The following is a 115,343-nucleotide window of genomic DNA, read 5'->3' as shown; positions in this document are numbered from 1 at the left end:
ACGACACAATGCCCTGGATAAAATTTACGGTCATTGCTTGCAGAATTCAATTTCTCTTTCAAACAAAATTATTGTTTTTAGTGGTCGTATTTCTTCGGAAGTTTTACTAAAAGTAGCCAAAATAGGATGCGGTATTGTTCTATCAAAATCAGCACCAACCGAATTGGCTCTCAGACTGGCGGAAGAGCTTCAGATTACGACCGTTGGTTTTCTTCGCAATCATTCTTTAAATATTTATACAAGACCGGATCGGATTGAGCTTCAGGGGACTCAATCGCTTACGTAATGGAGTGCCGTTTCAGCTTTGAAGCGGCACTTTTTTATATCATAATAATTATTGGAACAGATCTATAAATGGAAAATCAACGAAAAATTTCCTCTTTGGGGTCTATCGTTTTCACTATGAAAATGGTAGAATACGGTAGGTTCATTCGGCTTTTTAGGGTTAATAAATCTAGATAAGGAGGGAACCTACTATTGTCCAAATTCTTCTTTCATTTTTTTAGAAAAGAAACGAGTCACCCGATCACGCTGGATCATTTAAGGCCGTTTTTAGCCAAACATCGCCTTAGCGTCCTCGTTTTTTATTTTTTCTTATTTAATCTATTTCTAAGTTTAATGTTTGCAATTCTCTTTAAAAACTTCGAACCTCCACAACACAGCTTAAAGTTCTGGTGGTATTATACCTTTATGTACTTTCTAGGTGGAAGTGTCCCCGGTAAAGAAGTCATACTTACTTCAAATTATAGTTATATTCTCTATGGGATTGGGAAGATTCTCTCCATGCTGCTTCCATCTTTATTTTTCGGATTAATTGTATTTAAAGTGTTCATTCCACCGAAAATCATTACGTTTAAAAAGAAATGTAATATTTTTTACAATGATTCTAATCAGCCCGTTCTAGCGATTCGTTTTTACAGCTCAACAAAATTGCGTTTAATTAATATTGATTTAAAAGTTACCGCCCGATTTACGAAATTACGGGAAGACCAAAAAACTCATTTTATAAAAAATGTGGATTTAAACCTAAAAAATAATAGCTGGAAATTAGCTGTGACTCACGTTCCTTTTACCATCTATATACCTTTAGAAGAATCCGATTTTAATTACGGAACGAAAGAAATTACGCATATTCAAGGAAAAGATTTTACTGACTGTACGCTTTTAGTTTCACTTAATGGGAAATGTCCAGATTTGAACAGTGAATTTCAACAATTCCATAATTATAAGATTCCAAACGATTTAGATTGGAGCCGGTTTAACGATATTGACTCAAAGGATTACAATATTAATTCTGTCAGCTGGGATGGTTGGTCAGATTTTGATATGTAGGAGGTTTTAAAATGACCGACCATTATATTTTTGGTTACGGCTCTTTAGTGGACGAACAGCAACTTGAAGTGTATTTAGATCAGAACGAAATCAAAGAAGAGGTTATTCAGTTTTGCCGATTACGAAAATACAAACGCACATGGAATGTCGCAATGGCCAATTCTGAAAATCTGCCGGGCTACAAGTATTATATAGATAAAGAAACAGGAGAACGCCCGGATGTATTCGTAACCTATCTAAATATTAAAAAAGACGATACCTGTTCAATTTTTGGAGTTTTATTTAAAGTGAATGTGAACGTTCTTGAACAACTTGACCTACGAGAGCGTAATTATGAACGGGTGGATGTAACTGATTGTGTAGAGGTCCCAATTAACGGGAAAGCATGGGCTTACATTGGATTAAAAGAAGCGAAGCAAAGGTTTGAATATGGACTCAAACACGACAAAGCAGTGATCGCATTGGATTATTTAAATCTGGTAGAAAAAGCCTTTTTAACACATGGGAATGATTGTTTGGAAGATTATCGAATGACAACAGACACTCCAAATATTCCCAAAAGAGATCTGAAAAGGATAAAAATTAAGGATGGACATTCATGAAGTATGGGTGGATTATCAACAAGAGGAAAGTAGCCGAACGACCTACTTTTCCTCACTATCAGAAATGGATTGCTGAGGAAGCCGAAAAACACCATTTTAAAATAGACATTTTATTTATTGAGGAAATCTCCATCCAGTTCAGTAACGGGAAGGGCGATGTATTTGTTAATGGTGAAGGGGTCACTCTTCCAGACTTTGTTTTATTTCGTGCCTATGATTTTCATTTCGTTCGATTTTTGGAATCTGAGAACATCCCAACGTTTAATACGGCAGAATCACAAGAGTTGTCTCTTAATAAATGGCGAACACATCAAACTTTATCTCAAAATCAGATTCCTCAACCGCTGTGCATGTATTATTGCTCCGTTGACCATTCTAATTTTGAACAGTTGAAACAGTCATTCGGCTTACCTTTTATTGCTAAGGAATCAAGTGGCGCACAAGGAAAAGAAGTAAACCTCATAGAGAATGAGACAGATTTTCTTTCGATAAGGGAATTGGCGAAAATAAATGGAAGAGAATTGCTTTTCCAAGAATTTATCAATTCGAGCTATGGTAGAGATGTTAGGGTATATGTAGTAGGAGATAAAATACTAGGCTCGTTTCTCCGGACTTCTGAGATAGATTTTCGATCGAATATTTCACTGGGAGCAACGGCAACTCCGATCGATCTGGATGATCAGACAAAAGATATGGTCCTCAGGGTGACTCGAACAATAGGCGTTAGTATTGCAGGTGTAGACCTTTTATTTGGAGAAAAGGGGTTTATTTTCAACGAGATCAATGCAAACCCAGCGATCTCTTCGTTATTAAAATCAGACGTTAATTTTTATGGCGAAATTTTTCAATTCATTACAAGTAAGCTGCGTTTGGAACAACCGCTGTAGACCTGTAAAAAAAGATATATTAATTCGTGTGATTGAATTTAAGTTTTGAGTGGAGAATAAATGGATATTGAACAGATTAATAAACAAAGTGAACAATACATAACGAAACAGTTTGAACCTGGTGATCCCCATGTTTTTTTGCAGGGGTCTCTCCCCATCATGATATCAGCACCACATACGGTCAGTCAGATGAGAAACGGGAAGGCCAAGAAATCGGAATCATATACAGGAGTGATGGCATCGTTACTTCATAAAAATGAAAATTTTCATGCCATCATTAAAACGAGAAATGTAATGGATGATGCTAATTTTGATCGGCACAGTTTATACAGAAATGAGTTGATTTCCTATATCAATCGTCATTCGATTAAACTCCTAATTGATTTACATGTCATGCATGCATCAAAATCAAATATACTTGAGATTGCTACTGGAAATGGGAAAAATATACACGGTCAATGGGAACTGATCAACGAGATGACAACCATAGCCATGAATCATGGCATTACGAATATTGGGATTGACCATAAGTTCCGTGCCTTAAACCCAAACTGTGTTTCCGCCCATATCGCAAATCAATGCCAGATTCCAACCCTTCAAGTGGAAATGAATTGGGGGTATATTAAAACTAGTAAAGAGAATCATCAAGGTTTTATGACCGTTTATGAGTTTTTAAAAAATATGAGTGACCTTGTCACGAAAGAAATCGCTTATGAAAAAATATATGAACCGTCTATAATAAGTAGATAATTATGACACCATTGAATGTACTAGAATGTGGAGGAAAAACAAATGAAATTCCCAAATGATGCAGATGGACAGGCATTGCAAAGTCTATTTAAAGATGGAGTAAATTTTAAGAAACCACAACCTGTCGAATTTTTTGTAGCCGTGCCGGATCAAGCCACCGGTGAAAAATTATCGCAAGTACTTAAAGGAGAAGGCTACAATTGTTTCTTAGAACAAGATGACGAAACAGATGAGTGGGCATGTAGTTGCTCTAAAAGAATGGTATTAAATTATAATCAAATAGTTAAAATCCAAAAAGAATTAGATAATGTTAGTAAACCATATGGTGGTTATTCTGATGGTTGGGGCGTTTTTGTAGATTAAAAAGCAGGCGAATAGATGTATGTTAAAAAGGCGAACAGTGACTGAAACTGTTCGCCTTTTTAATGTCTAAAAAACCACCAGAACCGTCCCTATGGTCTTTTTAATATAAAACTAGAATATTATTTTGGAAGGATTAAAACGGAACATAAAGCTATTTAAACCGAAAGAGGGTGTAAATCATGGGATCCATTGGTAATTACTATCGTATTTTAGATGTACCCTTTGATGCAACATTTTTTGAGATTAAAGAAGCTTATCGAAAAAAGGTAAAGGAAGTACATCCAGATAAAGTAAAAGGGAATGCTGAACAGTTTAAAAGAGTGAGAGAAGCATATGAAGTTCTTAAAAATGTTGAAAAAAGAAAGTGGTATGACAACTTACTTTTTAATGAAGCACATTTCAAAACACTTAATCAAAAACAGGAATCCGCAGCTAAAACTAATCCTAGTATAAAAATCGTAAAGATAAAGAGTAAAACTCGAAAACAGTTTAGTTTATCATCTGTAACCTTAGATGCGTCTCTTATTTTAATTAGAGTTTTGAGAAATACTTATCTAAAAAAGAGAAAGTAAAAAGTTCTTGCGGTTTTTAACGAAAGAAATATCAGTGAAAATATTTAATTAATTACTGGAAATATTAATGGTTTTTGTTCAAACTAAAAGAGACCCAAGAATACATAACATCTAAAGTCAATCCAATTGAAAATTAACGAGAAAAGGTGAGAACATGAATCAATTATCAGAATTAGTATCCAAGGAACATACTCAAAATGTCGAGGAATTAAAAGATCTACTAAGAATTCCAAGCATTAGCTCTTTATCCGAGCATAAAGAGGATATTCAAAAAGCAGCGTCTTGGATTGCCAAAAAGCTAGAATCGATTGGAATGGAACACGTTGAAATCATCCAGACAAAAGGTCATCCAATTGTGTATGCTGACTGGCTTCATCAAGAAAATGCACCAACCGTCTTAGTATACGGGCATTATGACGTACAGCCCGTTGATCCTGTTCATCTATGGGAAACGCCTCCATTTGAACCGACGATTCGTGATCAAAAGATTTATGCAAGAGGGGCAACTGACGACAAGGGGCAAACATTCTTACATATAAAAGCAGTGGAGACACTATTAAAATCAGAAGGTAAATTACCAGTAAACGTGAAATTTTGTATAGAAGGGGAAGAAGAAATCGGAAGTCCTCATCTTCCGCCATTTTTAGCCGAAAACAAAGAGAAATTAGCCTGTGATGTAGTTGTCATTTCTGATTCAGATATGTGGGACAGGGGAGTACCTGCAATTACCTATTCTTTAAGAGGTCTTTGTGCATTAGAATTATCACTAAAAACCGCTAACTCTGATTTGCATTCCGGCATGTATGGCGGTGGAGTTCAAAATGCCAACCATCTATTGGTAAAGCTTCTTTCCACACTTCATGACGAAAACGGAAAAGTAAAGGTTGAACATTTCTATGATGATGTAGTGGAACTCACCGAATTTGAAAAGGAACAAATTAAAGCTTTAGATTTCAATGAAGAGAAGCTAAAACAAACATTAGGGTTATCGGAATTAACGGGAGGTGAAAATAACGATTTTCCTTATTCTGAAAGAATCAATTCACGTCCAACATTAGAAATAAATGGGTTATGGGGAGGATTTCAGGGAGAAGGGACAAAAACAGTAATCCCGAACGAGGCTCATGCGAAAATTACTTGCCGTCTCGTCCATAATCAAAACCCGGTAAAAATTCAAGGATTAATTAAAAAGCACTTGGAAGAACATGCTCCAAAAGGATGCACGGTGAATGTGACTTTGCAAGATACGGGTAATCCATTTTTAACACCGATCGATAGTCCGATGATTCAAAAAGCGGCAGAAGCATATGAAACCGTATATGGGAAAGCGCCTGTTTACAAAAGAGAAGGTGGTTCAATTCCAATTGTATCGGATTTCAGCCATTCACTACATGCGCCTGTTGTCTTAATGGGATTCGGTTTACCAGACGAAAATCTTCATGCTCCAAACGAACACTTTAACCTAGAAAACTTTGATAAAGGAATCTTAACTATTTGTTCCTTTTTAGGTCTTCTTAATAAGTAGGCTCTGTTATAACTGAATGTTGATTTCAAAGCGTTCGAAAAATAAGCGGAAGAATTCCGCTTAAATTGGGAAATACCCTTATTTCCTTAAAAATAAGGGGAGTTTTTCCGCTTATATGATCCAAATCGATGGATTTTGTTTTATTTTAGAGCAGTTAACGGGAATTTCTCCCCTTATTTCTGCTACTTTAGCGTCCTCTATATAAAATAGCCGGAAATTCTCCGCGTATGTATTCTATCTAAACGAAATTCAACAATGAATGCTAACAGAGCCATTAAATTTAAGGTAAGTAAAAAAGTATTAAGTGAATTATAATTACACCATTGTATGTACTAGAATATGGTGGGAAAACAAATGAATTTCCCAAATGATGCTGATGGAGAAGCATTGCAAAGTCTATTTAAAGTTGGAGTAAATTTTAAGTAACCACAATCTGTCGAATTTTTTGTAGCGGTGCCGGATCAAGCCACCGAACGGATGAGTGGGCATGTAGTTGTTCTAAAAGAATGGTATTAAATTATAATCAAATAGTTAAGATTCAAAAGGAATTGGATAATTTATGTAAACCATATGGTGGTTATTCTGATGGTTGGGGCGTTTTTGTAGATTAGAGAGCAAGGGAATGGCGAACAGTGACTGTCACTGTTCGCTATTTTAATGGCTAAAAATCCACCAGAACCGTCCATTTGGTCCAAAGTATGACCTTTTTTAGAATGTAATTTAGTATTGAAATAGAAATCACAAGGGTAGGCCAAATTTCCACTATTGTCGAAAAATTAGCTTGATGGCTATGTGCACCTCTTCCAATGAATCAGAAAAAACTTTATATTTTTTAAAAAATTTAGAAAATGAACGGAATATTTGTTGAGTCATAAAAGTTTGAGTGAAAATCTGGTAGAAAACATGGAATAGTTATAATAGAATAGAAACTATAAAAATTGCTTAGAAGGGTAGGAAAATATGTGAGTGAATTAAACATTAATACGAATCCAGGATTCTTCACAAGAAGTAATGCAGCTATGTCCAAGCTTCGGGATTCAGAGAAAAAGATTGTCGAGTTCATTGAAAAGAACCAGGCGGAAATTATCCATCTCTCTATTACAGAGGTTGCCGAGAGAAGTGAAACGAGTGAATCCTCGGTCGTCCGTTTGTGTAAGCGACTTGGCTATAAAGGCTTTCAAGACTTAAAGATTCATTTAGCGAGGGAAGTCATCGCACCTGAAAAGCAAATCCATGAAGTGATTGAAAAAGGCGACGATGTGGTGATGATCAAAAAGAAGGTATTTCAGTCCAATATTCAAGCTTTATATGACTCTATCGAAGTTTGTAGCGATGATGAAATTCAGAAGGCAGTGGATGCGATTACCAATGCCCGACTAATTGAGTTCTATGGAACAGGTGGGTCTGGAACGGTTGCCCTAGATGCACACCATAAGCTTTTAAAATTAGGGATTAAATCATTTGCCTATAATGATAGCGTTCTACAGGCGATGTCAGCTTGTGTCCTTACCGATCAAGATGTAGTGATTGGAATTTCCCATACAGGCTCCAATACCGATGTTTTAGATGCGATGAGACTGGCAAAAGAAGCGGGTGCCACCATTATTTGTATTACCAATTCATCGAAATCACCGATTACGAAAATATCGGACATTGTCTTACAAACGGCATCAAAGGAAACCCTATTCCGTACCGATGCCATTTCTTCAAGAATCGCTCAATTAACGATTATTGATATTTTAGTCGCCGCAGTGGCCAATCAAGCGTATGAATTGTACTTTGCCAACCTGCAGAAAACACGTAAGTCTACCATTGATAAAAAGATGTAAACTTGACTTTTTGATCCCCTGTGAAAAAATAATTCATTTTTTTTAAAATAATCTTGAAGGAAATTACCACCATATGCTATGATGGGGGTACAAACAAAGTTTTCAGAAAATTAAGTTTGTAATGAATATTCTTTTTTTATAACCAAAAAAGAAAACGTTAACAAACGAACAAGGGGGAGAAAGAGTAAATGAAGAAGCTTTTATCTGTAGTATTGATGGTTGTTCTAATGTTATCTGTAGCAGCATGTAGCAGTTCAACAAGTGGGGATGGGAAATCTGAAGCGGGAAAATCAGGTGAATCAGGAAAAACAGGTAAGACGGTAACGTTTAATCTTTCAACTCCTGATCCCGACACAGCATCTGTATCAGTTGCTGCAAAAGAGTTTGCTAAGGTAGTAGAGGAAAAAAGTAATGGATCCATTAAGATTGAGGTTCATCCAAACGGAACGCTGTATGGCGGAGACCCAGCGGCAGCCGTCAAACAACTTGGAGCGGGAAGCCTTGATATGCTGGTTCTTTCCACATCACTTTACGCCAACTTTGAACCAAAATTTAGTGCGATTAGTATCCCATATCTATTCGATGATAAAAGTCAATTTGTCTCCTTTTTAAATAGTGACCTAGGGGCAGACCTATTAAGTTCCGTTTCGAAATTAGATATTCATGGATTAGGATATTGGACGCGTGATTTTAGACAAATTACGAACTCAAAGAATCCTATTACCAAACCTGAAGATTTAAAGGGAATTAAATTACGCGTTCCAAACAACCCATTATGGGTAGAATTCTTCAAGGGTACTGGTGCTGTTACCACTCCAATGGACTTCGGTGAAGTTTATAACGCATTGCAGTTAAAAACAATTGATGGTCAAGAAAATCCTATCGGTGTAGTAACGGCGGCAAAATTATATGAGGTTCAAAAATACGTAACCATTTCAAACCATATGGCAGATGGTTGGGTTGTAGGAATTAATCAGAAGAAATTCGATGCCTTAACTGACGAGCAACAACAAATCTTAACAGATGCTTCAAAGGAAATTCAAAAGTGGGCATTGGATTACGATACAAAAGAAGCCGATTCGGCGATTAAACTTCTTAAGGACAAAGGAGTGAAAGTCAACGAGTTAAAGAAGGATCAGCAGCAGCTCTTTGTGGAAGTTTCAAAGAAAGCGTATCCAACCTTCAAGGGCTTAGTGAAAGATGATGAGTTCTTCGGGAAAATACTAGAATTTGTTGGTAAGAGTGAGTAAGTAAGTGATTAGGGCGGTCCAATGTGTCAAGCGGACCGCCTCCCATATTGAACTAAAGGAGAAACTACATGGTTAAGGATGAAAAAGGTAAACTTAAACGTTTCTTTCAAGTCATTAACAATATTACGGATACAGTGGCGTCCTTGACTGCCATGACCATTTTTGTGGTGGTTATCTGGCAAATCTTTGGGAGATTAATAGGGAAGCCTGCGCCATGGACGGAGGAGGTAACTCGTTTTGCCTTTATCTGGCTAATATATCTGGGGATTGGGATTGGCTATCGTAAAGCAGAATCCGCCAGAGTCACCCTATTATTGAAACTGCTACCCAAATTTATTCAAAAAGGGTCGGTATGGATTTATTCACTCGCTTCGATTGGATTCTTTGTTTTTATGTTGATTTATGGTATAGAGTTTTTGTCACAGCAAATCAATACAAGTGAAAAAAGCTCGGTGTTACTATTACCGATGTGGATTATTGGGTTGTGTATGCCTGCTTCCGCCATCATTGGAATTCTTAATATCATTCAGTCATTACTTTATGACCGTGCACTTATCCAAGAGGAGGTGAAGTAATAGAATGTCGATTTTTCTATTAATCTTATTCTTTATCTTAATGTTCATTGGTATTCCTATTGCTGCCTCTCTTGGTATTTCAGTAGTCGCCACCATTCTTCTTTATACAGATGTACCGATCAGTATTGTCACCCAATCGATGTACAGCTCCATGAATAGCTTTATTATGGTAGCTGTTCCATTATTTATCTTAGCCGGAATCATTATGGACGAAGGGGGAGTAGCGGAGAAGATCTTTGATTTTGCAAAAAGTGCAGTGGGTTGGATGACCGGTGGTTTAGGCCACGTCAATATTCTAGCAGGTCTTATCTTTGCTGGTATGGCAGGCTCTTCCGTTGCAGATATCGCCAGCATTGGCCGTATTACCATATCTGCTATGACAAAAAACAAATATCCATTGGAATATGCTTCGGCACTAACCCTTATCACCTCTATGCTAGCGACCATTATTCCACCTAGTATTTTGATGGTAGTTGCTGCTTCAACAGCTGGTGTTTCGATTGGTTCTGCCTTAGTCGGCGGTCTTGTTCCAGGAGTACTCATTGCGATTATCTTTATGTGCTACAACTACTATTACAGTAAGAAGCATGGCTATGGAGTCCGGCAAAAGTTTGAATGGAGTGTGTTTAGGAAAGAATTTGTTCACGCCATCCCAGCCTTGCTTGCACCCGTTATTTTACTGGCAGGTATTTTGAGTGGGGTATTTACACCAACAGAGGCAGCCGCTATCGCTGTGCTATATACCTTAGTTGTGGCGCTGTTTGTTTACAAGGGTTTAACTTTCAGGAAACTACCGAATATCTTTTTTAGAACAGCTAACCTAACAGGAACGATTCTTTTTATCGCCGTCACTGCCAAGGCAGCTAGCTGGGTGTTCGAGTATGATGGTCTCCCGTCAAAGATTGCTACATTTATCGGAGGAATAAGTGATAGTCCATTGATCATCATGTTGTTGTTGTTTGTTTTCTTTATCATTGTGGGGATGTTTATGGATGCGACAGCCGCCATTTTTATCCTAGTACCAATTTTAATGCCGACGGTGTTAGCGGTTGGAATTGACCCTGTGTTCTTTGTTGTATTCTTAGTAGTCCTTCTTTCAGTAGGATTGGTGACACCACCAGTTGGTGTCTGTTTATACGCGACTTGTAATATAACGGGATTAAAAATTGAGAAGTTAAGTAAAGCATCATTACCATGGATACTCGGGACCTTTGCGGTCTTACTTGTCTTTATTTTCGTTCCACAGATTATTACGGCTCCAATCAGTTGGTTTAATTTGTAAAAATAGAAGAAAACACGAAGGGAAGTTTTCTTCTTATTTTTTTTAAAATTTATGAAGGAAATTACCACCATATGTTGAATAGTACATTTTAGGTATGAAAGGAGATAGGGCAATATGAAGGCAGCGGTATTTCATGGACCTAATCAATTAAAACTTGAAGAAGTGGAAAAACCAGAAATAAATGATTTTGAGGTACTTGTAAAGGTGAATGCAAGTGCAGTATGCGGTACCGATGTACGGATTTTTGAAGGAAAAAAGACAAAAGGTGTCAGAACCCCTTCTATTATTGGTCATGAGCTAGTCGGAACGATTGAAGAAGTGGGCGCTCAGGTGAAAGACTTCTTTGTCGGAGATCGAGTGGGCGTGATGCCGGTTATTCCATGTCGGAAATGCTATTACTGCTTAAACGGGCGAGAAAATGTTTGCGCCAACCGAACAGCTATTGGCTATGAGTTCGATGGTGGATTTGCGGAGTATGTAAAGATCCCAAGCACGGCATTAGAAGCTGGAAATCTAGTGAGCATTCCTGATCATATTTCCTTTGAAGAGGCAGTTGTAGCAGAGCCGCTTGCTTGCTGTATCAACGGTCAGAGAAAAGCGAATGTCAAAATGGGTGATGTCGTTGTCGTGGTTGGGGGAGGGCCAATTGGACTCATGCATGTCCAATTAGCTAAAATTGCCGGAGCGAAGTCGGTCATCTTGAGCGAGCCGATCGCCCATCGTCGTGAAAAAGCGTTACTGGCAGGTGCCAACCTTGCTGTGGACCCTCAGAACGAATCCTTACAGGATCTTGTCCTAAGTGAAACAGATGGGCTTGGAGCAGATGTTGTAATCATGGCCATTGGCGTTCCGTTCATCGTCAATTCGAGTGCGAATCTATTGAAAAAGGGAGGCACCTTAAACTTATTTGCTGGGTTCACTAAAGGTGTCATGTCTGAAATTGATCCAAACGTCATTCATTACAATGAAATTAATGTGAATGGTACATCTGCTTTAACGCGAGCGGATTATTATAAATCGTTGTCACTTATAGCTGCTGGTCAAATTAATACAGAAGTATTAACGACAAAAGGATACACCTTAGATGATATTGAGCAAGCGATCGTAGATGTACGAAACGGTAATGGAATGAAATCAGTTATTACTCAATAAAACTATTAAAATATGAGAATGGGAGTGTTTTATTATGGCATTTTTAGGAAAAGAAATTCGGATGAATCGTTTATTGAACCAAGAGTCTGGAAAGCTTTTAGCGGTAGCTGTTGATCAGGCAATGGCACGCGGAATCTTCGATGAGCTTATGCCCATTCAACGGAAAATGGATGAAATTGTAGCCGGAGGTCCTGATGCCATCACGATGCACAAAGGAATTGCCGACCTATGTTATCGCCCGCATGCAGGTAAAACCGGATTTATTCTCAAATGCTCTACGTTTTCGCCTTGGCAACCAAACTATGATGCATGGGTGACAGAAGTAGATGAAGCGGTGCGTTTAGGAGCAGATGCTGTTTCCATGGGTTGTATTGTGGGAGGAGATGACCAACCAGAACAGCTCCGAAATTTAGGAATAATCGCGGGTCAAGCAGCGGCCCATGGATTACCAATGATTGCTCATATTTATCCACGAGGAAACCAAATTCCGGAGGATGAAAAGAATAGCTGGAACCATGTTGCATACGCAGTTCGTGCTGGTGCTGAGCTAGGAGTAGACATTGTTAAAACAAAGTACACAGGAAATCCAGAAACATTCCATAAGGTGGTTGAATCTACGCCAGGGAAGGTAGTTGTGGCTGGTGGAGATAATGGGAATAACATAGAAGACTATTTCCAAATGGTTTATGATGTAATCGATGCTGGTGGAACAGGAATAACTTTTGGTAGAATAGTATGGAATAATCCTAATCCAACTGCAGTGGTAAAAGCGTTTAAAAATATTATCCATCATAAAGGAACGGTTCATGAAACACTCGAACTTTATAACGAGTTAATGAACACACCTGCAAGTGTAAACTAAAAATTAGGTGATAAATGATGTCTCACATTATTGGAATTGACATTGGCACGAGTGGAATCAAAGTCGGATCAATGAATAAAGAAGGTGTAATGGCTTACCTAGAGTACCAGCCATACTCCCTTCTTTATCCCCAAAAGGGCTGGGTAGAAATTGACTTAGAGGATATTTGGTGTAAGACGAAATCGTTGCTTTTGAAAGTGTGGCATCAAGTAGAAATGGAGGGTACGATTGATGCCGTTTCCCTTTCTACTTTTTGCAATTCCTCTGTCTTTTTAAATGAAAAGGGAGAGCCTTTATCTCACGGAATTATGTATTTAGATCAACGAAGTAAAGCCGAAGCAGACTGGATCAAGGATGTAGTGGGTGAAGACTTGCTATACGAGGTAACGAGGAACCGGTTAGAGCCAGGAATGTATACGGTTACAACCCATTTGTGGTTCAAAAAACATCATCCAGACCTATATGAACAGACGCATAAATGGGGAAATATTTCTACGTTTATTCTACACAAGCTCACTGGTTGTTTTGTCATGGACTGGACTCAGAGCTCTTTCACAGGAATGTATGATGTTGAAAATTATCAATGGTCGTCAAAAATTTATGAAAAGGTCGGGATTGATGGAGAGAAGCTGCCAAAGGTCGTCGACCCTCATTCGATTATAGGAGATTTGATCCTCCCGGAAGTTTCCTCCAAGGGCACCGTTCCGGTTGTTGCGGGGGCTGCGGACACCTCATGCTCTGCCGTGGCATTAGGGGTTGGAATCAATGAAATGTTTGAGTCTGTTGGGACATCCAATGTGTTAACGGTTTGTACAGATCAGCCCGATTGTTTAGATAGTCGCTTTTTGAATAGATGTCACGTGATCAAAGATCGTTGGCTATCACATGGAGCGATGTCGTTTCCAGGTGTATCAATCCAATGGTTTTATGAGCAATGGTTAAAACCAGAGGGACACACGAAAGCTATTTTTGAAGATTTATGTAAACAATCTCCTATAGGAGCGAATGGTGTTTTTTTCCTTCCTTATATGCAAGGGGAACGGTCCCCAATTTGGGACGCCAATGCAAGAGGGGTTTTTGCTGGGATTCATTTGAACACATCGAAGGCGGACATGTTTCGCGCCATTTTAGAAGGGTGTTCCTTTGGACTGAGACAAATCTATGAAATTATTGAAACCAACTACAAGATTCAGGTAGATCACTTTTCTTCCATTGGCGGTGGTGCAAAGAATAAGGACTGGGCTCAAATCAAAGCCAATGTTTTAAACAAGTGTATTCATATTAAGAGCATTTCTGAAACAGGCGTATTAGGTGCCTGTTTAATAGGTGGAACAGCAATTGGCTACTTTTCTTCATTAGAAGAAGCGGTGGGAAAAATTAATAATCCAACGGTTTGTCAAATAGAACCGAAGCAAGACCAGTTACAACCCTATGATCGTTTGTATCATGTCTTTTTGGAATTATATCCGTCATTAAAGACATTTTTTGCGATAAGTGCTGCCCAAAGCTTGAAAGGGGGGGAATGAGTTGAAATGTAAGGTTTATGTAACCAGAAGGCTACCCGAAGAAATGATTGATAAACTTTCAAGCCATTTTGAAGTCACAATGTGGGAGGAGGAAGAAATCCCTGTTCCTAGAGAAGTGCTACTGAAGGAAGTAGAAGAAGTGGACGGCCTTATTTGTCTTTTAACTGATTCCATAGATGAAGAGGTGCTAACGAAAGCCCAGCATTTAAAGGTGATTAGTTCGTGCTCAGTTGGCTACAACCATATCGATGTTCAAGCGGCTGCTAAAAGAGGGATTGTGGTGACCAATACACCGGGAGTATTAACAGAAACGACAGCAGATTTAACGTTTACGCTGTTAATGACTACAGCCAGAAGAGTGGTCGAGGCCTCCGATTTCTTACGTAGTGGGGAATGGGGAGCATGGTCCTTGATGCAGCTAACAGGGCAGGATGTATATGGGGCCACATTAGGTATTATTGGGTTTGGAAGAATTGGGGAAGCATTGGTTAAGCGTGCAAAGGGCTTTGACATGAATGTTCTTTACCATAGTCGGACGCGAAAACGGGAAAAAGAAGAAGAACTAGGTATTCACTATGCGGAGTTGGGGGATTTGTTACAGCAATCCGATTTTGTTTGCCTACTCTTGCCTTACAGCCCAGAGGTTCATCACTTAATTGGGAAAGAAGAATTGTTGCTGATGAAACGTACAGCCATCCTCATTAATACGGCACGAGGTGGAATTGTTGATGAAGATGCATTATTTCAAGCGTTGAAGGCTGGGGATATCTGGGCTGCCGGTCTCGATGTTTTTGAACAAGAACCCGTTCCGGTAGATCATCCATTGCTTTCCTTGCCGAATGTGATCATGCTACCCCACATAGGAAGTGCTTCAATTCAAACTAGAATGAAGATGGCGAGGTTAGCAGTTGATAATCTAACGAATGTTTTAACTGGTGAGGAACCGATTAACCCAATTTTTATATAGTAAAACGCATGTGTATAAAGGTTTGATTCATAATGACTTCATGGAGGACTTTAAGTGACTTATCGATTAAATGAACGTTTTAAGATGTTTACCTTAAATTCCAATCCAAAGCTGGCTACAGAGATGGCTCAGCTATTGGGTTGTGAGCTGGGGAGATGCTCTGTATCACGCTTTAGTGATGGTGAAATTCAAATTAATATCGAAGAAAGTGTCCGCGGCAGTGAGGTGTATTTAGTTCAATCCACTTCCCAGCCGGGGAATGAATATATTATGGAACTTCTAATCATGGTTGATGCATTGAAAAGGGCTTCAGCTAAAAACATTAACGTAGTTATTCCTTATTATGGATATGCTCGCCAAGACCGAAAGGCTCGTTCACGCGAACCAATTACAGCGAAACTTATTGCGAACCTATTGGAGACTGCTGGGGTGACAAGGGTGATTACAATGGACCTTCATGCTCCGCAAATTCAAGGTTTTTTTGACATCCCTGTTGATCAGCTAATAGGTGTTCCGATTCTTTCACAGTATTTTGAGAATAAGGGATTGGAGGATATGGTCATTGTGGCACCCGATAATGGCGGGGTTGTAAGGGCGAGAAAAATGGCGAGCCGATTACATGCACCTATTGCCTTTATTGATAAAAGACGTCCAGAACCGAATGTAGCCGAAATCATGAATATCGTTGGGAATATCGAAGGCAAAAATGCCATTATTATTGATGATTTAATAGATACAGCGGGCACCATTACGTTAGCGTCTAGCGCCCTCATGGAAAAAGGAGCAAAAGCGGTGTATGCTTGTTGCACTCATCCTGTTCTCTCCGGGCCAGCAATCAGTAGAATAGAGGCATCGCCCATTACAGAGCTAGTGGTCACCAATACCATCGAACTTCCTGAAGAAAAAATGATTAACAAAATCACCTCCCTATCCGTAGGACCACTCCTAGTAGAGGCAATCGCCAGGATTCATAACGAAAAAGCAGTTAGCCCATTATTTGAATAAATGGGGGTCGTTGGATTAACGTTTTTCATTTGGAGTTGAAGGTAAAAAAAACTATAAACTTAAACAAAGAAACTGTCTCTTTAAAAGGGGCAGTTTCTTTAGCCTTATTATAACAGGAGTAAATTTCCAATAATAAATTATTCGAATACAGGGAAAGCAACTATTTTGAGATGAAGATCAACTTAGTGATTTATATTGACACCATTGAATTTAAAAGAATATGGAGGAAAAACAAATGAAATTCCCAAATGATGCGGATGGAGAGGCATTGCAAAGTTTATTTAAAGATGGAGTGAATTTTAAGTTAGACAATGTAAGTAAAACCATATGGTGGTTATTTTGATGGTTGGGGCGTTTTTGAGAGCAGGGATGCATTCTAGTGACACTATCTTATGTAAAAACGGAAGGCTAAACAATAAATGGATGTTTGAAAAGGAAGCCGAACAGTGACTGTCACTGTTCGCCTAAACTTCTCAATGAAATTTTAGTGGCACTTATCATTATAGAATGAAATGTAAAAACCCCCTTATGTTTCAAATTTATGAGGGGGTTATAAGTAATTTGAAAAAATTGTTTTTATTAAAAATTATGAAAGCACTTCTGCTGCAATTAGTCTATAAGATTCCATGCGGTCCTTCGGAGAGTGAGTAATCGTCACCAACATGATTTCATCCGCCTTAAATTCAGCTTGTAACTGATAAAGTTTCTTACCGACCTCTTGCGGATCGCCCACAATCATATTTTGTTTCATTTGCACTAATTTTTCTCTTTCTTTTTCATTAAGTTCATAATTCTTAGCTTCTTCGATAGAAGGAACATATTTGCCTTCACCTTTATCTTTTTGAATGGCCCAAATAAGTGAACTCAACGCAATTTCTTCTGCTTTTTCCGTAGTTTCTGCACATATCACGGAAACTGTTAACAATACTTGAGGAAATGGACCGTGTTTCTTTGGTTCAAAGGCATCTATATATTGTTCAATGATAGCGGCTCCGTTATTTTCGCTCATAAACTGACCAAATGCATAAGCCAAACCATTTTTAGCTGCAAGTAAAGCACTTTTTTTACTTGTGCCAAGGATCCACGGCATTGGTGGCACTTGTGGCATTGGCGAGGCCGTGATTTTTGAAAACTCATGATCTTCAGGAAAATCATCATGGAGAAAATGAAGCAGTTCTTCCACTAAATTTGGCATTTTCCATACCTGTTGTAAAAAGTTATCTGATAAAGCATTAGTGGCTTCAGCAGAACCGCCGGGTGCACGGCCAATGCCGATATCGATGCGATTCGGAAACAATGTAGCCAGCATATTGTAAACCTCTGCCACTTTATAGGGTTTATAATGAGGCAATAGGACAGCCCCGGAGCCGATCCGGATCTGTTTTGTATGGACTCCAATATAACTAAGCATCACTTCAGGGGAAGAGCAGGCAAGTCCAGGAAGATCATGATGTTCGGCAATCCAATACCGCGAATACCCTAGCGCTTCACCAGCTTGCGCTAGCTTCACAGATTCATTCAACGCATCACTAGCAGTTTGATCAGAAGAGATGGGTGACTGATCTAATATACTTAATTTCACTAATCCATGCCTTCTTTCTTAATTTTTCACTTCGTGCAATGATAATGTAAAATCTCCAACCTGTTCTTTTTCATATAAGTTTGTAATTGAAGTGGAATATTGCTGAATTTTTCCTCTAAACGCTAAACCTCTTTCAGGAACTTTTACATCAAAGACGCCTTCGTATAACAGTGTCGTAATGTCATGATATTTCTCACTCGTCACTTTGAAAATAATAATAATATTATGTAAACCATCGTCAGCCTCTTCTTTATAATGGTCTACATGAATCGATGTATCATTTAAGATTATTTCTTTTACCATAAAAATCATCCCCTTATGAAGTTTGTATGAAAAATAATAGCATTGTTCCAATAGTGGAGCAAATCAAACGGACTATAATAATCAGTTCCAAGTATTTAGTTAATGTATGTTAAAAAAGATGAATTTAAAAAACTAAATAAAAATAGTATAAATTTTACTGTTGACATTTTTAACTGTAACGATTAAATTTACAGTATAGAAACTGTATTTATTTTTATTACATTTAATAAAGAAGCGATAACTCAGCAGTTTAATAATAACTGTGAGGTTTTATCGCCTAATTTCGGGGTAAATACCAAATAACCAAGTAGGTATTGTACCGTATATTTTCCAACAAATATTTAGGAGAGTGAGTAAGGATGGTAACTCTTTATACAACCCCTAGCTGTACATCTTGTCGAAAAGCGAAAGCTTGGCTTGAGGAACATTCCATTGACTATATCGAAAGAAATATTTTAGCCAATCCGCTAACAGTCGAAGAGATTAAATCGATTTTTCGCTTAACAGAAGAGGGGACTAGCGAAATTATTTCAACTAATTCAAAAACTTTTCAGGAATTATATATAGATATTGAATCTCTTTCACTTAATGAACTCTATACCTTAATAATGGAGAATCCTAAAATGGTACGCCGGCCAATTATCCAGGATGAAAAAAGATTACAGGTGGGCTATAACGAGGACGAAATTCGTAGTTTTCTGCCTCGAAAGGTTCGCACATACTTGTACAACGAATTGCAAAAAGCGGCAAATTAATGGTTTTTTAAAGGAGGAAAAAGGAATGATCGAAGTATTCGTAACTGTTAATTATAAAGAAAAAAATTACAACACCAATGTTATTGTGAAAAAAGATACAGCATGGGAAAACATTCAACGGTTAGCCGAGGAACAAGTCAAAAAACAATGGGATATTTAAACTAATCACTAACCTTGAAAACCCTAATGATTGACAAGATAATCTGTAATGTATACTATTACAGTACGTCATTAATATTGAAAAGATGCACACAATAGTATTAAGGTATGTGTCGTTTCATTTCTTAGGAGGCAAGAACATGAATAGTAATTTTACCCTTGCCATTCATAGTTTGACTTATCTTGCGCTACAGCCGGACCGGATGTCAACAAGTGAGGCTATTTCAGAAAGTGCCGGCGTCCATCCAGTACGGATTCGAAAAGTGCTGAGTTTGTTAAAAAAACATGAATTTATTAAATCCAAAGAGGGAACTGGCGGAGGATTTATTTTTGCGCTTGATCTAAATAAAGTTAACCTTTGGGATATATATAAGATTACTTCAGAAGGTGCTCTCCAGCCTAAGTGTCCTGAATCGAATCATGAGTGTATTGTCGGTGCCAATATGCAAAGTGTTTTATGCAGCATTTTCTTAGGTGCGGAAGAACATCTGGGTGAATATTTAAAGGATTATACCATGAAAGAGGTTGTCAATCTCGTTAGTAAGCGGCTTTGACCGCAGATCTCTTTAATTGAAATGTAATAAAAAAAATTACAGATTTACCTAGTGAGTATATCTGATTGGATGAAACTAAGAATAAATAAAGAAGGTGAGACGTATGTTGTCCAATAATACCATCTTACAACCAGGCGACTGGATCAAGGGAGAATCATGGGACGGGGAATTAATCATTGGTTATATTGAATCACTGTCACCTAATATTCCTGAAGGATTAGTAAAAGTAACGGTTGTAAATAGCGACAATAATGACAAGATTGGAAAAACAATCCCAGTTTTAAGCAAACGGGTTAAACGACTTCCGGTTACGAATGTGACAAACAAGGTACAAATAGAATTTCTCATAGACTTGGCCTTATCAACAGGGGATAAGGAATGGTTTAAGGAACTTTCTTCCGAGTTAAACGCAATGAAACAGCTTGTTAATGAAATGGAATAACACTTCTTTATATAAAATGGGCAGACAATGGCAGACAATAAAATCATTAAAATACAAAAACTGTGCTTTCAATGGGAACGGAAGATCCGTTCCAATACCCACTTTTCAGTTCACGATACCCTGAAAAGTGGGTGAAGTACATTGAACTTATGGTAGAAGGTTATACACTACCTAAAATCGCTAAACGCCTCAAAATCCACATTTCCACTGCCTTTTATTGGAGGCATAAAATCTTGAACGCATTAGGAAGTCTTGGTTTTAATCAATTACAAGGTATCATTGAAAGTGACGAAACCTTTTTTCGTGAGTCTATGAAAGGTCGAGTAATCACCCATAGAAAAGCCAAGAAACGTGGAGAAAAAGACAAGAAAAGAGGTATCTCAAAACTTAAAATTGCTGTTGTGGTGGCACAAGACTGTAATGGCAATATGATTGCTCGTAAAGCAGGAACAGGGCGTGTTAAAGCCGAAGAAATCGACAATGTGTTAGGTGAGTATATTCACTCGTCTGCCTTGTTATGCACAGATACAGCCATCAACTACAAGAAATTTGCCAAAATCAAAGGCTTATAACACGAAACGGTCAATGAACGTCAAAAACAACGTGTGAAAAAAGGCAAATACCACATTCAACAAGTTAATAATTCTCATAATCGTTTGAAAGGATGGATGGAGCGTTTTAAAGGGGTTGCTACGCCATATTTGGATAACTACCTCTACTGGTTTCAATGGCTTGAATTGGGTAAAAACCTATCTTTTGGAAATCGAGTCGAACAAATGCTTATTTCGGCTTGCCAAAAATCAAATAGCATAACTGTCAATATATTGAGGGGCAAAACTGCTTAAAAAATCCATAGAATGCTTTTTCGATTTGCAATATTAATTTATTCTTATAGAAGCCAAAAAAAGACATATAGAATTTCTCCTATACGCCCTTATTCTTTGTAGGGATTCACTCCAAAGTTCAGAAAAGATTCTCCTCTAAGGTCATTGGATTGACCTAAATACCATTGAAACATTACTTCATATTGATATTGTTTTACTTGTTCAGGTACATCTATTTCAATGTCACTCTCTGCCAAATGGTAAGCAATATTTTCGCCTGTTGTGATATTGTGTAGGATAACCCGATTGGGTTTATTTTTAAAATTTTTCCAAGAAATTTCAATTATATCCCCTTTATTGACATTGGTTATAGGAATAGAAGATGGATTGTGTTTTGTTTGGCTACAATCTTCATTCCAACAAAAACTATCATATGTATGTTCCATATTATTACCATTTAAAGTGATGGTAGGAACTGGTGCTGACTTACCTTCTAAATATGGTGCATTATTTAGACTTTTTAAAGTAAAGAAAGTAAATATAACAATTAATACCACTATGACAAGTATCCCCGCAAATATAAATGATTTTTTCACGTTTATCACTCCCTCCTCATTTCGAATTATACATTAACCAAATATCTTTTATTATGAAATTTTTAACAAAACATTAAATAATCCTTTTATTTTAACAAGAGTGTTTTATTCACAAAAACAACAAAGTTTACGAAAACAGCCCAATGAATTAAATAATTTAAGTAAAACCACATGGTGGCTATTCCGACGGTTGGGGTGTTTTTGTAGATTAGAGAGAAGAGGGATGGCTGTTGTGACATAACCAATAAATGGATGTATGTAAAAATGGCGAACAGTGCCTGTCACTGTTCGCATTGTTGTCACGCTTGTGGAAAATGGCTGCGGCATTGTTCTATCTAAATCAGCTCTGACCGGATTGGCTCTAATGCTAGCGGAAGAGCTACATTTTATAACTGTTGGTTTTCCCCGCAATCATTCATTAAATACTTTATACACGACCGGATCGTATTGAGGTTCAGGGTGTTCATCTCTACTTAATGAAGTGCCGTTTCATCAATTGAAGCAGTGCTTTTTTTCGTCCTATGGAATTACTGTCTTATCAGAAACTTCATATTTGTATGAAATGGGACAAAATATGTATGAATATATTTATGACATGCTACTTAGAATTGGAGGAGTTAGTATGTCTAAAGTTATAAGTATTATTAACCTCAAAGGAGGTGTAGGCAAGACTACACTTACCGTAGGATTGGCTGAGTTCTTAGTTGTTGAAAAGCAGTATAAAGTCTTAGTCATTGATTTGGACCCACAAACAAACTCGACGGTCTCCTTGATAGGAGAAGATGAATGGGCATTGAGGAACAATTCTAATAGAACATTGTTCCATTTATTTAAAGACAAGATAGATGATACCAGCGATTTTTACTTAGATAGCTCCGTTGTACAAGGATGTTCTAACCTTTATGGAGGATTGTCAAATTTGCATTTATTGCCATCAAGTTTGGACTTCGTTCAAATTCAGGATCGTTTAATTAATATTGGTCAAACTGCTTTAATTCGTCCGATCGATGTACTAAAACGGTCTGTAAATGACTACATAAAAAATTATGATTACGTCTTGATTGATTGTCCTCCGAATTTAGGACTTGTCACACAAAATGGATTAAATATAAGTGATTATTACCTAATACCCACTATTCCTGATCATTTATCGACTTACGGAATCCCACAAATAATATCCAGTGTTAATAGTTTTAATAGAAGAACAGAATCAAACGTTCAAGCTCTTGGCATTATTGTTTCCATGTATCGTTCCAATGTTACTAGGCACCAAACTACCTTAATGAAAATGCAAACAAAAGCAGCTGCTGGAGAGCTACCAAGGCTGTTTGAAACCAGAATTCCTCTTGCATCCAAAGCGGCTGATGCGACTCATTTTGAGGCAGAAGGGGTAAATACAATAAAACAAAAATATGGTTCATCTGGGTCCCCTTTATTTGAAGCATTTTCACAAATAACAGAGGAGTTTTGTCAATATGTTTGATTATTATAATCCAAATATTAGGAAGCAAATCGCAACTATATTTATAGCAATTGCCAAAAAGATCGAAGAAGATGACGAATTCGCAAAAAGTATACTCGGCTGTTTAGACGAAAGATCAAATGACATAAAAAATGCTCAGAAAAAGAAAAAGTCTTCACAGACCATCTCAAAAACCTACGGTATGAATATTTTTGAAATGTATCAAAAGGATGGCCCTCATGGCCTATTAGAATTTCTCGAACCCTTAGATTTGAAAGATTTGAAAAGTATAGTTGTGGAAAATGGTCTAGACCCAGCGCAGAAGGTAAGAAGATGGAGATTAAAAGAAAAGATAATCAAACATATAGTGGAAACAATAGGTAAACAGATGTCAAAAGGAGAAGTATTTTTCAAGCAATAGGCAGTTCCGTAAAACTTTCTATTGAGGATTTTGGTGGAAGGATGAAGGTTTAAATACTTAAATTGAAAGGATAATAATATTATGTAAACAATCGTATGAACACTTTCATAAAGATGAGGTGGTAAATTGATAAAGATTTTAATAGGAATAACGTCTTTAATATTTATAATTATTGGTATGTTACACGTTTTTTGGGCATTTGGTGGAAGTTGGAGAGTAAATACGGCTCTTCCAACTAAAGATGACAGTGAATTACCAGTTTTACGACCAAGAATGTTAGGCCCACTTTTTATCGGATTACTTTGCTTTTTTGCATCTGTACTTCTAATAGTTCAATTAGATTTGTTAGCAGCCATCAAATCCTCCCCTCTTTCAAAATGGCTTTGTATAGCTGGAGGAATTGTTTTCTTGTTACGTGCTATTGGTGAAGGGATATATGTAGGTTTTTTCAAGAAAATCAAACATACTAGATTTGCAAAACAAGATACCGCCTTCTATTCACCTCTTTGTGTGTGGATTAGTCTCATTTTTTTTTCTAGCATCATTTATATGAGGTTTCGACAATCTACATATGGATGAGCGAACTTTCAAGTGGTAAAATACATTTTCAACGTATAACGAACAAATGGCGAAATTCAACAATAAAAGCAATGGAAAATCAATTCCATTGTTTTTTCTATTGCTATTTTTATGTTAAAAACTATAATTATATTTTGGAAATATTTACTAATAATAATAGGGAATGGCGGAAAGTGACTGTCACTTTTCGCCATTTTCATGGCTAAAAACAATCAGATCGGTCCCTATGGTCCAATGGAAAAATATAGTTGACAAAACTTGCGGCTAAGGAATATATTGTAATTAACAATTAACAAAATGTTAATTAAAGAGGTGATTAATTAATGAAAGCAACCAATAAATTTACAACACCAGATGGCTATACCAGTGACATTGCTGTCTTTACTATCACATCAGAGATGATTGGTGAGTATAAGCCGCCGCTTAAAACATTGAAAATCATGCTGATTAAACGTAGTGAACACGATCATGAAGGCAATCCAAGCGTCGAAGCAGGTAAGTGGGCATTGCCAGGTGGATTTGTCCGCACAGGTGAAACTGCTTTTCAAGCAGCGGAACGCCGGCTTTTAGAGGAAACAGGTGTCGGTGGATTACGGATTAAACATTTTGGTATCTATGATGAGCCCAATCGTGATAGTAGGGGGTGGATCATCTCCAATGCACATTATGTGATTGCAAAGGAATCTGCCTTAAACATTCGTAAAACAACCTATGATTCTACGGAAATTAGGCTATTTTCAATGGAAGAAGCACTAGAACTCGAACTTGGGTTTGACCATCGTAAAATAATTGATGATGCCATTTGGTTTATTCGCAAGGATATGGCGCTAACCACATTGGCGAAGCATTTTCTACCGGAAGAGTTTGTCCTTTCTGAATTACAAGGGGTGTTATTAACCGTTTTAGATGACCCATCGATCTCGACAGATGCCGCTTTTTTCAGGAAAGCCCCAACACTACCATTTATTGAAGCGGTATCGGAAAACGGCAAGCCGAAAAAATCCAATCGTTATTCGAAAACACCTGCTCAGCTTTACCGTTTTAATGAGAAACAACCGATTGTTTCAGTGTATCGAAATAAACTACAAGGCTAAGGGAGAGAGGGAAATGGGGATATTTAAAAATTGGTCACGATTTGAAATCATTTGGCTGCTTACCTTCACTTTGGTTAACATTTATTTATTCTTTGCATGGGAAGACTCACTCATCGGCCTAATTTCATCAATAACTGGCATGCTGTGCGTGGTGTTAGTAGCAAAGGGGAAAATATCTAACTATTACTTTGGGATCATTCAAACAGGAACCTATGCTTATATTGCCTACGGTTATGGTTTGTACGGAGAGGTGATGCTCAATGCGCTGTTTTACTTCCCAGTGCAATTTATCGGGATATATCTGTGGAAAAAGAACAAAACCGATTATGGAGTGAAAGGCGAAGATGTAATAGTTAAGAGCCTTACGAAAAAGGGATGGCTATATACCATATTATTGATGCTAATTCTTATCGTGGGATATGGATTCTTCTTAAAATTCCTCGGCGGTAAAATTGTTTGGACGGATTCAGCCACAAATGTATTATCGATTGCAGCACAAATATTGATGTTAAAACGCTATACAGAACAATGGCTATTATGGATCTCTGTAAACATCCTATCCATTTTCCTATGGGTAACTGCTCTCATTACGCAAGGTGGTAATGACTTTTCCATGTTAGTCATGTGGTCCGCATTCCTAGTAAATAGCGTGTACGGGTATATCAATTGGAGAAAGTTATCGATCAAACAAGTGCAGGAGGCGGCGTAAATGACAGTTGGTTTTATCGGAGGAAAGTTCCTTCCACTACATCTTGGCCATGTGTATGCCATAACCTATGCCTCATCTATGGTGGATGAACTGTACGTTATTTTATCACATAGCGAATTACGAGACAGTGAGCTCTGCCTGGATACAAAAATGGATTATATTCCAGCTAACATTCGATTGCGCTGGCTTTCCCAATTATCAAAAGATATGCCGAATGTAAAAGTAATAGCCATTGAAGATGATCAAGGTAATGACAACTACAACTGGGCAGAAGGTGCTCACCTCATAAAAGAGAAAATTGGAAAGCCGATTGATTACGTTTTTAGTTCAGAAAGGGAATATAATGATATTTTTAAAGTGTTATATCCAACTTCCAAACACAGACTGATTGACCCGATGCGTACGCATGTGAACATTTCGGCTACTGCCATTCGAAATGAGGGCGTCTATAATCATTGGGAGTTTATCCCTACTTTTGTTAGACCTTATTTTGTAAAAAAAATCGTAGTGGTTGGTACAGAAAGCTGCGGGAAATCAACCCTAACGAGAAACCTCGCGAAAATTTACAATACAACTTACGTTTCAGAATATGGCCGAACCTTATGTGAAGAATTAGGTGGCTGCGAAGGTATTTTGGTTGAGGAAGATTATCAAAAGATTGCCTATGGTCATAAGATGGAAGAATTTAAGGCCATTGAACAGGCATATAAGCTGGTTTTTATTGATACAGAAGCCATCGTTACCCAATTTTATTCAAACCTTTACAATTTTAATCATCAACCGGTGCTTGATGAAATTGCCAAATTACAAGATTACGATCTTTGGTTATTCCTTGAACCAGATGTGAAATGGGTGGATGATGGGTTAAGAGTACATGGAGAGGAAACGACCAGGGACAATAACAATCTTCACTTAAAGGTATTATTAAAGAAGCATAACATTGATTACTATGTATTAAGTGGAAGCTATGAAAATAGATTAGAAGGTGCAATGGAGTTGATTGAAAAGTTACTATTGGTTGCTCCGTGATCAATCTCTTTAACTTTAGCAGGGATACTCTCGAAATTACAAAAAGAAAGGCTCTGTATCATTCATTGTTGATTTTGGTGTAGGTATGAGAATTCATAAGCGGAGGAATTCCGTCTATTGTATATAGTGGAGGCTAAATAAGCAGTAATAAGCGGAGAAATTCCGCTTAACTGCTCTAAATAAGGACGAAATCCAACGATTTGGATTATATTAACGGAAAAAATACCCTTATTTTTAAGGAAATAAGGGTATTTCCCGAAATAAGCGGAATTCTTCCGTTTATTTTTCAAACACTTTGAAATTCACATTCAGTTATACAGAGCCAAAAGAAAAAAGGCGAACAATAGCTGTCAATGTTCGCCTTTCTTTTATAATCCTAATATCTCGGCCAACCTCGATTGATCAAATCCTAAAACAACTTCCTCACTGTCTCCGTCTTTGATTATAGTTGCTGGAGTAGCCGCTGCACCCAGTGCAATAATTTCTTGGAGATATTCATCGTTTTTGCGAATGTCTCTTTCTTCAAATTCAATTCCATTTTCTTTGAACCATAATTTTTCCGCATGGCAAGGCGGGCATGTTTCTTGCGTATAAATTATCACTTTTTTCATTTTGTTATTACCTCCATTTCATTATGGTTATTGTATCATGGGAAAGGAAATTTGGTGTTCAAGTAGAACTCTACTCGATTACTATTTATTAAATTCCCATTTATTTGTTTCCCTAAAGGAAAATAATGTTAAAATATAATTACCACTTTTTGAGGGGAATGGTTTTTAGTGTTGAGATTTATTGATGACATAGTAGGAGCTTTATCTGATTTTGTTAAATTTATAATAAGGTCGATTAGCTATTTACTTACAGGAATGATAATTGTGTCAATTCCAATGTATCTAGTAGTTTGGGTATTCGGTTTATTTCATTAACATATCCAATTAATAGGTCTAATAACTAAAAATCAGCCAATTGTTCTTCTTCAGAAATATTGTTGGGAGAAGGGCTTTAGGGACTAATAATAGAAGGTGAATACTATGCTTCTAGTTCAAATTGGGGCAATTATAGTAGCAATATTTATAGGATATACTCTAGCTAGAAGAGAATACATAAAATTTACTGTGGCAGAAAAAGAACAGTTTCGAAAAGAACTTGAGAACCCTATCCAGGTCCTATTTCACGTGCTACATCAAATCGGATATTTTATATTTTTCATAGGTATTGTTTTTAATAATGACCTTTTAAGGTATATTGCATTTTTCTTAATAGGGACCGGTTGGATAATAGATGGAGCAAAGTTATGTAACGTCAATAGAAAACGAGGGATGATTTTGATATTCATTGGGTCTATGGCGTTTCTAACCACTTCATTTTTTGCAATAAGATCCTTTTGGTTTTGATCTTATAAAAAAGTGGTTGTACTTTATAGTTAATTCTCGACCCCAAACACCAATATATACGAAACACTCACAATTGTTGTTTTCTCAATATTTGTGGGTGTTTTTTGTTTTGGGAAAAGGATAGTTTGAATCATGAATCAGAATCTTGGGGAAGGAACTTTGGTGTTTAAATGAAAATCTACTAGATTAACTTTTATATAAATCCCAATTTATAACAGATTTTCTGTATAATAGAATTGTCGAAATATAGTTCCAAACATATGTATAGTGGAGCAATTAAGTCATAGGCGACAAATAACTATCAGTAGGAGTTTTTGAAGATGTTATCAGAACAATCGCAGTCTAGCAAACATCAAAATTCATGGATATTCCAAGGAAATCCTGATGATTTTAAAATAGATCAATATATTAGTGAAAACATTGAAATTTGGTGGTCACTAAATCAACAGCATTTTCTTGACCAAATTTCAGAAGGGGATCTTGTTTATATTTGGCGCTCAGATGGCAAGAAAAAAGGTACAGGTGGAATTATTGCGAGAGGGACCATAAGTGGAGAACCAAGTTTAAGTATTTCTCCAAGTAAATATTGGATAAAACAGCATGAAGATAATGAAAAATTTTTAATTCCAATTACACTAGAACATCATCTGGTTAATGGACATTTTATACGTAGAATGGAACTAAAGGAACATCCTCAACTTAATGAGTTATTAATACTCCGGATGGCTAACAATACAAATTATTTAGTAAAAGAGGAACATGCAAAATTACTTCATAAGCTTTGGGAGAAATATACGAAACTACATACAAAGCAAATGAGAAGAAACGATTTAAAAGATACCGTACGAAATGACTTGGAAGCAGATAAAGCTCAATTTGACTCCTATTATAAAGATGGTGAAATGAAAAGCTACTATGGGAACCGTTATGAAAGGAAAGTAAAGAACCGCTTAAGAGCAATAGAGATACACGGAACTACATGTGCAGTATGTGGGTTTAATTTTGAAGAGGTGTATGGTGAACATGGCAAAGACTTCATTGAAATCCACCATAAAAACCCACTGAGCACATTAGAAGCAGCAACTGAAATTGATCCAAGAACGGACTTAGTACCGGTTTGCTCTAATTGTCACAGGATGTTGCATCGAGACAGGGAACATGTGATAAGTGTGGAGGAACTTAAGAATATCATAAAAAATAGGAGAGACAATAATGAAAGAAATCCAACAAAAAATCTTAGCGTTTCGTGATGAACGAGATTGGAAAAAGTATCATAATGAAAAGGATTTGGCCATTTCAATTTCACTTGAGGCAAATGAGTTGCTTGAAAATTTTCAATGGCGAACAAGTGAAGAAGCAATCTCGGAATCCAGACAAAATATTAAAGAAGAAATGGCTGATATCTTAATATATCTAGTCCAACTAGCTGATAAGTTGGAGATTGATCTTGAAGAGGAAGTTTCAAACAAACTGGTTAAAAACGCGATTAAATATCCAGTCAAAAAAAGTGAGGAAAGAGTTAAATGATTATTTATAATGAGACTTCTTCGAACTTTTTAAACCATATTTATGAAAAAAAAATTGGGTACGTTCTCAAGAAAAACGTTCTGGCCAAAATGAATAAAGTAGTTTCTTTGAGTGAATTAAGGTCTTGGGAAAACTCCCTTCCTCAAATGGCAAAGGTTCTAAGGGATGCAGATTTAAATGATGATACTCATGTACTATTAGAATATAAGCTACCTTCATCTGAAAAAAGAATAGACTTTCTCGTCGCAGGACAAGACGAACAGGGCACGAAAAATGCAGTAATTATTGAGTTAAAACAATGGCAGAAAGCAAAAGTGGCTGAAGGAGATGGTATTGTTCGGACTCACCTTGGCGGAAGGGAACGAGAAACAGTTCATCCAGCATATCAAGCATCTTCATATAAGAGATATCTACAGAATTTTAACGAGTCCCTATACAGTGACTCATCAGCTATTCAACTACACTCATGTGCTTATTTACATAATTATATTATGGCAAGTATCGGGGAGCCGCTTCTGGATAAGCGTTACAGTAGATATTTACAGGAATCTCCAGTTTATTTTCAATTCGGTGACCGCGACTTGGCAAAGAAAATCCGAAAGTTGGTTTCAAAAGGGAATGGAAGGGAAATTGCAGAAAGCATTGAAAATGGAAAAATTAGACCATCAAAAAAGTTGGTTGAAACAGTTGGATCATTAATTAAAGGTAATGAAGAGTTTGTTTTACTTGATGAACAGAAGGTTGCATTTGAAAAAGTAGTCAGTAAATATAACCATTTCAAAGCTCAGACTGACCAAAAACATGTCATTATTATTAAAGGCGGCCCTGGGACAGGGAAATCTGTCATTGGATTAAATTTAATGAGTTATATGTTAAAATCGAAAGCTTATGTGGAGTATATAACACCGAATCAGGCTTTTAGGGAAGTACTTCGTAAAAAGTTAATCGGGTCTTCAGGTCATGTGGAAGTAAGGGATCTTTTTAAAGGTTCTGCTTCTTACGTACACTCACCTGAAAATTATTTTGATGTCCTCATATGTGACGAAGCCCATCGATTAAAAGAGCAAGGACATATGAAAAAGAAGATTGAAGGAGAAAATCAAGTAACACAAATCATTCGATCTTCACGAATAAGTGTATTCTTTATAGACGATCTTCAAAAAATCTCGAAAAAAGATATCGGAAGCGTAAAAGAGGTAGAAAAAGAAGCCGCTAGGTTTGGAGCAGCTATACATACAGTTGAACTTGAATCACAATACCGTTGCTCAGGATCAGGAAATTATATATCCTGGCTGGACAGCCTTCTTAAAAATGACCAAGAACCATTTAAGCTAGAAGGAGATTTTGATTTTAAACTAGTTTCCAGTCCTCAAGAATTAAAGGAGGAAATAGTTGAAAAGCGTGGTGGCAGATTGTTGGCCGGTTACGCATGGGATTGGACAAAAAATCTTGTGGATGGAAAGCTTGTAGATGATGTTGTCATTGAGGAGCATAACTTTGCATTGCCATGGAATGATCCCAATAGAATTGACTGGGCGATTCATACAGAATGTGCAAACCAAATCGGATGTATTCACACCGTTCAAGGTTTAGAAATGGATTATGTTGGTGTGATCATCGGTAAAGACCTGGGATATGACGAAGAAGCTAAAAAACTAATCATAAGAAGAGACGAGTTTAAGGACAAGGGAGCAAAACCAGCAAAGCCGAAAAAAGGGCAGGTTGACCCACTTGTTGAACTTGTTCGGAATACCTATAAAACGTTGATGACTAGAGGAATGAAGGGGTGTTATGTTTATTGTTGTGATAAGGGATTGGTAGGGTATATTCGATTGCATATGTAGTTTATAAATATGAATTGATGAACAATCACGTGCATTAGTAGTAGTAATTGTGCAGGATATAGTAGAAGAAATGAACAATTTATAAGGGAATTGCAAATTCTTGACCGGACATGCGGCTGCATGTTCGGTCTTTTAATCTAATCAAAACTATTTTTACTATAACCACTGAAAAAAATACACTCGGGAGGGAATAGGCTTTTTTGAAAATAGGAGTGATTAAGAGTGTATTATTGCAAATAATGATTTAATTAATAGTTACTAATTAGGAACACTTTGTCAAAAAATCTTATATTTGGAGTAATTTACATTTATCTTCCTGTATTTTTGACTATATTAGACAAATTACTAACTTTTTGTATTACAATAGAAAATATAGATTAATAATAAATTATGATTTTGTTACATTCATTTCTTTTCTGATCAGAGGCGATTTAGTTTGAATGATTATTTAAATATTCCTTTCTACTATTTGAATATACAAAAAGATATATATAGCGCAACTCTTCAAGAGGCGTTCCAAAAAGCAGATTTATTACAATATCTTCGAGAAGTGTATCAGTCAGATATTACTCTCTTTTATAACATCCGTGACGAATTAATTCTTCGAGGAATCGAATTTAAAGATCAACATCAAAATAACGTATTTCCCGCATTACAGTATGAAATTAAACATATCATTAGTACAGATCAACCGGGAGACAACTATTTGGATATTGATAATTCGGTTACCGGTATTCAGACTCTTGTTAATCGGTACAAACCTGAGTCCGATTATTTTTTTCTGAATATCCCACTAGAAGGCTTAGCCTACTTCTTAAACAAGGATGCTTCTTTCCTAGCCAAACAATTAGAAAGGGCGGGGTTTATTATTACTCCAGTTGCGGACTTTACTTTGAAGGATTTCAGTCTAGACAAAGAAGATTCACTAGAAAAAGAGGAAGAAGATCTAGAAGTTTCACCGGTTCAAGATGATATATTAATAAAAGAATGCTTTGCAGGTCGGGAATACTGGGCATTCAACGATTATTGTCATAAGCATAAAAAGAAGTATTTTTCACAGCTTACTATTGACTTTATCGAAAACTTTCAACATGTAAGAGGTGTAGGAAGAACAAAATACAATAGATTATTAGAATACCTCGAGGAACTAAAGGAAGAAAGGAACATTACACTTGGACAAATTACAAAACCGAAAAAAATAGTTTCTATGACCCCGATGGAGTATTTCACTAACAATCGTCTGAAACGAGTGTTAGAAAGAAAACAAGTAGATTACTTACGGTTCCTGGATGAGATTTATGTCACTGAAGAGAAGAACATATATTCAACAGTTGAAACAGAAGTAATAAAGGAAAAATGTGATTACGTAAAAAAATTAATCGATGAAATCAATCAGGAAGAAGAGGAAAGACAGTTTTTAGAGCTTCAGGTATCAATAAAAAATCACCCGAACTATCCATATTTAATGGAATTGACAAAAGGAAATGTTAAGCGACTATTACATTTATCCTTTGATGAATCTGAAGACAATATTCACATTTTTGAAATGGTAGAAAATATCAAGTATGCCGATGAATTGTCGTTAATTTACAGCGGTTTAAATAAATTTAAGCGTGTAAATGAGAGAATCGCTGCTATGAAGAACTTGTTGGATGAACGTACCTGGGAAATCGTTATCAGTCGTTTAGTTAAATCCCTTCAAGAAATTGGGGAGCAGGTAGGACTGACTAGGGAGAGAGTAAGGCAAATCGAACTAAAAGCTTTAGGGAAGCTACAGCAGCAAGGAAAACTACTTTACTTAGAGATTTACTTTAATCACTTTTTGCAAAATGATATGAGCATGAAGATTGAAGCATTTATGGAAAAGCTTGAAATTGATCCAAGCTTTAAAGAAATATTCACAATTTGTGTTTCTCAAAATGAACACTTAGAGTTAAAGGATGGAGTTCTTATTAATAAGAGTTTACATGATTATGTTTTAACCCAGCAAGGTGAGATTCGTGGATGGGACAAAACCCTGCTGGATGCTGCCGAAGTGTTAGAACAATTTAATAGTGAGGGAGAATATGAATTTACCATTCAATCTATTGATAAGCTGTTGGACGAAATTGGTTATGTTCGTAAAAACTCCTTGTATTTTAAACATACAATAAAATTACCAGATCAAATTACGTATCTGTTTAAGCATAAACTTACCGGACCCCTAGAAATGACGGATGAGGGGTTCGAATATCTGCAAGAGCTGATGAGTGAGGTATTTAATGATCAATTTGAAAGTGGGAAACGGGCTGCTGTTGCTCGAATTAGAGATACAAAGAATGTGATTTTAGTCGATGGTAATACGTTCATGTATTATGATTTAAATTCTGTTCCTCAGGAGCTTATTGATCAAATCGAAAGCGCTATCGAAAGCGCGTTAGAGATCGAGAAGATGGTTACAGCTAATACCCTTTATCAACGCAATCTCGAAACTTGGAAACGTTACAATATAAATTCGCATTTCCAACTTTATAGTATTTTGCAATATCATTTTGCTGATGTGTATGTCATTGGGAAAGGAAATACATTAGGAATTTTCCGTTCAAATCAGGCAAAGGTCGATATTGAAAATGTTCTCATTTCCCAGCTGGAAAGGGACGGTGGCGTTCTTTCTAAAAAGGAAATATTAGATCATTTTAAATGGCCAGCATATAAATTAGAGCAGCTTTTAGCTCGTTCCAGAGAATTAATTGTAGTAGAAGAAGATAGATTGGATGGCTATGGGGTGAGAATATTTTCTTCCTTTAGTTTTACTGAGGACGAATTAGAAAAGCTACGAAACTTTACCTTGGATTTTATAGAAGAGGACTACTTGTTCCCAAACGATTTATTTATTGAAATGGAATTCGACGATGAGCTAAGTGATATCTTAGCAAAACGGAATATTACCAATCTATATACCTTTGTATCTATCATAAAATGGTTATTCCCGGATCTACGTGGATTCCCGCAGCTTTTATATCTAAAGGAAAGTGAAGTCAATTCGATTGAACAAGCCATTAGTCAAAGGTTTGATACCATTTTAAGACGTGATGAATTAGAAGATTTCTTAGAGGAAAAGGGTTATGCGAAAAGCAGTATATCCAGCGTAACTGCTTCCCTTTTAGAAGAAAAGCTTTTCTATAATTATACTGCGTATCAATATATTAATAGCAAACAAGTTGACTTTAATGACCAAGTGATGCAAAGCTTAAAGGTCTATTTACAAAAGTCATTTAAGGATAAGTCTTATTTGCCAGCACTTGATTTAAAAGGCTATACGACGGATGTGCTGCCGGTTTCAAGTTTTGTTTGGCAGCCACAGCTCATTACAGCCTTTGCTCAGGAGGTAGGTTATCGCTATATTCGTACCATTTCTGATTATCGTTATAATAAGTGGATCTTAGTACGTGACGACTTGAATGTAACGAACTACGAGGAGCTTGTGCACTTTGTCATTACAAATGAATATGAAGGTAATTTCCATGAAAGAGAGGTTGCGAAATTTTTGGCTGAGCGTAAGCTAGCACATAACCCATACCAGTTGCCGATTGAAATTAAAACGAGCAAATATTTTGTGATGAAGGACTTAGGATTTATTGAAGTGAAGGAGCGAAATGATGGAGTTAACCGATCTACAACTACAGTATAAATATCGTTCTGACTTTCATACTATTCACCGTGATTTTTATGAAAAATGTTTGTATACAAGTGTTCGCTATGATAGGGCAGCCGGTTATTTTTCGAGTGAGAGCCTGAAAATGATTGCCAAGGGATTAGAGGTTTTCCTGTACAATGGCGGGCATATTCGAATCGTTGCCAATCCGCAGCTTACCTCTGAGGATATTAATGCCATTGAAAAAGGATACAAAGCAAAGGGGGATGTCATTGAGGGTTCGTTGCTCCGTGCAATAGAGTCTTCCGCTCAATCTATCGAAGAAAATACATTAAATGTCTTAGCATGGCTCATTTACAACAATCAACTCGAAATTAAAATTGCTTTTACCAATAATCATGCGCTCTACCATGAAAAGTTTGGATTATTTGAAGATTTAGCTGGTAATACTGTTGCATTTTCGGGTTCTGCAAATGAAACAGTCGGTGGAGTTAAAAACAACTTTGAGAAAATTGACGTCTATTTACCTAATGAAGACCAACATCGAATTGAAGATATGAAAGAAGATTTTAAGAGGCTTTGGTATAACGAGACAAACGGTTTAACTATCATTGATGTACCAAATATCGTACGTGAAAAGTTAATGGAGTATAAAGGGGAAAAGCCGAAACAGCCAAAGTTGAAGCAGGAAATCGTTCCGCATAGTTATCAAATAGAAGCTATCAATGCTTTAAAATCAAATGGCTGGAAAGGCATCTTAGAAATGGCCACAGGTACCGGAAAAACGATTACCAGCTTACTTGCAATGTCCCAATACAAGAAGGACAATCAACGGGCTTTCGTGATTATTTTTGCACCTTTTAAGCATTTAGTGGATCAGTGGAAAAAGGAATGTGAACGTTTCGAAGTGAAGTTCCCAACGCTCTGTTATGAATCGAAGACGAAGTGGTTGCCCGAACTAGAAGCGGAAGTGCGTAATTTTAACTTGGGGATTACCGATTTGCATGTTGTGATTACCACCTATGATGCGGCAGCTAATACCGAATTCGTTGCGCAAGTTTCGAAGTTGCAGGAGCATGTGTTTTTAATTGCGGATGAATGTCATTATTTAGGGTCGCAGCAGTTTAGAAAATTATCCTTTGCCAATATAAAGGCACGTTTAGGATTATCAGCTACACCTGATCGATGGTGGGATGAGACTGGTACCATGTTTTTAAAAGATTTCTTTAAAGATGTAGTCTATACATATTCTCTAGATGAAGCCATTGCGGCTAATAAGCTAACACCTTACACCTATGAGCCACACATTGTTAGTTTAACAGACAGCGAGCTTGACACTTATAACAAATTAACTCGACGGATAATTAACCAATACAATCAAAAGGATCCTAATGAGGACCAGCTAAGTACATTGAATCGGAAGCGTGCGCTTATTTTGGCAAAGGCCTGGGGGAAAATACCGAGTCTACTTTCTATGCTGGAAGAAAAAGGTGTAGGGAATATTTACCATACAATTGTTTACTGTGCTGAAAATCAAGTTAATGAGTTAACGGTTACACTGAGTCAATTAGGATTAAAGGTGCATAAATTTGATTCAACTGTTCCAACTAAGGAACGCCAACGTATTTTAGTTGCTTTTGCAAATGAAGAGATTCAAGTCCTTGTTGCAATTAAATGTTTAGACGAGGGTGTGGATGTGCCAAGTACAAGGGTTGCTTACTTTTTAGCGAGTACTTCAAATCCTAGAGAGTTTATTCAACGCCGGGGTCGCATTTTAAGGAAGTCACTTGGGAAGCATCTCGCTGAAATTCATGATTTCATCGTATTCCCTCAAGATGTGGATGAAAAGACGTTTACCATGATCGCCAAAAAGGAATTGCCGCGATTTGCTGAGTTTTGTGGAAGTGCGATAAATCGCTCTTCCGCCAAAAATAAAGTTTTACCCTATATTTCACCTTATAATTTAAATCATTTGATGGATATGAAGCCATGGGATGTATATAAAGAAATGAAGGAGGCATTTGACCGTGACTACTATTTTGAATAAAGAACTTCAAGCACGATTAGATCAGCTGGAAGAACCAAATAAAAGTTTACTAGAAAAGCTCCTGATTGATATTGATCAAATCAATCAGAAGGATGAAGTAAGGGCTACTTTACGTAATCGTATTCGAGAAAGTGTAACGATGGAGATGAGAAAATGAAACTATTAGAACTAGAAATGGAAAACTTCCGTCAATATATGGGAAAGCAAAAGGTTGAGTTTGCGTCTAATGATAAAAATATTACGATCATTTTTGGAGAAAATGGTAAAGGGAAAACGGGTATCTTCCGTGCCCTTATGTTTTGTTTATATGGGAGTACTCATATTCAACAGGACAACCCATCAGAGCCTATTCACCTTGTAAGCATGAAGCTCCTTGACAGTTCAACACGTCCTGTGAAAGCGTCGGTTCGTATTCTTTTTGAACATCGCGGCCAGCAGTATGAAATGACTCGTTCGGTACGAGGAGTAAAGCGAGGCTATCGAATTGAAGAACGCTTCGATAGTGTGAAACTAGCATCATTTGATGAAATGGGGAACTATAATCCTAACTTACTGGATAATGAACTTCGAGTACGTGAAAAAATGAATGAGATCTTGGATGAAGAAATCAAGGACTTCTTTCTGTTTGATGCGGAGAAAATTGACACGCTAGCTAAAACGGACGCACAGGTCAAAAAAGAAGTGAAAACTGCCATTTTTAAGCTGCTTCAGATTAATAACGTGGAAGAAGCAAAAGCCCTTTTAGATACTCTATTTAACTCAGAAAAGGCTGCGGCAATTCGCAGTGCTGGAAACATAAACATTGAAGCCAAGCAAAGGGAAATCGAAGCAGAAAAAGAAAATATTGCTGGCATTACCGAATTAATAAACCAGCTGGAAATTGACCAGAAAGAAAATAATAAACTCATTGATAAATATAATTTACAACTTTCTCAAAATGAAGGAATTAGGATTATCCAAGAGCGGATTAAAATGTATCAAGACCAACTGACAATGAAAACGAATCACTTAAATGATTTAAAAGCACAAGCGGTTGAGGTATTAAAAAAGGATGCAGCTTTCCTATTATTTAACAGCTCTTTCCAAAATGTAAAAAATTATTTAAGTCAGCTCGTTTCTCAACAAGGCAGTATTGTGCCGGCAGATGTATTAGAGCAATCATTAGTTAATCATGTATGTGCTTGCTGTAACAATGATCTGAGTCTTCACTCGGAAAATTTAGAGTATGTGAAGGCATTGAAAGAAAACTATACTCGCTCAGAATTAACAGCTATGTCAAGCTCTATAAAAAATATGATTGTTGATAAGGAAAATCATTACAACGAAACTGAACAAACCATTATGAGTTTGCTGCGAAAAATGAACGAAATCGAGCGTGAGCGCAAAGAAATTATTCGGGATATTGACGTCCAGAAAAAGGAAATTGGCTCCCGTGCAGAAACGGAACTTAATTTAGATAAGATTAAGCAAGCGTTAGAAAATGAAACAGCTAACCTAACGAGAACCAGAGCGAATATCATTGCTAAAAAAGAGGCGCTCGCTACTGCGGAAACTAAACTAGTAAACTTAGAAAAAGAATTAAAAGAAATGATGCGTAACAACGAAAGCTTATTATTTGATTCAAAAGTAATCGAGCGCATCGACAGTTTACGCCAAGACATCAAAGATATTTCAAATGAATTTAGTACGACGATGCGTCATAAGCTGCGTGATTTAACAACTGATATCTTTAAAAAATTAATCGACCGAAAAGACGTTAACTTAATTAGTAGCATCAACATTAACGATAAATTTGAGCTTGAAATTATTGGGGGAGAGGGAATCGAAATTACCCAAGATATTTCACAGGGACAGCGGCAAATCGTTGCATTATCGTTTATTACTGCACTTGCACAAGTAGCAACAGGAGATAATATGACGATTACGTTTCCATTGTTCATGGATTCCCCATTTAACCGTATTAGTGGTGTAAACCGTGATCAGTTAATCATGAATATCCCGAACTTAACATCGCAGTGGGTTTTATTATTAACTGACACAGAGCTTACAACTAGCGAGGAACGCGTGTTCAAAGAGGAAGGCCGTCTCGGCAAATTCTATCGGATCAATCAAATTGAGCCGATGAACGCGAAGTTGGAAGAAGTAAGCCTACATGAAGCATTAACAACTAGGGGGATGTAGCCATGGATTTTTTACAAAATCAAATGTTAATGTACACAAGCAAAAAATATGAAAACATTTATATGTTATTAAATCAAGAATACGATTTTGCGTATCACCGTTTATTTTTAATGTGTGCAGCATTAGGAGCTCGTAGAAGCTACAGCATAGGTGTAGAAGAAAAGGGGCGTGAGTTCCGTTCCAATTATTTTAATAGTGATGAGCGAAACTTGGCATATTCGATCATTCTAAATAACGAGTCACAAGGGAAAGACTTGGATCGTTTTAATGATAAAGCTTTTTATGCGGAAGCGCGTAAACTATTAGAAAACTATTCGGAAGGTGGCATGGAGATTCTAGTAAATGAAGTGTTAAAAGAAAAGTGGAACGGAATTAAGCTTGATGAAACTTATAAAAACTATCCGATAGATATTTTAAATTACCTAATTGCAACATTAAAAGCCGTACCTTTCTAGATCTAAATAAGCTCTGCTTTAAGCAGGGCTTATTTTTTTAGCCATTTTTTTTTTATTATTGTTTTAAAGGGAAAAAACAACAACTATAAATATTTTGATACAATACATTTTTATAGTTAATCTTATGGAGAATGAAAACTTGCCTTTTTATAATCTATAAGTTGGACTGATTAGAATATATTGTTTCAAAAGAGTCTATTTTTTTACAATAAGATTATTTAATTTTCAGCATAATTTTTCTATGAAAGAAAAGAACTATTGATTTTGGAGGAAGGCAATGATCCATAACCTCAACTGTTCCTTCTACATATGGTTTATCTTTGGGATGCCGAATACAAGCAGGCAAGAAAAATCGATTGGTATTGTTCGGCCATTTCATGATAGGAACGATTAATATTGGGATCTGTTCAAAAGGCCTTTGGTTAGACCTTTTTTAAAATTATCAAGTTCAACCATTCTAGGGACGTATCCGAAATATTCAAATGCTTGAATGTGAGCTGTAATTCAACTATTTATATCCGTCGATATAAGGCTTCTACATATGTGTATTGACCAAATGGAAGTACAGGCTTCAAAGACATAAGCAGAAAAACTTTGTCCTGGGATATTGTCTTTACTGGTAGCTGTTTCACTGACCAATTTGATAAGGTGTTCACTAACTTCCTATGGATTAAATGTTGGTAGTACTCTTTACGGTGCTAAGCTAATGAATTTGTATTAGAAAAAGATTAAAAACGATGTCGAATTATGGTAAAATGAATATGAAATATTTTACAAATTTTAGAAGAAATCTGAGGAGAAATAATGATAAAAATAAAAAGTGTTTTTATTAAAAGATACAGATCAATAATGGAATTAGCATTAAATGTCGATGATGACAACAATTATATAACAATATGTGGAGAAAATAATGCAGGAAAGACAAATACTCTTCGCGCAATTGATTTATTTTTTAATCCTGAAAAGTACCATGCGGAAATAGACTCTCCCTATCATAAGTATTATGGTTCAAGAGGAGGTGCAGTCTATCCTGAAATTACAATTGAATTTCTTGTAGATGGTATAGATAGAATAAAAGTAAAAAGAGAATTTGATAATGACACACTGAGTAAAACAACAGGAGAAAGACTTAAAGTTGCTGGTGTTAGGGATAAGAAGCAAAAAATGACTGATAAAGATGTAACCGCATTCTTAAAGAAAATAAATTTCTTTTTTGTCGAATCTGTTAATATTTCTTTACCTAAACTAATTAATGGTGTTATTGATGAAATTTATGATTTAGAGTATGAAAAAAGCCAATTTAGAGGGTTAAAAAAAGAATTAAAAGATTCATTTGATAATTATATAAAGGGTTTATTGGAGATATTAAATAAACTAGCAGATGAAATAAATCCTGTATTTAAACAGTATAAAGAAGACTGGGGAGTTGGATTCGATCTTACATCAGATATAAAAAAGTTTAGAGATCTTATTACAGATGATGTTCAATTTTATATTAATGATCAATCAAATAAAAGAATAGATGCTAAAGGAGCCGGCTTGCAAAGACTAGCATACATTCTTTTGCACTTTAGAATTATAGAAAAAATGAATAATAAATCAGTAATTTTATTAATAGATGAACCGGATGTATATCTGCATCAAGGACTTCAAAAGATGCTATTCAATGATCTTCAGCTACTGACAAAGACAGCACAAACTTTTGTAACATCCCATTCACAAGTATTTATAGATACTTATACTATGAAAAATGTATTCTTATTAGATTTAGATATCACTTCCAGATATTTTGATAGAAAAAAACAAAATTTTAGTGTATTAGAAACAAAGGTTGTGAATTTAGATAATGAAGATGGTGCAAAGAAAATAAAAGAGTATTTAGGAATTACAGAAGAGGATTATCAGTTGTTAGATAAGTATAATTTAATTGTAGAAGGAGAGACAGATAAAAAATACATTGAAGAATTATCCTCTTTCTTTAAGTTAAGTACTCCAAAAATTATTTCTGCTAATGGCGCTGATAATATTGAAAAGTATTTAGAGTTTTATAATTCTTTTTATCAAAATTCTGATCCAAAAATTCAAACTCCTTCAGTATTAATATTAATGGATAATGATAACAAAGGAAGAGAAGTGTATAAAAAACTAATAAGCTTAAAAAAGAAAGCGAAGTACAAATACATCAATATTGAGATTCAACTTATTCCAAATTTTTTAGGTGAACGTCCAAATGGTGAAAATATAGAAAAAATTAATTCAGATCTCCAAATCGAAGATTTTATATACCCTAGGGTATTTTGTTTTCTGGTAAATGAGTTATTAAGAAAGAAAAATCTCAAACTAATTAATGGTGAAGAGGTTGCTAAGAAAATAGAAAGACCTGCACATAAAGATAGGGGAATTTTGCATATGGTTGAAAATGAAAAGAATGATAAAAATCCAGAGTTTGGACAAGTACTTAACTTTGTTAGTTCGAGTTATGCGTCAGAACAAGTAAAAAGCGGTTTGTCAGGGTTTTTTAATATTAAAGGAAACAGAGCGATTTCACAATTGCTGATTGCGGAAGACGAAAAATATCCCGAGGTAAGAAAATTTCTTGAGGACATTTCTGATTGGAAGAATTACGTCAAATAATAATCAGGCAATCCAAACTTGTATTACTGAATTTAATGGAATTCTCATATACAAATACTGTATAAAAGAATATTCAGTGAATTTACGGGTTTAAGGTAGGGGTTGAACACCTCACAGGTTATAATTAAATGAGGCTCAGATTCTTAATAAATAGGGTTTGAGCTTTTTACTATTCATCCGCATTTCATTAGAGTATTTATTTTACCGTATACACTACGATTGGCAAACTAAGATAATTTTTAAAAATTTCAATTCACTTTTCCCATTTTAATACTTCCTTCGATATAATATAAATAATATTTATTTATCATCGGAGGTAAAGTAGAATGCCAATATACAACAAACTAGTCAGGGACCGCATTCCAAAAGTCATTGAAAGCACTGGAAAACAGTTTACCACAAGAATATTAGATAACGAAGAATACATAAAAGAATTAAAAAACAAAAGCTTTGAAGAACTTGAAGAGTATGTAAATGCTGAAAATGATCAGGATGCTATTGAAGAATTAGCTGATCTATTGGAAATTATCCATGCACTGGCTGAATGCCATGGTGCATCTATAGAAAAGGTAGAAAAAGTACGACAAAAGAAGGCCGAAAAGCGGGGTGGCTTTAAGGAGAAAATCTTTTTAATTGAGGTTGAAGATGAGTAAGGTCCAGCTCATAACACATGATCTAGGCAGCGAACTAATTGAGAAGATTGAATGTGCTGATACTGTTTGTATTTTATCTTCCTTTGTGATGAAGTCAGGGGTGCATTATTTAAAGGAAGCTATAAAAAGGGCAGCGCAAAATGGTGCTGATATTAAGATTTGCACTGGTGATTATCTCTATATTACACAACCAGAAGCTTTGGAAGAGTTACTGTCAATTGATGAGCGGATAAGCATACGTATTTGGAAAAGTAACGGTGTCTCTTTTCATCCAAAGGCCTACCTTTTTCAATCAACCGAACATGATACTCTGTTTATTGGGTCATCTAATCTTTCACGCTCCGCATTGAATCATGGTGTGGAGTGGAACCTTTCAGTCCGTGATGAGAAAGAAGTCTTTGATGAAGCACTAACAGAGTTTTTAAATGTTTTTTATTCTGATCGTACAGGCTCATTAAATAAGGAAACTCTAGCTGAATATAAAACTGCTTATAATGAATACCATCGTAAATATCCCAATCTATCCCGTAAATGGACAGAGCTAGAGGAATTAGATTTAATGCTTCCTTCTAAAGAGGAAAATCAGCCCCAGGTTGTCTTAGAAGATCCAGTCGTATATGAAAGTGCGATTCAGCCTAGATTTGCACAGATTGAAGCACTAGAGGAATTAAACAAAACACTCGAAGAAGAGTACAATAAAGCACTGGTGGTAATGGCAACTGGACTGGGAAAAACATATTTAGCAGGATTTTTTGCGCAAAACTATAAGAAAATTCTTTTTGTGGCCCATCGTGAAGAGATCCTTTATCAAGCTAGAGATTCCTTTAAAAGGATTATGCCAGAAAAACAATATGGCATTTACAATGGGAAAATCAAAGAGAGTCAAGCTGATGCAGTATTTGCATCCATCTATACCTTAAGTATAAAAAAACATCTTGAGCAATTTCAACCGGATGAATTTGATCTGATCATCGTTGATGAATTCCATCATGCAGCTGCAGATTCCTATAAGAGTGCCCTTGAATATTTCCAACCGAGATTTCTGTTAGGAATTACTGCTACACCTGATAGAAATGACAATAGAGATGTTTACGCCATTTGCGATGGAAACGTGGCCTTTCGATTAGATTTTTTAGAAGCAATTAACCGGAGATGGTTAGCACCTTTTAAGTATTTGGGAGTGTATGATGATACAGATTATAGTCAGATTACCTGGCTGGGAAATCGATATGATGAAGAAGAATTACTTCTAGCACAATTAAAAGAGGAATTGGCTCTTAAGGTACTCCGTGCCTGGGAAGAGAATAAGCAGGCGAAAACCTTAAGCTTTTGTTCTTCCATTAGACAAGCAGACTTCCTTTCAAATTTTTTCAATAAGCATGGGCATAAAACCGTTAGCCTTCATTCACAACAAACGGGGACAAGTAGGAAAAATGCAATTTCTCAACTTTCAAAAGGAGAAATTGATATTATCTTTACAGTCGATCTCTTTAATGAGGGTGTAGATATTCCATCTGTAGATACGCTCTTATTCGTTAGACCTACTGAATCATTGACCGTTTTTACACAACAAATTGGTCGTGGCCTTCGGTTACATCCTGGCAAGGAAGCATGTGTAATCATAGATTTAATCGGAAACTATCGAAATGCCGATATTAAACTAAGTTTATTCGACACCGAACCAGGTGAAGGGAAAACTAGGAACATCCAACCTACTTTACCGGAATTTTGTACGATCAATTTAGATGTAAATGTTATTGATCTCCTCCAAGAAATGTCCAGAAAGAGGCAGCCAAGAAGAGAAAAGCTGCTGAATGACTACTTAGAATTAAAAAAGGAGTTAGGAAGAAGGCCAACTTATTTGGAATTGCATTTAAAAGGTCGATCTGATTCTCCTCAATATAAGCAAGAGTTTCAATCCTATTTTGGATTTTTAAGATGGGCAGAAGAGCTAACCGATCGTGAAGTCGAAGTATTTGACCGTTACGAAGATTGGTTTAATGAAGTCGAAAGAACAGGTATGGCAAAAAGCTATAAAATGGTGGTCTTACTAGCAATGCTAGAACGTGGTCAATTATACTGGTTTGATGACATCACATCGAATCAAACAGCACCTTTTTTCCATCATTACCTTATGGAAAAAGAGTACCGTAAAAGAATTGACTTTTCGGATAAAGTTGCTCAAAAATTATGGAACTATGATGAAAAAGGTGTCAGCAAATTGATTTCAACAATGCCAATGACAAAATGGAGCGGCAGTTCAAAGGGCTTAATCTCATTTGATAATGATACCTTTAGTTTAAACTTTGATGTTGCTAAGGCAGATGAAGAAATACTTTTCAATTGGACCAAAGAAATATGTGAATACCGGTTGCATTATCATTTTGAGAGGAAAGCGAAGAACTTCCAGACTCATTAAGATTATAGACTAGACATTTAAAGTCCTCAAGTTAAATATGACTTGAGGACTTTTTATATATTAAAATAACGATATTTTGCAATGTATTAAAATCTTTTCATCTATTATTATATAACACCAATAAACGTAAATGGTATAATTTAACTAAACTGTAATTTAGAATAGTTATCACATGTCAATCAGTGTATTTAAGATCTTTTCATTGGTCAAAATTTATGTGGTAAATTATTTACCAAGATATTATTCATTCCATTTTAATGTAATAACATGCTAGATAAATTGATTTTAATAAATGGAAAGGTTAGGAGAGTAGATGATCATGTCATATAAAGATAGAATTAAACCAAATAATAGAGAAATGGTTATAAATAGAATTGTGCATTTAGTCGATATCCTTGGAATAAAGAAACTTTCTAGTTGGCCAGAGGTTAATTTTTTGAAAATTTCAAGCATACGAAATCAAAATAATTTAACCAATAGTATACTTTTAAGTTTGTTAGAAGAATTGGAAAGTACATTAGTAAAAAGAAGGATTGATGAGAACGTACTAAATGCAAATCCAAGTCTTTACAGTAATAATTCAATAAATAAAAGCGAAAAGGTATCTTATGTTAATGAAGAAACCACAATAATAGCAAAACAAGATTTTTCTATTGTTCAAGAACAAACACTACCATTAAATAAAGGTAAAGAAACTAAAATGATTTCATCGACATCTTGCAAGGGAAGCAATGAAAATAATAATTCCTTTATATCTGAGAATATTCATGGTAATTGGAAGGAATCAATTCCTAGAGGGATAAAGAATTCAACAGATTGGGAATTATATACAATTAACATGGCATCTTTATTCTGCAAAGAAATTTTAATATATACTATGGGAAGAACAAAGAATGAAATTGAAACTTTTTTAAAGGGTTTAGAAGGGTTTCAAGATTTAGAAGCAAAACAGGTAATAAGTAATTTCCGGAAACCAGAACAAGAATGGAGAAATAGCATTCCTGAGCTAATAAAGTACCTTGTGAAGGATTGGGATAGTATTTCTTCAGATCAACTTAAAAGTGAAGTTTTAGAAATAATTGATCAATCAAAAGGGATTGCTGTTTATTTATTTGAGGATTATTTAGGCATAATTGAAGATTTAGAAATGGGTTCTGAAACCTATGAAGATTATTTTGATAATTTAATGTACAATTCTTTAGAAATAGTCGAGAAATATAAAGGTGGAGCAGTTAGAATACCTGAAGAGGATAGGACTGAATCAACCGATGAATCTTGGAGAAAGATGGTTCCTTTTGTTTTAAAGAAACAGGTAAAAGACTGGAAAACAGATTCTATACTAGATGTTTATAATCAGGCGAAGGAAATTATGAGAAGGAGTAAGGGGGAAGAGTGGGAAGAAATTGTTGAATTCGTAACAGAAATGTCTCAAATTATTTTTGTTAAAGAAACAGAAGAAGATTCTATAGAAGATGATTATCAGTCAACAGATGAAATAGCAGAATCAATTATGAGCCTCGTTGAAATGATAATTCTACCCCGCCTAGAAGTATTAGATATATTAAAAGAAAAAGGCGGCAATGTTATTTTTGGTAATTTATGGAATGTTCCTTTTCCAGAATCTCTTACAACAGAAGTAAAGGATCGGGATAATTGGAAATGTGTAATTTGTGAGAATGAGACCGATCTCCATGTACATCATAAAATCCCAAGAAACTTAGGAGGGATTCATCATATAGATAACTTAGTGACTTTATGTGCTTCTTGCCATGGTGCAATAGAAACAGCAGACATAAATCATGCTTTTACAAAATGCTTGGCTAATTATAAAAAGCAAAAATTTAGTAAGGGAAGAAAATTTGACGAAATAACAAAGGATAAAAAACTATTAAAGGCGGAAATTGAAAATAGTTTAGATAAACTATTAATTGATTTAAATAAAAGAGATGAATTAAAATTAATGGAAGATGTAATTGGCATTATGAAACGGATAGAAATAGTTTTTTATGGATAATTAGAATTAAAGATGCTTTTAAAACTGGACAGAGTGGACAATGTGTCGTTTCTTCTTTATCCAATTTTAAAGTATAATTGATTAAACCTTAGTGAAATTTTGGATCTTCAAATGGCAAAGTTCTACAAATAAATAAAATAATCCGATTATTTCGGAGAACGCTTGCACGAAATATGGTTCAAATAAAATAGACTATCATTGCAATAGAATAAGATTTATCAAGGGTAGTTAGCACACTGCCAACAGTAGTTTTGCTAATTGGAAATATTTAACACATGAATGATTGCGATTTCTTTTGCAAGTTTAACAGTAGCAATACTTTCATTTATACAAGGATAATCCACCCTTGAGTTATTTAGTTAGGGTGGATTACACACCGATAGCTAATCACCTTTTGAGGTAACATCTATTTCTTGATTTAACATGCACTGCTATTTCCAAATATTATAATAGATGTTAAATTTTGAATTACTCCAAAATTAATTTTTCTTTAGAATTCCTTTTTTGACTAAATTAACTAATATCCCTTTATTTTTAAACCTATTGAAAGCAATTAACTTATTTAAATCCTTCACCGTTAATATTGCAGGATCCACATCAAGTTGGAATTCCTTAGTTTTCTCAATTAAAGCAATCGCAAAATCAATTTGCTTTTGAGATAGTGAATAGTCTTCCTTGTCCTTGGATTGGACTGCTGAGTTTACCTTATCTTCTAAGGTTTGTTCAATGGTTGCAGCATGCTCGCGTAATCTTGCTTCTACTAATGCTTCGACTTCCTCTTGACTAATAGATTTGACTTCAGACTCCGAAAGTTTTTGGTTTTGATTAGTATTGAATATTTTATCAAGGATTCCCTTTAACAATTTTGACACTTCACTTTCATCACATTTTCAATCTTTACCTTTGTATGAAAAGATTTCCTTCTATTCTATTATTCAAACAAATACATAAAAAGACAATACTTTTGGTAGAATTTGTTGAATAATTGCCTAATTATTGTAATTTTTTAGGTTCATGTTCCTATTTGTAGTATAATGGAGAAAAATGCAAATTTTGGAGCGGTTGTTATGGCAGTTACGATTCCAGAGACGATTCGTTCATCGGCTACAGCTGGAGAACGGTTATTTTTTCGGACGTTGAAAAACTTTTTACCCGATGATTATATCGTCTACTACGAACCTGAGATTCAAGGGAGGCGACCTGATTTTGTCATTCTTGGTCCAGACCTTGGTATGGTCGTTTTAGAGGTTAAGGATTATACGAAAAATACACTTTTTCAAGTAAACCATGATGAGTGGCATATTGTGAATGCCGCGGGTGAACAAACGGTGGTAAAGAGCCCGATGAAACAAGCGAGAGACTACATGTTTCATGTGGTAGATGTGTTGAAAAAGGATAAAAGTCTTGTTCAATTAGAGGGGAAATACAAGTTTCAATTAAAGTTCCCATTTGGACACGGTGTGGTGTTTACGAGGATGACTTCGCAGGACTTTGTTAAAAATGATCTTTACACCGTAATCGAACCTCATCTTTGTTTAACCAGGGATGAAATGGATCCAGAAAAGGATGGCTTTTCCGAAGAAGTATTAATGGAAAAGATTTTAAATATGTTCGTGGTTCCCTTTCGTTTAAGAGAGCCGCTTACCATGGATGATATAAACGCCATTCGGTATCATTTATTCCCTGAGGTACGGATCAGTGCTGAGTACAAAGCACCAGTCCCATACCAGGACCAGCTGTTGTTATCACTCCATGATATTAAAACGATGGATCTTCATCAGGAGAACCTGGCCAAACAGATAGGAGATAAAAACCGGTTGATTCGAGGAGTGGCTGGAAGCGGAAAGACGATTATTTTAGCAAGCAGAGCAAAAATGCTGTTAAAACAAAATCCAAATTGGAAGATCCTGATCCTTTGTTACAACATTTCCCTTGCCAATGCGATCCAGCAAATGATCTTTCATATGTTAAATGAACCTGAGGATTTATTTGATTATGACCCAGAGACCAAAGTGGTACAGAATCAAAATATAATTGTACGGAATTTTCATTCTTGGTTGAAGAATGATTTAAAAATAAAAGAGCAGCAGCTTCCAGAAATAATGGAGAAAATTGAAAAGGGTGAAACGATTCTTCCAACTTATGATGCAGTAATGATCGACGAGGGGCAGGATTTCGAAGGGGATTGGCTGAAGCTGGTTAGTTTGCTGATTAATGTGGATACCCAATCGCTTTTACTTGTGGAGGACCGGGCTCAGACGATTTATAAGCGGAAGAGATCTTATCTACAAGACACAGGTTTGAGCTTTCAAGGTAGGTCCAAGGTGTTATCGATTAACTACCGGAACACGCAACAAATCGTAAAGTTTGCTTGGGATTTTTACCGAAAACACTCGGTGTTTAAGAATAAGGTTGCAAGCAGGGAGCTAGACGGGGAAATTATTGCCCCCCAAAGCACGAAAAGAAAAGGACCTGAACCAGGTATTATTAAAGCGGCGAGTTTATTTGATGAAATAAGATTAGTGGCCAGACAAATGAAGATGCTGCACGAAGAGAGAAAAGTGCCTTTTGATGAAATGTTAATTCTTTATCGTGTGAAGCGAACTCACAAATACCCAGTTGTCGATTTAATTAAACGTTCGTTAAATGACTCAGGAATTCCGTTTTACTGGATCACAGAAAATGATGTTTCGAAGCGTTCTTTCAAGAAAGAAGACGGGAAGGTCAAAATCAGTACGATTGATAGCAGCAAAGGTCTGGATTTCCAAGCAGTGTTTATCGTCAATGTGGATTCCATGCCGTTTCCATTAGAGGAGGATAAAGAGAGGGAAGTATCCTTGCTTTACATAGGTATGACGAGGGCAAAACAGTATCTTTGTTTGTCTTATTCAGGGGAATCAGAGTTTACCAACTATTTGGATTCGAAATTACTGGAGCGGAAACAGATTAAAAATGATATAGAAAGAGTCAATTAAGAAAAAAGAGGCGGGAGGGCGTCTCTTTTTTTGAATATGAGGAGAGAAAGACAAGTGGATTTACTTAGTACCATCTGTGCCTTCAATTGCTAAGAAAATTATCAAAGGATCAACGTTTGGGTTTTCTTCTACTTTTGTTTATGTTGAAAAAATGCCGGTGATTTTGTTATGCAGTAAGTTGTGTCAGGCCCTTTATGAAGGTGCCTGGCATTTTTTATTCCACTCTATCTTGTTAACTACACTATTATCCGCGGTTAATTAAACTCATATTTAATTAATAGCTAACATTTAGAAATTTTAGAAAATTTTGATTTTGTAAACTGTTTTACATTCAATTGGACGGATAAACCTTATAATGAGTTAAAAGTTGGATAGTAAAAAGGTGATAAATATGAATTCGATTAAGAACTGGTTGGATGTGAAACGTGAAGCGGCTGAGTATCTTCGTCAAATCATTCGAATCAATACTAGTAATCCTCTTAAAAATGAAATGGACGCAATTCAGTATCTTGTTGAAGTGGCTGAACAGAATGGATTGTATACATACGTCCATAAAACAGATGAAAATCGGGGAAATATAGTAATTTCATTAAACCAAGATTATAGTAATCCGATTGTATTATTGTCCCATTTAGATGTTGTACCAGCAAATGAGGAAGATTGGGAGGTGCCTCCATTTAGTGGGGAAATTATCAATGACATTTTATGGGGAAGGGGAACCATTGATACAAAACAATTGACCATCACTCATCTAATGGTATTGATATTATTGAAACGTAACAACGTCCCACTTAACAGGGATATTATTATGATTGCGACCTCAGATGAGGAAAACGGGAGTCAGTTTGGGTTGCTTCCATTTTTAGAAAAACACCCTACTTTGTTTAACAATAGCATCGTATTTAACGAAGGCGGAGGGTTCCCGCTATTGATTGAGAATCAAGTTTATTATTTATGTGAACTTGGGCAAAAGGGATTGGCTAAAGTCAGAATAACAGCAAAGAACGATTTCTCATCAAATCCATATCTTCCTAACAACAATGGAATGCAGGTAATCCTTGACGCGATCAATGCTTTCCAAGAACCAAATATCTGCGAAAAGATTCCTCCAGCTACCTTAGCCTTATTTACTACAATTGCTTCATCTCAGGATTGGCATTTTTCTGAACATGAATTGGAGCTGTTTTTAAATAAAATACCACCTAACCACCTTTCTTTATTTAAAGCCATGTCAAAAACCACTTTTTCCATTACAAAATGGAATGGCGGAAAGAAGCATCCAGAATTAGTGAACCAATATGAAATTTTCTTGGATAGCAGACCGGTTCCGTCTATCAATAAAGAAGCATATGAGAAACTGCTTGAGGCCATTCTCGGTGATTTACCCGTACAATATGAGATTTTATCCTTTTCGCAAGGCTATGAGTCAGAGATTAATCATGACCATTTGGCTCTCTTTGAGCAGGAGCTTCAAACGGAGGTTCCTAATGCCAAGGTGGTTCCATTTTTATCGATTGGCGGGAGTGATTCAAGGCACTTAACGGGATATAATTCCCAAATTTATGGTTATTGTCCAATGCTGCCCGATATGAGCTTTGATAGAGTCATTAAAATGGTGCATGGGGTAAACGAAAGAATACCGTTGGAGTCACTGAGATTCGGCATTCAAAATATGTATAACATCCTTATACAAATGGAAGGAGTGTATGAAGAATGATATCTGCTGCAAATTCAATTACTTCTGAAAAATTGGAACAAGCCACACGGCTGCTAAAGGAAAATTATTTGGATACATGGCTAATCTTAACGAGGGAAGGCACGGATCCCGCCCTTCCATTATTAGTAGGAATCCGGTCAGTCCATAAAGCAGCCATTTTCATTCGAAGCAATGGGGAGCATATTGCCCTTACCTCTGTTAGTGATAAAGGAAGTTATGAATCCACAAACCTATTTACAAAAGTGCTTGTCTATGAAGCTGGTATGGAGGAGGCATTCCTTAAACTCTTTGAGGAAGTCCAGCCTCAAAAGCTTGCCTTAAATATTTCACAGAGTGACCATCTTTGCGATGGGTTAACACAAGGATTATATGTGTGGCTAGAAAATGTCATTGGAAAAGAGCGCCTAGAAGGTATGGAAGTTTCAAGTGAGTCGGTTTTGAAGAAGCTACGCAGTGTGAAAACAGCAGGAGAGCTTCAAAATATTAAGAAGGCCATTGCGTACACAACAGATATTTTTGATGAAGTATTTAAGAATATTACATGCGGAATGACAGAATTGGAAATCGGTCAATTATTTGTTGATGAGATGGGGAAAAGAGGAGTGACAAACGGTTTAGGTCATCCTAACGATCCCCCTCTTGTATGCATTGTTAGAAAAGGGCTGGCACATCGGAAACCTGCGGACCATCAGACTGAGCCTGGCGATATTGTCATAATCGACTTCAGCCTAAAGTATAGCCACTATGTATCAGACATTGCCCGAACCTGCTATTTTTTAAAACCGGGTGAAATGCAAGCGCCTGTTGAAATCCAGCATGCTTTCGATACCGCAATTGATGCCATTACAGCTTCCATAGAGACTTTAGTTTCTGGAAAGGCTGGATATGAGGTGGATGCCGTTGGAAGAAAAGTAATTGAAGATGGCGGTTATCCAACCATTCGCCATTCAGTGGGCCACCAGATTGGCCGTGCCACTCATGACGGCGGAACCATATTAGGACCCAAACGTGTACCGCCAAGACCCGAAGTTGAAGGGATTATTGAAGTTGGGGAAATCTATGCTATTGAACCAACTGTCATCCAAGATAACGGTCTTCCATGTATCTTAGTGGAAGAAAATGTTCTTGTCACTGAAAATGGACCAGCTGTTTTGAGCAAAAGACAAACTGAACTTGTACTGATTTCTGCGGAAGGTAAATAAAGATGAGTTTTAAAAATGAGGCACTGTATTATTTTAGGAACATGCTCAAAATCAATACAACAAATGAGCTTGCTACCGAATATTTACTAGCCAATCATCTAAAAGAAATCCTAGACAACAATAATATCGATTCCCAAATAGTTTACAGTAACAAAGGAAGGACATCCATTATTTCTAAATTAGCCGGAGAGAATAAACAGCTACAGCCTGTTATTCTTCTTTCGCACTTAGATGTTGTGGCGGCGCGGGAAGAAGAGTGGACGTTTCCCCCATTTTCAGGAGACATCTATGAAAATAAAATTTGGGGTCGGGGAACCCTTGATACAAAGCAACTTACTGCCATGCATCTAATGGCTTTCCTGCATCTAAAAAGAGTGAATCTACCATTGAACCGAGATGTCTATTTTATAGCTACTGCGGATGAGGAAAATGGAAGCAAGGAAGGAATGGAGTTCATTTCTAGACAGTTTCCAGACATTTTTAGAAACAGTATTGTTTTAAGTGAAGGCGGTGGCTTTACAGTCAAAAGTGAAAATGGAGAAACCCTTATGTTATTTGCCTCCGGTGAAAAGGGAACAGCAAGGGTATCCCTCACAGCAGCAGGGGACGGGGGGCATGCTGGCTGTCCTCCAGAAAACCAAGCGATAGGTAAGCTTGCCCAGGTAGTTGACTACCTAATGAAAATTAGTTTCCCTGCAGGTAATTACCCGGTTCTTCAACGGTTTCGTGATGAAATGGAAGAGATGATGAATCAAGAAAATGAACAGGGGAAATTGGTGAAAAGACTCTATGAATATATGAAGGAAACAACCGTAACGCCTGAACTCATACGTATAGGGGATCAGTTAAATGTGATTCCTTATAAGGCTGAAGTCCTTCTAGAATTCAGAACACTGCCTAATCAAACAAGAGAACAGTTTGAATTATTTATGAAAGAATGGACTACGCCACCTAATGTACAGTACCAATTATTGTCTTTTCAGCAAGGATATGAAAGCGACCCTAAGGGTGAAATTATTTCTTTGTTTAAGACTCAATCGGAACGATTGGGTTTAAACATGAGATGGGTACCTTTTACTGCCTTAGGTAAAACAGATGGAAGATTTATAGGAGAAATGGCAAGCCAAATATACGGGCTTTCACCTACCCTGACTTTATTTACAGAGGTGCTCAAAAGGGTGCATAACAAGGATGAACATATCGAACTAGAGTCCTTTGAATATGGTGTACAACTGATGAAGGATGTTTTAGAGGAATTTTGCATAAGCAAGGGAGGCGGAGAGAATGTATCAGATACAAAAGGAAAAGTTGAATCAGACTATTGGTAGCTTAAGAGAATTAGAGATTGATATGTGGCTCATTCTTACATCAGAGGGCAGTGATCCTTGTATTCCCCTTATTACAGGGGTAGGAACAGTTGGGCCAGGTGTTTTCATATTTACAAAAGAAGGAAGAAAACTGGCATTATGCAGCAGTATCGATGCTCAAGATTTAGAGGAGTCGGAGCTTTTTGATGAAGTATGTAAGCATACTGGAAGTTTTGAGACTTTATTAGTTGAAACGGTAAGAAAGTTAAACCCAAGGACTATTGCTCTAAATATTTCGGTTGAGGAGCATTTGGCTGATGGGTTAACCGCAGGCCGTTACCGTTGGTTAAAAAATACTCTTAAAGGGGTATTTCATGGGGAATTTGTTTCTTCAGAACCATTTCTAACCCTAATTAGAAGTATTAAATCTAAAACTGAGATTGAAAGAATTGAAAAAGCAGTGAAGGTAACTGAAAGAATCTATGAGAGAGTATTTACAAAAATGAAGGCAGGAATGACAGAACGCGAATTGGGAACTTTATTCATTGCAGAAATGGAAAGGGAAAATGTTGTGAATGGGGTGGATCGTTCTCTTTCCTTGCCTATCGTTTTAAAGGAAAATATCGCCCATAGAGGGCCTGGCGAGGCTGTCATTCATGAAGGCGATCTTGTTATCTTCGACTTTAGTGTTGAGGTGGATGGATATGTTTCGGATATTGCCAGAACTGTTTATTTTCTAAAAGAAGGTGAAACCGAAGCCCCTGAACCTATCAAGGCTGCCTTTTCAGCTGTTCATGAAGCCATAACAAGGGCCGCTCTTATGATGAAACCTGGTGTAAAGGGGTACGAAGTGGACGGGGCAGCTCGAAATTACTATGTGTCTCTTGGCTACCCTGAAATTACTCATGCAACAGGCCACCAAATTGGGAGAGATGTACATGATGGAGGCATTCTTTTAGGCCCTAGATGGAAACGATATGGAAACGCGCCGTATGGGGAATTAAAAGAAGGTATGGTTTTCACCATTGAACCTACACTTTTTTTGGAGGATGGTATTCATTTTATTGTAGAGGAAAATGTGGTTGTCACTTCGAATGGAATCAGGTATTTAACCGAGCGCCAAGATGAATTGATTCTTATTTCCAATAACAGGAAAGTGGGGGAGGAGATTCTTGAAAAAATACCTGATTAAAAGATTACTTCAATCGATTCCCATTCTAATTGGAATTTCTATTATGACTTTTGCCATTATGCAGCTAGCACCGGGAAATCCAATGCAAACCATGATTGATCCGAAAATATCAGCAGAGGAAATAGAAAGAGCTCAGGAAAACCTTGGGTTAAATGATTCGCTTCCAGTTCAGTATTTCAACTGGATTACGCAAATTTTACAAGGAAATCTTGGATATACGATTAAGACTGGTCAGCCAGTTGGCCAGTTAATACTAGAACGCCTCCCGGCTACATTGTTGTTGACAGGAACTGCATTTATTATTGCGTTTGTTTTTGGGGTTCCTTTAGGGGTATACTCCGCAACTAAGCGAAATAAATTGCCTGATTATGTACTGACTGTTATGTCCTTCATAGGTATTTCTATTCCATCATTCTTTTTTGGTTTAGGTATGATTTTTATCTTTGCTTTAAAGCTAGGATGGTTGCCAACTTCTGGGATGGTTACGATAGGGGCAGATTATACTGGGTTTGCCCTCTTTATGGATTATTTTAAGCACGTGATTATGCCAGCTCTTGTTTTGGCATTACCGACAGTGGCAGTTGTTATGCGTTTTACACGTTCCAGTATGCTGGAAGTCCTGAATCAGGAATTTATCCGAACAGCAGACTCCAAAGGGTTAAGCAAAGCAAAAGTATATCTCAAGCATGCATTAAGGAACGCTTTAATTCCAGTAATCACCATATTCGGACTATCCATTCCCTTTTTGTTTGGAGGGGCATATATCACAGAACACATTTTTAACTGGCCAGGAATGGGTAGCTTAGGAATTCAATCTATTGTTGCAAGGGAATACCCCGTTATTATGGCCCTAAATCTGTTTACATCCATTTTAGTGATGACCGGTAACTTACTGGCAGATGTCATGTATGCATGGGCAGATCCACGGATTAGATATTAAAAAAGTGGGGAAAGGGGGAATTGTCCTTGAATAGCAGTATTGAGGTACAGCAAACTAACAAAGAGCTCGTCCAGCAATATAAAAAGAAAAGATGGCGGGACCATGCTGCTTGGAAACGATTTAAAAAGAATAAGCTTGCGGTCTTTGGTGCCATTATCCTTCTGATATTTCTCATTCTAGCAGTTTTGGCACCACTTATATCTCCTTACAGTCCCTATGAATCAACGAAAGGAGAACTTGGGGACATTAATGTCCTAGCACCGCCAGGCGATGGTCATCTACTAGGCACAGATAGTCTGGGAAGAGATATGCTATCGAGGATCATTTATGGAGGGAGGGTTTCCCTAAGTGTAGCATTTGTTGCGGTTATGATTGCGACAATAACAGGGGTATTTCTTGGACTTGTAGCTGGTTTTTATGGGAAATGGGTTGATACTGTTATTATGCGTATAACTGATGTCGTCATTTGTTTCCCCGTATTATTCTTAGCCATTACCGTAGCCACCATTTTAAAGCCCAGCCTTTTTAATGTAATGATTATCATTGGATTGGTTAGTTGGACAACGATGACAAGGCTTGTAAGGGGAGAGGTATTGCGTCTTCGGGAAATGGAATACATCGAAGCCACAAGGGCAATGGGCCAGAACAATGCGATGATCATTTTAAGGCATATATTGCCCAATATTATGGCACCAATTGTAGTCCAGGGAACGTTACAAACTGCCGAGGCGATTTTAACCGAATCAGCATTAAGCTTTTTGGGAGTTGGCGTACAGCAGCCTGTTCCTAGTTGGGGCAATATGTTAAATGAAGCTACATCGATTATGGTTTTACAATTTAAACCTTGGGTTTGGATGCCTGCTGGATTTGCTATTTTACTCACCATTCTTTGTATTAACTTTGTAGGGGATGGCTTACGAGATGCATTAGACCCAAAAGTAAAAAATTAAATAAAGGGGGAAATTGTAATGAAGAAAAAGAGAAGTCTGGTCGGTTTAATTCTCCTAATTTTCACGCTATTATTATCAGCTTGTTCATCTGAGAGTGCTTCCACCACAAAGAACCAAGAGAAAAGCAACGAGCCAGCAAAAGAAGGAAAGGAAAAAGTAGGGGGAACTGTTACCGTTGCCTTTAATAGTGAACCAGGTAATCTTAACCCTGTTATTTGGGCTACTACTTCAGATACGAATGTCACCCATATGATATTTGATTCGCTTGTTATACCCGATAAAGAATTAAAAATGGTTGGTAGTTTAGCTGAAAATTGGGATGTGTCAGAGGATGGAAAGTCTTATACCTTCCATCTTAAAAAGGGTGTGAAATGGCATGATGGGGAGCCATTCACGGCTAAGGATGTTGAATTTACTTTTACATCGTTGGCAGATGGTAAATATGACGCAGGGGCCTATTGGAGAGTTGATCCCATTGTAGGAGCTGCAGAATACAAAGCAGGTAAGGCCGATAAGATAACAGGCATTGAGGTCATTGATGACAATACCATTAAATTTACAACGAAAGAGCCATTTGCACCGTTTATTTCTGGATTATTTATAGGGATTGTTCCGGAACATATTCTAAAAGATGTATCACCTGGTGAATGGGAAAAACATCAGTCAAATCGTGCTCCAATTGGAACGGGTCCTTTTAAGTTTGTTAAATGGGAAACTGGACAGTATATAGAATTAGAGGCAAACAAAGATTATTTTGGCGGAGCACCTAAGTTAGATAAGATCATTGTTCGTTTTGGGGATGCAAATACAATGTTAGCATCTGTATTGAGTAAGGATATTGATATTACCCCAGTACCTGTTGCCGAAACCCCTTCTGTAAGTAGTCTCGACTATGCGGGATTAGTTACTCAAACATCTTTAAGTGTGTACTATGTAGGGTTCAATTCAAAAAATGCTCAGTTTAAGGATGTTAGAGTCCGTCAAGCATTAGCACATGCCATTGATAAGAAAGCAATCGTTTCTACTATTCTTGGTAAATATGGTCAAGTTGCGGATGATATTTTCCCATCTAAGCATTGGTCACATAATCCTGATCTACCAATCTATCAATATGATACAGCTAAGGCCGCGGCATTGCTGGAAGAAGCCGGTTATAAGAAAAATAGCAAGGGAATTTATGCAAAGGATGGAAAAGAACTTAGCTTTACGATGGAAGTTCCTACAGGTACAAAAGAAAGAGAAAAATCAGCCGTTCTCTTAAAAGAAATGTGGGAGAAAGTTGGCGTGAAAATGGAAATTAGATCGCTTGATTTTCCAACGCTTGTCACAAAACTTTTACCGAAAACAAAGGATGGAAAACAAAGAGCAGTAACAAAGGATGATTATGATGCCTATATCCTTGGTTTTGGTGTTGAAGCGGATCCGGATGAATACAGAAGTTATTTCGGAACTGCATATATGCCGCCTAACGGATATAATTTCGTAAGCTATTCGGATCCAAAAGTAGACCAATTGTTAGAGCAGCAGACCAAGGAAATTGATTTAGAAAAACGCCAACAATTAATTTGGGAAGTGGGTAAGAAACTCGCTGAAGACGAAATATGGATTCCATTATATGAGCAGGTATCACCTTTCGTCGTAAATAATAGAGTGTCCGGTTTCGACCCAGATTTTAGAGGTGCTACATTCAATGCTGAAGATTGGGCGATAAAAGAATAAAAAAGGGTAGTGGAAAGGGTGATATCGCTCGGGCACAAGAGGGAGATATCACCCTGACTATATGAGGTACCTGTATGGAGGTGTAAGGATGAACAGTAGGATAAACAAGCTGCGTAATTTGATGCAGGAACAGGGGCTGGATGCCTTGTTTATCCAATCCTATGAAAATAGAAGGTATTTTTCCGGTTTTTCAGGAAGCAACGGCTATTTGCTTGTTACTGCAGGGTATTGCGGCTTGATTACTGATCAAAGGTATACACAACAGGCAAAGGAGCAGGCACCTGATTTTGAAATCATCACACATGGAATTGACCCATTTGTAACGATTCAATCTGTTTTTCAGGACAAAGAGATTTCGACCATTGGTTTTGAATCAGAATCACTTTCATTTCACCTATTTAATAAAATTAAGTCCTTAATCCAGAAATGTGAATGGGTTCCTCTTACAACTGAACTCCTCAAAATTAGAAGGATTAAGGATGATGAGGAAATTAAAGTAATCCGCGAGTCTATTGCTATTTCAGATCAAGCATTTAAAGATTTAATACCGTTAATAAAACCTGGAATGTCTGAAAGGGAAGTCGCTGTAGAATTAGAATATTTGATGGGAAAACACGGACATGATGGTCCTGCCTTTGGAACAATCGTTGCTGCCGACGTACGTGCCGCACTTCCACATGCGGTTCCTTCAAATAATCAAGTGAAGGAGAATCATTTTCTATTAATCGATTATGGAGTTAAATACCAAGGATATATGTCAGATATGACACGTACTCTCTGGATTGGTATGCCTAACGAGGAATTAAAAGGATATTATCACCTTGTTCATGAAGCTTTAGAACGGGCCGTTGAAGAAGTAAAGCCCGGAATGACCGGTCATGATTTAGATGCTGTTGCAAGGGAAGTGTTTTTTAGAGAGGGACTGGAGGGTTACAGTTTAAGAGGTCTTGGACATGGTGTAGGACTACAAATTCATGAAAATCCAAGGATTGTCTTGCAATCTGAAGAGGTATTAGAACCGGGAATGGTGTTCACCATTGAACCAGGATTATATATACCTGGAAAAGCGGGTGTTCGGGTGGAGGATGTGGTCCTAGTTACGAACAACGGTTGTGAAGTTCTGACTAATACACCGAGACATATCCATATCTAAGTCAAAGGAGAATGGCTATGGAAAACTTATTGGAGGTCAGGAATTTAAAAACTTATTTTTATCATGATGGCAAGGAAACTGCTGCAGTTGATGGGGTCACTTTTGAATTAAAAAAAGGGGAAACTTTAGGAATAGTGGGGGAGTCGGGAAGTGGTAAGAGTGTTACCTCACTGTCCATTTTGCAGCTCATATCTAAGCCGCATGGAAAAATTATTGAGGGTGAAGTAGTTTTTAAAGGAAAAGATCTCGTAAAAATGGGAGAAAAAGAGATTAGAAAAATAAGAGGAAATGAAATCTCTATGATTTTTCAGGAACCCATGACATCGTTAAATCCTGTTTTTACGGTTGGTAACCAAATATCGGAGGTTCTTACACAACACCAAGGGCTTTCGTCTAAAGAAGCAAGAGCTATGGCAATAGATATGCTTCAATTAGTGGGAATCCCCTCGGCAGAAAAAAGGGTGCAGCAGTATCCTCATCAGTTATCCGGTGGAATGAGACAAAGGGTAATGATTGCAATGGCTTTAGCATGTAACCCGGATTTGCTTATTGCGGATGAACCAACAACGGCACTTGATGTGACAACACAGGCGCAAATATTAGAACTTATGAATGATCTGAAGGATAGGTTGAATACAGCCATCCTTTTGATTACTCATGATCTTGGCGTAGTTGCGGAAACAGCGGATAAAGTTGCTGTAATGTACCTTGGCAGGATTGTGGAATATGCCGATGTCGAATCATTCTTCGAATCTCCCAAGCATCCATATTCTATTGGATTACTCAAGTCAATTCCTAATATAGATGGCAGGGTGGAACGGCTGAATCCAATTACTGGGCAAGTTCCGCATCCTTCTGAAGTAACACAAGGCTGTCGTTTTGCAAACAGGTGTGAATATGCACAATCCATTTGCCAGCAGGAGGAGCCACCGCTAATTGAATGTAAAGATCGTAAAATTAGGTGTTGGATCTATTCAAACCAATGGCCAGGTGGAAAGGGGGATTTAAATGGCAGAGAAATTGCTACAGGTGGAAAATCTTAAAAAGTGGTTTCCTGTCGAGGGAGATAAGTTATTTACAAAGACCACGAGCGTTGTTAAGGCAGTTGATGATATAAGCTTTTATATAGAAAAAGGTGAAACTCTGGGACTTGTTGGTGAGTCTGGGTGTGGAAAGTCAACTGCAGGTAGAGTTATTCTTCGATTAATCGAGGCAACCGAAGGTCGAATTCTCATCGAAAATGAGGACATTCGAGCACTCACATCCAAAAATTTAAAACAAAAAAGAAAGGATATGCAAATTGTATTTCAGGACCCTTATGCCTCACTAAATCCACGCTTAAAGGTAGAGCAAATTTTGGAAGAACCAATGTCTATCCATTTAGACATATCTAAAAAGGAACGAAAAGAAAGAGTTAAGCAAATTATGCATGATGTTGGATTAAACCATGCCTTTATCGACCGGTATCCGCATGAATTTTCTGGCGGCCAGAGGCAAAGAATCGGTATTGCCAGGGCATTGGCTGTGAATCCAAAACTAATTATCATGGATGAACCAGTGTCGGCACTCGATGTATCTGTACAAGCACAGGTATTAAATCTAATTCAGGACCTTCAAAAGAAATATGGTTTAACATACTTGTTCATCACACATAATCTAGGTGTCGTTAAGCATATTTCAAACCGGATTGCTGTCATGTACCTAGGGAAAATAGTAGAGATCGCGGATCGTGATGAATTTTTCGACAATGCTAAACACCCGTATTCTCAAGCGTTATTGTCTGCCATCCCAAGACCAGATCCCAAATTAAAAAGGAAACGGATTATCTTAAATGGGGATATCCCGAGTCCGGTGAATCCACCTGAAGGTTGCCGGTTCCATACTCGTTGTCCATACGTGATGGAGGAATGCAAGTCGATATCTCCAGAATTAAAGGATACAGGAAATGGCCACTGGGTTGCTTGTCACCTTCGTTAAAGCCTAGAAAGGGAGAGTAATATGAAAAATTACGATGTCATTATTGTTGGAGCTGGAATAATTGGCTGTTCCATTGCTTATTTTCTCACCGAAAAAGGTTATTCAAATGTATTAGTTATTGATAAAGGTGGAATCGCATCGGATATTACCGGGATTTGCCCAGGTGGTGTCAGGCAACAGTGGGGTACAGAAATTAACTGTATCATGTCTAAAGCATCAACAGAGTTTTTTAAAAATATTAATGCATATCTTGAGCCTGAACATGAAATAAAATTTAGAGAAGTTGGATACCTTTATACCTTCCATTCCGAAGAAGCAAAAAGAAAATATGCTCAGAGTGTGACATTACAAAACTCACTTGGAATTCCTACTAAGTTTTTATCCCCTTTAGAGGCAAAAGAAATTGTACCAGGTATTAACGAATCAAGTTTCATTGCAGCTTCCTTTTGTGAAACCGATGGGTTCGCAGATGATGCTTATCATGTTACGCATAGCTTTGCGACAGCTGCCAAGCGGAAAGGTGTTCAATTCATAAATGATGATGTGGAGCGAATCATTGTAGAGAATGGCGTGGTTAAGGGAGTTTATTGTAAAAATCGTGGGAGCATTACTTGTGATAAAGTCGTGAATGCGGCTGGATTGGGTTCTAAAGGATTAGCAAAAACTGCTGACGTTGATTTGCCTATTAATTTTGAAGTAAGACGAATTTTATATACCAATCGGGTTACAGAACGAATTCTTGAGCCCCTGCTTATTTCATTTGAAATGGGGTTTGCTGCCAAACAATTAACCGATGGGACTATATATTTAAGTTATCTTGGAAAAGACTTGCAGCCACCGTTTAATATGTTTGATTTTCAGTTAAGGGCTGCAGAAGTCGGAACAGAAATTTTTCCGCCTCTTACGGATCTTGTCATCCATTCACATGTTGATGGTACATACGACAGTACTCCGGACCATCAGGCTATTTTAGGTTGTGTAGATGGTTTACCAGGTTATTATCAGGCGGTGGGGATGAGCGGTCATGGGTTTATGATGTCACCTGCGGTTGGGGAGGCTGTAGCCACAATCGTAGCTGAACAAACACCAAAGATTGATGTTTCAAGTTTAAATTATCGACGATTTAAAAATAACCAGCTGATTTTTGAACCAAGTGTGGTATAGGAGGGAAAGATAATCTTGAATACATTTACGATTACCTTTTTAGATTCAGATGTTTCACTCAAGGCAAGATTATTAAATGAGAAGGCCCCTTCGACAAGTGCCGCTTTCATGAGATTGCTTGGGAACCCTATTTATACTACCGGAAGGCATGCAATGTATACAGGGAAGGAAATTTCTATCCAATTGCCAGTAGATGTTTGTAAAGACACATCTCTTCATGATCCAGCAAAAGAGAATCTAACGTGTTTCCCTCAGCCAGGAGATATTCTTTTTACCTTTATGCCTGAGTACGCATGGGGGGGAATTCCAACTCCAATCTATGATTTTGGGCTTTTTTATGGAAAAGATGCACGCACCTTTTTTCCAGCTGGTTGGATTCCGGGTAATCTTTTTGCAAGAGTGGTAGAAGAAGATTTGGTGGAACTTGAGGAAATTGGCAAAGTCATTCATATGAAGGGACAGCAAAAAATAATGATAAGCCAGAACATTAAATAATCCAAAATTATTAAATCGAGCGCACCTGTTTTGAAAGGTGCGTTTTTAATTTCAAAAAAATTGCTAGCCTAATATTAGGCTAGACTCAATAAGTATAATAGGGGGAATCACAAAGTTAAACGGCTTAACTGAGCTAAACTTTCATAAATGTCTTCTTTGGTATTATAAATATGTGGTGCGATACGAATGACATCTTTTCGAGCCGATACAATAATGCCTTGCTCTTTCAATAAATTTTCAATCCTATTAGCATCCTTAACATAAATTGCTGTGCTGGCACCTTTCGTTTGTAAATCTAATGGACTAGCAATCTGAAATCCCATTTGAGTAGCAGTTTCTAAAGTATAAGATGATAAATTGTACAAATGGTTCTCTATTGCCTTTATCCCAATCCCATTTATGAGAGATAGAGCTGCATCAGCGATATATGCATTAACTACTGGAGGGGTCCCAGTATTAAATCGCTGCGTAGACTCAGCTAATTCCAATGATTTTAAATTAAAGTCAAATGGGTTTTTCTGCCCAAACCATCCAATGGTCGACGGTGATAATTGTTCTGAAATCTCTTTTTTTATATAAAGGAACGAGATGCCAGGTACACCTAGAAGATACTTCTGCATTCCCGTTACCAATATATCAATATCCATATCCTTAACGTCTATTTCTAAACTGCCTGCAGACTGATAGGCATCTACTAAAAGAAGCGATCCCTTTTTATGGGCAATTTTTGCGATTTCTTTAATATCTTGTTTGAATCCATTGTAATAGGAAACATGTGGAATACATGTAAGTCCTGTTTTCTCAGATATATATGCTTCATAGTATTCTAGTGGTATAACATTATTATCCGATGGTATAAATGTAACCTTAAAATTTTGAATTCTTTTTTGTGCCAAGACTGCGTGGCCAATACAAGGAAAATCCATTTCTGTTACACAAACCTCTTGCATATTTAAATCTAATGAGTGTAATATAGATGAAATAGAATCAGAAACTGAAGATAAGATGGCTACTTCATCAGGTCTACAGTTAATAAGTTTAGAGAATTTCACCTTCGCGCTATTCACCTTTTCCATCCAAACATCCCAAGACATACCTTCTTCTATTAAGCTATTCTTATATGCATCCATGGCTTCAATTACCTTACGTGATATTGCACTTTGTGAACAACTTGAAAGTATGATTTTCTTTTCTAAGATGGGAAATTCCGATCTAATTCCTACTAAATTTTCCATAAACAAAGTCCTTTCATATCAAAATGAGGTGAAGAAAATGAATGATATAGTTAATGAGTTCAATTTGCTAAATCCTTGGCTGGACTATCTTCCTTTTACGTGGCAGGAATTAAAGCCAAAATCCGAACAAATTAGATTTGAAAAGCACGAAACTATTTTCCATCAAAACGAAGTTGGCCATTATATATATTTAATTGAATCTGGGCGCGTTCGGTTGTTCTTGATTTCACCAAACGGAGAAGAAAAGGCGCTCGCAATTATCGGGAAAAATGGGCTACTAGGTGAGTGTTCTTTGAATGGTGACTCCCGTTATGCTACTAATGCAATAACCGCATCTGACGTAATACTACATAGAATTTCAATCCCAACCTTTTTTGATTTTCTTTCGAATAACCCACAATACATTCAACAAACTCTTGACCTTATTACAAAAAAATATCGGCTTTTGTGTTCGCAATCTTTACAATTAAGCTATATGAAAGCCCTGCCGAGGGTTTGTGCTGCTTTCATTCAGCTATCTTTACAATATGGCGTAAGGATAGGTGAGAACCAGGTTCAAGTAACCATTAGTTTTACTCATCAGGAAATGGCAAACTTACTAGGTACTACAAGGGTAACCATTGCAAAGAATATTAAATGGCTTGAAGATCATTCATATATTGTAAAAAAAGGAAAGTTATATATGATTAACAATATTGAGGAACTTGCTGAATTGGCAAATGAAAAAATGCTATTTCCTTAGGTTTATTATATTTTGAAAGTTCAAAAAAAAATGTAAAATAGTTAACAATGTCATTATTTTTTTGCTTTTGATTTTTTATGGTGTCAGGCACCAATAAAACAAATCTATCTAATTAGAAACGTCTTCTTTTTTATTGTTTACTTGAAAGGTTTACGTGCAAGAGGCTGAAGTGGCGCCTCTTTTTTTTCTGAAAATTAAAAGTTTATGTCATTTGATGTCTGAGTTATAATGTGTAGTATGTTGCCATAATCTTTTGTACGGTTGCAGAATTTTTCTAATCAGCAGATCTTGGCTTATTCATAAATAAAATTACTAGAGGGGTCGAAAACATTGTCAATAGAACTATTATCAAACAACACAGCAGAAGTTTTTCATGCTTTTAGTAGTCAGCCTCATTGGGATAAAGTGGAGCGGGAAGAAGGAATTAAAAACATTTTAACAAAAATAAGAGAGGATGTAGGTTCACATGAAGAGTATTTAGAAGCACTTTTAAGAAATGTAACCTTTCAATACGCAAATACAAATACGGCCATCTCATTTTTAGCACAGTGTATTGAAGAAGAACAGTTTTTCCCACTAGAAATTTTCCATTCTCTCATGGCGGATATTCCTAAACAAGTACAAGAAACTAATTTCCTTGCAGAAAATATGCCTCGGTTTCAACAGTTAGTTTACCAAGGATCGGGTGTTGAAGAGCAAATAGCCCATTCGGAAAGTGTTTTTTTTCATACCAAGCTAGTAAACGATTTGTTGGTTGAATTTATAGGTACATTCCTGCAACCGGATAATAGGGACTTCATGGTGAACTTCATGGAATATTCAACAAAAGTAGTCATAGATACGGTTATGAATTTATGCCAAACGTATGCTAATCATATTATAGAAGAGCTGAACGCAATTCATTCAGCTAGATAGGATAGCTCTTTTTGTGAGTAAAGCTGTCGTTTTAAAAAAATAATCCCCCTTGATTTTTTTGAGGTTCGGGTGGATTATCACACCACAATAGCTGCCCTTGTGAGGGGGTATTGATTGACAAGACATGTTACAGAATGTCTGGTCTTTTTTCTTATGGTAGTTTTTTCTGCTATATCATCTGCCAATGTTGAGGTTGTGAAGTTGATCGAGAAGCAAAATATGATTCGGAAAAAGTACTTCTTGAGTTCACCAATGAATCATATTCTGTGTAAAAAATCATGGTTTCCCTTATACTATACAAGAAAAACAAACAGGAGGGACAAACATGCATATTGAAATGTGGACTGATTTTGCTTGACCATTTTGCTATATTGGCAAAAGGCATCTGGAGGATGCCATTAAACAGATTGACCATCCGATTGAAGTAACGTATCGTTGCTACGAATTGGATCCGACAGCGGGTCGGGATATTAAAGAAAACATTTATGAAGCGTTAGCTAAAAAATATGGGATGAGTATCGAGCAAGCGAAAGCCAATACTGAACGAATGGTTCAAATGGCGAAGGCAGCTGGGTTGGATTATCATATGGATACGCTCATTTTAACGAATACTTTCGATGCACACCGTGTGACGATGTTCGCTAAGCAGCATGGTTTAATGAAAGAGATGACTGAGCGCATTTTACACGCGTATTTTACGGAATCCAAGCATATTGGTGATCATAAAACGTTAACAGATTTAGCGGTAGAGGTAGGGTTAGACCGGGAAGCTGTTGAACACATGCTTGCAAGTGATGAAATGGCAATTGAAGTACGTGCGGATGAACAAACCGCACAGCAGTACCGGATTACAGGTGTTCCATTCTTCCTTATTAATAAAAAGTATGCCCTATCCGGTGCACAACCAACGGAGGCATTTGTTCAAGCATTGAGAAAAGTCATTCAAGAGGATGAAATCGTTGTGTTAAACAACGATGATGGAATCGTCTGCGATGAAAATGGTTGCGAAATACCTAAAAAGTAGGATGCTGCCATACAAAAAACAACCTGATTCATTTCAGGTTGTTTTTTACTAATCAGTAAATAATAATAACAAAATGATGAGGAGGTATATCTGGTAGCATGTTTGCGACAATGCTCCAGGTAAATAGTTTTGAATTATCAAACGTATGATCAATGGAATGACGAGATTTGGGCCGATGCAGGCTTCATCTATAAACAGGCTTTTAAAGAGAAGGGAGCAAAACCAGAGGACATCATTCGAAACATGTTTCAAAAAGGGATTTGCTATTTACATGTTGGTTATATGGGAGACCAAATCGTTGCGATGACCCTTACTGGTAAATTAACTGAAATGGATGCCTTATTAATTGATTATTTGTCTGTTCACCCAGATTTTCAAAACCAAGGGTTAGGTAAAAAATTGGTGAACTATATTCATAAATGGTCTCAAGGTAAGGACCACTTTGATGCAATAATCATTGAGGTTGAAGCAGAAAAAACACCGGAAAATATTAAAAGAATCCATTTTTGGCAGAAGTGCGGTTTTACTTTGACTGATTATATTCATCATTATATTTGGGTGCCAGAACCATATCAGGCGATGTATATTCAAACCAATTCTAAACATGCGGAATTCTCCGGTGAGGAATTGTTTAAGCATATTAGTAAGTTCCATAAAGCATCGTTTCAGAAAAAGAGAGAGAAACCTTAGGACTTTTGTCTACCAAAATTTACAGGTGGCTTCCAATTGCTATGGATGTTATAGTTGGTTTGTAAGTTCTTAACGGAACTTTTTGAAGTAGTTCTTCATACAGAGAAGTACTCAAGAGGCTGAAGAGGCGCCCCTGCTAAGGGTGTAGGTCGGGTAACCGGCGCGAGGGTTCAAATCCCTTCTTCTCTGCCATAATATTATTTTGCGGGTGTGGCGGAATTGGCAGACGCACCAGACTTAGGATCTGGCGCCTTCGGGCGTGGGGGTTCGACTCCCTTCACCCGCATCATAGTCCAACAACGACACTAGGAAACTGGTCAGGGCAGGAATGCAGCAGCCATAACTTGTGAAATTGTGTGGGCTATTACATAGTGCGAAAACGAAAACGCTAATCTCTTTTTGAGGTTAGCGTTTTTTCTTTACGGTTTTGGACCCGAAAAGTTGTGGTATACATGGAAAAAGGATAGGAGATGATCTTATGGATGAAAAACACAGCTATTATATAAACATACAATCTCACGAGATTTTTACTGAACCTAATGGAGCGGAATGGGATTTTAAGATTAACGCAACGGAAAGCCAAATTGCTGTCCTGGAACGGCTATTTGATAAAACTGATGAAACCGATTGGGAAAGTTATATTCGGGCACATATTCCATTTCTTGAATATCATCATCAACCTGAAAATAAAGAATATGACATACGAATGATGGTGATTTATTCTTTACTCTATTATTTGGGAGATGAAAAAACTCGTGCACATATTCAAGACATGGGAATTTTAAATAGTGAATTAGAAAACGAACAGGCAATACTGGGGTACCGGGAGTTTTGATGAAATGAAGCGCACATTTTTTTATGGGTTTCGTTTCCTGTCGCAAAACGTCAATTTGCACAGGAAAATGCAAACCAAAATGTAATCCTTTTGCACTATAAAAATGTAGGTCAATTTGTAAGCTAGAAAGTTTAAAAAACATTAGAAGTAGCAAGGGTTTATACCCTTGCTGCTTCGCTTTTAATGGCTAAAGCTGTGGATTGCGAATGACAAATGTTGCTCATTAAGAGTTTACAGGCCATTGCCGAACTCAGCGTAACGATTTTTGGGTACGTATGAGAATTCATAGGCGGAGAATTTCCTGTTAATGTTGAAAGAGGAAGCTTAATAAGCCAAAATAAGCGGAGATATTCCGGTTAACTGCTCTAAAGTAGGACAAAATCCATACATTTTAATAATATAAACGGAAAAACTCCTCTTATTTTTAAGGAAATATAGGTATTTCCCAATTTAGGGGGAATTTTTCCGTTTATTTTTCACACAGTGAAATCAGCATTCTGGTATAACACAGCCTACCCTTAAATATGTAATGAGCAAAAATGAGCCAATCACCATTATTTACGATTGAGTAAGAATGGGTTATAATGAAAATTATTTTTATTTAGCAGCTCGAAATAAAATGAAATAAATGGTTATACAAATACTTTTTTTAGAAAGGCGATGGAATTTGAATAAACCGAGTGGAAAGAAACGAATACAGCTGGCATTACTTCTAGGATCACTTGGACTATTAGGACCTTTTACAATTGATACGTATTTGCCGTCCTTTCCAACGATTGTAAAAGATTATCACACCACTGCCTCATTGGTGCAAATTAGTTTAACTTCATGCTTATTAGGTCTTGGTTTGGGGCAATTGATCATTGGTCCCATGAGTGATGTGAAAGGCCGTCGAAAACCTTTGATCTTCTTTATCATCTTGTATCTACTTGCATCGCTGACATGTGCGATTGCACCAAATATCTATTTCCTTATTATATCCCGTCTAGTCCAGGGCTTTGCTGCAGCAGGTGGACTTGTGATTTCAAGAGCGATTGTCAGAGATCTTTTTAGTGGAAGGGAACTGACCAAGTTTTTTACGATGATGGTGTTAGTGGGGAACCTCGGACCAATCGTTGCACCCATTGCTGGTGGGGGAATTCTTGCTTTTACCAATTGGCATGGGGTTTTTGTTGCTTTGGCTTGTTTAGGTGCGGTGTTGCTTTTCACTGTTTCATTAAAATTAGAAGAAACTCTGCCAGTAGAAAATCGTGTTCCTAGCAATTTACCACAAATTCTGAAGAACTTTGGTTCATTATTCAGAGATCGAACATTCTTAGGATACGCACTAACTCAAGGTTTTACTACTGCTGGAATCTTTGCCTATGTATCTGGGATTCCGTTTGTCTATCAAAATATTTATGGAGTCACACCCCAACAATTTAGTTTTTTATTTGGAGTAAATGGATTAGCTCTAATTATTGGAAGTCAGTTGGTTGGCCGTTTGGCAGACATCATTCCGGAGCGGACTTTCTTAAAGATAGGGTTAGCGATTTCTAACTTAGCGGGTGCTTCATTATTAATCGCTCTGTATTTAAAAGCACCGCTTCTCGCTGTCGCCATTCCGATTTTCTTTTTTGTAGGATCTATCAGTATTATTGGAACTACGTGTTTTGCTTTAGCGATTGAAACGCAAGGCCATATTGCGGGTAGTGCCTCTGCCTTATTAGGAGTTTTACCTTTTGTCCTTGGTTCCATATCAGCTCCTCTTGTGGGAATAGCAGGGCCGAATACAGGCATTCCAATGGGTGTCATCATCTTCTGCGCTAGTTTTCTGGCATTCCTATCCTATTTTGGGTTAGTACGAAAAGGTGGGATACAGGCGGTAAAAACTACTAAAACATCTATTAAGTTATCTAAACAAAAATAATAATAAATCAAAAAACGCTAAACTCATTTTTATTTGAGTTTAGCGTTTTTTTGTATCAAGTTACTTATTGTTGTTTACCTAAAGCCAATTTTAATCCAAATCCAATTAAGATAAGTCCTGTTGTTTTATCCATAATCCTTTGCACTTTCGGAGACATAAGCCATTCGCGCAAATAGTTAATGAAAAAGACATATACAAAGAACCAAGTGATGGATAGGAATGTGTATATAACACCCATAATAATCAGTTGTTTTGTAACTGCAGCTCCCGGTTGAACAAATTGGGGTAAAAAGGTTAAGAAGAACATGGCACCTTGGGATTGAGTACATTTGAAAAGAGTCCTTGTTTAAAAGCAGATTTTTTCAAGTCAGAAGGGGGAAGGGTTGCATCACCAACAGCTTTCTTCTTTTTCCTAGAGATGAAAGAAGATAATCCGAGGTAGATCAAGTAAATGGCACCCGCATATTTCACAATTTCAAACGCAACGGCAGACTGCATTAATATAGCAGAAAGGCCAAAGGCAGCAGCAAAGGTATGTACCAAAGAGCCAGCTGTAATACCTAAAGCCATTTTATAACCATCTGTTCTTCCATCTGAAATTGTCCTCTTTGTTATAAGTGCTGTATCGATTCCTGGACTCATGATAACAAATAATGAAAGGATTAAAAACGTAAAGAAGTCATTCATTTTCTCCACTCCTTCCTGACTTGTAAAATACAAATTGGTAAAATATAATTTTATTAAGTTAAATATAATTTAACATATTTACGAATGGTTGTTAATTTTTATTTAATAAAATTTAATGATATTTAACAAGAGGAGCACAATGGAAAATATAGATATTGGTAAAAAAGTGGAGAAATACAGAAAAGCCAAAGGTTTGAGCAATAGAGAACTAGCCACGATAGCTGAAATAACACCATCCATGTTAAGTCAAATTGAAAGAGGGTTAGCCAATCCTTCCATTCAAACTCTAAAGGTTTTAGCTAAGGCGCTTGATGTTCCTACTTTTAGTTTTTTATTAGAAGAGGCAAATACAGCTGATTTAGTTGTAAGGTCAAATGAGCGAAAAAAAATGATTGTAGATGGACTTTCATATGAATTATTGTCACCTGATTTTTCAGGATCGCTGGCAACCGCAATTATGAATCTTCCTCCGAATTCAGTTTCATCTGAGAAACTTCTGGCACACAAGGGAGAAGAGGTTGCTTTTGTACTGGAAGGAAAACTAAAGGTGTATTTAGAGGATGAACAATACATATTAGAGCCTGGGGATAGTGTAAAGATACCCGCACATATGAAACATAAATGGGAAAATCATTTTAATGAAAAAGCATCAATCCTTTTTTCGGCCACTCCACCGGCTTTTTAAAATCCTTGTTGAACGTACAACAGGGGAAATTCACTAAAAAAACAGCTTTAAATCAAATAAAAATGACCAGCTAATTTGTTGGTCATTTTTTATTTTACTGTTTATTATGTTTTCGAAAGGTAACGGACCCGTTAAATCAATCCGCTTCTCTTATCAAAATTACAAACCTTTTACTGAATCACGAACTGGTGCTTGCAAGGGAACAGCAGGTGCTGTGGGTGCTGTAACTTGCACTAGGCTCTCTCCAATGGTAGTATAACCGGCTGAAGGACCTCGTTTTTTTTTACCAGCCCCCACACCAATTTGTAAAGCTCCAGTATTGGTCATTGTGCCGATTTTCAAAAAATTGATTTTAAATGCTTGTTCTACTTTATTCTCCATATCAATCACCCACCCATCATGATTATATGCTAAGAATGAAACTTACGTTACCTTTCTTAGATACGAATTAAATTCGTGCCATTTTTTTCTATTGGTGAATACACTTAAAATAACAGCATTTCACTGAACAGCGAGAGGTGGTGACAACATCATGTTTTCTGTGACAGGAATGCAGGGATTTGAGTTATTTTCTTCTGTTCATATCTGGACATTAGTGGCATTCTTTGTAGCCTGTGGTGTTTTAGTGTATTTCAGAAACAAACGTAAGATGTATCAGCAGATTATTAAATGGACACTGTTTCTTCTTTTACCAGCCTGTGAGATTTCCTCGCATCTATGGCTAATTTTAACCGATCAATGGGATGTGAGTGATCTTCCCTTACAGCTGTGTTCACTTAGTACCTTTTTAGCAATGTATTTATTTTTGAAAAAGAATCATAAAATGTTTTATTTGTTATATTTTTTCGGTACACTTCCTCCATTTTTAGCAATGGTTACACCAGAAATGGTCTACACATTCCCACATTTTCGCTATATCGAGTATTTCCTTCACCATTCCATTCTTCCGTTAGCCGCATTGTATTTTATCCTATATGAAGGTTACAGGGTTCCAAGGAAAGCTATCTTGTTTAGTTATGTAACCGCTAATATTATTGCCGTTCCCATATTTATCTTGAATAAGCTGATTGACACGAACTTTTTCTACCTGGCTGCTCCAACAGAATCAGAAACCATTCTCACATTATTTGGAACTGGGATTATGTATTATATAAATCTAGAGATTGCTGCACTGATTGTATTTGGGATTACCTATATACCAATGGAAATTTTAATAAGGGTAGAAAAGAAAAACAAAAAGGTGAAGGAAGCGGGTTAAGCTGACACATTCAATAAAAGGATGGAGACTATAAAACCCGAAATGAAAAGGCTCAGTTCACTATACTGAGCCTTTTCTTATATTTAGTTTTCACTTTCCTTTTTACAATATTTCGATAAACCCTTCTGTTCCATGCACTCGAATTCGTTGCCCGTCTTTTATCAGTTTAGTCGCATTTTCCACTCCAACAACCGCAGGTAGGCCATATTCACGTGCGATAACTGCTCCATGGGTCATCAGTCCGCCAACTTCGGTGACTAAGCCTTTAATGGATACAAACAATGGTGTCCAGCTAGGGTCAGTGAAGGGGGTGACTAATATATCTCCATCTTCTAGATCAGCATCTTCCATGTTTAAGATGACACGCGCGCGACCCTCTATCACTCCGGAAGAAACAGGAAGACCTATAATTGCTTCGGCTGGGAGATTTTCTCGTTTGTATTCACCTGCAATGATTTCACCATCGGACGTAATCACACGAGGGGGAGTTAGTTTTTCATATAATTTGTACTCGTCTTTTCGTTTGCTGATGATCTGATAATCTAGTTTATTTGTGCGTACGACTTCGCCAAGTTCTTCAAAAGTGAGATAATATATATCTTCTTTTTCATGAATAACGCACTCTTGTACGAGTTTTTCGGCTTCTTTCAGTAATGCCTGCTTATAAACAAAGTAGCGATTGATCATGCCGTATTTTGGATATTCCCTAAACCCGCTGAAATTCCGAATGATGCTAATCATTCGTTGTGTCTCTTTGGCTTTTTGTTTCCCATCCGGCAATTGCTTCAAGCGATTTAATAACTCTTGTTCTCTTTTCAAGGCTTCCTGCAGGCCTTCTTCAAATTTCCGGCGGCTGGCATTCGGCTCAAAGTTTTTGATATTAACAAGAATCACGGGGATTAGTGTAATTGGTTTCTCGCACCAACGGGTTCTCGTAATATCAATTTCTCCGGCACATCTCATTCCATATTTATCGAGAAAAGTGATTAGTGCATCTCGCACTTTTTCTCCACCTTCAAACTTCACGATTTTCTCCAAAAAGTTTTCATCTTTTACATCTTGTAAATAATCAATGACTTCTGGATAAGGACGAATCACATCTGCGACATCCATTAACGCTAGACCCATTTCTGAAGTAATATTGTTTGGTACCGATTGAGAAAGTGTGTCTGCTGCGTTTTTTTCACCTAACCACTCGTTCATTTTTTCATTGATCCATAATGAAGCATTCATCGCTACCCTAATGATAGCCGAACTTTGTGGGTTAAATAAAATCTTCTTTAATTCCTTAAGATCTTCTAAAATAAATTCAAAAACTTGTGAACCTGATTTCGTTTGAATGTTTTGTTTTAACTCTTCTACGGATGTTTGACTAGTCTTGATTAAATCCGTTACGATGGACGGATCATTATCGAATTGTGTCATCATATCTGGATTGTTTCTATTAGGACTTGGTGCTTGTTTATCGTCTGGCAACGTTTTTATAAAATCTCCTCGCTCGACTACGGTCATGAGAGCGTCTTTAATGAGCGGTTCGTGTTGCCCCATAACGGTTAATAGATTGTTTCGACTAACAGTTGAAGCGAGTTGTCCTGTGACATCAACAAACAACCTTCCACCAGCTTTACGCATTGGTGCAGGAGTTGTTAACAAGAAAAATGACAATCCCAATGGTTTCATGGGGTCTGTCATCATTTGTTGATGGCCGACAGATACATAGACATGGTTTTCATGATCATTCGCTTCAGGGATAGGGAAAAGAGTCGTGATAGGACGACTCTGTACAATATAAAATGTCTCGTCAACCAAACACCATTCGATATCTTGAGGGCAACCAAAATAGGCTTCAATCTGTCTTCCGATGTGTGCCAATTGTAAAATTTGTTCATCAGTAAGTGTTTGGGACTTTTGCTGATCAGGCTCGATCGGCACGGTCGCTGTTCCGCCTTCTTTTCGTGCATAGATAGCCAATTTTTTTGTGGCTATCATCTTATCGACAATTTTCTGTTCCTGTACTTTGTAACAATCGGCAGATACCAAGCCAGAGACCAGTGCTTCTCCAAGCCCAAAACTGGCATCGATTGATAGCAACTTTCGGTTAGAGGTAATCGGATCAGCGGTAAATAAAATCCCTGATGCTTGTGGAAAAACCATCCTTTGAACGATAACGGATATATTTACCTTGCGATGATCAAATCCGTTTTGCATGCGATAAATCACAGCACGATCCGTATATAAAGAAGCCCAACATTTTCTGATATGCTGCAAGATGGCTTCTTTTCCGATGATATTTAAATAGGTGTCTTGTTGACCAGCAAAAGAGGCATATGGTAAATCTTCAGCAGTTGCACTAGAACGCACAGCATAAGCATGTTCATCGCCATACTTGGAGAGATAGTCAGCAACTGATTTCACAACATCAGACGGAATTTCAGCTTCCATAATCATTTGCCGAATCTTCCTGCTGATTTCACCAATTTGATCACGATCCTCTACTTTCAACATGGTTAGTTGATTTAACAATGCTTGAAACGTTTCGTTGTGTTCGATGGCTTTTTGATATCCCGCAGTTGTAACGCAAAATCCTTCTGGTACGTGTATTCCTTGAATTTTTGATAATTTCCCTAAATTTAACCCTTTTCCGCCAACAAGCAAAAGCTGTGTTTTTTCTATTTCCTGAAAGCCGAGAGCCAATGAACCCATCCATATCCCTCCAACAAATCACATTAAAGTTCTATTGCATTTTAGCAGTAGTAAATGGGAATAAATAGTCTATTTTGACTGTTTTTTATATGTTATAATTAATATAGGAAGAGTACAAAAATCATCAACTGATGCCTCGGGGCCAAATTTGTTAACGAAAATCAATCATTGAAATTTTCAAAACCATTAATGAAAAAACCAGTTAAATAACGTATTAAACAGTGGGGAGCATTCGTTCCCCACTGTTTTGTATTTTGGTGAGTTTTTAGAAGCGTCATATATTTGTATGTTAAAAAATGTCTCAGTTTTCATCCTTTTATTAGATTCTTCATGGTACATAAATTTCAAGCAGATAAGTGGAAATAATAAATAGATATCTCCAAAATAGAAGTGTTTTTAGAAATATAGAGAGGAACTTTAGATGAATACAACATTAGAAATGCTGATCCATTTATTTGAACGGGCTGCCCTGCTTTTGATTTGCCTGTTCTTTATGATACGAATCCCGAGGTTTAAGGAATCGCTTCAAAAAGACCGCCATTCACCTACAGAGCGGGTTGTCATTACACTTGTGTTTTGTTTATTTGCCATATTTGGTACCTATTCAGGGATTAATGTGGAAGGGTCACTTGTGAATGTGAGGATTATCGCTGTTGTTTCGGGTGGGATCTTGTTTGGACCTTGGGTAGGAATCATTACCGGGATTGTTTCAGGAGTACACCGATATTTAATTGATATTGGTGGACCCACTTCAATCCCATGTCTCATTACGAGCATTTTAGCGGGGATTGTTTCAGGTTATATTAACCGAAGAGTGAAGAGGTCATTGCGCTGGATTTATGGAATAGCAGCCGGAATGTTATCTGAAATGTTGACTATGGTGCTGATTCTTGCGATGGCGAATCCATTTGAACTAGGTTTGGACATCGTCTCAAAAATCGCCTTCCCTATGATTGCAGGAGAGGTTAACATTGGGCTTATTGTATTGCTAGTGATGAGCGTTGAAGGTGAAAAGGAAATGATTGCTGCGAGACAGGCAAAGTTAGCCCTGGATATTGCCAATAAGACACTGCCTTACTTTCGGTCTATTAACACGGATTCCCTTAAGAAGATTTGTCGTATTATAAAAAATGATATAAAGGCCGACGCAGTTGCGATTACAGATACCCATAATGTGCTCGCTTATGTTGGCTTTGGAGAAGAACGATATGAAATCGGTCAGGAAATCATAAGTGATTTAACAAAAGAGGCGATTCACAGTGGGAAGTTCATAATTCGCAATCAAGTCGCGGATCACCATACTCCCCAAATTCACTCCCTTTTAATCGTTCCTTTTGAGGAACATGGAGAGGTGACAGGAACCCTTAAAATATATTATCGAAAAGCCTATAAAATGACCCATTCGCTGCAAACTATGGCCATCGGACTTTCACAAATCATTTCCACTCTTATGGAGGTATCGCGCATTGAGCAGATAAAAGAAGCTGCCAACAAGGCTGAACTGAAGGCACTCCAAACGAAGATTAATCCGCACTTTTTATTTAATGCACTCAATGCGATTGCTTCCACCACACGCAAAAATCCAGAAAAGGCGCGTGAATTGATTATCAATCTATCTGGCTATATGCGTTACAATTTAGAAGTTAGTGATGAATTGATTGATATTCATAAAGAATTAGAGCAAGTCCGTGATTATGTGCAGATAGAGAGGGCAAGGTTCGGCAGCAGATTAACGGTGGAATACGATATTGACGATGTGGATGTCCACATACCGAGCCTGCTCATCCAGCCTTTAGTGGAAAATGCCATTATCCATGGAATCTTAACGATAAAAGGCCCAGGAGTGGTAACCATTTCAGTTAAGGATTTGGGAAATAAAATAAGAATTAGTGTGAAGGATACGGGAGCTGGAATAAGTGAAGATGTCATTCAACAGTTGCTGCATGATGATGTACCGGCCAACAAAATCGGCTTGTATAATGTTCACCAGCGAGTGAAACTCATCTATGGGCATGGACTGGTCATCCACCGGCTGTCACCTGGAACAGAAGTTTTTTTTGATATGGTAAAGGAGAACCTATGAGAGCGATTATTGTGGAAGATGAAATACCAGCACGTGAAGAACTGGAGTATTTAGTTGAATCCTATAGCGAAATTAAAGTGACCCATTTCTTTGATGATGGCTTAGATGTTTTAAAATTTTTGCAGGAACATGAAACAGATGTGATCTTTTTGGATATTAATATTCCGTCTCTAAATGGCATGTTGTTAGCGAGTACCATAAGTAAATTTACAAAAAGGCCTTATATTGTCTTTACTACTGCCTACAAAGAGCATGCAGCACAAGCCTTTGAACTTGAAGCCTTTGATTACATCCTAAAGCCCTATGACGAGAAGAGGATTGCCGCAATGTTAAACCGGCTTGAATCTGCCTTTAAACGAGATCAAGCCGAAACAACTCTCCTAAACAGAAAACTTGAATCGCATCCGAAATCTCAAGGACAACAAAGAAAAATCTCAACGAAGACGACTAGTCGAATCAATTTGAAAAAGAACGATAAAATTATCGTCACAGATGTGAATGATATTTATTACGCGATAGCTAGTGAAAAAGTTACATTGGTGTATACCCAACAGGAGGAGTACACCATGCCGATGAGCATAACGGAATTTGATTCCCTTTTACCAGAGGATCTTTTCTTTCGTTGCCACCGTTCATATACGGTCAACTTGACCAAAATCCGTGAAATTGTCCCATGGTTTAATCAAACCTACCTGCTGCGTCTGAAGGACCAATCAGAGGAAATACCTGTAAGCAGAAGCAAAGTGAAAGCGTTTCGACAAATTATGCATCTTTAACAGCCATTCATTCCGAATAATAGGCATCTCGTTCTGAAAACGGTTTCTTCTTTTTTTTCGGTGCTATGATGATGATGTAAACAAGATCAAATAAGATTCTGATGTTAAACATTATCATTTTTTATAAGGAAGAAAAGAGGAGATCGCAATGAAATCAACTACAGATCGTCGATGGCTAATTGTGTTAGGAACTATAATTGTACAGATGGGATTAGGTACCATCTATACTTGGAGTCTTTTTAACCAGCCGTTAGTCGAACTCTTTCATTGGAAGTTAAATTCTGTTGCTATTATTTTTTCAATCACCAGCTTCGCATTGGCATTCTCTACATTGTTTGCCGGGAAGCTACAGGATAAATGGGGGCTTCGACGTTTAATTGGTTGTGCAGGTCTTGTGTTGGGGGCAGGATTAATTCTTAGTTCTCAGGTTTCGTCTTTGTGGATGCTTTATATTTTAGTTGGTGTGGTAGTTGGAGCAGCAGACGGTACTGCTTATATCACCTCCTTATCAAACTTAATTAAGTGGTTTCCTGAGAGAAAAGGACTTATTTCTGGAATTTCTGTTGGTGCGTACGGTACGGGAAGTTTGTTATTCAAATTCATTAACGGTTCACTTATCCAATCAGTTGGTGTGTCCCATGCCTTCTTTTACTGGGGATTAATCGTCATGATTATGGTTGTCGGTGGTTCATTCCTTGTAAGGGAAGCAAAAATAAGGCAGGAGTCGCAAGCCGTTGATGGTAGCAGCCAAAAAGATTTCACTGTTAAAGAAATGCTAAAAACAAAGCAAGCTTATCTATTATTTGTCATATTTTTCACAGCGTGCATGAGTGGTTTATTCTTGATAGGGATTGTTAAGGATATCGGTGTTAGATTGGTAGGACTTGATATTGAAACAGCAAGTAATGCTGTGGCATTAGTTGCCATCTTTAATACAAGCGGACGCATCATTCTCGGGGCATTATCAGATAAAGTGGGCCGTTTAAGGGTGGTATCAGGTGCACTTCTTGTAACCGCAGCAGCCGTGACAGTTCTAAGCTTTGTCCAACTTAATTATGTCTTGTTCTTTACCTGTGTAGCCGGGATTGCTTTCTGTTTTGGCGGAAATATTACTATCTTCCCAGCTATTGTAGCCGATTTCTTTGGCTTGAAAAATCAGAGCAAAAACTACGGAATCATTTATCAGGGCTTCGGAATTGGAGCCATTTCTGGATCATTTATTGCCTCTGCCTTAGGTGGTTTCATTCCTACCTTTAAGCTTATTGCCGTATTGAGCATTGTCTCATTACTCATCGCAATGACGATCAAAGCACCGGACTTTGGTAATAAGAAACCGAAGGAAAAAAGGAATCATGGGAAGGTTCGTAGCCTTTCACCTGAGACACGGGCAAGTTAATAGAGTGCTATAAAAAGGAGGCTGGCATGTTTTAACGGTTTCCAATACGTGGTGCAAAAAAGTAAATCACAATTAGTTTGAGGCGTGAATTCGTATACGAATTCACGCCTTTATTTGTTGTGATATTAAGGATTTTCCTATGATTTTTCTAGCAAATTAACATAGAAATTCTTTAAAGTGACAATACTTTTTGTTCATTGTAAATGCAATTGTGATTTAGTTTGCCAAAACCATGATTAGCTAACAAAATTGATTTTTTCGGAGGGGCTAGTCTAGTGCCTTTGAAGGATGAATAATTTGATGAACGGTAACTAGTCAGAGGGGCTAGTGCCTGTGGAGGGTGAAAGCCTCGTAGAACGGTAACTAGTCGAGGAGACTAGTGCCCGTGTACGAGAAAAAATTCGTAGAACGGTAACTAGCCGGAGGGACTAGTGCCCGTGGAAAGTGAAAAATCCGTTGAACGGTAACAAGTCGGGGGGACTAGTGCCCGTGTACGAGAAAAAATCCGTTGAACGGTAACAAGTCGGAGGGACTAGTGCCCGTGGAGAGTGAAACCTCCGTTGAATGGTAACAAGTCGGAGGGACTAGTGCCCGTGGAGAGTGAAAACTCCGTAGAACGGTAACAAGTCGGAGGGACTAGCTCCCGTGTACGAGAAAAAATTCGTTGAATGGTAACAAGTCGGAGGGACTAGTGCCCGTGGACGTAAAAAATCAGTTAGTTCTGGAAGTCTATTCCCTATTAGTAATTTGATATAATAGACATAAGAATTAAACGATAAACTTGGGGAAGGGAAAAATTATGCCATTAGAAATTGTTCGTAACGATATTACGAAGATGAAGGTAGATGCGATTGTGAATGCTGCGAATACATCGCTTCAAAAGGGTGGCGGTGTATGTGGGGCTATTTTTCGTGCGGCAGGTTCCAGTGAGCTGCAGGAGGCATGCAATCAAATCGGTAGCTGCAAGGTGGGAGAGGCTGTGATTACTGATGGATTTAAGCTGGATGCAAAATACATCATTCACACTCCAGGACCGATTTGGCAGGGTGGTACGAATCAAGAGTCATCCCTGTTACAGGAATCCTACTCTAACTCTTTGGAACTAGCAAAAAACTATCAATGTGAATCGATTGCCTTTCCGTTGATTTCAACTGGAATTTATGGCTATCCAAAGGAAGAGGCATTGCAAATTGCTATTTCCACCATTAGTTCCTTCCTATTACAGCATGATATGTTTGTTTACCTGGTTGTTTTTGACAAAAGTTCGTTTGGAATTAGCAAGAAATTATTTCAATCGATTGATGAATATATCGATGAGAATTATGTTGATGAAGCCAGTATCACTTTTAATCGAAATAGGCAAGAACCATATGTGTTAGAAGAATTGTTTGAGGATGAACCCCTTCAAAACGAGATATTTAAGGAAGCAGAGTATTCCTTAGTAAATATGTTGGATCAACTCGATGAGTCTTTTTCTGAAAGATTGTTACGATATATAGATGAAAAAGGCATGACGGATGTGGAGACGTATAAACGGGCCAATATTGACCGGAGATTATTTTCTAAAATCCGGAATGGCGTTGATTATACTCCAAAAAAGAAAACGGCCGTTGCGTTAGCCATTGCACTTGAATTGTGTTTTGAGGAAACGATGGAACTGCTGTCTGCTGCTGGTTTTACATTGTCACGAAGCAGTAAATTTGATGTCATTATCGAGTACTTTATCCAGCAGGCTAACTACAATATCTATGAAATCAATGAAGCGTTATTCGCTTTTGATCAACCGTTACTCGGTGCCTGAAATGTCGCTTTCGAAGCGACCTTTTTTTTTGGAAAAATTGTTATCCTTTTTATATCAACGAACGGAGGATGATAATTTATGAAAAAGAATGTAACTGAATTGGTGTTTATTTTAGATAAGAGTGGCTCTATGGCGGGACTTGAGGCGGATACCATTGGTGGTTATAATGCCATGCTTTCAAAGCAGAAGAAAGCGGAGGGGGAAGCCATTGTTACTACCGCATTATTCAATCAACATTACGACCTATTACACGATCGAATCAATGTAAAAGGCATATCTCCCATTACCGAAGAGGATTATGAAGTAGGGGGCACGACTGCTTTACTAGATGCCATTGGGTTTACGATTCAAAAAATTGTGAATGTCCAAAAGAAAACGAATGAAGAGGAACGAGCTGAAAAGGTCCTATTCGTGATTACAACGGATGGGATGGAAAATGCCAGCCATGAATTTACTGCTGATAAAATCAAAAAAATGGTTCAGCATCAAAAGGAGAAGTATGGCTGGGAGTTCTTGTTCCTTGGAGCTAATATTGATGCGGTGACAACGGCTGCTAGATTTGGAATCGAGGAGGAATTCGCCGTTGATTACCACGCGGACGAGGTTGGAACGCAATTAAATTACGAAGCAGTAAATGAAGCAGTAAGTAATATTCGCAGTGGGAAAAAGATTGAACGGAACTGGAAGGAAGGCATTGAGAGGGATTATAGTCGTCGTATGAGGAAAGAATAGTTTTAGATTTTAAGGAAGCATGAAGAGTGCTTCCTTATTTGCGTTTTTTAAAGCTCATTTCGTTAAAAGTTATTGCACTCTTTACTTAATTTTTTAATATAAATAGAACTTTTGACAAGGTTAATGAATTTAAGTTCAACTCGGTCTGGACCTGAGGCAACTTTTGACAAGTTCTATGATTTAGGGTTGGATGAAGGACAAAAAGAGATAGATTCAGATGAAAAATGTCTTTCATCGGGTGGATGAAGGACAAAAAGGGATAGATTGAGATGAAAAATGTCTTTCATCGGGAGAATGAAGGACAAAAAGAGATAGATTGAGATGAAAAATGTCTTTCAATCAGGGGCAACTCTGTGCAAACCTGGATCAACATCTGATAGGTTGGTTAATTCAAACGAAACTAGTCTGAGATTTGAGAAAAACACCCTCCAAAAAAAGAAAAGAAGGTGATTGCACCTTCAAAATAGTTTTAGTCAGTATGTTTTAAGTCCTCTGAATCGCAGTGGTTGAGAAGTTTTTAACCATTTTTTGCAGGTTTTTATGACCTTCTCTTAATCTTATTGTTTCTTCAATAATTTTTTGGAATCCTTCCAAATCCCTATCAGATGCATATAACAAAGATTTCGGTAGACCTTCGACGATTTGTTGCAGGGATAAATCCGTTGCCAAGGATCATGACCACCTTTCAACTTATTCGTTAGACGTCTGTTCCGCCTGCTTTACTATTTTTATAACGAGTAGGTTTTTTCCTGCAATCAAGTTATAAAACTTATCTACATGAATCTGCAAATTTTATTAGGAAAAGTAAATTTATTTCTTTTTCGGACAAAATAAGACGGTAAATCAAAAGCTGTTCTTACGATTTGTAGAAAATTATTTCTATTATAAGCTATCCCTTCTTCTATTATTCTCCTAAATAAAAGGTGGTAGGATGATTTTTTTCCCAACAAGGAAAGGAGTGGTTTAATAGAAAAATATGCCAAAAGAATCAATATTAATAGATTCTGAATTGTTAAACTATTAATAACATCATGGGTTGGCTTCAATAAATCTGTCAGGAGGGAAAATAATGGAGCGACACGTACGCTTGATTCCGTACCAAGTGATTGCAGAGGTTGAAGAAGTAACCGAGGTGCCAAAAGGGGTAGATATGATACAGGCCCCGAAAGTTTGGGAGAAGACAAAGGGTAAGGGAGTCACAATTGCTATACTTGATACCGGCTGTGATATGACTCATCCCGACTTGAAGGAACGAGTTATTGGCGGAAGAAATTTCACGAGGGATGACAAAGGCATTAAAGAGGTGTATCGGGATTACAATGGTCATGGCACCCATGTGGCTGGTACGATGGCAGCGACGATCAATCAAAAAGGGGTTATTGGTGTAGCTCCTGAGGCCAATCTATTAATTGTCAAAGTCCTTGATAGAAACGGCTCTGGCCAATATGAATGGATCATAAATGGGATCTATTATGCCATAGAACAAAAGGTTGATATAATTTCCATGAGCCTTGGCGGTCCTGAAGATGTTCCTGAATTGCATGAAGCGATTCAAAAGGCGGTCGAAAATAATATCCTTGTTGTATGTGCGGCCGGCAATGAAGGCGATGGGCAGGATTCAACCGATGAATTTGGGTATCCTGGATCATATAATGAAGTCATTAGTGTAGGGGCTATTAATTTAGAGAGACAAATTTCTGATTTTACTAATTCGAATAATGAAGTGGATCTCGTGGCTCCTGGTGAAAATATTCTTTCTACTTATTTAAAAGGAAAATACGCAAAGCTCAGTGGAACGTCGATGGCCACACCACATGTATCTGGTGCTTTAGCCCTCTTAAAGGCACTTACGTTCGAATCGTTTGAGAGAGAGTTAACAGAGACTGAACTATACGCGCAATTAATTAAGAGAACGGTTCCACTAGGTAATTCTCCAAAGATAGAGGGGAATGGAATGGTGTATCTAACGACCGCGGATTATTTAGCGGGTGTTTTCGATAGAAAGCAAGTAATTGAAGTGATGAAGGTTTAATAATAATATTAAATAAAACAGTGCCGAGGGTTTTCTTTGGCACTGTTTTTTATATAATTATTACACTTTTGTGAAATCTAGTTTTGCTTTCAGCATTCAAATTACATTAATGATATTATAGGTTTGTTATTTATCATTAAAATTTTCCTTGCAACACTAACGCAAATACCCACGTTTCTTTTACCATCTTAAATTGAATTTACCCGTTTATTTCCTGTCTAGTAAATCATAACTTACCCTTCATTAATTATTGTTTTCCTTCATGGTTAGATACAATGAATAACTTTTTTATAAATATAGAAAGGGCATTTTGTCATTATCTTTATACGGAGTATACTGTCAAATAAGAGAGGTAAGACAGTTTATTTAGTTTATTTTAAATTAATATTGGAGGTTTTGGTTATGGAAGAAAAATTAGATAAAATTCTTTCAGAGTTGGAAAACAATAGTAGTTCTATTCAAAATCTGGAGAAGAACCAAATGGATGTTCTTTATCGAATCGTTCATCTTAAAACAGGACAAGAAGAATTAAAAAAAGGTCAAAATGTATTAACAAAGAATTACGCAGAATTAAGCACCGACCAAAAGGTACTATCAAGGAATTATGAGGAATTAAAGGTTGACCAAAAGGAATTGAGAAAGGGTAACCAAGAATTAAAAAATGGTCAAATGGAATTAACAAGGAGGCAAGCTGAGTTTACAATTGTGCAAAATGACTTAAAAAGTGGACAAAAAGAATTATCTAATCAGGTTGGGAAATTGGAGACAGGTCAAGGAGAAATGAGAAATGACATAAAAGAATTAAGAGCAGGTCAATCTGAAATTATAACTATTATTAAGCATTCTACTACATTATTAACAGAAAATTCAACTCATTTCCGTAAAGATATGAGCACATTTAAATCAGATGTGAATGCTGATATTGAATTGCTTTTCAATGAGGTTGCGAGCGTAAAGAGAAAGGTGAGTAAACTAGAGCAATCTAAAAATAAATAATTACAACAACTTATGAAAGGAATGATGAAGAAAATGAAACTAAAAAAAAACGTTAAAAATGTGCTTGAACTTGTCCAATCAGATTTGAAGGCAAAAACATTTCGAACAGATTATCCTGTTTCGGAAGATTTAAGGGAGGTAATGGTAAATGAATATATTCGAGACTTTATGATTTATGCGATTGATGAGTATTACCATGATGAGAACCTTTCACTTCTGAAGGAATTGGTAGATGACCTTCAACCTAGTAAAGAAAAACGCCAAGGATTACTGGACAATCTCTTTTGGTGGGACATATTATATCAATCGACGCGTAAGCCTAAGTTAAGATGTATGGATGATTATATTGCACAAAAGAACCATATGTTGAGAAACAAGCCCTTCATTACTTCTTGGTTAAAAGAATGCAATCGTGCGGTTCCTAAGTTCTATTATGTCGGCCATAAATATAATGATCGTGCGTTTGTTGCGATTGACATTCTGGAGGAAGAAACAATGGATGTTGTCGTATATGACCCGAGCGCAGTACCAGTAAAAAGAGGGGAGTTCATAGCGGGAACATTACTTCCATTAGGTGGCGGATTATTTTTCCCAATCGTTGACTTTTACCATTTTGACTACCAAGCAAGAGAAGCAATGGCCAGCTGCATCCATCATCATTATGAAAAGTATTTAGAAACATCTACCTTACATGAAGCTTTTATTCATGTCCTTTCAGTTATGCTGCAAATAGAAAAGATCATCTTTAAAGAGCAAGCCAATGCATCCTCAGGTAAACACTCCACTCTGAAATAACCCTCTATTTTTATCGAAAAATTATTTCCCGTACAACTAGTTCATACAGGTAATTAAGTACAATTCAATTGCAAAATACATTATAATAAAAGAATGGATGGTGAGCGGAATGGAGAAACAGATTCTAGAAATCTTAAAAGAATTCCAAACGGATATGAAAGATCTACAAACGAATATGAAAGAAGTACAAACAGGTATAAAAGAACTACAAACAGATATGAAATTAGTAAAAACGGATATAAAAGAACTACAAACAGATATGAAATTAGTAAAAACGGATATAAAAGAACTACAAACAGATTTGAAAGTATTACAAACGGATATAAAAGAATTACAAACAGATATGAAAGTATTACAAACGGATATGGTGGAAGTGAAAACTGATACCCGAGAGATCAAGGAAACTGTTAATAAAATTGGAACTGCCCAAGCTGAGGACGTAGTAGGAATTTTGAAGATGACTAAATAGAAAACAGATTTCGAAGTGGATTATATAAATAACAGCTTAACAGAAATGGACAAGCGATTGTTTAATGTTGAAAAGCGAATCGAAAATTAAACCGTGTGAGCTCTAGTGGTTACTAGGGCTTTATTTTTTGTGAAAATAGTTTTGTTTACAATAGTAATGATACTATTGTAATATATCTAAATATTCTATATAATACTATTTATTATTTAATGGTTAAGATGTTGAGGTGAAAGAAGTTATCCATTTACTAGTTTGCTAGGAATGGAGACTCTTGACAGCACCTCTAAATTAACCAGAATTGTTGAAATTATCTTACACTACTAGGGGGGACTATCTTTGAAAGGTTTATGGAGAAAATGGAATCAGCTTAGTCTAGTCAAACAAATTATTGTTGGTTTGATTATTGGGATCATCCTGGCCGTATCGATTCCAGATGCAGCAAAACCAGTGGTCATTTTTGGTTCATTATTTGTTGGTGCTTTGAAGGCAATAGCGCCTGTATTGGTTCTTTTCTTGGTTATGTCGGCAATTGCACAGCATAAGAGTGGTCATAAAACCAATATGAAATCCATCATCGTTCTTTATCTTTTAGGCACTTTTTTAGCTGGATTCATTGCGGTTGTAGTTAGCTTTATGTTCCCAGTAAGCTTAACTCTCGGAAAGGGTGCGGAGGGTGTAACGGCTCCTGGCGGTGTAGTGGAAGTTCTTAAAACTTTACTACTTAACATAGTAGATAACCCAGTAAAAGCGGTCTTTAACGCAAACTATATTGGTATTTTAGCATGGGCGGTCCTTCTTGGTTTGGCTTTAAAAAATGCTGCTGATACGACAAAAACAATGATTGCTAATTTGTCAGATGCCGTTTCTAAATTGGTTACATGGGTGATTCGTTTTGCGCCACTAGGTATCATGGGTCTAGTATTTGATTCTATCACAACAAATGGAATCGATTCATTACTGAGCTATGGGAAATTGCTTGCTGTTTTAATTGGCTGTATGCTCCTAGTTGCTCTAGTGGTGAATCCAATTATTGTGTTCGTAAATATTCGACAAAACCCATATCCACTTGTGTTTAAGTGTTTAAAGGAAAGTGGCATTACAGCATTCTTTACTAGAAGCTCTGCTTCTAATATTCCTGTGAATATGAAATTATGTGAAAATTTAAATCTGGATAAGGATACGTATTCTGTATCGATTCCGCTGGGTGCAACAATCAATATGGCTGGGGCAGCTGTTACTATTTCTGTTTTAACGCTTGCAGCCGTGCATACACTTGGCATTCATGTGGACATTCCTACAGCGATCATTCTAAGTGTTCTGTCTGCTGTATGTGCTTGCGGTGCTTCAGGTGTTGCTGGTGGTTCCTTATTGTTGATCCCACTTGCATGTAGCTTATTCGGAATTCCAGGCGATGTTGCGATGCAGGTCGTTGGTGTAGGATTTATTATTGGAGTTTTACAGGATTCGTTTGAAACGGCCCTTAACTCTTCAACAGACGTTCTTTTTACAGCAGCAGCTGAATTTAGAAAGCAACGTAAAGAAGGAAAGAACATTCGTATTCAAAAAGCTTCATAATGAAGTGAAAAATGACGTGTGAATTGGTACACGTCATTTTTTTTTGCGTTCAAGAAGAGAACATTTATGGTAAAATGAGAAAAAGGGGGATGAGCATTTGAAGATCAAGAGAAGGGCACTTAGTGGTGCGATTATAGTATTAGCAATAATTTCAACTATTTATTATTTTAAAGAGAATTACGTAAAAAAAGTCCCTTTATATAAACAGACTGACTTTCATAAAGTAAATAGTAAAGAAAGTTGGAGGTTATTTAAAGAAGAATTAAAGGTTTCAAATGAAAACGCGAAAATTGAGGATTTCCAATTAATTCTTGATAAGAATAACCGTATTTACTCAGTTAGATTTGATTTAGTTGATAAAGATGATGATACATTTAAAGTTTTTCATTATAGTAACTGTTTTTCTTGTGAATTAAAGGAAGAAAATCAAATCCACATTAGCAAAAATACGGTAAGCGAATGGCTACAATATGATAAAATGGTGGATGCCAATCGATTTTTTACAGCACTCGATCTATTAAATCAAAAAGACTTTTTTAATAATAGAAAATCTGAATATAAATTAATCGTTTCATCTGGGTGGAATGAAGAAAGATTAGTAGAAGGAAATTATTACCTTCTTAAGGATCGGAATCTTCAAAAAGTAGATTATGCAATCCCTCAAAGAGTATCTTCAGGCTTTGACTTGCAAGTAATAGGTAGTGATCGTGCTGAGAATTTTAGTACGGATAAAGATACAACTAAATTTGTGTTCATTGATAGCAACATAGAGTAGTAAAGCTGGAGAAGGATTTAGAATGTTATCAAAGTTATTAAAAGGACGTGATTCAATTCCACGTCCTTCTAAAAACAATTAATACAATTACTTAATCATTTGCCATTGCAACATATTTTCCTTAATTCCGATTCTTTTCATATTTAATTTTTCTAATACTTTAATTGATGAAACATTATCTATTAAACATTCAGCAACTATTTTTTTAACATTACCTGATGAAAACGCCCACTTTATAATTTCATTTACTGCTTCTGTTGCAAATCCCTTGTTCTGTGCTTCGGGAACAATTCCATAACCTACTTCTACAGTGTTTTCTGAGTCTGGTTTGCCTTTAAATCCAATATCACCAATGATCTTGTTATTTTCTTTATTGATAACAAGCCAAACACCCCAACATATTAGGGAAGAATCATCTTTTAGTTTCTCCAAGTAATTATTTATATGGCTACCAATTTTAAATTCTTTTGTTGCATAATTTGATATTGATTCATCAGTGCAAGGGACTATTTTTAGTCTTTGTGTTTGAAGTTCCATTTTTGTTCCCCTTTTTAATAATTTTTATTTCCCCATTAAATTACCACAAATTAGATGCAATAATATTCATTTGCCCTTTTTGTTTTCTAATTTTATTTTACAGTGATATAAAGTCTCTGTGATCATTTGATTGACTTGATTACTTAAGGTTCTCGTAATGTTCATTGAACACTTTAAAAAGCCTTTCATCCCCGCCCCGGTCTGGATGGAGAGCTTTCAGCAGTTTCTTAAATTCTTTTTTAAGAGTATGGCTGTTCGAGTCGTGTTTTTTCAATCCCAACAATTCATCATAGGGAAAAGTACTTGGCTTGTTGAATTCAATCTGTTCGTTTAGCAATTTTTTTAAGGTGCGTACCTTTGATTGTTCAATATGTATTCGGGTTTTTAAATAGTCTAATTGCTCGGTAAGGTTGCGGTTTTCACGTTGTGACTGTTCTACTTGAGTTGTAAGCTGAGCGGCAAGCTTTTGAATAATAAATTCAGTAAGATCTTTAACGTTAATTTTGTAGGTAGTCTTTCTTCTGTGGGCTATTTCGGCCTTAATTCTTCCTTCCTCAATCCACTTCATTACTTCATCGTCACTTGCGGCTATGCCAGCTGAGGTTAAATGTTCAGCAGCTTCTTTTACGTTTAACATAGTTTCCACTCTCTTTTTTTCATTCTTTAGGAGCATTCTCAAAATATCATATCATTAATTTTTTTCAGGAAAAGAACAGGAGTGTGACATTAAGTTAAAGTCTGTTTACAGGTGAGTGACCTAATTTTTTAAAAAAATGCACACTTTTTAATATTCATCATATAGTAACTTCTGTGAGATTGTTAGGAAGGGAAGAAAGAAAAATGGAACGTAATCAATTAATAGTTTCAACTAAAAGCGAGTACAAAGAAGAGGATCATGGGTACAAGATTCTTGAATGTAATGTATCCGATCCAACTGAAAGTTTATTTTCTGTGGTCACTCCTATTAAAAATCAATAATATGAGAGAGAAAGTAAAGGATGGAAGGAAGCTCACTATTTGAAGATAGTGGGCCATTCCTTTCTGTTATTTTATTTTTTATGTTAGCAGCCTGCGGACAATATACAAAGGATATCACTGTAAAGGAAGATACGGATAAGCAGGAAGAAAACAAAAAAGAAGATAACTCAAAGGCAAAAGAACAGTTTTTGTAAGAGAGGTTATCGCAAAAGTTGAAAAGGGACTTCAGGATCTTAATGATGGAAATGCTGTTTCACATAATGAGGTCAAGGAGAAAATATCAAAATGGTTGAGTTGAGATGGTCTGAGTCAGCTGTATATGATTTAGAAGAAATATGTAATTTTATATTGCAAACGATTCTGAGGAATATGCATAAAGCTTTGCAACGAAATAAATAATTATGTCTAGAATTCCCCCCTCAGACTACTATACAAATTCCACAACACTAATTGCCACTTAAAATCACCTCTCAAGTTCAATTTTCATTTTTTGAACAAGAGTAAATTAAGTGAAATAATCCACCTTATCAAATCGACAATTAGATGGATTACTTTAGGTTTTCCAATATATTTTCAATAGAAGTTTGATAGGTAGAAATTATCCTATACTATAATTTTATTATGTAAACTGTATTGAGATTTATTTCATTAGAGATGAGGAAGTATTTTGGCTAAAAATAAACATAACACTAATAATACGCCAAGGCGGAAACGATATACCCGAAGCAGCCGTCTACAAAATGCAAAGAAATGGGCAGAACAATACAACGGAAAAAACCTGGCAAAAGGTTACAGCAATTGGTTTGGAGTTGACCTGCTATGTGCCATAGTAGAGCTTGAAATGCTTGGCTATAAATTTAAAAAGTCCTATAAAGAACAGGTTAAACAATCAATTGAGGCAAGACAAAAACAAAAAGAACAGAGAAAACGTGAAAAAGAGCAACTGGAAGATTTCGAGGATGATATGTTTTATTTTGTTGCCGGTTTTACAGAAAATGGAGTACCGTTTGGAATTACTAGAGAAGAAATGGAAGATAAATATGATGAAAGAAGTACAACAAAATTTATTCAAAGAAGTCATTGGGTAAATATCGATGATGAGGATTTACCCTTTTAAATTTATTTTAAGAAGGGCCTCTTACTTATATTAGATGAATAAAGCTAATATATTTCTGTAAATGAACAATGAATATCATTATGGATTACCAAAATGGTTGTAAATGATTGCATAATAACAGGGAGGAGCAGTCTACGTTCCCAAAACAGGGAGGAAACAAGGCTGTCGGTCACGTAGGAGCCGTCTAGGTTCCCAAAACAAGGAGGAAACAAGGTCGCCGGTCACATAGAAGCTCTCTACGTTCCTAAAACAGGTTGGAAACAAGGTCGCCGGTCACATAGAATCCCTCTATGTTCCTAAAAACAGGCAGGATGTAGGGCCACCTTTCACAAGAGAGTGTTTTTATGCATATAAATATTACTTAGGTTTGGCGTGAACGTTCAACCTCCTTATCCAAAAATAACAAAAACTTCTGATGTGCTTTAGGGTTGCTAATGATTTTTTTTACAACAATTGTACTTTGCAAATACTTTCTCACACGTCGATTAACGAAGAATAACCGATGATACCGCTCATCCTCGTATAGTTGTTTAAACCACGCTTGTCCCTTTAATAGCTCAATATTCTTATCGATTTTTTGAGTATTTAATACGATGCCGCTTCCTGAACTAATGAATAATTCCTCAACAAGATGCAATAAAAAGTGTAGGAACATGCTTTTCCTCTTTCTTTTCCTAATTAGGGTTTCAAAAGTATTTAGATCCTTTGTTACTATCATTTTACCTGTTAGGAAAATTTAAACCATAGTTTATTTAAGTGATTTTTTTTATAGTACCAAAGCAGTAACATGCTACGACCTTATTACAATTTTGTTCATTAAAGGTTCAAATTGTCATTCTTAACCATTATGATAGAAAAAAATGTTTCGAATGACGAAAGGACGAGCCAATGGAAGAATTGATTAAATTAACTAGAAAAATAGCGGAGAAGAGAAATGATTATTGGTTACATGATGTGGTTTTCACATACCAGTGGTGGTTATTACTTGGTCTTTCCATTTTGCCATGGGTCCTATGGTGGAAGCTCGCGGACAAAAAAAGAATCAATGAAATTTTGCTATATGGCACCGTCATCTCTCTTTATTCCATTTTATTCGATGATATTGGATCCCATTTTACGTTATGGATTTATCAATATCAATTGATTCCTATCAGTGCACGATTAAATCCGATTGATTTAACCGTGATGCCTATTACATATATGATTGTTTATCAGTATTTTAAAAAGTGGAAGGATTTTTTAATTGCCCAGACCATATTGGCAGCGGGTGCGACTTTTGTAGCGGAACCAGTTTTTACATGGATGGAAATCTACAAACCATTAAATTGGGAATATTTCTATTCGTTTCTCATCTATATCCTCTTAGGAATAGTGAACAAATGGTTTGTTGAAAGGTTGCTCTTTGTGGGGGACAGTCCCCCAGAGCGTTAATGCGTTACTGCGCCGGGGGACTGTCCCCAATAAAGGTTTGCATGTCATTTGATAGGGTTGCTGGTTCGGATGGGTACCAGTAGTAGGTTTTGCCGTCATACATTAGATCAAACATGTAGGCTATTGGTTCTCCTGTGTAGAAGACCATTTTATAGTAAGTAGGATCTCCATTTTCTGTGTTTGGCTCGAAGTTGGGGGAGTCTTGACTATTTCTTAGTATCTCTAAGAAGCGGGAAACCTTGTCAGGAGTGTTTATTTCCGTTATTTGTTTGTTTTCTTCTAAGGTAGCGGCTTGATAGATTTCGATTTTATTTACTTTTTCAAACGGCAGATCTTTATAGTTCCATTTGTTTTTTGTGTGTTCTCTTGAGTAATATAGTTGGTATTTATGGATGGCACGTGATGATTTCACAGCTATTACATGGGGATACGCTTGAACTTTATAAATGTCTGTTCCTTTTTCATGAAAGGCAGCATCTCCGTCTTTTACTTTATATTCCGGGTCTGAAACATTGTCTGCAACTCTGAATTTTACCTCTCCAAGTTTTTCACCAATGTACTTTTCATCTGATAAGACACCTGAATAAATTCCATCATACATAGTTCCATCCAACTTCACAAAATCTGCCCAATCAATTACGGTATGTTGACTCGTTCCGCAGCCAACTAAGAAAATAATAACTATAAGAAAGAGACTTTTTAATTTCCGCAAATTACCACCTCCACATTAATAGACGTTTCAATGAAGCATTTGTTTCAATCTAAACTTACAATAGCCTAAGAAAGAAGGAAAAAGGTTTTTTGATGTCGTAGTATAAGAGTGAGGAGCAATCCCTATAATGCTACCAACGAAAAGGGAGGTTTTTTGCGATGTATGAACTTAAAACAAAAGAAACCGACAACAATGTCATTGAGTTTATCGAACAAGTCGATCATCCTAAGAAACGTGAGGATGCTTATCAATTATTAGATATATTTACAGAAACTACAGGCTATCAAGCTAAAATGTGGGGACCGAGTATTATTGGATTTGGTTCGTACCATTATAAATATGCATCTGGTCATGAAGGAGATGCTCCACTAGTAGGTTTTTCCCCCCGCAAGGCAAAAATCAGTTTATATTTCGCCCCTTGTATAAATAAGCGAGAACAATTACTTAAGGAATTTGGGAAACATACAACGGGTAAAGCGTGTGTGTACATTAACAAAGTGGCGGATATTGATGTTGAAGTGTTAAAGGAATTAATCAAGGAATCTGTTGCATTTTTGCAAGAAATGTATCCGGGAGAATAACTTTGCACAGTAACAATTTTTTAATACTACGAAGAACTAGATGAAGAATATGTATTGTGCCTCTTACTTTTTTTATAGTTAAAGAAGCAGTTCTTTCAATGATGGTTATTGTGAAATGGTCCATTGTGCGAAAACTAAATTTGGAGCATAGCCTAATCGAAAGTAAGCAAACTAAAACCGTGGGTGCAAAACCAAAAAAGTTGGCACACAGAAATAACTTAGGGTGGTGAAAAAATGGCAAAAAATAAGAATAGCAGGAATAAGGCTCTACCAAAAGCAGATGTAGAATTTGCTAAAGAAAATGCAAATGGGCTTGAAAAGAAAGCATTAAAAGCCCAAAGAGATGTAAATAAGTAAACATGCTAAGGGACAGTTAAATCTGTCCCTTTTATTCATTTATTTTTTCAAGACAGTTTAACTATTTTTCATAATGATGGTTTCAAACATGTTTGCTACTGCTTGGCAGGAGTCCGCAATGTCTTCAAGTCCTTCATAGATTTCTTTGTATTGAATAATGCGGATAGGGTTCGATTCAGAGGCAAACAGCTGTTTTATTGAGCTGCGGAGGATGTGGTCACAGGATGATTCCAAGTCTTTAATTTTAAGTATGTGTTCTCTGATGCTAAATAATTTCTTTGTAGATAACATTTCAATCGCACGGTCAATTTCGTAGACAGAATTTCTAATTGCATCAACAAATTGATGCATGAACTCGTCGGTTTCAATCACAGAATACATTTCAAAAAGGGCAGCGGTATGGTGTAAACCGTCCAGAATATCATCCATGCTAAGAGAGAGAGAGAGGATATCCTCACGTTCTATAGGAGTAATGAATACCAGATTTAAATCAATGATTAGGTCATGAACCAAGACGTCACCTTTAGATTCATATTCTTTCATTTTTTCGGAAAAGATCTTGAGATCACTTATATTTTTTATTTTGTAGTCAGCAAAGTAGTTCACACTTTCCTTTAAATTTAAAGAAATGTTCATTAAATGGGTAAAGAACTTGTCTTTCTTTTTGGATGCCAAAATAACTCCCCCACATTGTCAAATTCGTCCGTCTTCCAATGAATTTATTTACGCAATTACTATAATAAATGCAGACATTGGACAAACAGTAACGGCGAACGTCTCATATGAGTTTGGAAAAATGTGGGTGATGGTGCATGGATTTTTAGTATAAAAAAAAGAATCAGTTTTTTTAACTGGTTCCGTTTCCTGTCACTAACATATAAAATCTCTTCGAAGATAAAGAAGTAAAAATAACTTAACGTGAAATCACTCTTTTAAAAAGCTCCCTAAATTTCTCTCTATCTTCTGATGTGAATGGTTTTGGCCCTTTTGTACGTTTTCCGCTTTTTCGAGCCATTGCACTAAAATAACGTGTTTGTAATAATTGGTCAATGTTTTCATTTGTATAGGTAAACCCTTTATGATGAAGAACCGTACATCCTTTGGCTAAACCTAGCGAAGCAAGTCCATAATCCTGGGTAACAATGATATCTCCTATTTCTACTAACTTCATGATCCGATAATCCGCAGCATCTGCTCCAGAATCAACATAAATGGTTTCCACTCCTGAAGGTTGTTCTGCATTAGAAAAATGAGAAAAACTAGTAACAAGGACCACAGGAACTGCCACAATCTTACTCTCAGAGATAATTATATCTTTTACCGGACATGCATCTGCATCAACATAAATTTTCATCCTTTTTCTCTCCTATAAAAAAGTTCGAATTGATAGTGATAATAATGGCAGAATCGGATTTTGTCAAACGTGGAAAAGCTTTAGCAAAAAATCTCATTAACAATTTTATGGAAGACTAGTTGTTATTACCGTTATAGTTTTGATATAGTTTCACACATACATATGCATTTTTTAAGTTATATAGATTAGGGGAGCAGCTAGGTGAAATAATGAAGAAATATAAGCTAAAGAAAAATTTTAAAGGGTTAAAAAAGGGAACACAATTCTATTTGATTGCTGAATCTGAATTTATAGGTGTAAAAGATTTTGTTTTACGAACAGAAGACTTAGCCATCAGGATATCAATTAATGAAAGGGAGCTACATAATAATTTTATTTTATTAAAATATGAATGAATGGTTTAACTAGTAAAATTGAAGAGGGGTGTTCCTTGATGACCAATAGTAAAACGAATCCTAAGGTGGATGAATTTTTAAGTAAAGCTAAAAAGTGGAAAGAAGAATATGAGAAGTTGAGAATTATTGTTCTTGACTGTGAGCTGACCGAAGAATTTAAGTGGATGCATCCATGTTACACGTTCGAGAATAAAAACATCGTTTTAATACATGGATTTAAAGATTATTGTGCGATTCTGTTTCACAAAGGGTCCTTGTTACAGGATGTCCATGGGATTCTAATCCAACAAACGGAGAATGTGCAGGCTGCGCGCCAGATTCGGTTTAGCAATGTTCAGGAAATAGTTAATATGGAAACCATCTTGAAAGACTATATTTATGAAGCCATTGAAGTTGAAAAATCCGGTCTAGAAGTGAGTTTTAAAAAGACTACAGAATACATAATTCCTGAAGAACTTCAAAAAAAATTCACTGAAATGCCTGCCTTGAAAACCGCTTTTGAAGAACTAACGCCTGGAAGACAAAGAGCATACCTTCTTTATTTTTCTCAACCGAAACAATCTAAAACGAGGGAGTCAAGGGTTGAAAAATATATGCAACAAATTCTCAACGGAAAGGGATTAAATGATTAGTATTTCCAGGAGAAAATAAGAAAATAACCCAGTTCAAAATGGACTGGGCTCTTTTCAATTTGTCTTTTTTGCCTGTTGACTTAACATAACCATGATTGTTGAAGCTGTAATAATTCCTGTAATGAGACATTTGTAGAGATCATTATAAATTAACCCCAACACCAAACCCATGATTACACCTACACCTAGGATTGATACCCGTTGTCTTTGACTCATGATTTATTCCTCCATTTTTCTCAATAATACATTCACTTTGTGAAGTGCAAAGCTTAAGTCACGCTGCTCTTCTTCACTTAACTTTGTTACATTCATGCTTAGCTTTTGATAAAGTTCTGCCCACTTTTTTTCTTCAATTTCCTTACCCGCGGGTGTCAGTGAAATCAATACTGCTCGTTTATCCTTGGTGTCAGGCACCTTATTCAAATAGCCACTCGTTTCTAAATCACTAATGATATTCGTTAGTTGTTGCTTGGCGATCCCTAAACCAGCGCTGATTTCTTTCAAATTCAAAGGTCTTTTCTGCATAAAAATATACTCAATCACGTGGTTCTGCATATGTGATAAATGTACGGCACCCTTGTTTAATTCTTTAAAACTGCCAAAAAGATTTGGAATTAGAGCAATGTATTCTTTAGCAATTTCGTTAATCATACATATCCTCCTTTTTATAGTAATTATTTTATTACTAAATTTACTTATAATCAATATAAATATCACACATTAGTAAAAATATATTTACCAAACCCTTCAATTTAAGTATTCTTTGTTGATAAATAGGCTCAATGGGACAAAATCCTATACATACAATACAGAAGCAAAGATTATAGATGGAGGTGGAGAAGTGGATTTTAGAAGTCATGAGATAGGTTTGGGGGAATGTAAACTACCAAACTGTGCACAAACAACTGATATGGCTCCATCATTTACGGCCGAGGCTTACGACAATATAGAAAAGAAAATGAAAGAGGTACGCTTGGAAAGCTATCGTGGTCAATGGCTGATATTATTTTTCTATGGTAGTGATTTTACATTCGTTTGACCCACAGAATTGGCAGCGGTCGCTGCTATTTATGATCAATTAAAATTACTAAACACAGAAGTACTCGCTATCAGTACAGACAGCGTGTATGCACATAAGGTGTTTACTGAAGTGTCGCCTTCAGCCGCCAAAGTGAATTTTCCCCTTGTGAGTGATCGCACTCATGAAATCAGTAAAGCATACAGAGTCCTGAATGAACACACAGGAGCAACGTTCAGAGCAACCGTCATTATCGATCCAGAAGGGACGATTGTTACTAAAATGGTCTATCCTTTAGAGGTAGGAAGAAATGTGTATGAAATTTTACGTATCATACAGGGAGTTCAATATGCTAGGAGGACTCAAGAAGGAGTTCCCGCCAATTGGGTGCCTGGTCAGCCGGGAATCGTGAGGGATCCTAAATATATTGGGAGAATCTGATGGATTTTTCAGAAGCAACAGCGTTTCTACTTTAGGTAGAGGCGTTTTTTATTTTTTAGATATAAGACTAAAGTTGTAGGAAAACTCAAACTATTAATTGATTTTATGAACTGTTTAAAAATGGTAATATTTAAGTAGATTTAATTGAGAATTTAATGAGGTGAAACGTATGAGTAATGTTTGGTCAGACAAACTTCCAGTGGTCCAATTTAGAATTGCTAGACCTACAAACCGGTTACAAAAAGTGGTTGAATTTTATCGGGATGGCCTAGGTTTGAGGGTAGTCGGACATTTTGAAAATCATAATGGGTACGATGGGGTAATGTTGGGTCTACCTGATACTGCTTATCATTTAGAGTTTACCCAGCATATGGATGCGGTACCATGTCCGCCTCCTTCAGAGGATAATTTGCTGGTATTCTATATGCCAGACCTTGAGACAAGAGACTTAGTGGTTAACAGGTTACATGGCATGGGATACGATGAAGTGGAACCTGAAAATCCTTATTGGAAAAATGCTGGGGTGACCATCGAGGATCCTGATGGCTGGAGAATAGTTTTACAGAATTCGTATTTTGGTAAAAAGCAAGATTAGAATGGCTATCAATCAAATTTGGGGACAGTCCCCCTGCGTGGTAACGCTTTAATGCGGCGGGGGACAGTCCCCCGAAAAAAAGTATTGAATCCCATTTTGGTCTGATGTATAATAAATCCAATTTAACCTTTATAAGGCAATGAAGAGGAAAAGTAAAGTGATTCTATTTTTCACAGAGAGCTTCGGTAGCTGAGAAGAAGCAAAAATACTCATTTGAACAATGGCCTCTGAGCTTCGTATTGAACGTAACTTTTTGTTACTAGTAGACTGCGACGAGTTTTGGGTACTCGTTATCAAAACCACAGTATAAGAGCATTTGACAGCTCCGTACTTGTAGAGGCTAATTGTGTGAGCAATTGGTGAATTAAGGTGGAACCACGAGAAGATCAACCTCGTCCTTATCTATTTATAGATAGGGGCGAGGTTTTTTTGTTTTTCAAGAAAAAGGAGGAATCGTACATGACTGTATTTATAGGAGGAGCGTGGCCATACGCAAATGGGCCATTGCATTTAGGTCACATCGCAAGTTTGCTGCCAGGAGATATTTTAGCTCGTTATTATAGGCAAAAAGGCGAGCAGGTTTTATATGTTTCCGGTAGTGATTGTAACGGAACACCTATCTCTATCCGAGCAAAGCAAGAGGGTGTTTCTGCAAAAGAAATAGCCGACCGATACCATGAAGAATTTAATGATAGCTTTAAAAAATTGGGATTTTCATATGATTACTATACTCGAACTGATACCGAACATCACCATAAAACTGTACAACAGATTTTCTTAGATCTTTTGAATAATGGTTTTATTTATAAGAAGGATATCGAGCAAACCTTCTGTGAAACGTGCGACCAGTTTCTTCCCGATCGATATGTAGAGGGATTATGCCCAAATTGTGGGCAATCTTCTCGGGGAGACCAATGTGACTATTGCTCTTCCGTATTAGATCCGCTAGATTTATTAGAAAAAAAATGCAAGTTATGCGGAGACTCACCAACAGTAAAAAGAACAGAACACTTTTATTTTTCGTTAAGTTCGTTTCAAGAGCAGCTTCAGTCTTTGGTCAAACATGCAAAAACAAATGGGGCATGGCGTGAGAATGCTGTTAATTTAACGGAGAGATACCTAAAGGAAGGATTAGTTGACCGAGCAGTTTCTCGGGATATTGATTTGGGAATAAGTGTTCCTGTCGAAGGATTTGAAGAGAAGAAGATTTATGTTTGGATTGAGGCATTATCCGGTTATTACTCTGCAAGTAAAAAATGGGCCTTGGAGACAGGAAAGGATGAATCAATCTTCTGGAATAAGGATGCGACCTCATACTACGTCCATGGGAAGGATAATATCCCTTTTCACAGTATTATTTGGCCAGCTATCCTTATGGGTATTAAAAATGAAGCAATACCGAATCATATTGTGTCCAACGAATATTTGACACTGGAAAAGAAAAAGATTTCAACCAGCCGCAACTGGGCTGTTTGGGTTCCAGATTTTTTAGATAAATATCACCCTGATTCCATTCGTTATTTTTTAACGATCAATGCACCAGAGAATAGAGATACTGACTTTTCCTGGAGAGAATTTATTTATAGTCACAACTCGGAGTTGTTGGGGGGATATGGGAATCTTGTAAACCGAACCCTAAAATTTATAACTAAGTACTATGACAGTCAAATTCCACAAGGTTCAGGTGACCCTAAAATAGAAGCTAAGATTAAGAATGTTTATTCGAGAGTAGGCCACCTAATTGAACACAGTCATTTTAAACAAGGATTGGAGGAGATATTCGAACTTGTTAGGTTCACGAATAAATATTTTGATGAACAGAAACCTTGGAAACAAGTGGAAGAAGATAAATTGGAGTGCGACCGTACGATATTTAATTGCAGCCTCGTCATTGCAAACTTGGCGCAGTTACTCTCCCCATTTTTACCTTTCTCGAGTAATGAATTAAAGAAGATAATAGGGCTGGGAGAATTTACTTGGACATTTATTGAAACAACTCCGCATTTAATTAAGAATGTGCAACCGTTATTTGAACGGATTGACATTAAAACCATTGAGGGAGAATTGGAGAGGTTAAAGGGTCAGGTGAAAAAAGGAGAAGCAGAAGCATAGAAATCATTAATGAATTTGTCTGATACAAGATAAACGAATAGTGAACGACTTCTGTTGATCGTCTTTTAAAGACAGAAGTTGTTCCATTAGATTAAGTCTATGCACACGACCTTTAATCGTTTGCAAGTTGCCATTAGTATAATAATCAATTGTAATTTGTTTATTTTCCGTAAGTTTTTTCAAAAACATGTTGTTTGGAACTCCCTTCAATGTATGTTTTACCACACCCTAAGTATATCTACTTTTCTTTAAGGGAGAATGAATTAAATGTTAAAGATTTGTGAAGATAACAAAGCCCGGGGACAGCCCCCCGGCGATTTAAAGCTTTACTCAACCGGGGGACTGTCCCCATATCCGTATAATTTTAATTCTTCATTATCATTAGGAAGGGTAACGTATTCTTCGAAGGTCATTCCGATTTTTTCAAGTAGCGTAGAAGATGCTTCATTATCTTCTGACGTTATTGCGACAATACGTTTCAAGCCTAGTTGTTCCGTTGCGTATTTCATTGTCGCGGAGGCAGCTTCATAGGCATAGCCTTTCGATTGATAACTGGATAAGAAAGCAAAACCAATATCAACGTCCTCTAAGCCTTCTCTTTTTATCAATCCACAAATGCCAATCGGTTTGTGCCCATTCTTAAGTTCTGTTAAGAATAGCCCAAAGCCGAGTTCGGAGTACATCTTCATTGGACCAGTAATAATATAGTTTTCTGCATCTTGAAGAGTTCTTATGTTTCGATCGCCTATGAAACGGATCCATGTAGGATCATTCAAAAGCTCAAAAATAAACTCTGTATCTTCAGGCGTTAGCCAACGAAGGATCAATCGTTCGGTTTCCATTACTTTCAATAAAAACACCTCATTCACGAATTTAAGACTTCTTGGTAATGTCATTTGCTATCTTATTTTATTTCATACTGTGTAATAAGACTAGTTTTACTTGGTGTGCATTTTTTATAGAATTTGAAAAAAAAAATTTGTCCTAAGGCTGCATTAGAAATCAAATTAGCGGTACCCAGAAGAAGATCAGAACTTTCTGGTCTTCTTTTCTTTGAAGAAATAGCAATGTAAACGAGTTTATAATTCATTTACAAAGTGGAATAAAATGGTATAATATAGTTAAGTAAACTTAAGTGTTTAGTTTTAGTGAAATATTTAGTTTATTTTATGATTAGGAAGAGCCTCTAAGGAGTGGATAATATGGAGATGATGCAACTGTTAATGGAAGCGCAAAAGTATTCTGAAGAAATGAGTAAGGTTTTTTTAAGAGAGTTTCAAACAATCATTCAAGAATATGACCTATCATCTAAACAATCCCTAGTGCTAAATTACTTGAAAGAGACTGGTAGATTTACCATGCACGAAGTTGCACAAATAATTAATGCGACACCAAGTGCAGCAAGTCAATTCGTAAAGGTACTGGAAGAAAAAAAGTATGTAAAAAGAGAAACCAATAGGGAAAACAGACGTGAGATTTTTGTTTTTTTGGATGAAAAAGGCATAGATTTTTTTAAGGAATTAGAGCTGGCTGAAAAGCGAGTGTTGGAAAAATACTTCATGAAACTTTCTCCGGAGGATATTGTGATCTATCATGATGTGTTGAAAAAACTGTCTGACATTGTAAGGAAAGAAGGGTAACGTTCATTCTAAGTGGAGGGAGTTGTGGGGTTTTATGAATGCAATTCCAATGGAATTTTGGTTAAGTCTTGAAGTGCTGGTGGTATGTTTTGGGTTATGGAGAGTTAGCCGATTTGTTAAAGAGTATAAAATGACGGATCGAGGTCTTCCTATTGAAGATAGAATAGAAGAAATGGTTGTAAATCAAGTCAAAAATAAAGTGTTGGCAACATTTGTTACAAGAGATCTGTTAATGATCTATTTTCTCGTCTCTAAATCGAAAGAAAGAAACATAGAAAAGAAAAACGCCTATAGCCTGCATAAAAAAGTCGGTTATGGAGGGATGGTGTTTGCTTTTATCTTTGTTTTACTGTTAGAAGGGGTCGGAGTCTCGTATTTCCTTCATAGTTGGAGCAAAGTGGCGGCATGGATTCACTTGGTTCTCTCTTTTTATATGATTGGCTTTCTCATTGGTGATTTCAAAGCGATTATCAGGAATCCAGTTCTTATATCTCAGGAAACAATATATTTTAGATTTGGATTGCGGATGAAAGTAGAGATTCTGCTAAGTAATATAGAAGGTATCCAAAGTGGAAAAATTAACTATGAAAACGATAAAAAAAGAAAAGATGTATGGGTTGCTACCTTATTAGAATTTGAAAGTCCTGATATTGAGATTGCTTTCAAAGAGCCTATCATGATTAAAGATGGAATCGGTAGGGAGCATATAACAAGAAAAATGTACCTGTCCCTCGATGAGAAAGATAAGTTTATAAGGAATGTAAGCACATTGGTTTTAAAAAACGAGGTGGTATAAATGGATGTAGCGTTGGGGTTAGTTATTCTTTTTACGTTAACCTATGAACCTATTTTGGGATATATAAATTTTCAAAAGTTTAAGAGAAAAGTAAAAACAGATGATAAAGAAAGAATTAAATTTTACAAGAATTCCATCAACAGCCTATGGGTTCCAACTTTATTTATTTTAAGCTTGGTCGGATTTACGGATTTATCACTGGAACAAATCGGTCTTACATCCATTTCACTTAACACTGAAATTCTCGGAAAATGGGTTATTTATTCTGCTATAATAGTTGGAATTATTTTTGGTCTTGCAATCCTGATTTTTATTATCGGTTATAGATTCAACAGTAAAATAAAAAACTCGATGGATAAGATGAAAAAGGAAGAATCCGCAAAAAATCAGTTTGACGTAATGATGCCAGTAACTAAACAGGAAAAAAAACTTTGGACTTTAGTATCATTAACAGCAGGCATAACGGAAGAAATAATTTATAGAGGTTTAATGATATTTGCTCTTAGTTATTTGCTCCCAGGTTTATCAATATGGTTTATATTAATATTTTCTTCTATTCTGTTCGGGTTAGCCCATACTTATCAAGGTGTTAAGGGAGTGGTTCGAACCACACTAATCGGGCTGTGGTTTTCTATCGTCTATATCGGTATTGGTTCTATCATTCCATTAATCTTATTCCACGCACTTGTAGATTATTTTGGGAAAATTGGTGAAGAATAACGAGTTCTTATTCCTGGCAGTTAAGGTAAAAGTCTCTATGCGTTGCTTTTTGAGTGTCTTATTCTTAAATTGGGGAGCGGGTCATATGAGTAAGGTGATTTTAAAATGTTTCATTAGTATTTTAGTAGCTGGTTTAATATTTTTTGGTGTTTATTTTTGGAACAAAAATATCGATGAATTAACCTTTTTTATTTGGGGAGTTGTAGCCTTCATTTTAGGTTATTATTTAATCACACCATTAATAATAGCTAAGAAAAATATGATAAAGTTCGAAGCGAAAGTAGATGCTGTTCTAAAAAGATTTAAAATGTAATCTTTTTGGGGACTGTCCCGGCGTTTTAATGCGTTACCATGCCGGGGGACTGTCCCCATATTTTTTTTTGAGAATTGAAACTATTCCCTTAGTTGAATCGACTAATTGGCAGATAAAGGGGGAAGGACGAATTGGGCGATCGAAATGAGATCATACATGAGCTTTATGAACAACATTTTGATGATGTTTATCATTATTTGTTATATTTTACGAACAGTAAGTCAGAGGCAGAGGACCTAACTCAGGATACATTCATTAAAGTATTGAAAAGTTACGATACTTTTCGCCAGCAATCATCTTTGAAAACGTGGATCCTGTCCATTGCCAGAAGAACAGCTATTGATCATTATCGTAAAAAGAAAATGATATCCATTTTACCTTCCATTTTGACTGACATGAGAAAAAGTGAAGACTATATTCCAGAAGAAGAGATGGTTCATAATCACGATTGGGGTGTTCTGCAAAAGGCCCTTATCCAATTAAAGCCTGACTACCGGAACGTGATTATTCTTCGAGGTCTAAAGGAGTATTCGATCAAAGAAACGGCAGAAGTACTGGGCTGGAAGGAATCAAAAGTTAAGGTGGATTACCACCGAGCCATTAAACTCCTTAAAAAGTATGTAAATAATTCTAACGAAGGGGTGGTGATTTTCAATGAACGAGAAAATGTACGATAATTTTTTACAGCCGTTAAAGAACAGACCCGGTATGCAGCCGGATCAAGAGTTTAAAGAAAATCTTCACAAAAAATTGTCTTCCATGGCCCACGAGCAGAAACGTGCTAAAAAAGGAATCGGGAAGCATCTAATACCTAATTTACTAACTGCAGCCATATTATTTATCGGAATTTTTGCCGGGTACGAGGTTATATTTAAAGAAAAGCATGAAATTGAGTCTAAGCATAGCAACCATTCAGACATACAAGATGTTAATCAAGTGGAACTTTCTGAACAAAAAGCCAAAGAAACGGTGGGGATCGCCTTTGTGCATGCGTCTGTTCTCTATAATGGAGGAGGACCAGAAATGGGTGAGGTGTTTTCCTATAACGGCAAGAGCTACAGATATATGGTTGAAGATTTCATCACGAAGGAAAAGGTTCTTGCCTATTTAGAGGAAGTGTATACGAAAGAAGTGGCCAATCGAATTTATGGGGCGATGGATTTTATTGAGTATAACGGAAAACTAGCGCAACCTAATCGACAGATGAGTGGTAATTTATTATGGCAGGATGCCGAAATCGCAAGCCGAAAACAGCTTAATGACCTAAGCTGGAGTATTGAGTTTAAGGTCCCTATCGACCAAGGTGTTTCTGATCCGTTTCGAATTTATCATATCAGTTTAAAGTACGAGGACGGGTGGAAACTCGACGGTTCGCTTCCATTTACTACTAAAAATAGTAGGGATATCGAAGCGGGTCAAACCCATACGTTTCAGTTAACCGATGAACAAATGATTGTCTATAAAGCATTTTCAAAGGATTTAAACGAAACACATTTAAAAGGACTTGATCCGATAAGCATTGCTTTGCTTTATGTACAGGCGGAATGGGAAGGAAGATACGATATTGCCTATGCCCTTTATACCGACAGGGAAGGGTATGTGAACTGGACGAAGGAATATGATGAAAACATCCCTTCCTCTGACCGTATATCAAGAAAGCAAATACCAATAGCATATGCAGGCTTTGCGGAAGGAAAGTTTATCCAAACCGGAGATTTTACAGGATATATTGAATTTACCAATTCTGGCAGCAAACACGGTTTCCAAATGATACAGGATGAAGATGGAATTTGGAATGTAGCATTTATGCCACTGCAATAATTTTTCATGTCCAATCTGAACCCAAGCAAAAAGCATGGGTATTTTGCAATAATTACAAAACATCCATGCTTTTCATATCCTATCAAATCAATTTACAATTATCAAACAACTCATATAAAAAACAATTATTTAATTTGGACAAAAACAAATAGGAAGGCGTCATACTGATCATTTTGCTTATCGATGTTCAGATTTTGCACGACAACCGTTATTTTGACAAGATCATTTTCCTTTGTAAAGGTTGCTTCATCTAAAGAGATTTGCTCCTTCATAGCATTATAGTTATAAAACTTATCATAGATTTCTTTTGTATTAAAGGTGATTAGATCACTAGAATTTTCTCCCTTTAATTTAATATCTATCTGGTTTTTATTAAAATCTTTCAACAAGGTATATGTTTTTCCGTCTTTTTTAATAACACAAATCTTTTGATTTTGCTGTTTATCGTACATATTGATATTTGTTTGTATAAAAGTGTCATAACCAGTAATAGGTATTGAGGCAGATGAATCAAGATTTACGTATACAGGCTGGTTAGAATCAGTAACAACAGGGTCCTGATACTCTTTAAAACCAAAGGTTTCAGTAAAATCTTCATATACTTTAAAGTCTTTTGGAAGCCATGCGATTTTTTTGGTGTAGCCCATATTGTCTAAGTAATAAATGATAGTTGTAATTGTCTTTTTATCCTTATCAGGGATGGATTCCTTTGGTTTGATTTTGTTATTTTCAAGCATATTATTTTTCACTAGTACGTTTTCAAGTGTATTAATCTGACTTGTTCGACTGATGGTAAACGCGTCAACAGGAGGTACGATGGAAACTGCTGCAAATACAATAACCATGGCAGCCACTATTCCATTTTTCCGAACAGGCAATATACTAAATAAAATTCCTGCAGCAGTTGCGTATATACCAAACAGAATTACATAATAGCGAGTATGTGTGACACCCGTATCAGTTAGACTTAAAACGGATGAGGCAATCTGGAAAAGAACAATGGGAACTAGTATCTTGGGGAAAACCTTTCTGAAAAAGACTGTGAACTTATTTTCGATTTCACTCGCTAAGATATAAACTAATATTACAGTAATCGCATAGGAAACGAGCATAGGTTCCAAAAGGTTATCCGTCCAAAAGTCTCCACCGATATTTTTGATAATGTAAATCACGAGAATTAAGGTAAATACTGCAATCAAGGGTATGACAATATAGGAAATTAGAACTTGTAAAAACTTAGGACAATAGGCTGCGGTGTTAATGTACTCTGTCTTTTGTTTCATATTTTCTTGAGATATATTTTTGTCTTCCGCTCCGGGATAGACTGGAATAAGCGATAGAAAGTACATCGGTGCAAATAGGGTAAAAATAATAGTTGCTGCATAAGAATAGACTTTATAATTGAGTGGAAAAATCAATAGGTCAGTGGCACCCAAAATGATACTAACGCCTGCCATAATAATTCCCGAGAAGAATAGGGAGATAAAAAATGATTTAAATGCAATCATAAAGCTGGCATTAAAGCTAATGGTGCTTTTAATAACTGGAACCCAAATGAAGGCAATGAGCAGGGCAAAGAGAGCAACTCCTGTTCTTATTCCCATTTCCATGCTTAGTGAATCAGTTGGTTTGATAATCAGGTAGTATCCGGCTGTTAAGAAGACCCCCACACCCATTAATACGTAACGAGTAGTAACATTAGAGTAAAACCGCTCATAGACAACTTGTAAAACTGCACTTAGAAATGCTCCAACTACGAATGTTAGAATGTATTGGGTTTGTTCCTTTTCTTCACTAATACTGTAAGCAATAAAAACGGCAGCTGCTAAAAGAAAAAGTGTCGTCAGCGGGAAACGTGTAATTGCATCGGTCAAACCTGTAAGTCTATCTTGCAGCTTTTTCATATATTTCATTTTCCTCGAACCCCCTTTATTTTTCATATGTATTATTTTTGAACGAAAGTCCCTCCACAAAAAAATATTTTCCATATTATTCATTTAATTATATCACATGGATCAATTGGTGTAAATTTACACTTTATTAATAATGCCAAAAAAGGTGTCTGTCCCCCGTTGCGTTACCACAGTAACGCAACGGGGGACAGGCACCGATATTTATACCTTTCATTTATTTTATGAAAAAGAATGTTACAATATGGAAAGAGGATGCTTAAATGAGGGTAGGGGTAAGGAATGAGTGAAAACAATATTATGCTTCGCTATTTAGAGGCACGTGATGCTGAAAGTCTTTTTCAATTAAGGAAAGAGAATCGCCAATTTTTCCAGGCGTTTGAACCTATAAGAACCGAATCTCACTTTACATATGAAGGACAATTGAAAGAAATACAAAAAGCAACTTTAGATATTGAAAAAGACTCTTCATATATATATGGTATTTTTCATCGTGAAACCCAACAGCTAGTTGGAAGAATTACATTATCCGGTATCGTTCGAGGCCCTTTTCAAAATGCGAACCTAGGTTATTATTTAGACAAAAGATATAACGGAAAAGGGTATGCTACAGAAGCTGTTCGAATAATATTAGATCTTGCTTTTGATGAATTACAGCTGCACCGGGTACAAGCAGCCGTCATGCCTAGGAATATTGCTTCCAAACGTATTCTAGAAAAGACTGGTTTTAAAAAGGAAGGCTATTCGCCGAGATACTTAAAAATAAATGGAAGTTGGGAAGACCACGAGATTTATGCCATTACAAAGGAAGACGTGGAATTAGTATTAAAATCTATTCAGATTAATTAACTGTTTCTCTCGAAAAAAACAAACACGTTTGTAATCCATTTAGCAGCGAAAGAGCCAAATAAATAAAATAAGAATAAATAAAAGTAATTGGATCCATTTTCTAATTGAAATAAGTGTAGATTTGCCAAAATCGGTTTTATTACCAAAGAGAACAAAGCACTTACTACAAATGCGTAGATGTAGTAATTTTTCTTTCGATTTAGTGTCCATTGATAAAGCAGCATGTACACAACAGGAATTAAGGAAGTATCTAGTGTAATACTAATTGGTAAGAAGGGAATAATTTTAAACGGGTATTCCCATAAGCCATGTCTGGTAGCAAATCCGTCAATATATCCTGCCATCATATGAACAGAATAGCCAAAAAAACCAATGTGAAAGGCGCGCTTACGATCGATAGTAAAGAATAAAATGATGAGTGGAAGAATGAACAATAATAAATTCACCCAAAACTGCCATGTATCTATATTGGAGTACTTTGTCCAATAATCAATCCAACCATCAGAAAGTTCTTTTTGAATACGTCCTAGTCGTTCAAAGCTTTTTACCTGACCTTCATTCATATTTCATCCCTCGTGTTCTAAAAAAATTCCTATCATTAGTATTTCAGCAATTATGAAAATTACTCAAAAATTCCCACACACCCGGTTCGTTTTTTTTTGAAAAATAGGTGTTATCTCCAAGTTTTAACATTGACTTAATAAACTGTATACATTAAAGTTACAGTAAGGTTCGGTTAGGGAGGATGAATGACGATGAATAGCGATTTTGTTATAGCACTACATAGTCTCGTTTTATTAGCTAACTTACCTAATCAAATGGCAAATAGTGAGTCCATCGCAGAAAATGTTTGTACCAATCCGACAAGAATTAGAAAAATCATGAGTATTTTACGAAAAAGCGGGTACGTAAAGACTAAAGAGGGCATAGGTGGCGGATACGTGCTAAGTTGTAACCCTGAAAAGACTACATTGTCTCAGATTTATCAAGCCATGGCAACTGGTTCTCTTAAACCTAGTTGGTGTACAGGTGATCCGGATCAAGCCTGTGTGATTTCTTCTAATACTCAGGTGGTAATGGACGAAATTTTCACTGAGGCAGAGATGCATCTTCATTCCTATTTAAATCAGATAACAATTAGCAGTGTCCTCGATAGAATAAAAAGCTGTGAACTGAAGGAGTAGGTTGGTTTCTTTCTTTTTTAGGTTGTTTATCTCGAATTCGTAATAAATTATTTCAAAATACTTTATGTTTAGGGAGTGTGTTTGATGATGGTAACATTATACTCTACACCAAGTTGTACATCATGCCGTAAAGCAAAGGCTTGGCTTGAGGAATATCATATTGATTACACTGAAAGAAACATTTTGTCTCAACCTCTTACAAAAGATGAAATCAAGTATATCCTTCGTCTTACGGAAGATGGTACGGATGAGATCATCTCTACTAATTCAAAAACATTTAAAGAACTAGACATCAATATTGAGTCTTTACCATTACAAGATTTATATGAATTAATCATCAATAATCCGAAAATTTTACGACGTCCAATTATGGTGGACGAAAAAAGGCTGCAGGTAGGCTATAACGAGGAAGATATCCGTAGTTTCCTTCCACGCAGACTGCGTACTTTCTTAAGTATCGATACACCACAGGTGGTAAATTATTAATAGTCGACTCGTGGTGGAGTGTAGGTAAGTTGTAGATTACTATCTGATAATCAAGATTTACTGTTGCATAAATATTCTTTACTGTCGTATGATTGAGCTTAACTGTCATATGACTAGGTTTTACTGTCGTTGACTAAGATTAACTGTCATATAAATCAGCATTACTGTCGCATGACTGAGCTTAACTGTCTTATAGCCACCCTTAATGAAAAACATCCAACCTGTTTGGATGTTTTTTTTATTATTTTTAGAAAAATTAAAAAAAGAGTAGTCGACTTCGAAATATTGTTATATAATATGAATTAAATAATTTATCTGTTATATAACATTAAAGGGAGGGAATGCAATTGTTCAAAACAGATTCAATTGCAAGAAGAATACTTGGTTGGAAGTTAAATAGATGGGATCGTTGGTATGATTATGAAATGGGAACATTCATTCATGAGTCTGACTTTCAGCCCGAGCATAACCTGGACCATGCTATGGTAATCGTTGAAAGATTAAAGAAATTCGGATTTAGTTTTTCCAGTGATGGAGTCTCAGAGGCTTCCTTTAATGACATCAGGGGAACAGGTGATACATTATCACAAGCTATTACAAATGCTGCGTATACCATTATTGAAAAGAATTCTGTTGTAGAAAGCACTAGACTATGGAATCAATTATGCTAAAACCTAAAACAAGGTAAAGTTGGTTACTTAAAATAGGTAACCAACTTTTTTATTTGGCTAAAATTATTTCTGTATTCGAATATTTCGTAAGTGAAAATAATTTGCTGATATGGTATGATAATCCATAAAAAATGATCATTGGAAACGGAATGGAAGACACACAACTATGATCAGCTTTGGGAGATGGAACAGCGTGCAGAGTTGGAAACGTAATTTATGGGTGTTATGGATTGGGGTGTTTTTTACAGCAGCCAGTTTTTCCATGGTTATTCCCTTTTTGCCGATATTTCTATTGCAAATTGGTGTTCATGAACATACGGAAATGTGGTCAGGATTGTTATTTAGTTCAGCTTTTTTTGCCGGTGCGGTCGCAGCACCTTTTTGGGGAAGGGTAGCGGATCAATATGGCAGAAAACCAATGATTGTTCGGGCAGGGATTGTTCTCTTTTTTATCTATACTCTAATGGCCTTTGTGACTAATCCCTATCAAATATTGGTGTTGAGAATTTTACAGGGATTGTTGAGCGGATTTATTCCAGGAGCCATAGCGTTAATTGGAACCAATACACCGAATGAAAAAGTTGGTTATGCACTTTCTTTAATTTCTTCAGCTTCTGCATCAGGGACGATTATTGGTCCTTTGCTCGGTGGAGGAATTGCACACCTCGTGGGAAATCGATGGGCGTTTGCTAGTGCAGGTAGCATCGTTCTTATTGCCACTTTGTTAATTATATTTTGGGTAAAAGAAGAGAACTTCACACCAAACAAGGAACGGGGCTCTGTAAAAAAAGACCTGAAAATCGCGTGGTCCAATCGTCCGTTTATGTTCGTCTTATTGTTGTTGGTGGTTACGTCGTGCTCAGTGATGACAATTGAACCTGTCCTTCCATTATATATTGTTAAATTAGGTGGTTCGTCTGAAAATGCATCACTAATCGCAGGTATAGTATTCTCACTCCCTGGAATTGCCTCTGCCATCTTTGCACCATATTGGGGGAAATGGGCAGACAAGGTCGGTTTCCATCGAGTTCTTTTTATCGGTTTATTAGGTGGAGGAATCGGGATGCTGGCGCATATTATATTCAGCCAAATTTGGGGATTTTCCATTATTCGGTTTGCTTTTGGCGTATTTTTCTGCGCAGTGTACCCGGCATTAAATGGTCTGGTTGTTACATCGACAGAAAGTGATTTCCGAGGAAGAGCGTTTGGGTTAAGCCAAACAGCCAACCAGATAGGTGGAATGGTAGGACCAATCCTTGGAGGATTCATCGGCGGAATTTTTCCAATCCAAATTGTCTTTATCGTGACAGCTGTTTTACTTCTAGCTGCAACAACAATGGCCTATTGGAACACCAATGGACAGAAGCGTATTTTAAGACGCAAAGCTGTTTCATAACTTCAGAATATAAGAAAGGGCCAACCATGGCCCTTTTTTAATTGTTCATTTTTTTAGGAAGTAAAATAGTCACCACTGTTCCTTCACCTTGTTGGGTTTTGATGTAGATTGTTCCATGGTGGTTTTCTATGATTCGCTTACATACCATTAATCCTAAGCCTGTTCCTTTTTCCTTCGTCGTATAGAAGGGTTCGAATAAGCGTTTCTGCCGTTCTTTTGAAATGCCGGAGCCATAATCTCTTATTTTTATAGAAAAATAATTCTCACTCTCGTTTTTTAGCGATATTTCGATATTTTTATTAGTAGATGTTGCTTCAACCGCATTTTGTAGGAGGTTGATTAAAACCTGTTTGATTTGATTCGGATCACAAAAAGCAGTAATGGAGGAGTCAAAGTCCAGTGTAATATTAACGCTATTCATATTAAATTGTGGTTTCATGAAGAATAGTACACTTGAGATTAAGGTACCAATATTAATCTCTTTACAGATAAATCCTTCAGCTGGTTTTGCTATAAACATAAACTCACTAACAATATTATTAATTCGTTCCAATTCATCAAGCATAATTTCAAGGTAACCTTTTAAGGAAGGATCTTGAATAC

At 36.6% G+C, this 115,343-nt stretch carries 118 protein-coding genes, 2 tRNA genes, 1 other RNA gene, 2 pseudogenes and 1 other annotated feature (2 of these 124 only partly in view); of the genes and pseudogenes, 100 read left to right on the top strand and 23 right to left on the bottom strand.

What is annotated here, in order from left to right; genetic code table 11:
- The 18 genes from fdhD to RCG25_RS13960 all read left to right on the top strand — a co-directional run.
- Nucleotides 1-286 carry the final stretch of a formate dehydrogenase accessory sulfurtransferase FdhD gene (gene fdhD / locus RCG25_RS14045; RefSeq protein WP_308079441.1) on the top strand. It extends 530 nt beyond the left edge of the window, so only the last 286 of its 816 coding nucleotides appear in the window; its start codon lies off the left edge, out of view; it ends in the stop codon at nucleotides 284-286.
- 404 nt (nucleotides 287-690) lie between these two features.
- Nucleotides 691-1,332: a hypothetical protein gene (locus RCG25_RS14040; protein ID WP_308079440.1), complete on the top strand. Its 642-nt coding sequence runs from the start codon at nucleotides 691-693 to the stop codon at nucleotides 1,330-1,332.
- An 11-nt stretch (nucleotides 1,333-1,343) separates the two neighbouring features.
- Complete coding sequence (locus tag RCG25_RS14035; protein ID WP_308079439.1) at nucleotides 1,344-1,934, top strand: gamma-glutamylcyclotransferase family protein; 591 nt, start codon at nucleotides 1,344-1,346, stop codon at nucleotides 1,932-1,934.
- Complete coding sequence (locus RCG25_RS14030; protein WP_308079438.1) at nucleotides 1,931-2,821, top strand: ATP-grasp domain-containing protein; 891 nt, start codon at nucleotides 1,931-1,933, stop codon at nucleotides 2,819-2,821. The genes RCG25_RS14035 and RCG25_RS14030 overlap by 4 nt, the downstream gene beginning before the upstream one ends.
- A 60-nt stretch (nucleotides 2,822-2,881) precedes the next feature.
- Nucleotides 2,882-3,571: a hypothetical protein gene (locus tag RCG25_RS14025; protein ID WP_308079437.1), complete on the top strand. Its 690-nt coding sequence runs from the start codon at nucleotides 2,882-2,884 to the stop codon at nucleotides 3,569-3,571.
- Nucleotides 3,572-3,613: 42 nt separating this feature from the next.
- A complete protein-coding gene (locus RCG25_RS14020; RefSeq protein WP_308079436.1) occupies nucleotides 3,614-3,934 on the top strand; it encodes a ribonuclease E inhibitor RraB in 321 nt (106 codons plus the stop codon).
- A gap of 179 nt (nucleotides 3,935-4,113) precedes the next feature.
- Nucleotides 4,114-4,506, top strand: coding sequence for a J domain-containing protein (locus RCG25_RS14015; protein WP_308079435.1), 393 nt, complete (start codon nucleotides 4,114-4,116; stop codon nucleotides 4,504-4,506).
- Between the two features lie 154 nt (nucleotides 4,507-4,660).
- Entirely contained in the window at nucleotides 4,661-6,031 is a 1,371-nt protein-coding gene (locus RCG25_RS14010) for a dipeptidase (RefSeq protein WP_308079433.1), read from the top strand.
- Nucleotides 6,032-6,537: 506 nt separating this feature from the next.
- Nucleotides 6,538-6,642, top strand: coding sequence for a ribonuclease E inhibitor RraB (locus RCG25_RS14005; protein ID WP_308079432.1), 105 nt, complete (start codon nucleotides 6,538-6,540; stop codon nucleotides 6,640-6,642).
- A 351-nt stretch (nucleotides 6,643-6,993) separates the two neighbouring features.
- Nucleotides 6,994-7,860, top strand: a complete 867-nt coding sequence (locus tag RCG25_RS14000) for a MurR/RpiR family transcriptional regulator (protein WP_308079431.1) — start codon at nucleotides 6,994-6,996, stop codon at nucleotides 7,858-7,860.
- A gap of 188 nt (nucleotides 7,861-8,048) precedes the next feature.
- Entirely contained in the window at nucleotides 8,049-9,110 is a 1,062-nt protein-coding gene (locus tag RCG25_RS13995; protein ID WP_308079430.1) for a DctP family TRAP transporter solute-binding subunit, read from the top strand.
- Nucleotides 9,111-9,178: 68 nt separating this feature from the next.
- Nucleotides 9,179-9,685, top strand: coding sequence for a TRAP transporter small permease (locus RCG25_RS13990; RefSeq protein ID WP_308079429.1), 507 nt, complete (start codon nucleotides 9,179-9,181; stop codon nucleotides 9,683-9,685).
- A 4-nt stretch (nucleotides 9,686-9,689) separates the two neighbouring features.
- Nucleotides 9,690-10,967, top strand: coding sequence for a TRAP transporter large permease (locus RCG25_RS13985; RefSeq protein ID WP_308079428.1), 1,278 nt, complete (start codon nucleotides 9,690-9,692; stop codon nucleotides 10,965-10,967).
- A 114-nt stretch (nucleotides 10,968-11,081) separates the two neighbouring features.
- Nucleotides 11,082-12,119 (top strand): zinc-dependent dehydrogenase, encoded by a 1,038-nt coding sequence (locus RCG25_RS13980; RefSeq protein WP_308079427.1) that lies wholly within the window; start codon nucleotides 11,082-11,084, stop codon nucleotides 12,117-12,119.
- A 34-nt stretch (nucleotides 12,120-12,153) separates the two neighbouring features.
- Nucleotides 12,154-12,981: a class I fructose-bisphosphate aldolase gene (locus RCG25_RS13975; protein ID WP_308079426.1), complete on the top strand. Its 828-nt coding sequence runs from the start codon at nucleotides 12,154-12,156 to the stop codon at nucleotides 12,979-12,981.
- 14 nt (nucleotides 12,982-12,995) lie between these two features.
- Nucleotides 12,996-14,507, top strand: coding sequence for a xylulokinase (locus tag RCG25_RS13970; protein ID WP_308079425.1), 1,512 nt, complete (start codon nucleotides 12,996-12,998; stop codon nucleotides 14,505-14,507).
- 1 nt (nucleotide 14,508) lies between these two features.
- Nucleotides 14,509-15,474, top strand: a complete 966-nt coding sequence (locus RCG25_RS13965; protein ID WP_308079424.1) for a 2-hydroxyacid dehydrogenase — start codon at nucleotides 14,509-14,511, stop codon at nucleotides 15,472-15,474.
- 54 nt (nucleotides 15,475-15,528) lie between these two features.
- Nucleotides 15,529-16,479, top strand: coding sequence for a ribose-phosphate diphosphokinase (locus tag RCG25_RS13960; RefSeq protein WP_308079423.1), 951 nt, complete (start codon nucleotides 15,529-15,531; stop codon nucleotides 16,477-16,479).
- A 586-nt stretch (nucleotides 16,480-17,065) separates the two neighbouring features.
- Here the strand turns inward: RCG25_RS13960 and RCG25_RS13955 are convergent.
- Complete coding sequence (locus RCG25_RS13955; protein WP_308079422.1) at nucleotides 17,066-18,061, bottom strand: LLM class flavin-dependent oxidoreductase; 996 nt, start codon at nucleotides 18,059-18,061, stop codon at nucleotides 17,066-17,068.
- Nucleotides 18,062-18,079: 18 nt separating this feature from the next.
- Nucleotides 18,080-18,364: a DUF3219 family protein gene (locus RCG25_RS13950; RefSeq protein ID WP_308079421.1), complete on the bottom strand. Its 285-nt coding sequence runs from the start codon at nucleotides 18,362-18,364 to the stop codon at nucleotides 18,080-18,082.
- A gap of 359 nt (nucleotides 18,365-18,723) precedes the next feature.
- On the opposite strand from RCG25_RS13950, the gene spxA (RCG25_RS13945) reads away from it, so the two are divergent.
- The 5 genes and pseudogenes from spxA (RCG25_RS13945) to RCG25_RS13925 form a co-directional block, all read left to right on the top strand.
- Complete coding sequence (spxA, locus tag RCG25_RS13945; RefSeq protein ID WP_308079420.1) at nucleotides 18,724-19,119, top strand: transcriptional regulator SpxA; 396 nt, start codon at nucleotides 18,724-18,726, stop codon at nucleotides 19,117-19,119.
- A 25-nt stretch (nucleotides 19,120-19,144) separates the two neighbouring features.
- Nucleotides 19,145-19,279, top strand: a complete 135-nt coding sequence (locus RCG25_RS13940; RefSeq protein ID WP_308079419.1) for a BA3454 family stress response protein — start codon at nucleotides 19,145-19,147, stop codon at nucleotides 19,277-19,279.
- 139 nt (nucleotides 19,280-19,418) lie between these two features.
- Nucleotides 19,419-19,832: an RrF2 family transcriptional regulator gene (locus RCG25_RS13935; RefSeq protein ID WP_308079418.1), complete on the top strand. Its 414-nt coding sequence runs from the start codon at nucleotides 19,419-19,421 to the stop codon at nucleotides 19,830-19,832.
- A gap of 103 nt (nucleotides 19,833-19,935) precedes the next feature.
- Nucleotides 19,936-20,274 carry an IDEAL domain-containing protein gene (locus tag RCG25_RS13930; protein ID WP_308079417.1) on the top strand — a complete coding sequence of 113 codons (339 nt, stop codon included), beginning with the start codon at nucleotides 19,936-19,938 and terminating at the stop codon, nucleotides 20,272-20,274.
- A 98-nt stretch (nucleotides 20,275-20,372) separates the two neighbouring features.
- Nucleotides 20,373-21,119: pseudogene (locus RCG25_RS13925) on the top strand (IS1595 family transposase); the annotation flags it as partial.
- Nucleotides 21,120-21,208: 89 nt separating this feature from the next.
- On the opposite strand, the gene RCG25_RS13920 reads toward RCG25_RS13925, so the two are convergent.
- Nucleotides 21,209-21,694 carry a hypothetical protein gene (locus RCG25_RS13920; RefSeq protein WP_308079416.1) on the bottom strand — a complete coding sequence of 162 codons (486 nt, stop codon included), beginning with the start codon at nucleotides 21,692-21,694 and terminating at the stop codon, nucleotides 21,209-21,211.
- A 274-nt stretch (nucleotides 21,695-21,968) separates the two neighbouring features.
- On the opposite strand from RCG25_RS13920, the gene RCG25_RS13915 reads away from it, so the two are divergent.
- The 7 genes from RCG25_RS13915 to nadR all read left to right on the top strand — a co-directional run bounded on the left by RCG25_RS13915 (nucleotide 21,969) and on the right by nadR (nucleotide 26,988).
- Complete coding sequence (locus RCG25_RS13915; protein ID WP_308079415.1) at nucleotides 21,969-22,145, top strand: formate dehydrogenase accessory sulfurtransferase FdhD; 177 nt, start codon at nucleotides 21,969-21,971, stop codon at nucleotides 22,143-22,145.
- 171 nt (nucleotides 22,146-22,316) lie between these two features.
- The gene (locus tag RCG25_RS13910) at nucleotides 22,317-23,177 is read left to right on the top strand and encodes a ParA family protein (RefSeq protein WP_308079414.1); all 861 of its coding nucleotides are present in this window, start codon (nucleotides 22,317-22,319) and stop codon (nucleotides 23,175-23,177) included.
- Nucleotides 23,170-23,577: a hypothetical protein gene (locus tag RCG25_RS13905; protein WP_308079413.1), complete on the top strand. Its 408-nt coding sequence runs from the start codon at nucleotides 23,170-23,172 to the stop codon at nucleotides 23,575-23,577. Before RCG25_RS13910 ends, RCG25_RS13905 begins: the two co-directional genes overlap by 8 nt.
- Nucleotides 23,578-23,703: 126 nt before the next feature.
- Complete coding sequence (locus RCG25_RS13900; RefSeq protein ID WP_308079412.1) at nucleotides 23,704-24,156, top strand: DUF3995 domain-containing protein; 453 nt, start codon at nucleotides 23,704-23,706, stop codon at nucleotides 24,154-24,156.
- A gap of 323 nt (nucleotides 24,157-24,479) precedes the next feature.
- Nucleotides 24,480-25,250 carry an NUDIX domain-containing protein gene (locus RCG25_RS13895; RefSeq protein ID WP_308079411.1) on the top strand — a complete coding sequence of 257 codons (771 nt, stop codon included), beginning with the start codon at nucleotides 24,480-24,482 and terminating at the stop codon, nucleotides 25,248-25,250.
- A 13-nt stretch (nucleotides 25,251-25,263) separates the two neighbouring features.
- Nucleotides 25,264-25,959, top strand: coding sequence for a nicotinamide riboside transporter PnuC (gene pnuC, locus RCG25_RS13890; protein ID WP_308079410.1), 696 nt, complete (start codon nucleotides 25,264-25,266; stop codon nucleotides 25,957-25,959).
- Nucleotides 25,960-26,988, top strand: coding sequence for a multifunctional transcriptional regulator/nicotinamide-nucleotide adenylyltransferase/ribosylnicotinamide kinase NadR (gene nadR / locus RCG25_RS13885; protein WP_308079409.1), 1,029 nt, complete (start codon nucleotides 25,960-25,962; stop codon nucleotides 26,986-26,988).
- Between the two features lie 368 nt (nucleotides 26,989-27,356).
- On the opposite strand, the gene RCG25_RS13880 is transcribed toward nadR, so the two are convergent.
- Nucleotides 27,357-27,599 (bottom strand): glutaredoxin family protein, encoded by a 243-nt coding sequence (locus RCG25_RS13880; RefSeq protein WP_308079408.1) that lies wholly within the window; start codon nucleotides 27,597-27,599, stop codon nucleotides 27,357-27,359.
- A gap of 420 nt (nucleotides 27,600-28,019) precedes the next feature.
- On the opposite strand from RCG25_RS13880, the gene RCG25_RS13875 reads away from it, so the two are divergent.
- The 13 genes from RCG25_RS13875 (at nucleotide 28,020) to RCG25_RS13815 (ending at nucleotide 47,790) form a co-directional block, all read left to right on the top strand.
- Nucleotides 28,020-28,382 (top strand): hypothetical protein, encoded by a 363-nt coding sequence (locus RCG25_RS13875; protein ID WP_308079407.1) that lies wholly within the window; start codon nucleotides 28,020-28,022, stop codon nucleotides 28,380-28,382.
- A gap of 320 nt (nucleotides 28,383-28,702) precedes the next feature.
- The gene (locus tag RCG25_RS13870) at nucleotides 28,703-29,632 is read left to right on the top strand and encodes an EVE domain-containing protein (RefSeq protein WP_308079406.1); all 930 of its coding nucleotides are present in this window, start codon (nucleotides 28,703-28,705) and stop codon (nucleotides 29,630-29,632) included.
- A complete protein-coding gene (locus RCG25_RS13865; protein WP_308079405.1) occupies nucleotides 29,595-29,909 on the top strand; it encodes a nucleotide pyrophosphohydrolase in 315 nt (104 codons plus the stop codon). The genes RCG25_RS13870 and RCG25_RS13865 overlap by 38 nt, the downstream gene beginning before the upstream one ends.
- Nucleotides 29,906-31,753 (top strand): DUF2075 domain-containing protein, encoded by a 1,848-nt coding sequence (locus RCG25_RS13860; protein WP_308079404.1) that lies wholly within the window; start codon nucleotides 29,906-29,908, stop codon nucleotides 31,751-31,753. Before RCG25_RS13865 ends, RCG25_RS13860 begins: the two co-directional genes overlap by 4 nt.
- Before the next feature lie 436 nt (nucleotides 31,754-32,189).
- A complete protein-coding gene (locus RCG25_RS13855; RefSeq protein WP_308079403.1) occupies nucleotides 32,190-35,423 on the top strand; it encodes a sigma factor-like helix-turn-helix DNA-binding protein in 3,234 nt (1,077 codons plus the stop codon).
- A complete protein-coding gene (locus RCG25_RS13850) occupies nucleotides 35,389-37,434 on the top strand; it encodes a DEAD/DEAH box helicase family protein (protein WP_308079402.1) in 2,046 nt (681 codons plus the stop codon). The genes RCG25_RS13855 and RCG25_RS13850 overlap by 35 nt, the downstream gene beginning before the upstream one ends.
- On the top strand, nucleotides 37,415-37,591 hold the full coding sequence (locus RCG25_RS13845; protein WP_308079401.1) for a hypothetical protein: 177 nt from the start codon (nucleotides 37,415-37,417) through the stop codon (nucleotides 37,589-37,591). The genes RCG25_RS13850 and RCG25_RS13845 overlap by 20 nt, the downstream gene beginning before the upstream one ends.
- A complete protein-coding gene (locus RCG25_RS13840; RefSeq protein WP_308079400.1) occupies nucleotides 37,588-39,615 on the top strand; it encodes an AAA family ATPase in 2,028 nt (675 codons plus the stop codon). Before RCG25_RS13845 ends, RCG25_RS13840 begins: the two co-directional genes overlap by 4 nt.
- Before the next feature lie 2 nt (nucleotides 39,616-39,617).
- Complete coding sequence (locus tag RCG25_RS13835; protein ID WP_308079399.1) at nucleotides 39,618-40,070, top strand: hypothetical protein; 453 nt, start codon at nucleotides 39,618-39,620, stop codon at nucleotides 40,068-40,070.
- A gap of 804 nt (nucleotides 40,071-40,874) precedes the next feature.
- A complete protein-coding gene (locus RCG25_RS13830) occupies nucleotides 40,875-42,704 on the top strand; it encodes an ATP-dependent nuclease (protein ID WP_308079398.1) in 1,830 nt (609 codons plus the stop codon).
- 326 nt (nucleotides 42,705-43,030) lie between these two features.
- On the top strand, nucleotides 43,031-43,357 hold the full coding sequence (locus tag RCG25_RS13825) for a nucleoside triphosphate pyrophosphohydrolase (protein WP_308079397.1): 327 nt from the start codon (nucleotides 43,031-43,033) through the stop codon (nucleotides 43,355-43,357).
- Nucleotides 43,350-45,776, top strand: a complete 2,427-nt coding sequence (locus RCG25_RS13820; protein WP_308079396.1) for a DEAD/DEAH box helicase family protein — start codon at nucleotides 43,350-43,352, stop codon at nucleotides 45,774-45,776. The genes RCG25_RS13825 and RCG25_RS13820 overlap by 8 nt, the downstream gene beginning before the upstream one ends.
- A gap of 319 nt (nucleotides 45,777-46,095) precedes the next feature.
- The gene (locus tag RCG25_RS13815; RefSeq protein ID WP_308079395.1) at nucleotides 46,096-47,790 is read left to right on the top strand and encodes an HNH endonuclease; all 1,695 of its coding nucleotides are present in this window, start codon (nucleotides 46,096-46,098) and stop codon (nucleotides 47,788-47,790) included.
- A 479-nt stretch (nucleotides 47,791-48,269) separates the two neighbouring features.
- Here the strand turns inward: RCG25_RS13815 and RCG25_RS13810 are convergent, their stop codons facing one another.
- Nucleotides 48,270-48,662, bottom strand: coding sequence for an ABC transporter ATP-binding protein (locus RCG25_RS13810; RefSeq protein ID WP_308079394.1), 393 nt, complete (start codon nucleotides 48,660-48,662; stop codon nucleotides 48,270-48,272).
- 195 nt (nucleotides 48,663-48,857) lie between these two features.
- Here RCG25_RS13810 and RCG25_RS13805 point away from each other — a divergent pair, with 195 nt between their 5' ends.
- From RCG25_RS13805 to RCG25_RS13745, 13 genes are all read left to right on the top strand, one after another.
- Nucleotides 48,858-50,765, top strand: a complete 1,908-nt coding sequence (locus RCG25_RS13805; RefSeq protein ID WP_308079393.1) for a 3'-5' exonuclease — start codon at nucleotides 48,858-48,860, stop codon at nucleotides 50,763-50,765.
- Between the two features lie 391 nt (nucleotides 50,766-51,156).
- Nucleotides 51,157-52,482: a M20/M25/M40 family metallo-hydrolase gene (locus tag RCG25_RS13800; protein ID WP_308079392.1), complete on the top strand. Its 1,326-nt coding sequence runs from the start codon at nucleotides 51,157-51,159 to the stop codon at nucleotides 52,480-52,482.
- Nucleotides 52,479-53,684, top strand: coding sequence for a M24 family metallopeptidase (locus RCG25_RS13795; protein ID WP_308079391.1), 1,206 nt, complete (start codon nucleotides 52,479-52,481; stop codon nucleotides 53,682-53,684). The genes RCG25_RS13800 and RCG25_RS13795 overlap by 4 nt, the downstream gene beginning before the upstream one ends.
- Before the next feature lie 2 nt (nucleotides 53,685-53,686).
- Complete coding sequence (locus RCG25_RS13790; RefSeq protein ID WP_308079390.1) at nucleotides 53,687-55,012, top strand: M20/M25/M40 family metallo-hydrolase; 1,326 nt, start codon at nucleotides 53,687-53,689, stop codon at nucleotides 55,010-55,012.
- Nucleotides 54,969-56,183 carry a M24 family metallopeptidase gene (locus RCG25_RS13785; protein WP_308079389.1) on the top strand — a complete coding sequence of 405 codons (1,215 nt, stop codon included), beginning with the start codon at nucleotides 54,969-54,971 and terminating at the stop codon, nucleotides 56,181-56,183. The genes RCG25_RS13790 and RCG25_RS13785 overlap by 44 nt, the downstream gene beginning before the upstream one ends.
- Nucleotides 56,164-57,123 (top strand): ABC transporter permease, encoded by a 960-nt coding sequence (locus RCG25_RS13780; protein ID WP_308079388.1) that lies wholly within the window; start codon nucleotides 56,164-56,166, stop codon nucleotides 57,121-57,123. The genes RCG25_RS13785 and RCG25_RS13780 overlap by 20 nt, the downstream gene beginning before the upstream one ends.
- Nucleotides 57,124-57,149: 26 nt before the next feature.
- A complete protein-coding gene (opp4C, locus tag RCG25_RS13775; protein WP_308079387.1) occupies nucleotides 57,150-58,073 on the top strand; it encodes an oligopeptide ABC transporter permease in 924 nt (307 codons plus the stop codon).
- Between the two features lie 18 nt (nucleotides 58,074-58,091).
- Complete coding sequence (locus tag RCG25_RS13770; protein WP_308079386.1) at nucleotides 58,092-59,792, top strand: ABC transporter substrate-binding protein; 1,701 nt, start codon at nucleotides 58,092-58,094, stop codon at nucleotides 59,790-59,792.
- A gap of 88 nt (nucleotides 59,793-59,880) precedes the next feature.
- Nucleotides 59,881-60,945, top strand: a complete 1,065-nt coding sequence (locus tag RCG25_RS13765; protein ID WP_308079385.1) for a M24 family metallopeptidase — start codon at nucleotides 59,881-59,883, stop codon at nucleotides 60,943-60,945.
- Between the two features lie 17 nt (nucleotides 60,946-60,962).
- The gene (locus RCG25_RS13760) at nucleotides 60,963-61,988 is read left to right on the top strand and encodes an ABC transporter ATP-binding protein (protein ID WP_308079384.1); all 1,026 of its coding nucleotides are present in this window, start codon (nucleotides 60,963-60,965) and stop codon (nucleotides 61,986-61,988) included.
- The gene (locus RCG25_RS13755) at nucleotides 61,954-62,922 is read left to right on the top strand and encodes an ABC transporter ATP-binding protein (RefSeq protein ID WP_308079383.1); all 969 of its coding nucleotides are present in this window, start codon (nucleotides 61,954-61,956) and stop codon (nucleotides 62,920-62,922) included. The genes RCG25_RS13760 and RCG25_RS13755 overlap by 35 nt, the downstream gene beginning before the upstream one ends.
- 21 nt (nucleotides 62,923-62,943) lie before the next feature.
- On the top strand, nucleotides 62,944-64,086 hold the full coding sequence (locus RCG25_RS13750) for an NAD(P)/FAD-dependent oxidoreductase (protein ID WP_308079382.1): 1,143 nt from the start codon (nucleotides 62,944-62,946) through the stop codon (nucleotides 64,084-64,086).
- Nucleotides 64,087-64,101: 15 nt separating this feature from the next.
- Nucleotides 64,102-64,581, top strand: a complete 480-nt coding sequence (locus RCG25_RS13745) for a DUF3830 family protein (protein ID WP_308079381.1) — start codon at nucleotides 64,102-64,104, stop codon at nucleotides 64,579-64,581.
- Between the two features lie 107 nt (nucleotides 64,582-64,688).
- On the opposite strand, the gene RCG25_RS13740 is transcribed toward RCG25_RS13745, so the two are convergent.
- Nucleotides 64,689-65,816 (bottom strand): aminotransferase class V-fold PLP-dependent enzyme, encoded by a 1,128-nt coding sequence (locus RCG25_RS13740; protein ID WP_308079380.1) that lies wholly within the window; start codon nucleotides 65,814-65,816, stop codon nucleotides 64,689-64,691.
- A 37-nt stretch (nucleotides 65,817-65,853) separates the two neighbouring features.
- Here RCG25_RS13740 and RCG25_RS13735 point away from each other — a divergent pair, with 37 nt between their 5' ends.
- The 9 genes from RCG25_RS13735 (at nucleotide 65,854) to RCG25_RS13695 (ending at nucleotide 71,931) form a co-directional block, all read left to right on the top strand.
- On the top strand, nucleotides 65,854-66,558 hold the full coding sequence (locus RCG25_RS13735; RefSeq protein WP_308079379.1) for a Crp/Fnr family transcriptional regulator: 705 nt from the start codon (nucleotides 65,854-65,856) through the stop codon (nucleotides 66,556-66,558).
- A gap of 330 nt (nucleotides 66,559-66,888) precedes the next feature.
- A complete protein-coding gene (locus RCG25_RS13730) occupies nucleotides 66,889-67,473 on the top strand; it encodes a hypothetical protein (RefSeq protein ID WP_308079378.1) in 585 nt (194 codons plus the stop codon).
- Between the two features lie 370 nt (nucleotides 67,474-67,843).
- Nucleotides 67,844-68,497, top strand: a complete 654-nt coding sequence (locus RCG25_RS13725; protein ID WP_308084182.1) for a DsbA family oxidoreductase — start codon at nucleotides 67,844-67,846, stop codon at nucleotides 68,495-68,497.
- A gap of 129 nt (nucleotides 68,498-68,626) precedes the next feature.
- Complete coding sequence (locus RCG25_RS13720) at nucleotides 68,627-69,187, top strand: GNAT family N-acetyltransferase (protein ID WP_308079377.1); 561 nt, start codon at nucleotides 68,627-68,629, stop codon at nucleotides 69,185-69,187.
- A 101-nt stretch (nucleotides 69,188-69,288) separates the two neighbouring features.
- A tRNA-Ser gene (locus RCG25_RS13715) sits at nucleotides 69,289-69,379 on the top strand.
- Between the two features lie 12 nt (nucleotides 69,380-69,391).
- Nucleotides 69,392-69,473, top strand: a tRNA-Leu gene (locus tag RCG25_RS13710).
- Nucleotides 69,473-69,558, top strand: an RNA gene (gene ffs, locus RCG25_RS13705) — signal recognition particle sRNA small type. The genes RCG25_RS13710 and ffs overlap by 1 nt, the downstream gene beginning before the upstream one ends.
- A gap of 107 nt (nucleotides 69,559-69,665) precedes the next feature.
- Entirely contained in the window at nucleotides 69,666-70,022 is a 357-nt protein-coding gene (locus RCG25_RS13700; protein ID WP_308079376.1) for a hydrolase, read from the top strand.
- Nucleotides 70,023-70,689: 667 nt separating this feature from the next.
- Entirely contained in the window at nucleotides 70,690-71,931 is a 1,242-nt protein-coding gene (locus tag RCG25_RS13695) for a Bcr/CflA family multidrug efflux MFS transporter (protein ID WP_308079375.1), read from the top strand.
- A 64-nt stretch (nucleotides 71,932-71,995) separates the two neighbouring features.
- Here RCG25_RS13695 and RCG25_RS13690 read toward each other — a convergent pair.
- Nucleotides 71,996-72,618: pseudogene (locus tag RCG25_RS13690) on the bottom strand (LysE family translocator).
- Nucleotides 72,619-72,757: 139 nt separating this feature from the next.
- Between RCG25_RS13690 and RCG25_RS13685 the strand changes: the two are divergent.
- A complete protein-coding gene (locus tag RCG25_RS13685; protein WP_308079374.1) occupies nucleotides 72,758-73,303 on the top strand; it encodes a cupin domain-containing protein in 546 nt (181 codons plus the stop codon).
- Nucleotides 73,304-73,462: 159 nt separating this feature from the next.
- Here RCG25_RS13685 and RCG25_RS13680 read toward each other — a convergent pair whose 3' ends face one another.
- Nucleotides 73,463-73,684, bottom strand: a complete 222-nt coding sequence (locus RCG25_RS13680) for a hypothetical protein (protein ID WP_308079373.1) — start codon at nucleotides 73,682-73,684, stop codon at nucleotides 73,463-73,465.
- A 151-nt stretch (nucleotides 73,685-73,835) separates the two neighbouring features.
- Here RCG25_RS13680 and RCG25_RS13675 point away from each other — a divergent pair, with 151 nt between their 5' ends.
- Complete coding sequence (locus tag RCG25_RS13675; RefSeq protein WP_308079372.1) at nucleotides 73,836-74,561, top strand: YwaF family protein; 726 nt, start codon at nucleotides 73,836-73,838, stop codon at nucleotides 74,559-74,561.
- 102 nt (nucleotides 74,562-74,663) lie between these two features.
- On the opposite strand, the gene ppsA is transcribed toward RCG25_RS13675, so the two are convergent.
- Entirely contained in the window at nucleotides 74,664-77,264 is a 2,601-nt protein-coding gene (gene ppsA / locus RCG25_RS13670; protein WP_308079371.1) for a phosphoenolpyruvate synthase, read from the bottom strand.
- Between the two features lie 421 nt (nucleotides 77,265-77,685).
- Between ppsA and RCG25_RS13665 the strand changes: the two genes are divergently transcribed.
- The 5 genes from RCG25_RS13665 to RCG25_RS13645 all read left to right on the top strand — a co-directional run bounded on the left by RCG25_RS13665 (nucleotide 77,686) and on the right by RCG25_RS13645 (nucleotide 84,052).
- The gene (locus RCG25_RS13665; RefSeq protein WP_308079369.1) at nucleotides 77,686-79,347 is read left to right on the top strand and encodes a sensor histidine kinase; all 1,662 of its coding nucleotides are present in this window, start codon (nucleotides 77,686-77,688) and stop codon (nucleotides 79,345-79,347) included.
- Complete coding sequence (locus RCG25_RS13660) at nucleotides 79,344-80,123, top strand: LytR/AlgR family response regulator transcription factor (protein ID WP_308079368.1); 780 nt, start codon at nucleotides 79,344-79,346, stop codon at nucleotides 80,121-80,123. The genes RCG25_RS13665 and RCG25_RS13660 overlap by 4 nt, the downstream gene beginning before the upstream one ends.
- A gap of 148 nt (nucleotides 80,124-80,271) precedes the next feature.
- Nucleotides 80,272-81,519, top strand: coding sequence for an L-lactate MFS transporter (locus RCG25_RS13655; protein WP_308079367.1), 1,248 nt, complete (start codon nucleotides 80,272-80,274; stop codon nucleotides 81,517-81,519).
- Nucleotides 81,520-82,318: 799 nt separating this feature from the next.
- Nucleotides 82,319-83,320, top strand: coding sequence for a macro domain-containing protein (locus tag RCG25_RS13650; protein ID WP_308079366.1), 1,002 nt, complete (start codon nucleotides 82,319-82,321; stop codon nucleotides 83,318-83,320).
- Between the two features lie 78 nt (nucleotides 83,321-83,398).
- Nucleotides 83,399-84,052 (top strand): vWA domain-containing protein, encoded by a 654-nt coding sequence (locus tag RCG25_RS13645; RefSeq protein ID WP_308079365.1) that lies wholly within the window; start codon nucleotides 83,399-83,401, stop codon nucleotides 84,050-84,052.
- A 483-nt stretch (nucleotides 84,053-84,535) separates the two neighbouring features.
- On the opposite strand, the gene RCG25_RS13640 is transcribed toward RCG25_RS13645, so the two are convergent.
- Nucleotides 84,536-84,721, bottom strand: a complete 186-nt coding sequence (locus RCG25_RS13640) for a hypothetical protein (protein ID WP_308079364.1) — start codon at nucleotides 84,719-84,721, stop codon at nucleotides 84,536-84,538.
- A gap of 400 nt (nucleotides 84,722-85,121) precedes the next feature.
- Between RCG25_RS13640 and RCG25_RS13635 the strand changes: the two genes are divergently transcribed.
- From RCG25_RS13635 to RCG25_RS13610, 6 genes are all read left to right on the top strand, one after another.
- Nucleotides 85,122-86,084 (top strand): S8 family peptidase, encoded by a 963-nt coding sequence (locus RCG25_RS13635; RefSeq protein WP_308079363.1) that lies wholly within the window; start codon nucleotides 85,122-85,124, stop codon nucleotides 86,082-86,084.
- A gap of 402 nt (nucleotides 86,085-86,486) precedes the next feature.
- Nucleotides 86,487-87,080 (top strand): hypothetical protein, encoded by a 594-nt coding sequence (locus tag RCG25_RS13630; protein ID WP_308079362.1) that lies wholly within the window; start codon nucleotides 86,487-86,489, stop codon nucleotides 87,078-87,080.
- Between the two features lie 33 nt (nucleotides 87,081-87,113).
- Nucleotides 87,114-87,875: a hypothetical protein gene (locus RCG25_RS13625; protein ID WP_308079361.1), complete on the top strand. Its 762-nt coding sequence runs from the start codon at nucleotides 87,114-87,116 to the stop codon at nucleotides 87,873-87,875.
- A 109-nt stretch (nucleotides 87,876-87,984) separates the two neighbouring features.
- Nucleotides 87,985-88,344: a hypothetical protein gene (locus RCG25_RS13620; protein WP_308079360.1), complete on the top strand. Its 360-nt coding sequence runs from the start codon at nucleotides 87,985-87,987 to the stop codon at nucleotides 88,342-88,344.
- 336 nt (nucleotides 88,345-88,680) lie between these two features.
- Entirely contained in the window at nucleotides 88,681-89,919 is a 1,239-nt protein-coding gene (gene sstT, locus RCG25_RS13615) for a serine/threonine transporter SstT (RefSeq protein ID WP_308079359.1), read from the top strand.
- Between the two features lie 97 nt (nucleotides 89,920-90,016).
- Entirely contained in the window at nucleotides 90,017-90,694 is a 678-nt protein-coding gene (locus tag RCG25_RS13610) for a hypothetical protein (RefSeq protein ID WP_308079358.1), read from the top strand.
- 87 nt (nucleotides 90,695-90,781) lie between these two features.
- Here RCG25_RS13610 and RCG25_RS13605 read toward each other — a convergent pair whose 3' ends face one another.
- Nucleotides 90,782-91,231, bottom strand: coding sequence for a GNAT family N-acetyltransferase (locus RCG25_RS13605; protein WP_308079357.1), 450 nt, complete (start codon nucleotides 91,229-91,231; stop codon nucleotides 90,782-90,784).
- A 139-nt stretch (nucleotides 91,232-91,370) separates the two neighbouring features.
- Nucleotides 91,371-91,868, bottom strand: a complete 498-nt coding sequence (locus tag RCG25_RS13600; protein WP_308079356.1) for a helix-turn-helix domain-containing protein — start codon at nucleotides 91,866-91,868, stop codon at nucleotides 91,371-91,373.
- Nucleotides 91,869-92,071: 203 nt separating this feature from the next.
- Between RCG25_RS13600 and RCG25_RS13595 the strand changes: the two genes are divergently transcribed.
- From RCG25_RS13595 to RCG25_RS13585, 3 genes are all read left to right on the top strand, one after another.
- Nucleotides 92,072-92,209, top strand: coding sequence for a hypothetical protein (locus RCG25_RS13595; RefSeq protein ID WP_308079355.1), 138 nt, complete (start codon nucleotides 92,072-92,074; stop codon nucleotides 92,207-92,209).
- A gap of 20 nt (nucleotides 92,210-92,229) precedes the next feature.
- Nucleotides 92,230-92,403: a hypothetical protein gene (locus RCG25_RS13590; RefSeq protein WP_308079353.1), complete on the top strand. Its 174-nt coding sequence runs from the start codon at nucleotides 92,230-92,232 to the stop codon at nucleotides 92,401-92,403.
- Nucleotides 92,404-92,876: 473 nt separating this feature from the next.
- Complete coding sequence (locus RCG25_RS13585; RefSeq protein ID WP_308079352.1) at nucleotides 92,877-93,326, top strand: hypothetical protein; 450 nt, start codon at nucleotides 92,877-92,879, stop codon at nucleotides 93,324-93,326.
- Between the two features lie 361 nt (nucleotides 93,327-93,687).
- Here the strand turns inward: RCG25_RS13585 and RCG25_RS13580 are convergent, their stop codons facing one another.
- The gene (locus tag RCG25_RS13580; protein ID WP_308079351.1) at nucleotides 93,688-93,981 is read right to left on the bottom strand and encodes a hypothetical protein; all 294 of its coding nucleotides are present in this window, start codon (nucleotides 93,979-93,981) and stop codon (nucleotides 93,688-93,690) included.
- Nucleotides 93,982-94,214: 233 nt separating this feature from the next.
- Here RCG25_RS13580 and RCG25_RS13575 point away from each other — a divergent pair, with 233 nt between their 5' ends.
- Entirely contained in the window at nucleotides 94,215-94,757 is a 543-nt protein-coding gene (locus tag RCG25_RS13575) for a CBO0543 family protein (RefSeq protein ID WP_308079350.1), read from the top strand.
- Between the two features lie 4 nt (nucleotides 94,758-94,761).
- On the opposite strand, the gene RCG25_RS13570 is transcribed toward RCG25_RS13575, so the two are convergent.
- The gene (locus RCG25_RS13570; RefSeq protein WP_308079349.1) at nucleotides 94,762-95,469 is read right to left on the bottom strand and encodes a hypothetical protein; all 708 of its coding nucleotides are present in this window, start codon (nucleotides 95,467-95,469) and stop codon (nucleotides 94,762-94,764) included.
- A gap of 158 nt (nucleotides 95,470-95,627) precedes the next feature.
- Between RCG25_RS13570 and RCG25_RS13565 the strand changes: the two genes are divergently transcribed.
- Nucleotides 95,628-96,050 carry a DUF1801 domain-containing protein gene (locus RCG25_RS13565; protein ID WP_308079348.1) on the top strand — a complete coding sequence of 141 codons (423 nt, stop codon included), beginning with the start codon at nucleotides 95,628-95,630 and terminating at the stop codon, nucleotides 96,048-96,050.
- A 234-nt stretch (nucleotides 96,051-96,284) separates the two neighbouring features.
- The gene (locus tag RCG25_RS13560; RefSeq protein ID WP_308079347.1) at nucleotides 96,285-96,407 is read left to right on the top strand and encodes a hypothetical protein; all 123 of its coding nucleotides are present in this window, start codon (nucleotides 96,285-96,287) and stop codon (nucleotides 96,405-96,407) included.
- Between the two features lie 57 nt (nucleotides 96,408-96,464).
- Here RCG25_RS13560 and RCG25_RS13555 read toward each other — a convergent pair whose 3' ends face one another.
- Nucleotides 96,465-97,082 (bottom strand): DUF47 domain-containing protein, encoded by a 618-nt coding sequence (locus RCG25_RS13555; protein WP_308079346.1) that lies wholly within the window; start codon nucleotides 97,080-97,082, stop codon nucleotides 96,465-96,467.
- A 238-nt stretch (nucleotides 97,083-97,320) separates the two neighbouring features.
- Entirely contained in the window at nucleotides 97,321-97,761 is a 441-nt protein-coding gene (locus tag RCG25_RS13550; RefSeq protein WP_308079345.1) for a YaiI/YqxD family protein, read from the bottom strand.
- Nucleotides 97,762-97,970: 209 nt separating this feature from the next.
- Between RCG25_RS13550 and RCG25_RS13545 the strand changes: the two genes are divergently transcribed.
- Complete coding sequence (locus tag RCG25_RS13545) at nucleotides 97,971-98,156, top strand: hypothetical protein (RefSeq protein WP_308079344.1); 186 nt, start codon at nucleotides 97,971-97,973, stop codon at nucleotides 98,154-98,156.
- A 38-nt stretch (nucleotides 98,157-98,194) separates the two neighbouring features.
- Complete coding sequence (locus RCG25_RS13540) at nucleotides 98,195-98,788, top strand: YdeI/OmpD-associated family protein (RefSeq protein WP_308079343.1); 594 nt, start codon at nucleotides 98,195-98,197, stop codon at nucleotides 98,786-98,788.
- 54 nt (nucleotides 98,789-98,842) lie between these two features.
- Here the strand turns inward: RCG25_RS13540 and RCG25_RS13535 are convergent, their stop codons facing one another.
- A complete protein-coding gene (locus RCG25_RS13535; RefSeq protein ID WP_308079342.1) occupies nucleotides 98,843-99,004 on the bottom strand; it encodes a hypothetical protein in 162 nt (53 codons plus the stop codon).
- Between the two features lie 3 nt (nucleotides 99,005-99,007).
- The gene (locus RCG25_RS13530) at nucleotides 99,008-99,439 is read right to left on the bottom strand and encodes a MarR family winged helix-turn-helix transcriptional regulator (RefSeq protein ID WP_308079341.1); all 432 of its coding nucleotides are present in this window, start codon (nucleotides 99,437-99,439) and stop codon (nucleotides 99,008-99,010) included.
- Between the two features lie 259 nt (nucleotides 99,440-99,698).
- Here RCG25_RS13530 and RCG25_RS13525 point away from each other — a divergent pair, with 259 nt between their 5' ends.
- From RCG25_RS13525 to metG, 3 genes are all read left to right on the top strand, one after another.
- Complete coding sequence (locus RCG25_RS13525) at nucleotides 99,699-100,247, top strand: peroxiredoxin (protein WP_308084181.1); 549 nt, start codon at nucleotides 99,699-99,701, stop codon at nucleotides 100,245-100,247.
- 169 nt (nucleotides 100,248-100,416) lie between these two features.
- Complete coding sequence (locus RCG25_RS13520) at nucleotides 100,417-100,842, top strand: VOC family protein (protein ID WP_308079340.1); 426 nt, start codon at nucleotides 100,417-100,419, stop codon at nucleotides 100,840-100,842.
- A 130-nt stretch (nucleotides 100,843-100,972) separates the two neighbouring features.
- Nucleotides 100,973-101,245: a binding site (T-box leader), on the top strand.
- A 26-nt stretch (nucleotides 101,246-101,271) separates the two neighbouring features.
- A complete protein-coding gene (metG, locus tag RCG25_RS13515) occupies nucleotides 101,272-102,954 on the top strand; it encodes a methionine--tRNA ligase (RefSeq protein WP_308079339.1) in 1,683 nt (560 codons plus the stop codon).
- 6 nt (nucleotides 102,955-102,960) lie between these two features.
- On the opposite strand, the gene RCG25_RS13510 is transcribed toward metG, so the two are convergent.
- Nucleotides 102,961-103,143: a YolD-like family protein gene (locus RCG25_RS13510; protein WP_308079338.1), complete on the bottom strand. Its 183-nt coding sequence runs from the start codon at nucleotides 103,141-103,143 to the stop codon at nucleotides 102,961-102,963.
- Nucleotides 103,144-103,280: 137 nt separating this feature from the next.
- On the bottom strand, nucleotides 103,281-103,805 hold the full coding sequence (locus RCG25_RS13505) for a GNAT family N-acetyltransferase (RefSeq protein ID WP_308079337.1): 525 nt from the start codon (nucleotides 103,803-103,805) through the stop codon (nucleotides 103,281-103,283).
- Between the two features lie 351 nt (nucleotides 103,806-104,156).
- Between RCG25_RS13505 and RCG25_RS13500 the strand changes: the two genes are divergently transcribed.
- From RCG25_RS13500 to RCG25_RS13475, 6 genes are all read left to right on the top strand, one after another.
- Entirely contained in the window at nucleotides 104,157-104,594 is a 438-nt protein-coding gene (locus RCG25_RS13500) for a MarR family winged helix-turn-helix transcriptional regulator (protein ID WP_308079336.1), read from the top strand.
- A 34-nt stretch (nucleotides 104,595-104,628) separates the two neighbouring features.
- Entirely contained in the window at nucleotides 104,629-105,390 is a 762-nt protein-coding gene (locus RCG25_RS13495) for a hypothetical protein (protein WP_308079335.1), read from the top strand.
- Nucleotides 105,391-106,110, top strand: a complete 720-nt coding sequence (locus RCG25_RS13490) for a CPBP family intramembrane glutamic endopeptidase (protein WP_308079334.1) — start codon at nucleotides 105,391-105,393, stop codon at nucleotides 106,108-106,110.
- Nucleotides 106,111-106,195: 85 nt separating this feature from the next.
- Nucleotides 106,196-106,423, top strand: a complete 228-nt coding sequence (locus RCG25_RS13485; RefSeq protein ID WP_308079333.1) for a hypothetical protein — start codon at nucleotides 106,196-106,198, stop codon at nucleotides 106,421-106,423.
- Between the two features lie 131 nt (nucleotides 106,424-106,554).
- Entirely contained in the window at nucleotides 106,555-107,100 is a 546-nt protein-coding gene (locus tag RCG25_RS13480; RefSeq protein ID WP_308079332.1) for an RNA polymerase sigma factor, read from the top strand.
- A complete protein-coding gene (locus tag RCG25_RS13475) occupies nucleotides 107,078-108,244 on the top strand; it encodes a DL-endopeptidase inhibitor IseA family protein (RefSeq protein ID WP_308079331.1) in 1,167 nt (388 codons plus the stop codon). Before RCG25_RS13480 ends, RCG25_RS13475 begins: the two co-directional genes overlap by 23 nt.
- Nucleotides 108,245-108,369: 125 nt before the next feature.
- Here RCG25_RS13475 and RCG25_RS13470 read toward each other — a convergent pair whose 3' ends face one another.
- Entirely contained in the window at nucleotides 108,370-110,157 is a 1,788-nt protein-coding gene (locus RCG25_RS13470) for a DUF4153 domain-containing protein (protein ID WP_308079330.1), read from the bottom strand.
- Nucleotides 110,158-110,436: 279 nt separating this feature from the next.
- On the opposite strand from RCG25_RS13470, the gene RCG25_RS13465 reads away from it, so the two are divergent.
- The gene (locus tag RCG25_RS13465; protein WP_308079329.1) at nucleotides 110,437-111,003 is read left to right on the top strand and encodes a GNAT family N-acetyltransferase; all 567 of its coding nucleotides are present in this window, start codon (nucleotides 110,437-110,439) and stop codon (nucleotides 111,001-111,003) included.
- On the opposite strand, the gene RCG25_RS13460 is transcribed toward RCG25_RS13465, so the two are convergent.
- Nucleotides 111,000-111,566 (bottom strand): CBO0543 family protein, encoded by a 567-nt coding sequence (locus RCG25_RS13460; RefSeq protein ID WP_308079328.1) that lies wholly within the window; start codon nucleotides 111,564-111,566, stop codon nucleotides 111,000-111,002. The two genes, RCG25_RS13465 and RCG25_RS13460, sit on opposite strands and share 4 nt — an antisense overlap.
- A 192-nt stretch (nucleotides 111,567-111,758) precedes the next feature.
- Between RCG25_RS13460 and RCG25_RS13455 the strand changes: the two genes are divergently transcribed.
- From RCG25_RS13455 to RCG25_RS13440, 4 genes are all read left to right on the top strand, one after another.
- Nucleotides 111,759-112,187 (top strand): RrF2 family transcriptional regulator, encoded by a 429-nt coding sequence (locus RCG25_RS13455; protein ID WP_308084180.1) that lies wholly within the window; start codon nucleotides 111,759-111,761, stop codon nucleotides 112,185-112,187.
- Between the two features lie 87 nt (nucleotides 112,188-112,274).
- Nucleotides 112,275-112,673, top strand: coding sequence for a transcriptional regulator SpxA (gene spxA, locus RCG25_RS13450; RefSeq protein WP_308084179.1), 399 nt, complete (start codon nucleotides 112,275-112,277; stop codon nucleotides 112,671-112,673).
- Nucleotides 112,674-113,020: 347 nt separating this feature from the next.
- Nucleotides 113,021-113,344 carry a BC1872 family protein gene (locus RCG25_RS13445; protein ID WP_308079327.1) on the top strand — a complete coding sequence of 108 codons (324 nt, stop codon included), beginning with the start codon at nucleotides 113,021-113,023 and terminating at the stop codon, nucleotides 113,342-113,344.
- Between the two features lie 193 nt (nucleotides 113,345-113,537).
- On the top strand, nucleotides 113,538-114,740 hold the full coding sequence (locus RCG25_RS13440; protein ID WP_308079326.1) for an MFS transporter: 1,203 nt from the start codon (nucleotides 113,538-113,540) through the stop codon (nucleotides 114,738-114,740).
- A 37-nt stretch (nucleotides 114,741-114,777) separates the two neighbouring features.
- On the opposite strand, the gene RCG25_RS13435 is transcribed toward RCG25_RS13440, so the two are convergent.
- Nucleotides 114,778-115,343, bottom strand: the 3' portion of a protein-coding gene (locus RCG25_RS13435; protein ID WP_308079325.1) for an ATP-binding protein. Its footprint extends 484 nt past the window's final position; the window shows 566 of its 1,050 coding nt (coding positions 485-1,050); its start codon lies beyond the right edge, outside the window — the gene reads right to left on this strand; it ends in the stop codon at nucleotides 114,778-114,780.

This window comes from Neobacillus sp. PS2-9, from assembly GCF_030915525.1.
In the GTDB taxonomy this organism is placed as follows: domain Bacteria; phylum Bacillota; class Bacilli; order Bacillales; family Cytobacillaceae; genus Neobacillus.
Note: the sequence above shows the minus strand (reverse complement) of the source record. Positions and strands in the feature narration are given on the sequence as shown.

What these genes read in the sequence shown, in the direction of transcription:
- RCG25_RS14040 (WP_308079440.1), top strand. Translation starts at nt 691, where the DNA reads ATGTACTTTCTAGGTGGAAGTGTCCCCGGTAAAGAAGTCATACTTACT.
- RCG25_RS14035 (WP_308079439.1), top strand. Translation starts at nt 1,344, where the DNA reads ATGACCGACCATTATATTTTTGGTTACGGCTCTTTAGTGGACGAACAG.
- RCG25_RS14030 (WP_308079438.1), top strand. Translation starts at nt 1,931, where the DNA reads ATGAAGTATGGGTGGATTATCAACAAGAGGAAAGTAGCCGAACGACCT.
- RCG25_RS14025 (WP_308079437.1), top strand. Translation starts at nt 2,882, where the DNA reads ATGGATATTGAACAGATTAATAAACAAAGTGAACAATACATAACGAAA.
- RCG25_RS14020 (WP_308079436.1), top strand. Translation starts at nt 3,614, where the DNA reads ATGAAATTCCCAAATGATGCAGATGGACAGGCATTGCAAAGTCTATTT.
- RCG25_RS14015 (WP_308079435.1), top strand. Translation starts at nt 4,114, where the DNA reads ATGGGATCCATTGGTAATTACTATCGTATTTTAGATGTACCCTTTGAT.
- RCG25_RS14010 (WP_308079433.1), top strand. Translation starts at nt 4,661, where the DNA reads ATGAATCAATTATCAGAATTAGTATCCAAGGAACATACTCAAAATGTC.
- RCG25_RS14005 (WP_308079432.1), top strand. Translation starts at nt 6,538, where the DNA reads ATGGTATTAAATTATAATCAAATAGTTAAGATTCAAAAGGAATTGGAT.
- RCG25_RS13995 (WP_308079430.1), top strand. Translation starts at nt 8,049, where the DNA reads ATGAAGAAGCTTTTATCTGTAGTATTGATGGTTGTTCTAATGTTATCT.
- RCG25_RS13990 (WP_308079429.1), top strand. Translation starts at nt 9,179, where the DNA reads ATGGTTAAGGATGAAAAAGGTAAACTTAAACGTTTCTTTCAAGTCATT.
- RCG25_RS13985 (WP_308079428.1), top strand. Translation starts at nt 9,690, where the DNA reads ATGTCGATTTTTCTATTAATCTTATTCTTTATCTTAATGTTCATTGGT.
- RCG25_RS13980 (WP_308079427.1), top strand. Translation starts at nt 11,082, where the DNA reads ATGAAGGCAGCGGTATTTCATGGACCTAATCAATTAAAACTTGAAGAA.
- RCG25_RS13975 (WP_308079426.1), top strand. Translation starts at nt 12,154, where the DNA reads ATGGCATTTTTAGGAAAAGAAATTCGGATGAATCGTTTATTGAACCAA.
- RCG25_RS13970 (WP_308079425.1), top strand. Translation starts at nt 12,996, where the DNA reads ATGATGTCTCACATTATTGGAATTGACATTGGCACGAGTGGAATCAAA.
- RCG25_RS13950 (WP_308079421.1), bottom strand. Translation starts at nt 18,364, where the DNA reads ATGGTAAAAGAAATAATCTTAAATGATACATCGATTCATGTAGACCAT.
- spxA (WP_308079420.1), top strand. Translation starts at nt 18,724, where the DNA reads ATGGTAACTCTTTATACAACCCCTAGCTGTACATCTTGTCGAAAAGCG.
- RCG25_RS13940 (WP_308079419.1), top strand. Translation starts at nt 19,145, where the DNA reads ATGATCGAAGTATTCGTAACTGTTAATTATAAAGAAAAAAATTACAAC.
- RCG25_RS13935 (WP_308079418.1), top strand. Translation starts at nt 19,419, where the DNA reads ATGAATAGTAATTTTACCCTTGCCATTCATAGTTTGACTTATCTTGCG.
- RCG25_RS13930 (WP_308079417.1), top strand. Translation starts at nt 19,936, where the DNA reads ATGTTGTCCAATAATACCATCTTACAACCAGGCGACTGGATCAAGGGA.
- RCG25_RS13910 (WP_308079414.1), top strand. Translation starts at nt 22,317, where the DNA reads ATGTCTAAAGTTATAAGTATTATTAACCTCAAAGGAGGTGTAGGCAAG.
- RCG25_RS13905 (WP_308079413.1), top strand. Translation starts at nt 23,170, where the DNA reads ATGTTTGATTATTATAATCCAAATATTAGGAAGCAAATCGCAACTATA.
- RCG25_RS13895 (WP_308079411.1), top strand. Translation starts at nt 24,480, where the DNA reads ATGAAAGCAACCAATAAATTTACAACACCAGATGGCTATACCAGTGAC.
- pnuC (WP_308079410.1), top strand. Translation starts at nt 25,264, where the DNA reads ATGGGGATATTTAAAAATTGGTCACGATTTGAAATCATTTGGCTGCTT.
- nadR (WP_308079409.1), top strand. Translation starts at nt 25,960, where the DNA reads ATGACAGTTGGTTTTATCGGAGGAAAGTTCCTTCCACTACATCTTGGC.
- RCG25_RS13880 (WP_308079408.1), bottom strand. Translation starts at nt 27,599, where the DNA reads ATGAAAAAAGTGATAATTTATACGCAAGAAACATGCCCGCCTTGCCAT.
- RCG25_RS13875 (WP_308079407.1), top strand. Translation starts at nt 28,020, where the DNA reads ATGCTTCTAGTTCAAATTGGGGCAATTATAGTAGCAATATTTATAGGA.
- RCG25_RS13870 (WP_308079406.1), top strand. Translation starts at nt 28,703, where the DNA reads ATGTTATCAGAACAATCGCAGTCTAGCAAACATCAAAATTCATGGATA.
- RCG25_RS13865 (WP_308079405.1), top strand. Translation starts at nt 29,595, where the DNA reads ATGAAAGAAATCCAACAAAAAATCTTAGCGTTTCGTGATGAACGAGAT.
- RCG25_RS13860 (WP_308079404.1), top strand. Translation starts at nt 29,906, where the DNA reads ATGATTATTTATAATGAGACTTCTTCGAACTTTTTAAACCATATTTAT.
- RCG25_RS13850 (WP_308079402.1), top strand. Translation starts at nt 35,389, where the DNA reads ATGATGGAGTTAACCGATCTACAACTACAGTATAAATATCGTTCTGAC.
- RCG25_RS13840 (WP_308079400.1), top strand. Translation starts at nt 37,588, where the DNA reads ATGAAACTATTAGAACTAGAAATGGAAAACTTCCGTCAATATATGGGA.
- RCG25_RS13835 (WP_308079399.1), top strand. Translation starts at nt 39,618, where the DNA reads ATGGATTTTTTACAAAATCAAATGTTAATGTACACAAGCAAAAAATAT.
- RCG25_RS13830 (WP_308079398.1), top strand. Translation starts at nt 40,875, where the DNA reads ATGATAAAAATAAAAAGTGTTTTTATTAAAAGATACAGATCAATAATG.
- RCG25_RS13825 (WP_308079397.1), top strand. Translation starts at nt 43,031, where the DNA reads ATGCCAATATACAACAAACTAGTCAGGGACCGCATTCCAAAAGTCATT.
- RCG25_RS13820 (WP_308079396.1), top strand. Translation starts at nt 43,350, where the DNA reads ATGAGTAAGGTCCAGCTCATAACACATGATCTAGGCAGCGAACTAATT.
- RCG25_RS13815 (WP_308079395.1), top strand. Translation starts at nt 46,096, where the DNA reads ATGTCATATAAAGATAGAATTAAACCAAATAATAGAGAAATGGTTATA.
- RCG25_RS13805 (WP_308079393.1), top strand. Translation starts at nt 48,858, where the DNA reads ATGGCAGTTACGATTCCAGAGACGATTCGTTCATCGGCTACAGCTGGA.
- RCG25_RS13800 (WP_308079392.1), top strand. Translation starts at nt 51,157, where the DNA reads ATGAATTCGATTAAGAACTGGTTGGATGTGAAACGTGAAGCGGCTGAG.
- RCG25_RS13795 (WP_308079391.1), top strand. Translation starts at nt 52,479, where the DNA reads ATGATATCTGCTGCAAATTCAATTACTTCTGAAAAATTGGAACAAGCC.
- RCG25_RS13790 (WP_308079390.1), top strand. Translation starts at nt 53,687, where the DNA reads ATGAGTTTTAAAAATGAGGCACTGTATTATTTTAGGAACATGCTCAAA.
- RCG25_RS13785 (WP_308079389.1), top strand. Translation starts at nt 54,969, where the DNA reads ATGTATCAGATACAAAAGGAAAAGTTGAATCAGACTATTGGTAGCTTA.
- RCG25_RS13770 (WP_308079386.1), top strand. Translation starts at nt 58,092, where the DNA reads ATGAAGAAAAAGAGAAGTCTGGTCGGTTTAATTCTCCTAATTTTCACG.
- RCG25_RS13765 (WP_308079385.1), top strand. Translation starts at nt 59,881, where the DNA reads ATGAACAGTAGGATAAACAAGCTGCGTAATTTGATGCAGGAACAGGGG.
- RCG25_RS13760 (WP_308079384.1), top strand. Translation starts at nt 60,963, where the DNA reads ATGGAAAACTTATTGGAGGTCAGGAATTTAAAAACTTATTTTTATCAT.
- RCG25_RS13755 (WP_308079383.1), top strand. Translation starts at nt 61,954, where the DNA reads ATGGCAGAGAAATTGCTACAGGTGGAAAATCTTAAAAAGTGGTTTCCT.
- RCG25_RS13750 (WP_308079382.1), top strand. Translation starts at nt 62,944, where the DNA reads ATGAAAAATTACGATGTCATTATTGTTGGAGCTGGAATAATTGGCTGT.
- RCG25_RS13740 (WP_308079380.1), bottom strand. Translation starts at nt 65,816, where the DNA reads ATGGAAAATTTAGTAGGAATTAGATCGGAATTTCCCATCTTAGAAAAG.
- RCG25_RS13735 (WP_308079379.1), top strand. Translation starts at nt 65,854, where the DNA reads ATGAATGATATAGTTAATGAGTTCAATTTGCTAAATCCTTGGCTGGAC.
- RCG25_RS13700 (WP_308079376.1), top strand. Translation starts at nt 69,666, where the DNA reads ATGGATGAAAAACACAGCTATTATATAAACATACAATCTCACGAGATT.
- RCG25_RS13685 (WP_308079374.1), top strand. Translation starts at nt 72,758, where the DNA reads ATGGAAAATATAGATATTGGTAAAAAAGTGGAGAAATACAGAAAAGCC.
- RCG25_RS13680 (WP_308079373.1), bottom strand. Translation starts at nt 73,684, where the DNA reads ATGGAGAATAAAGTAGAACAAGCATTTAAAATCAATTTTTTGAAAATC.
- RCG25_RS13675 (WP_308079372.1), top strand. Translation starts at nt 73,836, where the DNA reads ATGTTTTCTGTGACAGGAATGCAGGGATTTGAGTTATTTTCTTCTGTT.
- ppsA (WP_308079371.1), bottom strand. Translation starts at nt 77,264, where the DNA reads ATGGGTTCATTGGCTCTCGGCTTTCAGGAAATAGAAAAAACACAGCTT.
- RCG25_RS13665 (WP_308079369.1), top strand. Translation starts at nt 77,686, where the DNA reads ATGAATACAACATTAGAAATGCTGATCCATTTATTTGAACGGGCTGCC.
- RCG25_RS13660 (WP_308079368.1), top strand. Translation starts at nt 79,344, where the DNA reads ATGAGAGCGATTATTGTGGAAGATGAAATACCAGCACGTGAAGAACTG.
- RCG25_RS13655 (WP_308079367.1), top strand. Translation starts at nt 80,272, where the DNA reads ATGAAATCAACTACAGATCGTCGATGGCTAATTGTGTTAGGAACTATA.
- RCG25_RS13650 (WP_308079366.1), top strand. Translation starts at nt 82,319, where the DNA reads ATGCCATTAGAAATTGTTCGTAACGATATTACGAAGATGAAGGTAGAT.
- RCG25_RS13645 (WP_308079365.1), top strand. Translation starts at nt 83,399, where the DNA reads ATGAAAAAGAATGTAACTGAATTGGTGTTTATTTTAGATAAGAGTGGC.
- RCG25_RS13635 (WP_308079363.1), top strand. Translation starts at nt 85,122, where the DNA reads ATGGAGCGACACGTACGCTTGATTCCGTACCAAGTGATTGCAGAGGTT.
- RCG25_RS13630 (WP_308079362.1), top strand. Translation starts at nt 86,487, where the DNA reads ATGGAAGAAAAATTAGATAAAATTCTTTCAGAGTTGGAAAACAATAGT.
- RCG25_RS13625 (WP_308079361.1), top strand. Translation starts at nt 87,114, where the DNA reads ATGAAACTAAAAAAAAACGTTAAAAATGTGCTTGAACTTGTCCAATCA.
- RCG25_RS13620 (WP_308079360.1), top strand. Translation starts at nt 87,985, where the DNA reads ATGGAGAAACAGATTCTAGAAATCTTAAAAGAATTCCAAACGGATATG.
- RCG25_RS13605 (WP_308079357.1), bottom strand. Translation starts at nt 91,231, where the DNA reads ATGGAACTTCAAACACAAAGACTAAAAATAGTCCCTTGCACTGATGAA.
- RCG25_RS13600 (WP_308079356.1), bottom strand. Translation starts at nt 91,868, where the DNA reads ATGTTAAACGTAAAAGAAGCTGCTGAACATTTAACCTCAGCTGGCATA.
- RCG25_RS13595 (WP_308079355.1), top strand. Translation starts at nt 92,072, where the DNA reads ATGGAACGTAATCAATTAATAGTTTCAACTAAAAGCGAGTACAAAGAA.
- RCG25_RS13590 (WP_308079353.1), top strand. Translation starts at nt 92,230, where the DNA reads ATGGAAGGAAGCTCACTATTTGAAGATAGTGGGCCATTCCTTTCTGTT.
- RCG25_RS13580 (WP_308079351.1), bottom strand. Translation starts at nt 93,981, where the DNA reads ATGTTCCTACACTTTTTATTGCATCTTGTTGAGGAATTATTCATTAGT.
- RCG25_RS13575 (WP_308079350.1), top strand. Translation starts at nt 94,215, where the DNA reads ATGGAAGAATTGATTAAATTAACTAGAAAAATAGCGGAGAAGAGAAAT.
- RCG25_RS13565 (WP_308079348.1), top strand. Translation starts at nt 95,628, where the DNA reads ATGTATGAACTTAAAACAAAAGAAACCGACAACAATGTCATTGAGTTT.
- RCG25_RS13560 (WP_308079347.1), top strand. Translation starts at nt 96,285, where the DNA reads ATGGCAAAAAATAAGAATAGCAGGAATAAGGCTCTACCAAAAGCAGAT.
- RCG25_RS13550 (WP_308079345.1), bottom strand. Translation starts at nt 97,761, where the DNA reads ATGAAAATTTATGTTGATGCAGATGCATGTCCGGTAAAAGATATAATT.
- RCG25_RS13545 (WP_308079344.1), top strand. Translation starts at nt 97,971, where the DNA reads ATGAAGAAATATAAGCTAAAGAAAAATTTTAAAGGGTTAAAAAAGGGA.
- RCG25_RS13540 (WP_308079343.1), top strand. Translation starts at nt 98,195, where the DNA reads ATGACCAATAGTAAAACGAATCCTAAGGTGGATGAATTTTTAAGTAAA.
- RCG25_RS13535 (WP_308079342.1), bottom strand. Translation starts at nt 99,004, where the DNA reads ATGAGTCAAAGACAACGGGTATCAATCCTAGGTGTAGGTGTAATCATG.
- RCG25_RS13530 (WP_308079341.1), bottom strand. Translation starts at nt 99,439, where the DNA reads ATGATTAACGAAATTGCTAAAGAATACATTGCTCTAATTCCAAATCTT.
- RCG25_RS13520 (WP_308079340.1), top strand. Translation starts at nt 100,417, where the DNA reads ATGAGTAATGTTTGGTCAGACAAACTTCCAGTGGTCCAATTTAGAATT.
- RCG25_RS13510 (WP_308079338.1), bottom strand. Translation starts at nt 103,143, where the DNA reads ATGTTTTTGAAAAAACTTACGGAAAATAAACAAATTACAATTGATTAT.
- RCG25_RS13500 (WP_308079336.1), top strand. Translation starts at nt 104,157, where the DNA reads ATGGAGATGATGCAACTGTTAATGGAAGCGCAAAAGTATTCTGAAGAA.
- RCG25_RS13495 (WP_308079335.1), top strand. Translation starts at nt 104,629, where the DNA reads ATGAATGCAATTCCAATGGAATTTTGGTTAAGTCTTGAAGTGCTGGTG.
- RCG25_RS13490 (WP_308079334.1), top strand. Translation starts at nt 105,391, where the DNA reads ATGGATGTAGCGTTGGGGTTAGTTATTCTTTTTACGTTAACCTATGAA.
- RCG25_RS13485 (WP_308079333.1), top strand. Translation starts at nt 106,196, where the DNA reads ATGAGTAAGGTGATTTTAAAATGTTTCATTAGTATTTTAGTAGCTGGT.
- RCG25_RS13475 (WP_308079331.1), top strand. Translation starts at nt 107,078, where the DNA reads ATGAACGAGAAAATGTACGATAATTTTTTACAGCCGTTAAAGAACAGA.
- RCG25_RS13470 (WP_308079330.1), bottom strand. Translation starts at nt 110,157, where the DNA reads ATGAAATATATGAAAAAGCTGCAAGATAGACTTACAGGTTTGACCGAT.
- RCG25_RS13465 (WP_308079329.1), top strand. Translation starts at nt 110,437, where the DNA reads ATGAGTGAAAACAATATTATGCTTCGCTATTTAGAGGCACGTGATGCT.
- RCG25_RS13460 (WP_308079328.1), bottom strand. Translation starts at nt 111,566, where the DNA reads ATGAATGAAGGTCAGGTAAAAAGCTTTGAACGACTAGGACGTATTCAA.
- RCG25_RS13455 (WP_308084180.1), top strand. Translation starts at nt 111,759, where the DNA reads ATGAATAGCGATTTTGTTATAGCACTACATAGTCTCGTTTTATTAGCT.
- spxA (WP_308084179.1), top strand. Translation starts at nt 112,275, where the DNA reads ATGGTAACATTATACTCTACACCAAGTTGTACATCATGCCGTAAAGCA.